This is a genomic window from Paracoccus suum (genome assembly GCF_003324675.1).
In the GTDB taxonomy this organism is placed as follows: domain Bacteria; phylum Pseudomonadota; class Alphaproteobacteria; order Rhodobacterales; family Rhodobacteraceae; genus Paracoccus; species Paracoccus suum.
Genome location: NZ_CP030918.1, coordinates 3,015,274 through 3,126,405, shown reverse-complemented (window position 1 = coordinate 3,126,405; position 111,132 = coordinate 3,015,274). Strand labels below are relative to the sequence as shown.

Sequence of the window (111,132 nt, the reverse complement as noted above, 5' to 3'; positions counted from 1 at the left end):
CAAGCCAGGCGCCGCGCAGGTATTTCACGCCGTATTTCAGGTTGGTTTCGGCGTCCAGCAGGCCGGAGGCATCCCCGCGATAGCCCATGGTCCGGGCGGTCGCCGGCAGGATCTGCATCAGGCCGTAATAGGGGCCGTTGCGGGCGGTGGGGCGGTACATCGACTCGCGCTGCACCACGCGGTGAACGAGGGTGACCGGAACGCTGTACTCGGCCGCATAGCGGGCGATCAGCGCCTGCATTTCCGGGGTGGCCCCGGCGGCCGTGGCGCTTGCGTTGCGGGGCGATTCCCGCAGTTGCATCCGCTCGGAACTGCTGCCGCAGGCGGCGAGCCCGAGCATCAGCGCCAGCATGGCGCCGCGCCCGGACATGCGGGTCAGGGTGTTCAGGATCACTGTCGCCTCGGGTGTTTTTAATTTTGCCGGAACAATACGCTGGCCGGCCTCCACCACAAAGCTGCATCGCGCCTGCGAGCAACGCGACCGGCGAGTTTTCGCCGATCGCAGCCACATCCGTCAGACGTGGATGGCCCCGTCGCCGCACGCCAGCGCGGCCTCGCGCACCGCTTCGCTGACGGTCGGATGGGCGTGGCAGGTCAGGGCGATGTCCTCGGCCGAGGCTCCGAAGGACATGGCGACCGCGACCTCGTGGATGATGTCGCCAGCGCCCGGCGCGATGATGTGAGCGCCCAGCACGCGGTCGGTATCCGCGTCGGTGATGATCTTGACGAAGCCCTCGGCTTCCAGCAGCGCCTTGGCGCGGGCGTTACCCATCAGGGGGAACTTACCAACCTTGATCTTGCGGCCGCTTTCCTTGGCCTGCGCCTCGGTCAGGCCGACCGCGGCGACCTCGGGCATGGTGTAGATGACCGAGGGGATGACGCCATAGTCGACATGGCCGTGCTTGCCGGCGATGACCTCGGCGACCGCCATGCCCTCGTCCTCGGCCTTGTGGGCGAGCATTGGGCCGCGGATCACGTCGCCGATGGCGTAGACACCGGGCAGATTGGTCTGCCAGTGGTCGTCAGTGACGATCATCCCGCGCTCCAGCGCGATGTCCAGCGCATCGAGGCCAAGCCCCTCGGTGTTCGGCCGCCGTCCAGTCGCCAGCAGGACGCAGTCAGCCTCGACGCTCTGTGCCTCGCCCCCCTTGGCGGGGGCGAAGGTTACGGTGGCACGGCCGTTCGCGACGGTCACCGACTGGACCGCGGCACCAAGCGTGAACTGCAGGCCCTGCTTTTGCAGGATCTTCAGCAGCGCCTTTTGCACCTCGGCGTCCATGCCGGGGGTGATGGTGTCGAGGTATTCGATCACCCGAACCTTGCTGCCAAGGCGGCTGTAGACCGACCCAAGCTCCAGCCCGATGACGCCGGCGCCGATCACGATCATGTCTTGGGGGATGCGGGGCAGCATCAGCGCGCCCGTCGAATCCACCACGACGCCGCCGGCGTTGTCGACCTCGACCCCCTTGAGGCTGCTAACCTCTGAGCCGCTGGCGATGACGATGGCCTTGGTGTCATGGACCTTGTCGCCGACCTTGACCTTGCCCGCCTCGGGGATGCTGGCCCAACCCTTCAGCCAGTCGATCTTGTTCTTCTTGAACAGGAACTCGATGCCCTTGGTGTTGGTGTTGACCGTTTCGGCCTTGTAGGACTGCATCCGGTCCCAGTCGATCGTCGGCGCCTCGCCCATCAGGCCAAGCTTGGCAAAGTTGTGCGTCGCCTCGTGATAGAGGTGGCTGGCGTGCAGCAGGGCCTTGGAGGGGATGCAGCCGACGTTGAGGCAGGTCCCGCCCAGCGTCTCGCGCCCCTCGACACAGGCGACCTTGAGGCCGAGCTGGGCCGCGCGGATGGCGCAGACATAACCGCCGGGGCCGGCGCCGATGACGATCAGGTCATACATTGCAGATGGGTTCCTTGTTGGCCGGCAGGGGCGGGGCGCTGCGCCCTGGCGAACCTGCGTAAGAAAAATGTGCGACCCGGCGGGTCAGAACAGGGATGCCACGATCATCGCCATCGTGGCGAGAAAGCCCACCGCCCAGATGATCGAACGCCAGGGCGTCCAGCCAAGGGCATAGGCCGGCACGTAAAGGACGCGCGCCGCCAGATAGGCCCAGGCACAGGCGCGGGTCAGTCCGGACTGCTCGCCCGACAGGGTGACCATGACCACGGCGATGGTGAAAAACGCCAGCCCCTCGAAATGGTTGTCCACGGCGCGGCGCAGGCGGCCGGTCATGGGCGAGAGCTTCGGCTCGGTATCGCGCGGGCCGGCATTCCATTCTGCGCCGACATCGCGGTTCAGCGACATCGCGGCAACGCCGATCTGCGCCGCCTGCAGCAGTGCCGCGAGGCCGAGGGCGGTCAGTTCTGCTGTCATCATCGTCCCACCCCTCGGCCCGAGCAGCGCGTCAGGCGGTCTCGAGCATATGCGCCTCGACCGCGCTTACGCCGGCCTGGCTGTTGAACACGGCGGCCGCGCCATCGAGGTAGGCCTGCGCCTTGACCGGGTTTCCGCTAGTGAACAGCGCCCAGGCGCGGTTCGCGCCTTCGCGCCACAGTTGCAGCAGGGACAGGCCGTTGTTGCCGCGATCCTCGGCGTCGTTGTCAAAGGCAGTCTTGAAGGCGGCGAAATCGGCGATGTCGTAGCGCACGAGGATCTGGTTCATCGAAATCTCCTGTCGGTAGGTCCGTGGGGGATCAGGCCCGGCTGAGTGCGAGGCGCAGGCCGAGGGCGGCAAAGCTGGCCGCGAACAGGCGCCGCAGCCAGGACATAACGCGCGGCGATGCCAGCAGCGCGTCGCGCGAGGCGGCGGCAAGAACGGCGTAGAGGACAAAGGTCGCGGCCGTCATCGCCGTGAACCCGAGGCCTAGCGTGATCAGGTCAGCCGCGGGCGATCCTGCCGGCAGGAACTGCGGCAGGAAGGCGACGAAAAACAGCGGCAACTTGGGGTTCAGCAGGTTCATCAGAATGCCGCGGCGGACGATGATCGCGGGCGGCTGCGGCGCGGCGGGCCGCACGCTCAGCCCCCCGCGCTCTTTCAGGACGGCCCAGGCCATCCAAAGTAAGTAAAGCACCCCGAGCGCCTTGATGCCCTGGAACAGCACCGCCGACGTGTGCAGCACGGCCGCCAGCCCGGCGAGGGCGACGGCAAGATGCACCACGGTCGCAAGCGTGCAGCCAAGGGTTGCCCACAGACCGGCCCGCAACCCGCCGCCTAGCGTAGTGGCCAGCGTGTAGACCACGCCGATCCCCGGGGTTGCACAGACGATAAAGGCTGTCAGCAGGAACTCGGGGCTCATCTCACAGGTCCATCAATAGACGGCGGGGATCTTCCAGCATTTCCTTGACGCGCACCAGGAAGGTCACGGCGCCTTTGCCGTCCACGATGCGGTGATCGTAGCTGAGCGCAAGATACATCATCGGCCGGATGACGATCTCGCCCTTCACCACCACCGGGCGGTCCTGGATCTTGTGCATCCCCAGGATTCCCGACTGCGGCGGGTTTAGGATCGGGCTGGACATGAGCGAGCCGTAGACGCCGCCATTGCTGATGGTGAAGGTGCCACCCTGCATCTCGGCCATGGTCAGCTTGCCGTCACGGGCACGCAGGCCAAGCTCGGCGATCTCTTTCTCGATCTCGGCAAAGCTTTTCTTGTCGGCGTTGCGGATCACAGGCACGACGAGGCCGTTGGGGGTGCCGACGGCAACGCCCATATGCACGAAGCGCTTGTAGACGACGTCGCTGCCATCGATCTCGGCATTCACCTCGGGCACTTCCTGCAGGGCGTGGCAGCAGGCCTTCACGAAGAAGGACATGAAGCCCAGCTTGACCTTGTGCTTCTTCTCGAAGGCGTCCTTGTACTCGTTGCGCAGGTCCATGATCGCCTTCATGTCCACCTCGTTATAGGTGGTCAGCATGGCGGCCGTGTTCTGCGCGTCCTTCAGGCGCCGGGCGATCGTAGCGCGCAGGCGGGTCATCTTGACCCGCTCCTCGCGGCCGGCGTCTTCGGCATTCGATGGGGCGCGGGGCGCCTGCTGGGCGGGGGCCGGCTGCTGCGCCGAGGGCGACTGCTGCGCGGGGGCTGGGGCCTTGGGCGCATCCTTGGCGCGGGCGACGTCTTCCTTCATCACCCGGCCGCCCTTGCCGCTGGCCGTCACCTGATCGCGGCTGACGCCCTGCTCGGCCATGGCCTTCTTGGCCGAGGGTGCATCCTCGATATCGCCACGCGGGGTCATTTCCTCCGGCCCGGCACCGGGCGAGCCGACCTCGGCCGCGTCCTGGGGCGAGCCTTCGCCGTCCGCGTTGGCCTCGGCCGCGGCGGCAGCGCCGCCAGGCGCCGGCGTTCCCGCAGCGGCGCCCTCGGAGATGATCGCGAGGCGGGCGTTGGCGGCGACGGTCTCGCCCTCGGGGACGAGGATCTCGGCCAGAACGCCGGCGGCGGGGGCGGGCACCTCGACCGACACCTTGTCGGTCTCAAGCTCGCACAGCATTTCGTCGGCGGCGACCTGGTCGCCCGCCTTCTTGAACCATGTGGCAACGGTCGCCTCGGTCACGCTTTCGCCCAGCGCCGGCACCATCACGTCCACGTTCTTGCCGCTCATCGGTTTTCCTTCCTGCGGGGTGCGGGTGTCGGCCCCCGCCTTGCCGGGTGTCGCGGCGTCATCGGCGCCCGCCCCTTCGGTAATCTGCGCCAGCAGCGCGTTGGGGCCGATCGTCGCGCCCTCGGGCGCGACGATCTCGGTCAGGATGCCGGATGCCGGGGCCGGCACCTCGACCGTCACCTTGTCGGTTTCCAGCTCGCACAGCATCTCGTCGGCGCTCACGCGATCGCCGGCCTGCTTGAACCAGGTGGCAACCGTCGCCTCCGAGACGCTCTCGCCCAGGGCCGGGACACGAACCTCGGTCATTTCGAGGTCTCGAAGCCGAGCGCCTCATCCACCAGCCGCGTCTGTTCCAGCTTGTGGCGCGAGGCAAGGCCAGTCGCCGGTGAGGCCGAGGCCGGACGGCCGGCATAGACCGGGCGCTTGTGATCGGCGCCGATGCGGGTCAGCACCCATTCGAGGTTCGGCTCGACAAAGCTCCACCCGCCCTGGTTCTTGGGCTCTTCCTGGCACCAGACGAACTCGGCCGACTTGAAGCGGTCGAACATCTTCAGCAGCGACTGCTGCGGGAAGGGATAGAACTGCTCCAGCCGGGCGATGTAGACGTCCTTCACCCCGGCAGCATCGCGCGCCGCGAGCAGGTCGTAGTAGACCTTGCCCGAGCAGACCACGACTCGCTTGATCTCGGGGTCGGGGGCCAGGATGCTGGCCTCGTTCAGCCGCTCGGCGTCGTCCGGCAGAACCCGGTGGAAGGTCGAGCCGGTCTGGAACTCGGCCGCGGTCGAGATCGCCTGCGGATGACGCAGCAGCGATTTCGGCGTCATCAGCACCAAGGGCTTGCGGAACGGGCGGTGAATCTGCCGGCGCAGGATGTGGAAATAGTTGGCCGGTGTCGTCACGTTGGCGACGATCCAGTTATCCTCGGCCGACATCTGCAGCCAGCGCTCCAGCCGGGCGCTGCTGTGCTCGGGGCCCTGGCCCTCGTACCCATGCGGCAGCAGCAGCGTCAGGCCCGACATGCGCAGCCATTTCTTTTCGCCCGACGAGATGAACTGGTCGAACAGGATCTGCGCGCCGTTGGCAAAGTCGCCGAACTGCGCCTCCCACATGGTCAGAGTGTTCGGCTCGGACAGCGAATAGCCGTATTCAAAGCCGAGGACCGCATATTCCGACAGCATCGAGTCGATGACCTCGAACCGCGACTGGCCGCTGCGAATGTGGTTCAGCGGGTAATGGCGGTGCTCGGTCTCCTGGTCGATGAAGGCCGAGTGACGTTGGCTGAAGGTGCCTCGCGTGCTGTCCTGACCGGACAGGCGCACCGGGTGGCCCTCGACCAGCAGGCTGCCGAAGGCGAGCGCTTCGGCGGTCGCCCAGTCAAAGCCATTGCCGCTGTCGAACATCGCCTTTTTCGCCTCGATCAGGCGGGCGACGGTCTTGTGGATCGCCATGTCCTTGGGGATGCGGGTCAGCGCAGTTCCGATCTCGGCCATGGTCGCCGCCGGGATGCCGGTCTTGCCGGGGGTGTATTCCTCGCCCTCGCGCTCGAACCCCTGCCACTTGCCATCCAGCCAGTCGGCCTTGTTCGGCTTGAACGCCTTGCCGACCTCGAACTCCTCGTTGAGGTGGGCCTGGAACGAGGCCTTCATGTCCTCGATCTCGCCCTCGGGGATCAGGCCATCCTTGACCAGCCGGTCGGTATAGAGCTGCAGGGTCGTCTTGTGCGCCTTGATTTCCTTGTACATGCAAGGGTTGGTGAACATCGGCTCGTCGCCTTCGTTATGCCCGAAGCGGCGATAACAGAAGATGTCGATGACCACGTCCTTGTGGAACTTCTGGCGGAATTCGGTGGCGACCTTGGCGGCGTGGACCACGGCCTCGGGATCGTCGCCGTTGACGTGAAAGATCGGCGCCTCGACCATCAGCGCGATGTCGGTCGGGTAGGGCGACGAGCGGCTGAAGGACGGCGCCGTGGTAAAGCCGATCTGGTTGTTCACCACGACATGGATGGTGCCGCCGGTGCGGTGGCCGCGCAGGCCCGACAGGCCAAAGCATTCCGCGACGACGCCCTGGCCGGCAAAGGCCGCATCGCCATGCAGAAGGACTGGCAGCACCGCAGTGCGATGCTCCTGGTCAGACATCTGGTCCTGTTTGGCGCGCACCTTGCCCAGCACCACCGGGTTCACCGCCTCGAGGTGACTGGGGTTAGCGGTCAGCGACAGGTGGACGGTGTTGTCGTCAAAGCTGCGGTCCGACGAGGCGCCGAGGTGGTATTTCACATCGCCCGAGCCATCGACATCCTCGGGCTTGAAGCTGCCGCCTTGGAACTCGTGGAAGATGGCGCGGAACGGCTTGCTGAGGACGTTCGCCAGCACCGACAGGCGGCCGCGGTGCGGCATGCCGATCACGACGTCCCGTACGCCGAGGGCGCCGCCACGCTTGATGATCTGCTCCATCGCCGGGATCAGCGCTTCGGCCCCGTCAAGGCCGAACCGCTTGGTCCCCATGTATTTGACATGCAGGAACTTTTCAAAGCCTTCGGCCTCGACCAGCTTGTTCAGGATCGCGCGCCGGCCTTCGCGGGTGAAGGCGATTTCCTTGCCATAACCCTCGATCCGCTCTTTCAGCCACGCGGCCTGCTCGGGGTCGCTGATGTGCATGAACTGCAGCGCGAAGGTGCCGCAGTAGGTGCGCTTCATGATCTCGGTGATCTGGCGGATCGACGCAATCTGCAGGCCGAGGACGTTATCGATAAAGATCGGCCGGTCGAGGTCCGCGGCGGTAAAGCCATAGGTCGCCGGGTCCAGTTCGCCCAAGGGGGGAACCTCGCGCATCCCGAGCGGATCGAGATCGGCAAACAGGTGGCCGCGGATGCGGAAGGCGCGGATCAGCATGATCGCGCGCACGCTGTCCAGCACCGCCCGGCGCAGCATGTCGTCGCTCAACTTGACGCCCTTGTCCTCGGCCTTGGCGGTGATCGTGGCGATGGCCGCCTTAGCAGTCGCCTCGGAGGCCATGGGCCATTCACCGGTCAAGGCGGCGGTCGTCTCGTCCGTCGGCATCGGTGGCCAGTCCGCCCGGCGCCAGGATGCCCCCTTGGCCTCGCGCGAGACGGTCGCCTCGGTCTCGCCAAGGCCCTGGAAATACTCGCTCCAGGCGGAATCGACCGCGGCCGGGTCTTTCGCCCACTGGCCGTAGAGCTGCTCGACATAGGCGGCGTTGGTGCCCTGCAGGAAGCTGCTGTCGCGAAAATCGGCGTTGGGGGTCTGGTCGTTCATAGGGTCACCTCGAGCGGGTTCGGGCCGAGCAGCTTCGGTCCAGCGGTTCCGCAGCGCGCTGATTGGACGATGAAAGAAAGGGGGCGGGCGACGGGTGCGCACGTCTCGCGAAGCCCGTGGGGCAGGGCGAAGGCGCGGGGCATCCGGCGAAGGACAAGGGAACCAAGGCGCGGCGGCCAGTCCGGGCGCGACGGGGCGGGGTTGGCCCGAGGTTGGAGGAAGCTGACCACCATCTCACCCGCAGATAATGTCGATCTTGCGCGCGCCAGGATCATCCCCCGGCCCGTCAAGCGGCAATTGCCGGATTTCGACCGCGCGCTTGTGCTCCAGCCCGCACAGGGCTTTGGCGGCACCCTGCTCGGCGTTGGCGGGGGCCGCGCCGGGGCGATAGATCACCCGCCAGCCCGCGTCGTTTCGGTTGACGGTCCGCACCGATTGGGGCGGCAGGGTCGAGGCGCGGTGCAGGTCGGTCCGCGCCGGCACGCCGCCGCGCAGCATGTCCTCGGTCGGGCCGCCGCCGCAGGCGGCAAGCGCGAGGCAGAGGCCAACGAGCGCAACCCGACCCGCCCTCATGATGCCCACCTGCCTGCCCCGTTCCATCCGTCATCCCCCGATGCCATTCCGGCCCAACGTCCCCTGGCGACGATCGTTCAGACCCTTGAGGAATCGTGAACGCTGGCCGGGAACGTGGGCCGCGGATCAGCCCTTGATCGCCTTCAGCACCGCTTCGCCGAGGCCCGCGGGGCTGTCGGCCACGACGATCCCGGCGGCTTTCATTGCCTCGATCTTGCTCTCGGCATCGCCCTGGCCACCCGAAACGATGGCGCCTGCATGGCCCATGCGCCGGCCCTTGGGGGCGGTGCGGCCGGCGATGAAACCGGCTGTCGGCTTCCAGCGGCCACGCTTTTTCTCGTCCGCGAGGAACTGCGCGGCCTCCTCCTCGGCGGCGCCGCCGATCTCGCCGATCATGATGATCGACTGGGTCGCGTCGTCGGCGAGGAACATCTCGAGCACGTCGAGATGCTCGGTGCCCTTGATCGGATCGCCACCGATGCCGACCGCGGTGGACTGGCCGAGGCCAACGTCGGTGGTCTGCTTGACCGCCTCATAGGTCAGCGTGCCGCTGCGCGAGACGACGCCGACGCTGCCGGGGCTGAAGATGCTGCCGGGCATGATGCCGATCTTGCAGGCGTCAGGGGTCAGGACGCCTGGGCAGTTCGGCCCGATCAGGCGCGATTTCGAATCGATCAGGGCGCGCTTGACGCGCATCATGTCGAGGACCGGGATGCCCTCGGTGATGGCGACGATCAACGGCACCTCGGCATCGATCGCCTCGAGGATCGAATCGGCCGCGAAGGGCGGCGGGACATAGATGACGGTTGCGTTCGCGCCGGTCTTTTCGACGGCCTCATGGACGCTGTTGAACACCGGCAGGTTCAGGTGCGTGGACCCGCCCTTGCCCGGGGTCACGCCGCCGACCATCTGCGTGCCATAGGCGATCGCCTGCTCGGTATGAAAGGTGCCTTGGCTGCCGGTGATGCCCTGGCAGATAACCTTGGTGTTCTTGTCGACGAGAATGGCCAATTAAGCGTTCCCTCTATTCTCTTTGTCGGCCTCGGCTTGGCAAACTTTGAAAGTGCCAGTGTGGAGGTCGGGATTTGCCGAGTTATGAATAAGTCGTCCAATCGCTATCAGCGTTGGCAAACCTTCTTCAGCGAGTCGCACTGTCAACTTATCCCTTGACCGCCTTCACGATCTTCTCGGCGCCGTCCTTCAGGTCGTCCGCGGCGATCACGTTCAGGCCGCTGTCGCGGATGATCTGCTTGCCCTGCTCGACGTTGGTGCCTTCCAGCCGGACGACCAGCGGCACTTTCAGGCCGACTTCCTTCACCGCGGCGACGATGCCCTCGGCGATGATGTCGCAGCGCATGATGCCGCCGAAGATGTTGACCAGAATGCCTTTGACGTTCGGGTCCGAGGTGATGATCTTGAACGCCTCGGTCACCTTTTCCTTGCTGGCGCCGCCGCCCACATCGAGGAAGTTGGCCGGCTCGGCGCCGTACAGCTTGATGATGTCCATGGTCGCCATGGCAAGGCCTGCGCCGTTGACCATGCAGCCGATCTCGCCGTCCAGCGCGATGTAGTTCAGATCGAACTTGCTGGCCGCCAGTTCCTTGGGGTCTTCCTCGGTCTCGTCGCGCAGGGCCATGATCTCGGGCTGGCGATAGAGGGCGTTGTTGTCAAAGCCCATCTTGGCGTCCAGCGCCTTGACCGTGCCGTCGGGCGTGACGATCAGCGGGTTGATCTCGAGCATCTCCATGTCGCGCTCGATGAACATCTTGTAGAGGGTCTTGACCAGGGCGACGCATTGCTTGACCTGCGCGCCCTCCAGCCCAAGGGCGAAGGCGACGCGGCGGCCGTGGAAGTCCGACAGGCCCGTGGCCGGATCGACGCTGAAGGTCACGATCTTCTCGGGGGTCGAATGGGCGACCTCCTCGATGTCCATGCCGCCCTCGGTCGAGACGACGAAGCTGACGCGAGAGGTGCCGCGGTCGACCAGCAGCGCCAGGTACAACTCGCGCGCGATGTCGCTGCCGTCTTCGATGTAAATGCGGTTGACCTGCTTGCCGGCCTCGCCGGTCTGGTGGGTCACGAGAGTGCGGCCCAGCATCTGGCGGGTCAGCTCCTCGGCCTCGGACACCGATTTCGCCAGCCGCACGCCGCCCTTTTCGCCAGCCTCGGCCTCGACGAAGTGCCCCTTGCCGCGGCCGCCGGCGTGAATCTGGGATTTTACCACCCACAACGGGCCCGCCAGCTGGCTGGCGGCGGCCTTTGCCTCTTCCGCGCGCATGACGATGCGCCCGTCACTGACCGGCGCGCCGTATTGGCGCAGCAAGGCTTTGGCTTGGTATTCGTGGATGTTCATGGCCCGATCGCCCCCCGAGGGTGGTGGATTTGCGCGGTTGTATGCGCGCTTTCACGCGGAAGGCCAAGCAAATCTGTCCCATAGGCGGGATCGGGCCAGCAATAGCACCGCTTGTGATCACGCTCTCGAAAACTGTGATCACAACGGTCGATTGCGGCCCGAAAGTCCAAACGAAAAGGCCGCCCGGAAGGGCGGCCCGATCTGTAGGTATTTTGCGGGTTCAGGCGAGCGAGGGGTCGATCGCCTTGCAGGCCTCGACCAGGCCCTTCACGGCGTTGACGGACTTGTCCATCATCGCCTGCTCTTCTGCGTCCAGCGCGATGTCGATCACCTTCTCGACGCCGCCAGCGCCTATCACGGTCGGAACGCCAACATAGATCCCGTCGAGGCCATAGGCGCTGTCAACCCACGCGGCGCAGGGCAGCACGCGCTTTTGATCCTTGAGGTAGGCCTCGGCCATCTCGATCCCGGCGGTGGCGGGCGCATAGAATGCGCTGCCGGTCTTCAGCAGGCCGACGATCTCGGCGCCACCGTCACGGGTGCGCTGAACGATGGCGTCCAGTTTGTCCTGCGTGGTCCAGCCCATCTTGACCAGGTCCGGCAGCGGAATGCCGGCGACGGTCGAGTAGCGGGTCAGCGGCACCATGGTGTCGCCATGGCCGCCCAGCACAAAGGCGGTCACGTCGCGCATCGAGACGCCGAATTCCAGCGACAGGAAGTGGCGGAAGCGCGCGCTGTCCAGAACGCCGGCCATGCCAACGACCTTCTCGTGCGGCAGCCCGGAGAAGCGCTGCAGCGCCCAGACCATGGCGTCGAGCGGGTTCGTGATGCAGATCACGAAGGCATTCGGCGCATTGGCCTTGATGCCCTCGCCCACGGCTTTCATGACCTTCAGGTTGATGCCCAGCAGGTCATCGCGGCTCATGCCCGGCTTGCGCGGGACGCCGGCGGTGACGATGCACACGTCGGCGCCGGCGATGTCGGCATAGTCATTCGCGCCCTTCAGGGTCGCGTCAAAGCCCTCGGAGGGGCCGCTCTGCGCAATGTCGAGGGCCTTGCCCTGGGGCGTGCCCTCGGAGATGTCGAACAGCACGACATCGCCAAGCTCTTTCATCGCGGCGAGATGGGCGAGCGTGCCGCCGATCTGTCCCGCGCCGATCAGCGCAATCTTTGCCCTGGCCATGATAACCCTCCGGTGCCTGAATTACGGCACCTCCGTTAGTCCCCGGCACGCAGCCTGTCCAGTGCCGCGCCGCGGTGCAGCATGGCTTGAATCGCGGCCGGTGCTGTGGGACGCCAAAGGAAAGGCGTGCGGGCCGCACCCGGTCGCGGCAGGCAAGTGATTAAAAAGCGGAGGGTATTGGATGTTCGATCTGACCGGCAGGCGGGCACTGGTGACGGGCGCCTCGGGCGGAATCGGTGGGGCGGTAGCGCGGGCGCTGTACGCGGCCGGCGCCAGCGTGGCTCTGTCCGGAACGCGCGAGGCGCCCCTGGCTGAACTGGCCGGCAGTCTTGGCGATCGCGCCTATGTGGTCACTGCGAACCTGTCGGACGCTGCCTCGGTCGAGGCATTGCCCAAGGCGGCGGCCGAGGCGCTGGGCGGCGGCATCGACATCCTGGTCAACAACGCCGGCATCACCCGCGACAACCTGGCCATGCGCATGTCGGACGAAGAATGGTCGCAGGTACTGGAGGTCAACCTGACCTCGGCCTTCCGGCTGTCGCGGGCGGTGATGCGCGGCATGATGAAGGCGCGCTGGGGACGGATCGTGACCGTCACCTCGGTTGTAGGCGCGACCGGCAATCCGGGGCAGGCGAACTATGCCGCGGCCAAGGCGGCGCTGGTCGGCATGTCGAAAAGCCTCGCGGCAGAGCTGGCCAGCCGCGGCATAACCGTCAACTGCATCGCCCCCGGTTTCATCGAAACGCCCATGACCGGCGCGCTGAACGACGAGCAGAAGGGCCGCATCCTTGGCGCGATTCCCATGGGCCGCATGGGCACCCCGGACGAGATCGCGGCCGCAGCCCTTTACCTTGCCAGCCCCGAGGCGGGCTATGTCACAGGCGCGACGCTGCACGTGAACGGCGGGATGGCGATGCTCTGACCCCGCGCGCCTGCGCCGCCGCGGCCAACAGGGACAGGGCGCGGTGGCGCGGGCAGGCGGATACACGCGGCGCACACGCCCCTCGCACACTTGCGCGAGCCGCGGCGGATGCTATATGCCGCGACCTGAAGGCCGTTGGCTGACCGTTTAGGCTTCTGCCGCGCGGCGGCTTGGGGAACCGGGCGGAGGCCCGCCAACTGAAGGAATTGACATGAGCGATATTTCGGATCGCGTGAAAAAGATCGTCGTCGAGCATCTTGGCGTCGACGAGGACAAGGTGACAGAAACCGCCTCGTTCATCGACGATCTCGGGGCCGACAGCCTCGACACGGTCGAGCTGGTGATGGCGTTCGAGGAAGAGTTCGGGATCGAGATCCCCGACGACGCCGCCGAAACCATCCAGACCTTCGGCGATGCCGTGAAGTTCATCCAGGCCGCGGTCTGAACCTGCCCTGTCCGGGAAATTCTGAAACGGCGCCCCAGCGGGCGCCGTTTCTCGTTTCTGGTGCCGCGCGCCGTGCCCCTGCGGGCTGCGTTGCGCCAGCGGGATCGCCCGTGTATCACGCGGCGACCTGCATCGTTTAAGGATCGCGCGTATGAAAAGGGTCGTCGTCACCGGGTTGGGAATGGTCACGCCACTGGCCTCGGGGGTAGAGGAGACCTGGTCGCGCCTGATCGCCGGTCAGTCTGGCGCAGGACCGATCACCCGGTTTGACGCCAGCGACGTGGTGACGAAATACGCCTGCGAGATCCCGTTCGGGGACGGCAGCGACGGCAGCTTCAATCCCGATGACTGGATGGAGGCAAAGGACCGGCGCAAGGTCGACGACTTCATCCTCTATGGCATGGCCGCAGCCACGCAGGCCGTCGCCGACAGCGGCTGGCAACCCGCCACTGAGGAGGATCGCGAGCGCACCGGCGTCATGATCGGCAGCGGCATCGGCGGCCTGACCACGATCGCCGAGACTGCGGTCCTTATCAAGGAGCGCGGGCCCAAGCGGGTCAGCCCGTTCTTCATCCCCGGCTCGCTCATCAACCTGGTCAGCGGGCAGGTCAGCATCCGCTTTGGCTTCAAGGGTCCGAACCACGCGGTGGTGACTGCTTGCTCGACCGGGGCGCACGCCATCGGCGACGCGGCGCGGCTGATCCGCGCGGGCGATGCGGATGTGATGCTCGCCGGCGGCGCCGAGGCGCCCATCAGCGAGATCGGCATCGCGGGCTTCAACGCCTGCAAGGCCCTGTCGACCAAGTTCGCCGACGATCCCAAGCGTGCCAGCCGTCCCTGGGACGTGGACCGCGACGGCTTTGTCATGGGCGAGGGCGCAGGCGTCGTCGTGCTGGAGGAGCTGGAGCATGCCCGAGCCCGCGGTGCGAAGATCTATGCCGAGGTGCTCGGCTATGGCCTGTCCGGGGACGCCTATCACATCACAGCGCCGTCCGAGGATGGCGACGGCGGCTTTCGCAGCATGTCGGCGGCACTGAAGCACGCCGGCAAGCGGCCCGACGAAATCGATTACATCAACGCCCATGGCACCTCGACCATGGCCGATACCATCGAGCTGGGCGCCGTCGAACGGCTGTTGGGCGATGCGGCCTCGGGGGCGGTCATGTCCTCGACCAAATCGGCGACCGGTCACCTGCTGGGCGCCGCCGGGGCGATCGAGGCAATCTTCTCGATCCTCGCCATCCGCGATCAGATCGCGCCGCCGACCATCAACCTCGACAATCCCGCGGTCGAGGCGCGGATCGACCTGGCAGCAAACGCCGCGGTGCGCCGCAAGATCGACCTGGCGCTGTCCAACAGCTTCGGCTTTGGCGGCACCAACGCCAGCCTGGTTCTGGGCCGGGTCGACGCATGATCTGGCGCAACATCGCCTCGAACTTCCTGACGGTTGCGGTGGTCATTCTGATCGTCGCTGCCGCCGCCGTGGCCTGGGGCAAGCGGCAATATTCGGGACCGGGCCCCTCGGCCATCGCGCAATGCGTCCAGGTGCCCCCCGGTGCGAGCCTCGATTCGGTTTCGAAGCAACTGTCCGAGCAGGGTGCCGTCAGCAGCAGCTACATCTTCCGGACCGGCGCCGATTACGCCGGCAAGTCGCGCGACCTGAAATTTGGCAGCTATCTGGTCCGGCCGCACGCCAGCATGGACGAGATCCTGCGCGTCATCACCGCGGGCGGGCCGTCCACCTGCGGCATCGAGGTGACTTACCGCGTGGGCGTGCGGGAAAACAGCGTGGTGCTGCGTGATGTCGATCCGACCACGGGCGAATACGTCGAGCAGGTGAAATATGACCCGGCAACCGGCGAGGTCCCCGAGGCGATCACCCGCGCCGAGGCGCAGCGCGGCACCCGGATGCGGCTGACGGTGGCAGAGGGTGTGACCAGCTACCAGGTCGTGCAAGGCCTGCGGCAGATTTCTCTGCTGGCGGGCGAGACCGGCAGCGTGCCCCCCGAGGGGATGCTGGCGCCCGACACTTACGCCATCGAAAAGGGCCTCGAGCGTCGCAAACTGCTGGACGACATGGAAAAGAGCCAGGCGGGGATCCTGGCGGCGGCATGGGAGGCGCGCCCCTTCGATCTGCCCTACAAGACGCCCGAGGAGGCGCTGGTCATGGCCTCGATCATCGAGAAAGAGACCGGCATCGCGGCCGAGCGTCCGCAGATCGCCAGCGTGTTCGTGAACCGCTTGCGCGACGGCATGCGCCTGCAAACCGATCCGACCGTGATCTATGGCATTACCAAGGGCCGCGAGGTCCTCAATCGCGGGCTGCGTCGGTCCGAACTGGCTGCGCGCACGCCGTTCAACACCTACCAGATCCCCGGGCTGCCGCCGACGCCGATCGCCAACCCGGGCAAGGCCGCGATCCAGGCGGCGCTGGCCCCCGCCGACACGAATTACCTGTACTTCGTCGCCGACGGCACCGGCGGGCACGCCTTTGCCACGACGCTGGAGCATCACGAGGCCAATGTCGCCAAGTGGCGCGCCATCGAGGCCGAGCAGGGCGCCGCCGCAGCGGCGCTTGCAGGGCAGGGGCAGGGAACCGGCGTCAGCAACTGATCGCTGGCCGCCTGCGCCGCGCGATCAGCCCTGGCCGGGCGCGTCCGCGTCGGCTTCCGCCGCCGCCTGCGCCTCGGCATCGGGAAGGGGGGTATCGGTCGTATGCGGAACGGCGGGCGCCGTGACGCCGGACGTCATGGCCTCGCCATGCACCCCGGCCGCAAGCTCCGCCACGAAGGCGAGGATTTCGTTCACCGGACGACCCTCGCCGATCAGGCGCACGATGGCGCTGCCGACAACGCTGCCGTCTGCAACCTCGGCCACGGCACGCGCAGCCTCGGGCGTGGTAATGCCAAAGCCGACCACCACCGGCAGGCCGGACGCCTCGCGAATCCGCGCAACCTCGGGGCCGACGACGGCTGCGTCAGCCGCGCCGGTCCCCGTGATCCCGGTCATCGAGACGTAATAGACGAACCCCGAGGTGTTCTGCAGCACCTTGGGCAGGCGCTCGGCGTCGGTCGTGGGCGTGGCGAGGCGGATGAAATTCAGACCAGCGGCGCGGGCCGGCAGGCACAACTCGCTGTCCTCCTCGGGGGCAGGTCGACGACGATCAGCCCGTCGATCCCGGCCTCGGCCGCGGCGGACAGAAAGCCCTCGACCCCGCCGGGGCCGGCGTAGATCGGATTGTAATAGCCCATCAGCACGATGGGCGTCGCGTCATCCTGGCGCCGGAAGTTGCGCACCATGTCCAGCGTCCGCGCCACCGAGCCGCCGGCTGCGAGTGCCCGCTGGCCGGCCGCCTGGACAGTCGGCCCATCGGCCATCGGATCGGTAAAGGGCATCCCCAGCTCGATTACATCGACGCCGGCGCCCGGCAGGCCCGCCAGAATCGCCGCGGAGGTTTCGGGGTCCGGGTCACAGGCCATGACATAGGAGACGAAGGCCTTGCGGCCCTCGGCCCGAAGGCGGTCGAAAGTGGCATCGATGCGGGTCATGGCAGCCTCTGTACGCGAATGCCAAAGGGTTAGCCCGCCCGGTTCTGCGCCGCAACCGCACACCCGTTGCAAGCCGGCCGGCCGGGCCCTATTAGCCGGGGCTGATCGCAAAAGGGGTGCAACATGGGCTTTCGCATGGGAATCGTCGGGCTGCCGAATGTCGGCAAGTCCACCCTGTTCAACGCCCTGACCCGCACCGCGGCCGCCCAGGCGGCCAACTTTCCGTTCTGCACCATCGAGCCGAACGTCGGCGACGTGGCCGTTCCGGATGCGCGCCTCGACAAGCTGGCGGCTATCGCCGGCAGCAAGCAGATCATCCCGACGCGCATCACCTTTGTCGACATCGCCGGCCTCGTGAAGGGCGCCAGCAAGGGCGAGGGGCTCGGCAACCAGTTCCTCGCCAACATCCGCGAGGTCGATGCCATCGCCCATGTGCTGCGCTGCTTCGAGGACGGCGACATCACCCATGTCGAGGGCCGGATCGACCCGCTGGCTGATGCCGAGACCATCGAGACCGAGCTGATGATCGCCGACATGGAATCGATCGAGCGGCGACTGGCGAACCTGTCTCGCAAGGTGAAGGGCGGCGACAAGGATGCCGTCGCGCAAGAGCGGCTGCTGAAGGCGGCACTGGTGGCGCTTGAGGCCGGGCGTCCCGCCCGCAGCCTTACCATTGCCGAGGATGATCGTCGCGCCTGGGACATGCTGCAGTTGCTGAGCGCCAAGCCGGTGCTTTACGTTTGCAACGTCGCCGAGGCCGAGGCGGCCGAGGGTAACGCCCTGACAGCCGCGGTCGCCGAACGGGCTGAGGCAGAGGGCGCGGGCCATGTGGTCATCTCGGCCCGGATCGAGGAAGAGCTGTCGCAACTGCCGGCCGACGAGGCCGCCGAGTTCCTGGGCGAGATGGGGCTGACGGAGGCCGGCCTCGACCGGCTGATCCGCGCCGGCTACGAATTGCTGGGTCTGCAGACCTATTTTACCGTCGGCCCCAAGGAGGCGCGCGCCTGGACCATCACGCGCGGCACCATGGCCCCGCAGGCGGCGGGCGTCATCCATGGTGATTTCGAGCGTGGCTTCATCCGGGCCGAGACCATCGCCTATGACGATTACATTGCAGGCAATGGCGAGGCGGGCGCGCGCGAGGCGGGTCGGTTCCGGGTCGAAGGCAAAGGCTACGAGGTCAAGGACGGGGACGTCCTGCACTTCCTCTTCAACGGCTGAGGGTTGACCCGGGCGGCCCGCCGCGTTTCCCTGCGCGGCAAGGGAGCTCGCCATGCGCCAAGCGAACTGGGACCGTGTCCCCATCGAAATACAGAGCATCGACGCCCCCCTGTCGCGGGCAGCGATCTTTCTGACACTGACCGTTGAGGCGGGCGATGGCCCGCTGGCCCCCGTGCGCGACCTGCTGTCCGGCCTCGACGATCTGGTAAAATCAGTCAGCTTTCCGCATCTGGACGCCAAGCTGAGCTGTGTCGTCGCCATCGGCTCGGACCTGTGGGACCGTCTGTCGCCGCGCCGCCGGCCCAAGGCATTGGCGCCCTTCCAGCCGGTCATCGGCAACCCGCACCGGGCCCCGGCGACGCCCGGTGATCTTTTATTCCACATCCGCGCCGAGCGGCAGGACCTGTGCTTTGCGCTGGAAACGCTGATCCTCGACCGGTTGCGCGGCGCAGTCGCCGTCGCCGACGAGGTGTTCGGCTTTCGCTATTACGATGCGCGTGATCTGCTCGGCTTTATCGATGGCACTGCGAATCCGACGGGGGACAAGCTGCCGGCCTCGACCCTCGTCGGGAACGAGGACCGGCACTTCGCCGGCGGCAGCCATGTGACGGTGCAGAAATACCTGCATGATCTGGGCGTCTGGAACGCCAAGAGCACCGAGGCACAGCAGGCCGTCATCGGCCGGACCAAGGCCGATAATATCGAACTGGCCGATGCCCCCGCGGATGCCCAGAAATCACACAAAACGCTGACCACAATCACCGATCCGGACGGCACCGAGCATGACATCCTGCGCGACAACATGCCGTTCGGTCGCCCCGGCGCGGGCGAGTTCGGGACCTATTTCATCGGCTACAGCCGCGATCCCGCCGTCACGCAAAAGATGCTCGAGCGGATGTTCATCGGTGATCCGCCCGGACTTTACGATAAAATCCTGGACGCCTCGCGTGCTGTGACGGGGGCGAGGTTCTTTGCACCGACCGCGGAAATGCTGGCGGGAGTCGGGAGCGAAAAGTAGGGCGCAGGGCAGGTCGGGCCGTAACCGCGCCCTTCTGCGAGAGGAGCCGCGCCGCTTGGCAGCAGGCCGTCGCCCTCTCTCCGCGAAGGCTCCCTCAACTACAGCTGAATCCAACCCTCACCCAACGATTTTACCCTTGTTTCCCCCGCGCGCCGACTGCTAGACCCCGCGGCGGAGTGGTGGCCGAGTGGTCGAAGGCACACCCCTGCTAAGGGTGCAGGCGGGAAACCGTCTCGAGGGTTCGAATCCCTTCCACTCCGCCATTTGCCCTCGCGAAAGCGTTCTCTTGATCCGGCTGCGGCCGGATTTTTCCGTTGTATTCGAGGGTTATGCGGGAGGGGCTGAGCACTGGCCCTGGCACCGGGCGGGCCGGAAGCGGTCTCTCAGGGCCGATATTCTCCGGACCTCATGACTGCGCGAATTTGGTGAATAGCTTGCAACAGATTGAAATTACTTGTTAGTTTTCGACCAAGTTCCGAACACTTCGACGACAGGGGTGTTCGTTAGATGGAACTGAAATCAAACCCTTCGCAGCGCGATGCAAACGCATGATACCAAGCGCGCGGAGAAGGTTTTCTTATAGCGGCCCGCCCGCGAGGCCCACTTCCCGGTTGAGGCAGCCCCCACACTATCTCTTGCTGCTTGTGCTTTAACATAAGCGGCTGTTATTCGTACCACATCCCCCGACCGGAGTGAGTACCCTTGAGATACATCGACTCAGCATCTCGAAACACGTCTGACGTTCTTGGAGAATGGCTCGCCAGCTTCAGTCCCCTGGCTGTCGACGCCCTACGTTGGCAAACGGGATACTTTAGTGCAGACGGACTGGCTCCTTTGGCGCCAGTAATAAATGAGCTGAAGTCGCAAGATAGATTGACGAATTGTGTAATTGGGTCAAACGGCGGAGAAACCGGAGAGCCAGATATCGAAACGCTGGTTAATCTCGTTGGAACCCCAAGAGCAAACGCAAGGATCGGGGTTGTTAGCTTCTCTGCGGGGCTATTTCACCCAAAGGTATATCACTTCACAAGGCAGGACGGCACTCAGGCCGCCTATGTTGGATCGGCAAATCTGACTACGCCGGGCATTTCTGGGATGAACATCGAGGCAGGTTTGCTCTTGGATTCATCGACCGGCGATCCCGATCACGTCCTTTCAGACGTCGCGGCAGCAATTGACGCTTGGTTCAATGGACCTCGGCCCGGGCTCTCAACTGTGACGGCACTTGCCGACCTCGCACCTCTAGTCGCCGCCGGAGTGCTTGGCGTGGCCCCTACGCCACGTACAACGCAATCCATTTCTGGAAGCAGCGGGGCGGCATCAAGCAAAATCGGACTCAAGCCGCTAATCAAGTTCCCCCCTGTCTCGGTTAAGAGCGGCACTGTAGCAGCTTTGGGTTCAGCGGCAGCAGCGCCTTCCGCCCCGCCCAGCACAGCGACGGTTGCTCCATCTGCCGGACCGCTTACCTCAAGCCCGCGCCCGCCCTTCCCCCCATATGTACTCTTCGCACCAGGCATCGCGACACCGACACTCGGGGCAGCAGCCTTGACCGGATCCACGCTAGCGGGCGGCGCTGCTGGATTGGTCATTCGCCTCAACCGAGACAGTGCAAGGCACTTCTCCGGAGGCAGTGGCACAGCAAACGTAAGCGTACCAGTTGCGACCATCGGCACGATGAGGTTCGGCGTATTTCAAGGAAAGTATCAGAGGCCTCGCGCCGAGTTCGACCTTCGCATGCGTTATGTCTCAAACTTGGGAGCCTACGAAGTAGCATCCTCTAGCACCAATGTAATGGTCTACGGATACGCTCCTGGTGAATCTGGCCATGGTGACGTGAGGATGGTCGTGCCGGCCGCGCCTGCTCGTGCCATTCGCGATCATGCCGCAGCACACGGATTCCATGTCCCGACAGCAAACGACCCAATGATCTTAGAGTGGCCGACGCCAGCCGATCCAACTTTCAAGGCAACATTCATCGATCCAGCTGACCCACTCTTCGCCACGGTAGACGGGATGCTCGCCACTGCTTCAGCCGGTGGTGCGCTCGTGGGTCAAGGTGCGTGCTGGTTACCCGCAGGTATTTCGCCGAACTGGTAAAAACAACGATTGAAGATCGGCGTGCTATTCTTTCCGAAGTATGATCAGCGTTTCTGCTGCAACCGCATTACTCACATGATATCCGTAGCGCCGGTAGGTTTGCAGCGGAATGAGTTCTTCTACTTTCCAGCCGACCGCAGTAGCCAGTCGCGACAAGTGTTCGGGGGTATCGATGTCATGACGAACGCCCCCGATTGTAGTGTGGTTGTGGCCAACAATCAAAGCGTAGGGAGCTCCCTCTCTCATCAGCCTGTTCACTGAGCTGAAGTTTGCTTTCATCGACGCGAAGTATCGATACAGAAGCGACGGAACGGCACGCCTGCGAAACCCGTCTTCTTCACCGAGCAAATCCTCGAGCTTGATGCAAAGTTCGTACTCTTGATCCGGCAATTCTGCCTCGTTTGATGCGAGCAATTGAGGCAGTTCCCGCTTTGAGTTTCCACGAAGCTCTCTACTTCCGATCAGTGATGCCTCGAGTTCGAGAATTTGATTGGGCGCCAGGAGATCAAGCCAAACCAACGAAAGGCGTTGCGTGTCAATATACGGGAGTGCCATGGCATATGGCGGGCTGGTAATGGCGGCATCGAACTTCCGCATTGCGCTATCTGCCGTCAACTCGGATACGTCACAGAGTACCGCTCGACCGAGAGGTGCCCGTGAACCAATGAGTTCTCGCGCGGAAAGTATCCGATCAATAATTTGTGGAAGCGCATCCAAGAGCGCAGATGTGAACGAATTCGACGGAAGTGGCGAGGTCCTCCTCCTGATCCGCAAGTCTCGTGGGTCCTGCTGGGAATACTCACGAAGAAGGTTGCTAGCTACAGATAGAAAAATTGGCGACATCTCGCCGGCAATGTCGAGGATGATGGCCCGAACGCCTTCGATTTCGTCGTAGATTTCAGGATCAAACCATTTCAGTAGGTATTCGCGACGCGCAGCAGAAGACTGAGGGGCTTTCCTTCCATCAAAAGATCGAAGCTGGGCCGAAATGTTCTTGTGCGCTTTTCGGAGTTCACAGGGCGGGACCGACAAGCCAAGTAGCTTTGCGTTCGACAAGAAGACTGCGAGTGGATTTATGTCAGTGCCGACCGCGTCGACACCCAAATGGCAACACTCAACGAGAGTCGTGCCGCTACCACAGAACGGATCAAGGACAGTCTGCCCAGGCTCAACCTTGAAAATATTAAGAAGCGCCTTGGCGACTTGCGGATTAAATTTCCCTTTGTATTCATGCAGGCCATGAACTGAATAACGTGTCGCCTGGCGGTTTTTTCCGTTTCGTGCCGTTTCCTCCAGCTCAGCTTGCACCGTTGAAGTAAACCCAGAGCCATTCTCGTAGCCCTTGAAATAGGTCAGGCGTTCCGCTCCGGAACCGGGCCTTGCTTCGCGCAAATCCAGGCCATCTTGTACTTCATTGGCTCCTGACGGGCAGATCAGTGAAGTCACCTCCCGAGAAGCGAGCTCTTTCTCGTAGGGGTAGTACTTGTAGTTATGCCAACGGAGCCGCATCACTCGACCTCCTTCCGCAGCACCAAGACGGTTTCTGTCTTAATGTTTGCATGAGAAAGGTTGAATGATTTTCGGTTCGCTGACAGTTCCCGCTCTGTTACGAAGAACGGAGTGAAGCCAAGCGGTGCAGCTTCATCTGTGATGATTTCCGAGTTGTCGTAAATCTTCCCATGGATCTTCGAGCGGCCAACCACGAAACTTGCAAAGCCCCCCTTCACCAACACGTTTCCCAGAAGCTTTAGCGTCTGTCTCATTTGCCGTGCAAAATCTTCGGCCGTGTGGTGGTTCTTCTTGAAGAAGTGAGCCCGCGCACCAATCTCGTCAGCTTTCACCTTCAATGGGTCATACCCCAACCACCACATCCGGTATTTGTGATAAAGCCAATACTCATATGCGTTCGGGTATGGAGGAGATGTTACGACCAATCCAATCGGTCGCCCAATCATGCTCGGCTCTACCTTCAGGATGTCGTTCTCAATTACATCCACGGAGGTCAAGGGATATGGTCTATTTTGGAGAGCGGCGTTGATGCGGTTGACCGCGCGCAAAAAAAGCGTGGGGACGGCGGAAGGATCGATATCCTTCTGTACCGCCGCATATCGGGTATCGCTTTCCTGATTAGAGACTCTGACAATAATACTCGAAAGTGCTAGCTTCAGCGCATCGCGAGCCTCACTTGGGGAAGTCGCGATAGAACGAGCAATCTTATTGATCTCCACCTGGACATTTGGCTGGAACCAGTGATCAAGATTAGGAATTTCAGGAATCTCGCCATCAGAAGCTGTCTCTGAGCTCGCTACAATCCGAGCAGCAAGCTGCTCGATATCGGTCGGGCAGGCCGAGGTCTTAACGCGAGACATTAGGCAAGCGATTGGGTTCAGGTCGACTCCGACAGCGGGAATGCCTAGTCGCTGGCTTTCAACTAAACTGCTACCGCTCCCGCAGAACGGGTCCAGCACACCGCTGTGGGGAGGCAGTGGCAAGCAGTTGATGAGTGCTCGCGGGATTTCCGCAATGAATTTGGCAGGATAAGGGTGGACGCCTTCGATCTCGCTATGGCTGCGCCGATCGGGGAAGCCCCAATCAACCTCTGACAAAGACGACCTTGCTGCTGTTTCCGGATCTAGCGAAGCTGACCAGCTATCCGTCTTTTGGGGGGTGGGTTCGTGTGTTCCGTGCGCCATTAGTGGTCTTCTCTTTGCGGGCGCACGAACGGGAGCGAGCCTTGATCTATTGTTGGTTCGACGCGATTGAGGAAGTCCACGACCGCCTTTCGAGCAACCTGCGCCACCGGGGCGTCGTCACGCTCCGCGAAGGCGAGCAACAGGGCGTACGCTCGTTCGTCCAGGTTAATCGTGACCCTGGCTGTCTTCGTTCGTCCCTTCGGTCGCGCCATGATGTGTGTTTAGTGCAGCAAAAAACGGTCAGCAAGTCGTATTCTTACGTCATGCGGCTATTGCGAAGGGAAGGCAACTGGTCGTTCCACTCCACCGGGAACGGCTCCATCACCCGCACCAGCGTCACCAATGGCCCCTGCTTCCCGTCCAGGATCGCCTCGACGATGTCGGGCGCGAGCAGTGTCAGACGCAGGACGCGGGTCATGTAAGAGGGCGCAATCCCCTCGCGCTCGGCCAATTCGGCGACCGTTGCGTACTCGCTAGACTCCAGCATCCGCTTCCAGCGAAACGCGCGGGCCAGTGCCTTGACGAGTGCGTCATCGGGGCGGCGCGGGGTGGACGCGCCTTCGGGCAACTGCATCTCCTTCCGCCCCCCACGCTTCACGAGGCGGAACGGGACATGGATGGTGACAGTATCGGGGACCGGGGTGGCGCGGGTCATGCGGCTGCTCCTATGTCGGCGGTGATTTCGCGCGCCAGCCCGGCCAGTCCGTCCATACGCAGCCGGACGTTCAGGCCTTCCGTGACGATCTCGACCCGCTCGACCAGCAGCGCCACGATGCGCGCCTGCTCGGCCGGGAACAGATCGTCCCACAGCGGGTCGAGCCGAATCAGCGCCGCGCGCGCGTCGGCCTCGGTGATCTCACCGTACTGCACCCGCGCCGCCTTCCATGTGCCCGCGACAATCTCAGGCTGGCGGAACACGGCGCGCAACTGCTCGATGACGGCCGCTTCGATCTCGCCGGCGGGCACGCGGCCGATGGGACACGACGCCGCGCCATGCTTCAGCACCGTCTGGCTGACGTAGTAGCGGTAGAGCCGCCCGGCCTTGCGCGTGTGGGTCGGCGAGAAGGCCGCGCCGTCGGGGCCGTAGAGCAACCCCTTCAGCAGCGCGGGCGTGTCGGCGCGCGTGCGCGCGGCGCGCTTCCGGGGGCTCTCCTGCAGGATGGCGTGAACCTTGTCCCACAGCTCGCGGTCGATGATGGCGTGGTGCTCGCCGGGATAGCTGTCGCCCTTGTGGACCGCCTCGCCGATGTAGGCGCGGTTGCTGAGCATCCGATAGATGTATTTCTTGTCGATCCGGTTGCCGCGGGGCGTCCGAAGTCCCCGCGTGCCGACCTCCCGCGCCAGTTCCGTGCAGGACCCGATCTCGAGGAAGCGGGCGAAGATCCAGCGCACATGCGCAGCGTGCTCTTCGTCGACCACCAGCTTCCGGTTCTCGACACGGTAGCCGAAAGGCGGCACCCCGCCCATCCATATGCCCTTCTTCCGGCTGGCGGCGACCTTGTCGCGGATCCGCTCGGCCGTGACCTCCCGCTCGAACTGGGCGAAGCTGAGCAGGATGTTCAGGGTCAACCGCCCCATCGACGTGGTCGTGTTGAAGGACTGCGTGACCGAGACGAACGTCACGCCATTGCGGTCGAACACCTCGACCAACTTGGCGAAGTCGGCCAGGGAGCGGCTGAGGCGGTCGATCTTGTAGACCACCACCACTTCGACCAGCCCGTCCTCGATGTCCTCCAGCAGCCGCTGCAGGCCGGGGCGATCCAGCGTGCCGCCGGAGATGCCGCCGTCGTCATACTGATCGCGGACGAGTACCCAGCCCTCAGACCGCTGGCTGGCTCGCCTTCCATACGTCGAGGGCATCCGCGCGCGGGCTCCGACGCACCCTGCACATTCCGATCCGACGACGGCGGCCCCGTACCGCCAAGCACCAGGCCACCGTCGTCTTCCACCCGAGCAGCCAACCAGAAGAGGAGACCACCCATGGCTGACCTGACTCTCGCCACCTCCGCCCGTGAGGCAATCCCCGATCTGCGACCCGTCGTCCGCGCCAACCGGGTGACGCTGGCGCTCGACCTCGGCACCATGACGGGCTGGGCGCTGCACGGCATCGACGGGCTGATCACCTCCGGCACGGCGTCCTTCCGCCCCGGCCGCTTCGACGGTGGCGGCATGCGGTATCTGCGGTTCACGAACTGGCTCACCGAGATCGACCGGCTGTCCGGGCCCGTCGCCGCCATCTGGTTCGAAGAGGTCCGCCGCCATGCCGCGACCGATGCCGCCCATGTCTATGGCGGGCTGATGGCCACGCTGACGGCATGGGCCGAATTGCGCGGCATTCCCTACGAGGGCGTTCCCGTCGGCACCATCAAGCGCCACGCCACCGGCAAGGGCAACGCGAACAAGGACGCCGTGATGGCGGCCGCCCGGGCGCGCGGCTTCAGCCCCGCCGACGACAATGAGGCCGACGCCATCGCGATCCTGCTCTGGGCGCTGGAGACCCGGGGAGGTGTGCAATGAGCGGCATGCGGTTCACGCCCAAGGGTTATGGCGGTCACCGCCGCAACCCCGACGAGGTCAAGCGCGACGGCTGGAAGGAACAGGGGTTGCTGGCCGTCGCCATAGACGACGACCGCCTGACCTGGCCGGAGCGCGAGCTGGTGCGCCAGCTCGGCGAGCGGCTCTACGGCAAGCGGGAACGGGAGGCGCGTCATGGGTGAGTGGACCACAGCGCAGGTGCAGGATCGGCTTGAACTTGCGGCGGGCGTGATGCGGCAGATGCCGGGCGTGATGCCGCAGGGCTTCTTCAACGCATGGCCCGAGTATTTCCACAGCTTCGCCGACAAGGTCGGTCAGGAGCCGCAGATGCGTCGCCCGAGGCCCAGCCCGCGACAGATCACGGAGGCCGAGGAGGCGATGCTCTGGCTGCGCTGGCTCGAGCCCGAGGATGGGCGCCTCGTCTGGGCCCGCGCCGACGGCATGGCGTGGAAGCCGATCTGCTGGCAGTTCGGCCTGTCGCGCACGGCCGCGACCAAGCGCTGGCAATACGGTCTGGCGGTGATCACTTGGCGGCTGAACGGTCGCGTGCCGTCGCCCCGGCGGTCACAGCAGTTCGTCATCGAAAACGCCAATCGGCTGTCAAGAAAAATCGTCCTCTGAGGAAATTTTCGGGTGTACATCGCAGGCCCTTACACATTTCGACGAGGCCGTTAGAAAACGAATATGCTCGGGAGAGGAGCGCGCAGGCAGAGGCCGCGCCGCTGGCTTCCGGGGTCCAGCGAAGGGTCCAGTGGGGGTCCAATGGGCTAACCCATTGAGTTCTTGGTTCCTTCCTGACGATATTCGTATGCTGGCGGGCGAAGCGCGACGCATCGCCAGCGACAGGGCCGATTTTTTGGGAAGCCACCCAGAAGCCAGCGCCGCCTGAACCCCATCGAAACATCGAAAAATCAAACCCTTGAAGCTGGACACCCCTGGTGGCCGCTGGACCCCGCGTGGAGTCTAGCCTGGCCCCCGGAGTCCGGAGCCGAGGGTATCCACCCTGATCCTGAAGGACCGGCCCGCAGATGACGCTGAGCTTTGCCCCGGATCGGATCGAGACCTGGCCGCTGTCGCGCCTGCAGCCCTACGCGAAGAACGCGAAGGTGCACGGGGCCGACCAGGTCGTGAAGATCGCCGCCAGCATGGCCGAGTTCGGCTGGACCGTGCCTTGCCTCGTCGGCGAGGACGGGGAGCTGATCGCAGGCCATGGGCGCGTTCTGGCCGCGACCCAACTGGGGCTGACCGAGGCACCGGTCATCGTGCTCGGCCATCTGACCGAGGCCCAGCGCCGGGCCTATCGGATCGCGGACAACAAGCTGACCGAACTCGGGACATGGGACGAGGCGCTGCTCTCGGCCGAGTTGAACGAGTTGCTGGCCGAAGACTTCGACCTGTCGCTGGTCGGGTTCTCGGACGGCGAACTCGACAAGCTACTGGCCTTCGTGCCGGAGGGGGACGGCGAGGAAGAGGGTGGCGCCGGGGGCTCCGTGCCGCCGGTCACCATCCCCGAGCCACCGCGCAACCCGGCTTCGCGGACGGGTGATCTCTGGATCCTCGGCGACCACCGGCTGCTGTGCGGCGACAGCACCAGCGCTGCCGAGGTGCGCCGCCTGATGAATGGCGAGCGGGCGATCCTGTTCGCAACGGACCCGCCGTATCTCGTCGACTACGATGGCTCGAACCATCCGACGCGGAACAAGGACTGGAGTCAGAGCTACGGCGTGACCTGGGACGATTCCTCGCAAGGCGCGGAACTCTACGACGGCTTCATTGCCGCCGCGGTGGCGGAAGCCATCGCCGAAGATGCCGCCTGGTATTGCTGGCACGCCTCCCGCCGCCAGGCGATGCTGGAAGCCTGCTGGGACAAGGCCGGCGCGTTCGTTCACCAGCAGATCATCTGGGTCAAGGACCGCGGTGTCCTGACCCGGTCCCATTACCTCTGGAAGCACGAGCCCTGCTTCATGGGCTGGCGCCGCCCGAACCGGCCGCCGAAGGTGGCCGAGGAAACCCTCGCATCGACGTGGGCGCTGCCCAGCTTCGCCAAGGACGACCGGCCCGACCATCCGACACCGAAGCCGCTCGATGCGTTCGGCATCCCGATGCGCCAGCATGTGGCCCGGGGCGGGCTCTGCTACGAGCCGTTCTCGGGTTCGGGTTCGCAGATCATGGCGGGCGAGGCGAACGGCCGACGCGTCTTCGCGATGGAGATCAGCCCGGCTTACGTCGATGTCGCCGTCGAACGCTGGCAGGCCGACACCGGGCGCGAGGCGATCCTCGACGGCGACGGCCGGATTTTCGCCGAGGTGAAGGCCGAGCGGCTGGGCGACAAGGCCGATGCAGCCGCCTGATGGCCGTCTACTACAACGATGCCGATCCCGCGATCTGCGCCTGGCTGCGGGAACTGATCGCGGCCGGGCTTCTGCCCGCGGGCCAAGTGGACGAAAGGTCCATCCTCGAGGTGGAGCCCACCGAGCTGCGCGGCTTCGCGCAATGTCATTTCTTCGCCGGCATCGGCGGCTGGCCATATGCGCTGCGACTCGCGGGCGTAGCGGACGATCTGTCCGTCTGGACCGGTTCGCCGCCCTGCCAGCCCTTCAGTCAGGCCGGGCAGCGCAAGGGACAGGACGATGACCGCCATCTCGCCCCGGCATTCCTGCGGCTCGTCGCAGCCTGCCGCCCGGAGCTCGTCTTCGGCGAGCAGGTCGCGAGCGCGGCAGTGCTCGGACCGGTTGGCAGAAAGTCTCGCGCGGCAGTTGAGGGCCCGACTGGCTGGGCGTGGTTCGACGCTCTGGCGGCTGACCTGGAAGCGGCATCTTACGCCGTCGCGGCGGCCGATCTGCCGGCTGCGGGCATCGGCGCGCCGCACATCCGCCAACGCCTGTTCTTCGGCGCCGTCGCCTTGGACGCAGTCACTCGCGGGTTGGGCGACGGCCTCGGCGAGGGATCACAAGGACGGATCGGAATGCCGGTCGGTGCCGATCAATGCGCTGCTCGGCCGACAGGTCTGGCTGGCGGGTTGGCCGACGGCGATGGCGGGCTCGCCCGCCACGAAGCGATACAACGCGGCCGGCAACACCGATGCGAGCCGCAGGACGCTGAAGCTGGTCGTCTGGTCGAAGTCACCGACCCCGCCGGGACCTGCGCGACGGACGGCGTCTGGCGAAATCCTGACTGGCTCTTCTGCCGGGATGGGCGCTGGCGACCGGTTGAGCCCGGAACATTCCCGCTGGCTGATGGGATATCCGGCCGCATGGGGCTGCTGCGGGGCTACGGCAATGCGATCGTGCCGCCGCTCGCGGCGGAGTTCGTGACGGCCTTTCTGGGATCCCTGCCGGAGGGGCTGCGATGAGACAATCCCGGACCATGTCGATGGTCGAGGCAGCGACGAATGTCGTGGTCGGCTACGTACTGGCCATCGCCACGCAGATCATCGTGTTCCCGTGGTTCGGCATCGAGACCGGGCTCGCGGAGCATCTGACCATCGGCCTCGCCTTCGTCGGTGTCTCGCTGGCGCGCGGCTACCTGCTGCGGCGACTGTTCGAGGCGATCCGGATCCGGAGTGCAGAATGAGACACCGCCGCCCGAGGGTGGACGGCGGCCTTCAGTCCGTTTCGGTGCGGAGCGTCAGTCGCGGATGGAGTAGACGCGGCCCCTTCCGTCGACCTTCTCGGAGGTGATGGTCAGGCCGAGCTTTTGCTTGAGCGCGCCGGCAAGCGCGCCCCTCACCGTGTGCGGCCGCCAGTCCAAGGCGGTGACGATCTCGTCGATGGTGGCGCCGCCCTCGGCGCGGAGCATCTCGATCAGCTTGGCCTGCTTCGTGCCCGTGCGCGGTGTGCGCGCCTTGGGCGCGGCGTCGGCCTCGCCGGGAGCGTCCTGCGCGGCTACGGCGCTCGGCGCCGCGTCGGCGCCCGCGGGCGCGCTGTCGCCGCCCTCCGGCTCGACGCCGATGGCGGCGCGCCCTGCGTCGGTGATGTGCAGGAGGATGGCACGGCCGTCCTCGTCGTTGCGCCAGATGCGGTTGAGCGCGGCGTCGGCCTTGGTCTCGCTGGCAATCGTCGTCTCGGCGATCAGTCCGCGCGAGAGCAGCGCGCCGACCACCTTGGCGGCGGCGCCTCCGCGGAGCGAGCCGGGGAGCGGCAGGACGTTGCGGTCCTCGCGCTGCGCGGCAGCGCTCAGGATCAGGGCTTGGGTGTCGGAAAGCTTGGTCATCGTCGTCTCCCGTATCGGGGCGCGCGGAATGCGGGCCCTTCTACGAGGTCGAGCCCGCCAGTCGGCGGGCGGGACCGGGAGCGGGTCGTCTCACTCGGCGTGTTCGCCTTCGCTGAAGGCCATGTCGGTGATCTCGCGCAGCTTGGCGCGGTAGTGGTTCAGGGTGCCGACATGGCCCCAGTTGATCTCGTCGGGGCTGGTCTCGAAGTGGTCGGCGCTGAGGGCGGCGAGCCGCTCCAGCATCGCGTCGATCTCCGTCTTCGCGGCGATGAAGGCGTCGAGGGCTTTGTTCGACCGCTCCCTCGAACCGGTGGCGGGAGCGGTCTCACTGTCGGTCGCGCGGCGGGTCATCGGGCTGGCTCCTTGGGTCGAGTTGCATCGTCCTTCTGGAGGCACGTTCCCTCTGTCCGCCGCGCTTATCAACTCGATAAGCACATGATCTTGAATGATAATCGGAGCCGTCGATGCGGGGCATGAGCGAGCGCCAGTACGCCGCCCATGTCGGGCTGTCGCGGGGCGCGATCCAGAAGGCGAAGACGGCCGAGCGGCTGGTCCTCTATCCCGACGGCAGCATCAACGCTGCCGCCAGCGACGCGCGGCGGGCGGACACCACCGACCCGTCCAAGACCCGCAAGCCGCCCGCGCCGAAGCTGAAGCCTGTCCCCGAGGCGGCGGTCGCCGCCGTCGGCGACACGCTCCGCGAACAGGGTCTGGCGGTCCCTGCGGTGGGTGGCGGGACGACCTTCCTGCAGGCCAAGACCGCGAACGAGGTGCTGAAGGCGCAGGAGCGGCGCATCCGGCTCCAGAAGCTGAAGGGGGAGTTGATCGAGCGGGCCCGCGCGCTGGCGCTGGTGTTCCGGCTGGCGCGGGAGGAACGGGACGCATGGGTGAACTGGCCCCCGCGCGCGGCGGCGCTGATGGCGGCCGAGCTTTCGGCCTCGTGCAGCGACGCGACGGGCCAGCAGATCGCCGTGGAGCCAGCCGCGATGCAGAAGGTGCTGGAGAAACATGTACGCGCCCACCTCGACGAACTCGCCGAGGTTCGGCCCGACTTCCGATGAGAGCGGCGATGGCCTGACGGACTTCGACGGCGCGGGCGAGATCCTGCGCGCCTGGGGCAACGGGCTCCGACCCGACCCGGACCTGACCGTCTCGGAATGGGCGGACCAGCACCGGATGCTCTCGGGCCGCGCCTCGGCCGAGCCCGGACGATATCGCACGGTGCGCACGCCCTACATGCGCGAGATCATGGACCGGCTGAGCCCCGGCGATCCCACGCAGCGGATCGTGTTCATGAAGGCGGCGCAGGTCGGCGCGACCGAGGCCGGGAACAACTGGATCGGGTTCGCCATCCACCAGGCGCCGGGGCCGATGCTCGCGGTCCAGCCGACGGTGGAACTGGCCAAGCGCAACTCGCGGCAGCGGATCGACCCGCTGATCGACGAAAGCCCCGAGTTGCGGGAGCGGGTGAAGCCCGCCAGGTCGCGCGACGCGGGCAACACCATGCTGTCCAAGGAGTTCGCGGGCGGCATCCTGATCATGACCGGCGCGAACTCGGCGGTCGGACTGCGGTCCACACCGGCGCGCTACATCTTCCTCGACGAGGTCGACGCGTATCCCGCCTCGGCCGATGAGGAAGGCGATCCGGTGACGCTGGCGGAAGCTCGGTCGCTGACCTTCGCCCATCGGCGCAAGGTGCTGCTGGTCTCGACGCCGACGATCCGGGGTCTGAGCCGGATCGAGCGGGAGTTCGAGGCCAGCGACCAGCGCCGGTATTTCGTGCCGTGCCCGCATTGCGGGGCGATGCAGTGGCTGAAGTTCGACCGGCTGCGCTGGCAGAAGGGCCGCCCGGAGACGGCGGAGTATCACTGCGAGGGCTGCGACGCGGCAATCGCGGAACACCACAAGACGGCAATGCTGGAGGGGGGCGAATGGCGGGCGACCGCGACGGCCGCCGATCCGACAACGGTCGGGTATCACCTCTCGGCGCTCTATTCGCCGATCGGCTGGCTGAGCTGGGAGCGGATCGTGCGGGCATGGGACGCGGCACAGGGGTCGGACGAGGCGATCAAGGCGTTCCGCAACACCATTCTCGGCGAGACATGGGTCGAGACCGGCGAAGCCCCGGACTGGCAGCGGCTCTATGATCGTCGCGAGGCGTGGAAGCCGGGCACCGTCCCTGCGGGCGGGCTGTTCCTGACGGCCGGGGCCGATGTCCAGAAGGACCGCATCGAGGTCGATGTCTGGGCCTGGGGCCGCGGTCTGGAAAGCTGGCTGGTCGATCACCTCGTGATCGAGGGCGGGCCCGGCGATCCCGCCTGCTGGCAGGAGCTGACCGACCTGCTCGGGCGGACATGGGAACACGCCTCCGGCCAGCCGATGACGCTGGCGCGGCTCGCGATCGACTCGGGCTTCGAGACCAGCGCCGTCTATGCCTGGGCGCGCAAGGTCGGCTTCGCGCAGGTGGCGCCGGTGAAAGGCGTCGAGGGCTTCGCCCGGACGAGCCCGGTGACGGGGCCAAGCTATGTCGATGCGACCGTTGCGGGCAAGCGGCTCCGGCGCGGGGCGCGGCTCTGGACCGTCGCCACCTCGACCTTCAAGGCCGAGACCTACCGCTTCCTGCGGCAGGAGCGGCCGACGGCAGAGGAACGGGCCGAGGGCGCGGTCTTTCCGGCCGGCACGATCCACCTGCCGGACTGGGCGGCCAGCGAATGGCTGAAGCAGCTGACCGCCGAGCAGCTGGTGACGGTCCGCACGAGGCGCGGCTTCTCCAGGCTCGAATGGCAGAAGCTGCGCGAGCGCAACGAGGCGCTCGACACCCGCGTCTACGCCCGTGCCGCCGCATGGATCCTCGGGGCGGATCGCTGGCCGGAGGCACGCTGGGCCGATCTGGAAGCGCAGCTGGGCGTGTCGGCCGCGGATGCGACAATTGCGGACAGCCCGCTGGCGAGGCCGGCCGCGCCTCGACGAAGCCCGCAACGCCGGACCGTGCACTCCAGTTACATGAGGTGATCCATGGCCACGGCCGCAGAACTCCGTGCCCGCCGCGAGGCACTGGCCGTGCAGCGCGCCTCGGGCGTGGCGCGGGTCAGCTACGACGGCAAGACGGTGGACTATCGCAGCGTCGCCGAGATCGACCGGGCCATCGAGGCGCTGGACCGCGAGATCGCGGCGGCCGAGGGGCGCCGCATCGTGCGGCAGGTGCGCGTGACGACGGTGAAGGGGCTCTGACTCCATGGGCCTCTTCGACCGCTTTCGCCGCCCATCGCCGGGCAGCGCTGGACCAGCGGCGGTGCGCGCCCGCCTCGAGGGCGCCATGGCGAAGCGCCGCCTGCGCGGCTGGAACCCGCCGCTCGAGAACATCAACGCGCTGGTCGCCTCCGGCGGCCCGCGGCTGCTGGCGCGTTCGCGCGAACTGGTGGTCACCAACGGTTACGCGGCGAATGCCTGCGAGGCGTTTGCGTCAAACCTCGTCGGAGACGGCATCAAGCCATCCTCGCTGATCGAGGATGCGGCGGTTCGCGACTACGTTCAGCGGCTCTGGCTCGCCTGGACCGACGAGGCCGATGCCGACGGGCTGACCGACTTCTACGGCCTGCAGGCCATGGTGGCGCGCGAGATGTTCGTGGCGGGCGAATGCTTCGTCCGCCTGCGCCCGCGCCGGGCCGAGGACGGGCTCATGGTCCCGCTGCAACTGCAGCTGCTGCAGTCGGAGATGCTGCCCTTCGAGAAGACGGAGGTGCTGCCATCGGGCAGCCGTATCCGCTGCGGGATCGAGTTCGACAGCATCGGCCGCCGCGTGGCCTATCACTTCCGCCGCCGTCACCCGGGCGACAGCACCGATCAGGGCGGCCGGGTCATCGGCGACGTGATCCCGGAGACGGTGCGCGTACCCGCCGCGGATGTGCTGCACATCTATCGGCCCATCGACGCCGGCCAGATCCGGGGGCTGCCGCATGTCGCACCGGCGATGGTGCGGCTGTTCCTGCTCGACCAGTATGACGACGCCGAGCTGGACCGGAAGAAGACCGCGGCGATGTTCGCGGGCTTCATCACCAAGACCGCCCCGGAAGAGCCGATGCTGGGCGAGGTCGAAGCGGACCTCAATGGCGCGGCCATCGCCAGCCTCGAGCCCGGGACGATGCAGGTGCTGCTGCCAGGCGAGGACGTGAAGTTCTCCGCGCCCGCCGACGTGGGCGGCGGCTACGAGGCGTTCCAGTACCGGACGCTGCTCGCGGTCTCCGCCTCGCTGGGGCTGCCGTATCACCTGGTCACCGGGGATGTCCGGCAGGCGAACTATTCGAGCCTCAGGGCGGAGCTGGTCGAGTTCCGGCGCCGCATCGGCCAGCTGCAGCATGGCGTGATCGTGCACCAGCTCTGCCGGGCGGTCTGGCGGCGATGGCTGGAGGCGGCCGCGCTCTCCGGCGCGCTCGGTCTCGACGATCCCGCGGCGGCGCGGCCGGTGCAGTGGATCCCGCCGCGCTGGGACTGGGTCGATCCGCTGAAGGACATCCAGGCACAGGTGCTGGCGATGGGGGCGGGCATCACCTCGCGCCGCAAGGTGGTCGAGGCCACCGGCTACGACATCGAGGAAGTGGACCGCGAGAACGCGGCCGATGCGGCACGCGCCGCGGCGCTCGGTCTCAGCTACCGCACCGGCTCCGGCGAGACGCAGGGGGCACGGGCGACGCCCGCGACGCAGCCGGATCCCGGTGATGGGGCCCGCGAGCATGAGCACGGCGACGCCGCTGCGACCGAGTCCGCCACCGAACAGGAGTGAGAGCATGGCAAGCTGGTATGCGATCCGCGCCCGGGCCACCGGCGCGGAAGTGGCGATCTATGACGAGATCGGGGCCTGCGGGGTCTCGGCCAAGGGGTTCCTTGCGGAACTCGGCGCGCTGCCCGAGGGCACGCCCATCGATCTGCGGCTCAACAGCCCCGGCGGCTCGGTCTTCGACGCCGTGGCGATCCACAACGCGCTGAAGCGGCATGCGGGCACGGTCACCGTCTGGATCGACGGCGTCGCCGCCTCGGCGGCCTCCTATGTCGCCATGGCGGGCGACGAGATCGTCATGCCGGAAAATGCCTTCCTGATGATCCACGACCCCGCCGGCCTCGTGATGGGCACGGCCGCCGACATGCGGGCCATGGCCGAGGCGCTGGACAAGGTGGGTGGCAGCCTCGCTGCCGGCTATGCCGCCAAATCCGGCCGCTCGATCGACGAGATTGCGGCGCTGATGGCCGCCGAGACCTGGCTGGATGCGCGCGAGGCGCTGGCGCTCGGCTTTGCCGACCGGCTTGCCGAACCGGTGCGGATCGCTGCGCGCTTCGATTTCGCGCGCTTCCGCAACGCGCCGCCGGCGCTGGCGGAAGCGGTCGCGGCTGCAACCGACAGCGGCGGCGACGACGGTGACGACAACGACGGCGCCGGCGCCGATGCCGACGAGGCCACAGGCGCGGCCGCGGAGAGCGATGAGGCTTCTGGCGCCGGCGAAGACGAGATCGCCGGGACGAACGCCCAACACCCGCCGGCCGAGACGCCACCGTCCGGCGGCGCACCGCCCGATCCCGCGGCGATCCGCGCCGAGGCCATCACGCACGCCCGCGCCGTCGTCGATCTCTGCCGGCTGGCCGGACAGCCGCAGATGGCCGGGCGTTTTCTGGAAAGCGATGCGGACCTCGATCACGTCCGCGCCGCACTGCTCGCAGCGAAAGCCGAGGCTGAGCCCGAGATTGCCGGCCATCACGCGCAACCGGGGCGCCCAACGGGAACCCGCCCCTGGGGCGAGATCGTCGCCCGCACCTTCAGGCTGAAAGGATGACCCATGACCACGCTCACCGAGACCACGCACGCGGGCGGCTTCCTCGTCTGGGAGGCGTTCCGCGACTACACCCGCGAGACCATCACGGTTGCAACCGGCACGCTCGAGCCCGGCACCGTGCTGGGCAGGATCACCGCCTCCGGCAAATACGCCGCCCACGATCCCGCGGCCGTCGACGGCACCGAGACCGCCGGCGCGGTGCTCTGGGGCAAGGCCGACGCGTCGGGCGGCGATACGCTCGCCGTCGCCGTGGTCCGCGGACCCGCGATCGTCAACCGCCACGATCTCGTCTTCGCCGGCACGCCCAGCGAGGCCGAGATCGCCGCCGCCCACGCTGCCCTTCTGGGCGCAGGCATCCTCGTCCGCTGAGCCCGACCCCCGCAGGAGGCATTCCCATGGCCACCATGGACATCTTCGAAGGCGATGCCTTCACCATCATCGAACTGACCCGTGCGCTGGAAAACATCCCCTTCAGGCCCGCGATCCTGTCCGGCGCCGGCCTGTTCTCGCCGCGGGGGGTGCGGTCCCGCACCGTCGTGATCGAGAGCCGCGACGGCACGCTGTCGCTGATCCCGTTCTCCGAACGCGGCTCGGCCTACGAGAGCCAGGTGCCCGAGCGGCGCGAGATGCGCGCCTTCGTGTGCCGCCAGTTCAAGAAGCAGGACGTGCTCTGGGCCTCGGAAATCCAGGGCATCCGCGACTTCGGCTCGGAAACTGCGGCCCAGCAGGTGCAGAGCGAGGTCGCGCGCAAGCTCGGCCGCCTGCGCCAGGATGCCGAGGCCACCTTCGAGTACCACCTGCTGAACGGCATTCAGGGCATCGTGAAGGACCCGAAGGACGGCGCGACCGTGGTCAGCTACTTCACCGAGTTCGGCATCACGCCCGCCGCCGAGATCGACTTCGACCTCGACAATGCCTCGCCCGCCTCGGGTGCGCTCCGGAAGCGCTGCCAGGCGCTGATCGAAGACGTCGAGGCGTCGATGGGCGGCCTGGCTGCAGGCGCGATCCAGGTGCGGGCGGAATGCGGCTCGGCCTTCTTCGCCGATCTGGTGGCGCACAAGGAGGTGCGCGAGACCTACCTCAACACCGCCGCGGCGGCCGATCTGCGCGGCCGGGTGGCCGACGAGGTCAGCTTCGGCGGCATCACCTTCCGGCGCTACCGGGGTGGCGCGGGCTTCGGCGTGCCGACCGACAGAGCCTTCTTCTATCCCGAAGGCGTCGAGGGGCTCTTCGAGATCTATCACGCTCCCGCCGACACCTTCGAGACGGTGAACACGCTGGGTCTGCCGCTCTACGCCCGCACCATCCCGGACCGGGACCGCGACGAATGGGTCAGGCTCGAGATCGAGAGCAATCCGCTGCCGATCTGCACGCGGCCGCAGGTGCTGCGCTCGGCGCGGCGGACCTGATGTCCGCCTTTGCCGCCGCCGTCGACACGCTCTTCGCGGATCCGAACATCGGCCGGGATGCTGTCTATATCGCCGACGGCGGCGCGCCCGTTCTGGTGCGCGCCGTCGCCCGGCGTGCCGATGCGGTCACCGAGTTCGGTGACGCGCGGCTCTGGTCGGAAACCACGCGGATCGATCTGCGCGTTTCCGAAGTGGCGAACCCGCGCCCCGGCGACCGCATCGAGATCGACGGCGAGGCTTTCCTCGTCCAGGGCGAGCCCCTCCGCGACCGTGAGCGGCTCGTCTGGACAGTCGAACTGAGGCCTGCATGAAACTCGGCGTCGACATCGTCGGCGATATCGCCCGGATCATGGAGGCGGAAACGCTGGCCGGGGAGAAGGCGGTGACCGCCGCAATGCGCGAGGCCAGCACAGGGCTGAAGACCGCCTGGCGCGCCCAGATCACCGGCGCGGGGCTGGGGGCGCGGCTCGCCCGCACCATCCGGTCCGAGCAGTTCCCGAAAGGCCGGGCCAGCCTGAACGCCGCCGCGCTGGTCTGGTCGAAGGCCCCGGTCATCGTCGGCGCTCACGACACGGGGCCGCTGATCCGCTCGAAGGACGGTTTCTGGCTGGCGATCCCCGCGGCCGCGGCCGGCAAGTCCCTCCGCGGCGGCCGGATCACCCCCGGCGAATGGGAGCGCCGCACCGGATTGCGCCTGCGCTTCGTCTATCGGCGCAGGGGCCCGAGCCTGCTGGTTGCCGAGGGGCGGCTGAACACCAAGGGTCGCGCGGTGGCGTCGCGCTCGAAGACCGGCCGGGGGCTCACCACCGTGCCGGTCTTCCTGCTTGTCCCGCAGGTCAGGCTGAAGAAGCGGCTGGACCTCGCGCGGGACGCGGAGCAGGCGCGCGATGCGGTGCCGGGACTGATCGTGGCGAACTGGGTGGAGGGGCGCGTTTGAGAGAGTTGATCAGTCAGTCCATCAGCCGCAGCATCCCTTGCCTGCCTGGATCGGAGGACAGGGGACGGTGCCCCAAGAGCAATAGACACAGCAATCGCCGGGCTTCGGCTTCAGCAGCTTACCGCAACCCGCGCACTCATAGAACCACTGGCATGCCTCTGTCGGCATGGTCTCGCTTTTCGAGTAACCGCAGTCCGGACACGCGATGGTACTGATGAGAATCGGTTGTTGATCGGTCATTGCATTGCTTCTGGCGAGGGGTTCCGCTCGATTTCCCAACATAGCTTGCTTATCTTTCGGGCAGAAGACGCGGCACCGCCTTGAGGTACACCAGCACGCCCAACAGTTCGACGAGTGACTGAAACACGATGACCACGATGGCCAGCCGCCACTCCGGCGGCAGGGCCAGCGCCAGCGGCAGCACGACGAAGGAATTGCGTGTGCCAAGGCTGAACACCAGCGCGCGTCCTGATCGCGCCGGGAGATCTAGCGCCCGTGTTATCGCAAGTCCTGCGAACAGGGCGAGCACGAGGAAGCCGACGAACACGCCCGTCACCTGCGGCAAGACCGGAAGGGAGGCGGTCACCGATTGCACCTGGCTTGCTGCGATCAGAAAGACGACCAGCGCAAGCAGCGGTACCGGGAACCAGGCAAGACGCTCGATCAGCGCGTCCCGGCCGGATCGGGCCTCGGCCCATCGCTCGAGGGCCCATGCCGCCACCAGCGGCGCCACGATCAGCGTCAGGAAAACGGTCACGATGGGTCCGACCGCGAAGATCTCCAGGAAGGCCGTGCCCATGAACAACCACAGGTAGACGGGCAGCAATGCCATCTGCACGATCAGGTTCACCGGCGTGGCGGCGATCGCACGGCCGGCATCGCCCCCCGCCAGATGAGTGAAGGTGATGTACCAGTCCGTGCAGGGGACGAGCAGCACGAGGAGAACACCCAGCCGGACCGCCGGATCCTGGGGCAGGAACAACAGCAGCCCCGCCACAATCAGCGGAACGATCACGAAGTTGCCCGCGAGCATCGCCCCCATGAAGCGCCGGTCGCGGAACGCCTCCGGCAGATGGATCAGCGGCACCTGCGTGAAGGTCACGAAAATCAGGATGCCGAGAAGCGGCCAGAGCGCCGCCTCGAGATGTGCGGCGGCCCCCGGCAGCACCAGACCCAAGCCCAGCCCTGCCAGGATGGCGGCAAGATAGATCCAGACCTGTTGCCGCTCAAGATCGAGGCGCGTCATTCAGAAATCCTGTCGGTTCGCATCGGTTGAACCGTCGGGCGGGTCGCGAATACGGAGAGATGAAGGTGTTGTCGTGATGATCGGCGATCCTGCGAGACAGTACAACAGCTTGGCTGGCTCGGCGGGGTCAGAACGTAAGAGGGATTGGAATGCCTACCGCCCGCGAGACCATCCTCGCCGCACTGCATGTGCGGCTCTCGGCGTTGCCCCCCACCGCCCTGCGCGGCGAGGTGCTGCCCGAGCGCGTCCCGGCCGAAGGGCTGCTGATCCTGCGCGACGGTGATCCCGGCGAGCCCGAGGTGACGCTGTCGCCCCTGCGCTACCACTACCAGCACCGGGCCGAGATCGAGGCGGTCGTACAAGGCGCCGATCGTGACGCCACCTTCGACGCCCTCTGCGCCAGCATCGGCACGGCGCTCGCAGCCGACCGCACACTCGGCGGCCTCTGCGACTGGGTCGAGGCCGAAGCCCCGCAGGCGGTCGATCTGCCGGTCGATGGCGCGGCCAGCCTGAAGGCGGCCGTCATCCCGGTGGTGCTGCACTATTCGACGGCCGACCAACTGGCCTGACCCAACCGACAACAGGAGACGAACATGGCACGCGCGCAAGGGGCGCGGGCGCGGATGGCGCTCGCGTTCGAGACGACCTACGGCACGCCGCCGGCCAGCGGTTTCACCCGGATGCCCTTCGCCAGCACGACGCTCGGGGCGGAGCAGCCGCTGCTGAACTCGGAATTGCTCGGCTACGGTCGCGATCCGCTGGCGCCGATCAAAGACGCGGTCACGGCCGACGGCGACGTCGTGGTGCCGATCGACGCCGAGGCCTTCGGCTTCTGGCTGAAGGCGGCCTTCGGTGCGCCGACCACCACCGGAAGCTCGCCCGGTCCATATACCCATACCTTCCAGTCCGGCAGCTGGGCGCTGCCCAGCCTGGCGATCGAGACCGCCATGCCCGAGGTGCCGCGCTATGCGATGTATTCCGGCGTGGTGCTGGACCAGCTCAGCTGGCAGATGCAGCGCTCGGGATTGCTCACCGCCACCGCGCGGCTGGTAGCGCAAGGCGAGACGGTCGCCACGACCAGCGGCGCGGGAACGCCGGCCGAGATCGATCTGACCCGTTTCGGTCACTTCAACGGCTCGATCAAACGCGACGGCAGCGCGCTCGGCAACGTGATCTCGACCGAGATCACCTATGCCAACAATCTCGACCGGATCGAGACCATCCGCGCGGACGGCATGATCGACGGCGCCGATCCCTCGATCGCCGCGCTCACCGGTCGCACCGAGGTGCGCTTCGCCGACAGCACGCTCGTCAGCCAGGCGATCAGCGGCACGCCCTGCGAGCTGGAGTTCTCCTGGACGCTCATTTCCGGCGAGAGCCTCACCCTCACCGTCCACGCCGTCTATCTGCCGCGCCCGCGCATCGAGATCGGCGGGCCGCAGGGCATTCAGGCCAGCTTCGACTGGCAGGCCGCACGCGACGCCACGCTGGGACGGATGTGCACCGTCACTCTCATCAACGACATCGAGGAATACTGACCATGATCCGTCTCGATCTTTCCAGCGAGCCGAAATGGCTCGACCTCGGCCATGGCCTGCGTCTGCACGTCCTGCCCATCACCACCGCGATCATGGTCGCCGCCCGCAACGATCCGGCAGTGGAAGCACTCCCCGAAGAGGCAAGCAGGGAGGAACAGGCACTGGTGATGGCGAAGGCCGTCGCTCGCCGCGTGGTCACCGGCTGGGAGGGCGTCGGTGATGCAAGCGGCAGTCCCGTCCCCGTCAGCCCCGAAGGCATCGACGCGCTTCTCGACATCTGGCCCATCTTCGAGGCCTTCCAAACCCGCTGCCTCGCACCGCATCTGATGCTGGAGCAGGAAAAAAACGCCTCCGCGCCCTCGCAGACTGGCACTTCGGCGGGGGCGACGCCTATTGCAAAGCCTGCGAGCCCTGCGAGGGCGGCGGGGCCTCGTGCCCGGACTGCCCGGCGCGCCTGAACCGGCCGCAAACCCTCGAAGGCTGGCAGGTCTGGGATCTGGCGCAGCGCCTGACCGGACAGCTTCGCATCGCGACCGGGGTGGGCGGCGCCACGGTGCTCGGCTGGGACATGACGGCGGCGCTCGCCGTGGCGCGGGCGCTCGGGGTCGATCCGCTGATCGCTGCCGAATGCCTGCCCGAGATCGAGGCCGTGATGGTCCGCAAGCTCAACGAACAGAGGGCGTCAGGCGACCGGTCCTCGCCGGGGCCGGAGCGATGAACCGGGCCCACAAGCCTCGTTCCCTTCGTCAGGAACACTGATCCATGGCTCAGAAGAAGGTCTCCGTCCGCCTCGTCGCCGAGGGCGGAAGGCAGGTGAAGGCCGAGTTCCAGGGCGTGGGCGATGCCGGCGAGGCGAGCTTCAGGCGCATCGAGCGGCAGGCCGACGTCACCGGCGCGGTGCTGCGCCGCCTGGCAGGGATCGTCGCCGGGGCACTGTCGGTTCGGCAGATCGTGGCCTATGCCGACAGCTGGACCGATCTGCGCTCGCGTGTCGATCTCGCCACCGGCTCGCAGGAGCGCGGGGCGGCGGTGATGGAGCGCCTCGCCGCCATGGCGCGGCGGACCTATTCCGGGATCGAGCAGACGACCGAGTCCTGGCTGGCCAACGCCACCGCACTGCGCGAACTCGGCCTTTCCACCCGCGAGAGCCTCGATTTCACCGAGGCGCTGAACAACGCCATGGTGGTCTCGGGCGCCAAGGGCGAGCGTGCCGTCTCGGTGCAGACCGCGCTGGCCCGCGCCATGGCTTTGGGGCAGCTTTCGGGCGACAACCTCAACACCGTGATCGCGCAGGGTGGCCGCGTCGCGCAGCTGCTCGCGGCGGACCTCGGCACCACCGTCACCGGGTTGCGCCAGGCGGGCGCCGAGGGCCGCATCACCGGCGCGGTGATCCAGACCGCCCTGATCGGCAATCTCGAGCGGCTGCGCGAGGAAGCCGATGGTATGCCCGCCACCATCGGCGACGCCTTCACCCTGATCGGCAACGCCGCGATGCTGCTGGTCGGGACGTGGGATCAGGTGTTCGGGGCCTCGTCGCTGGTCGCCACGGCGCTGATCGCGGTCGCCGACAACATGGAACGCCTCGCCGCCATCGGCATCGCCTTCGCCGGCTTCATGGCCGGGCGCTGGGTCGCGGCTTTCCTCGCTGCCCGTGTAGCCACGCTGACGCTTTCCGGCGCATTGACCGTGCTGCGCGGCGCCATCGTGCGCACCGGCATCGGCGCCCTGATCGTGCTCGCGGGCGAACTGATCTACCAGCTGATGACTGTCGTGCAGAAGGTCGGCGGGCTGGGCGAGGCCTTCCGCCTCGTCGCCGATCTGGCGGCGGAGGCATGGAACCGCATGGGGCTGCGACTCGACGCGGTGATGGCTAGCATCAGCGCCGCCTGGGAGGGGCTGAAGGCGACGATCTTCACCCTGCTCGACGACACCTTGACCGGGGTGGTCAGTTTCGGTGACCGCACCATCGCGGTGTTTCAGGGCGCCTATGACGGCGCGGTGGCGATCTGGGGGAGCCTGCCCGGCGCCATCGGCGACTTCGCCTTCCAGGCCGCGAACGGGTTGATCTCCGGGGTCGAGGCGATGCTGAACGGCGTCGTCACCCGGATCAACAGTTTCATCGGCGGGCTCAATGCCGCGTTGGAGCTGCTGCCCGACTGGGCGGTCGGCGACGGCGGGGTGCGGATCGGCACGCTCGACCCGGTGGCGCTGGGGCGGGTCGCGAATCCCTTCGAGGGGGCTGCGACGGCGGCCGGCACCGCTGCGGCCGATGCCTTCAACGCCGCCATGGGCAAGACCTATGTCACCGCTCCCGACACCGGCCTGGGGGCCATGGCCGAGGCCGCGCGCGGACGTGCCGAGGGCTACCGCGAAGCGGCCGGCATGCTGGCCGATGCCGCGTCGCGGCCGATGGCCAGCTGGCAGGCGCTGAAGGATGCGGTGACCGGCGTTGACGATGATGCCGGGGGTGCGCTCGATGATGCGGCGGGCGGCGCCCTCGAGTTGGGCCATGCGTTGGACGGCGCCACCGGTGCCGCGGGTCGCGCCGGCGCCGCCGGGCGCCAGGCCGGGGCGGAAGCGGCTGCGGGGGCGGAAACGGCCGTCACCGGCTGGGCCGCCGTCAGCGCCACGCTTGCCGATTACGCCGCCAAGGCGCGCGACATCGGCGGCGATATCGGCACTGCGCTGGTCGGAGCATTTCAGGGCGCCGAGAACGCCATCGGCGAGTTCGTGAAGACCGGCAAGCTGAGCTTCCGCGACCTTGTCACCTCGCTGATCGCCGATCTGGCGAAGCTCGCGGCGCGGCGCTTCATCCTCGGACCGATCGCCAATGCGCTCTCCGGCGCGCTCGGCGGCGCTGAGGGCATTTTTGCCGACGTCCTGCATGCCGGCGGGGTGGTCGGCGCACCGGGCCCCGGCCGCATGGTCCCGACGCTGGCCTTCGCCGGGGCGCCGCGCATGCACAATGGCGGTTGGGCAGGCCTCAGGCCCGACGAGGTTCCGGCAATCCTGCAGCGCGGCGAGCGCGTGCTCTCCCGTCGTGAGGCCGCCGGTTACGGCGGCGCAAGCGCGCCTACGGTCAATGTCACGATCAACGCGCGGGATGCCGAGAGCTTCCGCCAATCCCGCACACAGATCGCGGCCGATATCGCCCGCGCAGTTTCGCTCGGGCGAAGGGGCATGTGAGCCCGACGCCGCAGACAGGACTGCGCGGCACGTATCTCGGAGAGGATTGATGGCGTTTCACGAGGTCCGGTTTCCGGATGACATCAGCCGCGGTGCGCGCGGCGGACCGGAGCGGCGCACCCAAATCGTCGAGCTGGCCTCGGGCGACGAGGAGCGCAACGCCAGCTGGGCGAACTCCCGCCGACGCTACGATGTCGCCTACGGCATCCGCCGTGCTGACGATCTGGCGGCGGTCGTCGCCTTCTTCGAAGCCCGCAACGGGCGGCTTCATGGCTTCCGCTTCAAGGACTGGGCAGATCACAAATCCTGCCTGCCGTCCGCCACGCCGGGGCCGACGGACCAGGCGATCGGCACCGGCGACGGCATCACCACTGCGTTCCAGCTGGTGAAGCGCTACGCCTCAGGCAGTCAGACATGGGTGCGTGCGATCACCAAGCCGGTCGCCGGCACGGTCCGGATCGCCCTCGATGGCGCAGAGCAGCTCGGCGGCTGGTCCGTCGACACGACCACCGGCGTGGTGACCTTCGCCACTGCGCCAGCCGAGGGCGTCGCCATCACCGCGGGCTTCGCCTTCGACGTGCCGGTCCGCTTCGACACCGATGCGCTTGATGTAACGCTCGACCTCGAGCGGCTCGGCTCGATCACCTCCATTCCGCTGCTGGAACTGCGCCGATGAAGACCCTCGACCCCTCACTGCAGGCCCATCTCGACGACGGCACGACGACGCTCGCCTGGTGCTGGCGCATCAGCCGCGCCGACGCCGTCACCTTCGGCTTCACCGACCACGACCGGACGCTCGCCTTCGATGGGACCGGTTTCGAGCCCGAGAGCGGATTGACGGCCTCCGAGGTCCGCTCGGGCTCGGACCTGTCGGTCGATGCGCAGGACGCCGAGGGCGTGCTGACCTCCGACCGGATCACCGAGACCGACATCCTCGACGGCCGCTGGGACAACGCCGAGGTCGAGGTCTGGCGGGCGAACTGGGCCGACACCAGCCAGCGCGTGCTGATGCGCCGCGGGGCCATCGGCCAGATCCGGCGCGGCCGGCTGGCCTTCGTCGCGGAGGTCCGATCGCTCGCCCATGTGCTGGGCCAGACGGTCGGGCGGACCTTCCAGGCGAGCTGCGACGCCGCGCTCGGAGATGCGCGCTGCGAGGTCGATCTGGAGGATCCCGCCTTCAAGGGCACTGGTAGCGTCATCGATCTGCTGCGCGACCGGGCCTTCACCGCCTCGGGGCTCGGCGGGTTCGCCTCCGGCTGGTTCACCTTCGGCACGCTGGACTGGACGAACGGTGCGAACGCGGGGCGGCGCACCGAGGTGCTGGGCCATGAGGTGACCGACGGCGTGGCGATCCTGACCCTGCTGGAGGCGCCGGTGCGGTCCATCGCCGAGGACGACGGCTTCACCATCCGTGCGGGCTGCGACAAGCGCATGGAGACCTGCGGCGCCAAGTTCGCGAACACCCCCAACTTCCGCGGCTTCCCGCACATCCCCGGCCAGGACGCCGTGCTGCGCTATGCCACCAAGGATGGCGGACACGAGGGAGGCGTGCTGTGACGCAACCTCTCGCATCAGCCGACCCCGCGCGCGTCATCACCATCGCACGCTCCTGGCTGGGCACACCCTACCACGACCAGGCCAGCTTGCGCGGAGTCGGCTGCGATTGCCTCGGGCTGGCGCGGGGCGTCTGGCGCGAGGTCGTCGGCCCCGAGCCGTTCCCGATCCCTGCCTACAGCCGCGACTGGGGCGAGACCGGTCCGCGCGAGGTGCTGGCCGAGGGCGCGCGGCGCATGATGATCGAGGTGGACCCGGCGGAGGCCGGTCCCGGAACGCTGGTCCTCTTCCGCATGAAGCCGCGTGCCATCGCGAAGCATGTCGGGATCCTCACCGGGCCCGACACCTTCCTTCACGCCTATGAACGGCTCGGCGTGATCGAGGAGCCGCTCACCCCGTCATGGCGGCGGCGCATCGCCTTCGCCTTCCTGTTCCCGCAACGCTGAGACCCCGACATGGCCACGCTTGTCCTCGGCGCAGCCGGCGCCGCCATTGGCGGCAGCATCGGCGGCGCGATCCTCGGCGTCAGCGCCGCCACCATCGGCGGCTTCATCGGCTCGAGCATCGGCTCGGTCGTCGACAGCTGGATCATCTCGTCGCTGGCGCCGACGCAACGCATCGAGGGTGCGCGGCTCGACACGCTGCGCATCACCTCGGCCACCGAGGGCGCGGTGATTCCGCGGCTCTATGGCCGGATGCGCATGGGCGGCAACATCATCTGGGCGACCGATTTCCGCGAGGAGACGAAGACCACAACGCAGGGCGGCGGCAAGGGTGGCGGGGGCGGCAAGGTCAAGACGACCGAGTATCTGTACTACGCCAGCTTCGCCGTGGCGCTCTGCGAGGGCCCGATCACCGGCATCGGCCGCATCTGGGCCGACGGCAAGCCGATGGACCTCTCCGGCGTCACCTGGCGCTGGTATCCCGGCGACGAGACGCAGACTGCGGACCCGTTCATCGCGGCGAAGATGGGCGCGGCCAGCACGCCGGCCTATCGCGGCACGGCCTATGTGGTCTTCGAGGAACTAGCGCTCTCGACCTATGGCAACCGGCTGCCGCAGCTGTCCTTCGAGGTCTTCCGCCCGCTCGCCGATCCCGACACCGCCGAGGGGCTGACCCGCGCCGTCACCCTGATCCCGGCCTCGGGCGAGTTCACCTATGCCACCGACGCCATTCGCAAGGGTAGCGGCGGCGCGACGGTGCCCGAGAACCTGAACGCGCTGGCCGACTCCACGGACATGGTGGAGGCGCTCGACCGGCTGCAGGCGATGGCGCCTGCGGTCGAGAGCGTCAGCCTCGTGGTGGCGTGGTTCGGCGATGATCTGCGCGCGGGATCCTGCAAGGTGCGGCCGGGCGTCGAGGTGTCGGCCAAGTCGACCACGCCTGCCACTTGGTCGGTGAACGGCGTCAGCCGCGCCGATGCTTTCCTCGTCAGCCGCGACGACCAGGACCGTCCCGTCTATGGCGGCACGCCGTCCGACTTCGCCGTCGTACAGGCGATCCAGGAGATGAAGGCGCGCGGGCTTCGGGTCACCTTCTATCCCTTCATCCTGATGGACGTGCCGCCCGGCAATACGCTGCCGAACCCGTATTCCGACAACGCCGCGGAGACGGGCCAGCCTGCCTTCCCCTGGCGCGGCCGGATCACCTGTTCGCCCGCGGCGGGCTACGCCGGGACCGTGGACAAGACCGCCACGGCGGCAAGCCAGGTCGCGGCGCTGTTCGGCGCGGCCACCCCCGCCAGCTTCAGCGTCTCGGGTCAGTCGGTATCGTGGACCGGACCATCCGGCGACTGGGGTCTGCGCCGGATGGTGCTGCACTACGCCCATCTCTGTGCCGCGGCGGGCGGGGTCGATGCCTTCCTGATCGGCACCGAGATGCCGGGGCTGACGACAATCCGCTCGGGCGCCAGCACTTATCCCGCCGTGCAGGCCTATCGGGATCTGCTCGCGGATGTTCGCTCGATCCTCGGGTCGGGGACGAAGATCGGCTATGCCGCCGACTGGTCGGAATACTTCGGGCACCAGCCGGGCGACGGCAGCGGCGACGTGTTCTTCCACCTCGATCCGCTGTGGGCCGATCCGGAGATCGATTTCGTCGGGATCGACAACTACATGCCGCTCTCGGACTGGCGCGACGGGTTCGAGCATGCGGACGCGGCAGAAGGCTGGCCCGCAATCTACGACCGCGCCTACCTGCAGGGGAACATCGCGGGCGGAGAAGGCTTCGACTGGTTCTATGCCAGCGCGGTCGACAGATCCGCGCAGGTGCGCACTCCGATCGCCGACGGCGCGGCCAGCAAGCCGTGGGTCTTCCGCTACAAGGATCTGCGCGCCTGGTGGTCGAACGCGCACTACAACCGCCCCGGTGGCGTAGAGAGCGGGACGGCGACGGCGTGGGCGCCGCAGTCCAAGCCCATCTGGTTCACCGAGCTCGGCTGTCCCGCCATCGACCGGGGCACCAACCAGCCGAACGTCTTCTTCGACCCGAAGTCGTCCGAGAGCTTCACGCCGCATTTCTCGCGGGGCTGGCGCGACGACGCGATCCAGCGCGCCTATCTCGAGGCGACGTGTCTCTGGTGGGGCGATGCCGCGAACAACCCGCTGTCCTCGGTCTACGGCGGCCGAATGGTACACGTCCCCGAATGCGCCGCCTGGACCTGGGACGCGCGGCCGTACCCGTTCTTTCCGGCGCTGACCGACGTCTGGACGGACGGCGCGAACTGGCGGCTGGGCCACTGGCTGACCCGGCGGCTTGGTGCGGTGTCGCTCGCGGCCCTCGTCCGCCACCTCTGCCTGCGCGCCGGGCTGCCCGAGGCGAGGGTCGACGTCACCGGGCTCTGGGGCGCGGTCGAAGGCTACGCCATCACCGCCCTGGAAAGCCCGCGCGCCTCGATCACCACGCTGTCGCGGCATTTCGGCTTCGACGCTGTCGAGACCGAGGGCGTGATCCGCTTCGTCATGCGCGGCCGGGCCTCCGTCGCCACCCTCGCGCCCGACGAGCTGGTGGCGGCCCGCGAGGGCGACGTGCTGGAACTGACGCGCGGCCAGGAGACCGAACTGCCGCAGGCGCTGAAGTGGCAGGTCGCGCGCGCCGACGAGGATTACGACGCGGCCCTCGTCGAGGCGCGGCGCATCACCGTGGACACGACCCGGATCGCCTCCGAGTCCTTCCCCATGGCGGTGCCACCCGAGGAGGCCGAGCGGCGCTGCCGCCGCGCGCTGATGGAGGCGTGGGTGGGGCGCGAGACGGCGGCGTTCCGTCTGCCGCCCTCGCGCCTCGCGCTCGATCCGGCCGACGCGATCCGGCTCGCCCATGACGGGCGGCTGGTCGATCTGCGGCTCGTCTCCATCGCTGACGCCGAGGCGCGCGGGATCGAGGCGGTCCGCCAGGATCGCGCGACCTACGACCTGCCGCCCGGCGATCCCCGCGCAGCCTCGCTGACCCGCGCGGTCGTGTTCGGCGCGCCGGATGCAGTGCTGATGGATCTGCCGCAGCTGACCGAGGACCAACCGGCACATCGGCCATTTGCGGCGGCGCACGCGGTTCCGTGGCCCGGGGAGATGGCGGTGTTCCGCAGTCCCTCGACCGATGGCTTCGAGTTGCTGACCACCTTCGGAACGCGGGCTCGGCTCGGCACGCTGGTCTCCGACTTCTTCGCGGGACCGACGTCGCGCTTCGACCTCGGCAATGCGCTGGTCGTCGACCTGTTGACCGGCACGCTGGAGAGCGTCACCGACCTGACCCTGTTCGGCGGGGCGAACGCGCTCGCGATCGAGAGTGCGCCCGGCGTCTGGGAAATCGTGCAGGCGAGCGCCGCGGAGCTTCTGGCGCCCGGCCGGTATCGGCTGACCCGCTTGCTGCGGGGGCAGCGCGGCACCGAGGGTGCAATGGGCAATCCGGCTCCGGCAGGCGTGCGGGTCGTCGTGCTGGACACTGCGCTGGCGTCCCTGCCGATCGCCGAGGCCGATCTCGGCATTCCGTGGAACTGGCGTATCGGCCCGGCGAGCCGCCCGATCAGCGACGAGACCTATGTGGGGCAGACCTTCACGCCTGAGGGCGTGGGGCTGCGGCCGTTCTCGGTCGCGCATGTCGAGCAGCCGTGGCGCAGGCCTCGCGCGCCCGGCGACCTGACCATCCGCTGGACACGCCGGTCCCGCGCGCTCGCAGCCGACAGTTGGGGCGGGCTCGAGGTGCCGCTGGCCGAGGAACTGGAAGCCTATGAGATCGAGATCCTCGACGGCTTTGCTGTGAAGCGGGTGCTGAGCGCGACCACGACCAGCGCGGTCTACACGGCCGCCCAGCAGACCGCCGATTGGGGCGGTCCGCTCGACCCCGGCGACACGCTCGACATTCGCATCTACCAGCTCTCCGCCCTCGTCGGGCGGGGCGCGCCCAAGACCGCCACGCTCTTGTTCTGAAGGCCTTTCCCATGTCCGACGCCACGATCCATCTCCTGCTGCCCTACATCCTCGCGGCGCAGGCCCAGAAGCATGTCACCCACAACGAGGCGCTGAGGATCCTCGACGGGCTCGTCCAGCTCTCGACCCTCGATCGGGACCTGACCAGTCCGCCCGGAAGCCCCACCGATGGCGACCGCTACATCGTCGCCTCGGGCGCGACGGGCGATTGGGCCGGCTGGGACCTGAACGTCGCGCTCTGGACCGATGGCGCCTGGCTGCACCTGCCGCCGCGCACCGGCTGGCGGGCGTGGGTCGAGGACGAGGGCCTGCTGCTGGTCTACGACGGCGCTGGCTGGGTCGGCACCACGCCAAACGCGCTGCAGAATCTTGCGCTGCTGGGGCTCGGCACCACGGCGGATGGGTCGAACCCGTTCTCGGCCAAGCTTAACGCCGCACTCTGGACGGCGAAGACCGTCGCCGAGGGTGGCACCGGCGATCTGTTTTACACCATGAACAAGGAGGCTGCGGGTGACGATCTCGGGCTGACCCTGCAGACCGACTTCGTGACCAAGGCGCTGGTTGGGCTGTTCGGTTCCGACCGCTTCCGCCTCGCAGTCTCGGCCGACGGCAGCACCTTCTTCGACGGGCTCAGCGTCGACAACGCCACCGGCATCGTCGATCAGCCCCGGCTGCCCCGCTTCAAGGCGTACACGAACTACGACAACTATGTCGGCGTCGGAACCTGGACGAAGATCGGCCTCAACAACACCGACTACAACGACCAGGGCGCGTTCGACGCCGCGAACAACCACTTCGTCGCCCCCGTGGACGGCACCTACCTCTTCGGCGCGACGCTGCTCTACAAGATCAACGCCAGCGCGACGGCCCGCATGCGCGGACGGCTCGTCCTGAATGGCACGACGGAAATCCGCGGCTCCCTCGGCGAAATCTCCGCCACCCACGTCTCGCTCGCCACCGCGATCTGGCTTCAGACCGTGGTGCCGCTCACCGTGGGCGATACCGTGGAGCTGCAGGGATATTTCCGGGTCGCGGACGGGTATTTCGCCGCCGACCACACGTCCTTCTGGGGCTGCAAGATCGGCTGAGCGGCGCAAGGAGGATCTGATGAACCCACCCCGATCCGAGGGCTTCGTGCGCATGCCCGACGCCGAGTTCGAGGCGATCCTGACCCGGGCGGCCGAGGAAGGCGCCAAACGCGCGCTCGCCGATGTCGGGCTCGACGGCGACGAGGCCGCGCTCGACATCCGCGATCTGCGCTCGCTGGTGGACTGTATCCGGCTGGTGCGCCGCACCGCGATGCAGACTGCAGTTCGCATGATCACCACCGGCGTCGTGCTGGCGCTGCTGGCGGGCATCGCCATCAAGCTCAAGATCTTCGGCAACGGCCCGTAGCCGTCGTCTCGTTCCGATCTGTCAGCCCATCATGACCCGCCCTCGAGGCGGGTTTTTTCGTTTGGAGGACCCCATGACCACGACCTTCCACCGCCATTGGCGTGACGTGCCGAAGAATGCCTGGCGCTGGCCGAACTTCTCGCCCGCCGAGATCGCCTGCCGGGGCACCGGCAAGCTGCTGATCAACGAACCCGCGCTTGACAGGCTGCAGGCGCTGCGCGACCGGCTGGGCAAGCCGCTGATCGTCCGCTCGGCCTATCGCAGCCCCGAGCACAACCGCGCCGTCGGCGGCGCGACCCGGTCGAAACACCTCGACGGCACCGCCTTCGACATTGCCATGGCGAACCACGATCCGGTGGCCTTCGAGGCGGTGGCGCGGGAGGTCGGTTTCCTCGGCTTCGGCTTCTATCCGCGCTCGGGGTTCATGCATGTCGACCTTGGGCCCGCGCGGCAGTGGGGCGAGCGGTTCCCGGTCCGGCCGACTGCCTTCGCCGAAGAAACGCCACCAGCGCGCGAGGTTCTGGCCGACAGCCGCACCATGAAGGGCGGCGGCGCGGCCGGTGTGGCGACGCTGGGTGCCGCGGGTGTCGAGGTTGCGCAGAGCGTCCTGGCCGAGACCCAGTCCGCCATCCTGCCGCTTGTGTCCTATCTCGAAACGCTGCGCTGGGTGTTCATCGCCGTGGCACTCGCGGGCGTCGCCGTGACCATCTACGCGCGGCTCGACGACTGGAAGCGGGGGCGTCGATGATCGCCGCGCTGCTGAGCGGCATTGCCGCCAGCCCATGGATGCGGGCCGCGCTGCGCTACGGCGCCGTTGGCTTCAGCGTGCTTCTGTTCCTGCTCGCGCTCCGGCGTTCCGGCGAGCGCACCGGCCGCCTCGCCGAGCGTCTTGAAACCACGGAGAAGACCAATGATGTCCAACGCCGGATGCTGGAGGCTGCCGCTCGCCGTCCTCGCGATCGCGCCGAGCTTGCTGACCGGCTGCGCAACGGCCGGTTCTGAAAACGGCGGCCTCGCGTTGTGCCCGCCGGCTGTGGAGTACAGCCGTGAGCTTCAGGCGCGGGCCGCCGAGGAACTGGCATCGTTGCCGGAAGGCTCGATCATCGCGGAAATGCTGAGCGACTACGCAGTGATGAGAGAGCAGGCTCGGGCCTGCTCTCTTGAGACAAGCTAGCAAGAGCCTGAGCGCCTGCGGTCTGCAATCCGCACCGATATGGCGACAGGCCGCATGCCGATTCGATCGCTGGACGCAGCGGCCAGGTGGTGTCCCTCACCGTTCCTTGTCGCCAGGATCAGCGTCGTGATCCCGAGGATCGCCGGGTCAGTACGTCCTCAATCTCGCGCGCCACGTCGTCGATGCCCTGCATTCCATCAACCGTAATGAGCTCATTCCTTCGGCGATAGTAGTCCAGTAGCGGCTCCGTTTTGTTCCGGTATGCGTCGAGACGTCTGACAAAGGTATCCCGATTGTCGTCGCTACGAGCCGTGCCGCCAGCGGCCAGCGTATCGGCGACGCGCTTTTCCATTCGCTCGATGAGCGAGGTCTGATCGACCTTCAGTTCGATCACTGCGTCAAGCCTGACGCCCCTTCGCTCCAGCATGGCCGTCAGGGACTCCGCCTGCGCGACTGTCCGGGGAAAGCCGTCGAGAATGAACCCTTTGCGGCAATCCTCTTGATCGATCCGGTCGGATACCATCTGGTTGACCACATCGTCGGGTACGAGTTCGCCGCGATCCATGATCGCCTTGACCCGCCGCCCGGTTTCGGTGCCTTCGGTCACAGCAGCGCGCAGCATATCTCCTGTAGAAAGCTGAGGGATCGAGTGGCGTTCGGCCAGGCGCTGCGCCTGCGTTCCCTTCCCTGCTCCCGGTGGTCCGAACACTATCAGTCTCATTGTCTCTTCTCACCTCTTGGATAGCCACGAGGGCGATGGCGGCGGTGATTCCGATGCACCGAGTACCGTTTGGAGAAGCCCTGCACTTGCGCGCAGGCCGGCGCTGACTGTGTTGGCGGACATGATATCCATGCTTCCAAGTCTGGCGCCGGAGCGAGACCGCTCCGGCGCCGAACTCCTTAGCGGCTCGATCCGCCGTACACGATGCCATTCGGCCGATCGCCGACGGGCACCGTCCTGACGACGTCCTGGCTCTCTACGTCGATGATCGACACTGTGTCGTCCGCAATGTTCGTTACGAACACGTAAGCCCCGTCCGCCGATGCCGACACGCCATGGGCGCCACCCCCGGTGGTGATCGTCTTCACGACCTCTCCCGTCGCCGTGTCGATCACGGACACCGTGTCGTTCGGCTCCGCGTCGGTGCCCTGGTTGGCCACGTAGACGTAGGCTCCATCCGGGGTCGCGAACATCTGGATCGGGTTCGGCCCGACGTCGATCCTGTTCGTCACCTCGCGGGACGAGGTGTCGATGACGGCCACCCGGTTCTCGTCGCGCAGCGAGACGTAGACCTGATCGCCAGACGGCGTGAACCCGACCTGTACAGGCGCTGCGCCCACCGGGATGCGCGCAACTTCCGTCAGGTCCTGCGTGTCGATGACGGAGACCGAGCCGTCCTCGACATTGGCCACATAGAGCTCGCTCTCATCCGGGCTGAGGCGCAGCCCGTGCGGATAGGCTCCGGTCGCGATGCGTTCGATCACCGAAGCCGCCGCGAGATCGACGACCGCAATTTCGTTCCCGCCGGAAAGCGAAGCATAGGCGCGCCCGTTGCCGTCGGCGACGACATGCGCCGGATGCGCCCCGACTTCCAGAGTGGCGACGGGTTGCGACAGTCGTTCCGGATCGAGCACCACCAGAACCCCTCCGCCCGCATCGGTGTCGGCATGTCCATCGTCAGCCGATCCGTGAGCGTGATCGGCGGCAGGGCTCCCGACCGCGAGCAGCAGATTTCCGTCCGGCGTCAGATCGACATTGTGCGGCGACACGCCGACGTCAACGGTCTCGACCGAACCCGTGCCGAGATCGATGGCGCTGATGGAATTGCCGCCCTCGTTGGCGGAGTAGACGGTCCCGCCTGTCTGACCGAGGGCGGTTGGTGCCTCGCCAGCGTTCGTCTCCAGCCATGCCTGCATCTCGGCGATCTCGCCTTCCTGCGCCGCGATGATCTGCTCCGCCCATGCCCGGGTCTGCGGATCGTCGCCGTATTGTTGGACGATCTTCGCCATGTCGATCGCACCCTGATGATGCGGGATCATGCCCCGGACGAAGGCGTCGTCCGGGTCATCGGCCATGACGCCTGCCATCATCGGTCCGTGCATTTCATTCATCGCGGCGACGTAGGCCTGCGTGAAGTCGGGAGCGCTGGAAAGGCTCGTTGGGGCGCCGTCAGCGCCGGGTGCGGCCATTCCGCCGTGCATGCCCCCCTGCATCATTTGCTGCATCGCCTGCATCATGGCCTGGCCATGCTCGGGGATGCCCTGCATGCCGGGCATCCGGTCCGAGGGAGACGTGGGCGCGGGAGCCTGTTCCGCTTGGGCGGGCGGGGTTCCCGGGTGGTGGGTATCATGTTCGGCCTGGGCGAGAGCAGCGCCCGGCAGGCCCGCCAGCAGGCTGACGGAAAGAACGATTGCAGTTCGGTTCATGGGTTTTCATCCTTGGCACCGGAGGGCCGGCGTCACATTCGCGGACGCGGGTCTCCGAAAGTTCGTCTGGGCTCGAAGTGCGCGCTGCCGGCGGTCGCGCCGGAGCGGCCGTCACGCAGCAATCAGACGAGGCGGCCTCAGGATTCCTTCGGGGGATCGTTCCCACGGGTCACGGTGCATGACCCTGAACAGTTCACCATTCACGGACGGCCCGAACGTCAGCGGCCCGACGGGAACGGCGGCGATCAGACAGGTCTGACAGCAGTCGGCCAGCATCTGGCCGCCGTCATCACTCTCGCAGCCTGCAGATGTCTCTGCCCCGTGATCGCCGGGCAGGTGATGTTGGCCGCAGTGGCTCGCCGTGGCCGCGCTCTGTTCGCGGTGGAGGGCGTGTCCGGTCGGGCTGGCATGCGCTACGCCCTGCAGAACGAGGGAGCTGATGGCAAGCAACAGGATGCCGATCGCGAACTGGCGCAATCGGCCGCATCTCGCCGCGAACGCAACTCTGAAGCGCCCGCTCATGAGCCACCTGCCTTCTCGGTGTCGAGCCGGGCCGATGCGCTGCTGACGCGGGCAAGGCCATCGCTCGCGGCTTGAGCTGCATCGGATCGGCGGCAAGGTGGACGGTCATGTGGAGGCGCCTGGCTCAGATTTCCTGCGCGCCGAGGTAGCGCCCGAAGGTCTGGGTGGTCGGACCGAACAGGAGCACTTCATAGGGCTCGGGTTCGACCCCGGAAAAATCCATGCCGGGCGAGCCGGCAGGCATTCCGGGAACGGCAAGTCCCGTCCCGGAGGGCCGCTCGGCCAGCAGGCGGCGGATCGCGGCAGCTGGCACATGACCCTCCACCACATAGCCGTCCACCTCGGCCGTATGGCAGGAGGTCAGCTCGGCCGGCACGCCGAGCCGCTCCTTGAGGCTGAACACGTCGTCCGAGTCCACGACCCGCACCGGAAAGCCCGCGGCTTCGATATGCGCGATCCAGCCGTCGCAGCAGCCGCAGGACGGATCCTTGGTGACGGTCACGAGCGGCAGGGCCTCGGCCCGCGCCCACGCCGGCATCGACAGCAGGAACGGAAGTGCGGCGGCGGCCGCGAGAACGGCCCGCCGGCCGATGGTGTGATCGTTCCGCATCGTCAAACCTTTCTTCGTGGACTCCATGATCTCACCGGCTAGTCCGGAGCGCGACCCACGAACGGGTGAGAATGCGCCGGCGTCCCGCGGCATGATGTCGCCTGTCAGATGCGCTCGCGGGAACGGCCCACGATGCCACCCGGACATCACAGCTTCACGCCCCGCAGCCGAGACGCATTCGCGATCACGCTGACCGAGGATAGCGCCATGGCGGCTGCCGCGATGATCGGCGACAGCAGGATGCCGAAGAACGGATAAAGCACCCCCGCGGCGATCGGGATACCGAGCGCGTTGTAGATGAAGGCGAAGAAAAGGTTCTGGCGGATGTTGCGCATCACCGCCTGAGACAGTCGCCGCGCCCGAACAATGCCGGTGAGATCGCCCTTCAGGAGGGTGACGCCCGCGCTCTCCATCGCCACGTCGGTGCCGGTGCCCATGGCGATGCCGACATCCGCGGCCGCGAGCGCAGGGGCATCGTTGACGCCGTCGCCCGCCATCGCCACCACCTCGCCCGCCGCCTTGTGCCGCTGCACGACCTCGCTCTTCTGGTCCGGCAGGACCTCCGCCTCGACCTCGTCGATGCCCAGCTGTCGGGCGACCGCCTTCGCTGTGGTCCAGTTGTCGCCGGTGAGCATGACCACGCGGATGCCTTGGGCCTTCAGCGCGGCAAGCGCTTCAGGCGTGGAGGGCTTGACCGGATCGGCGATGGCGAAGATTGCGGCGACCTCTCCGTCCACGCCCATGAAGATCGCGGTCGCCCCGTCTTGGCGCAGCCGGTCAGCCTGCGCGGCCAGCGGCGTCACATCGACCCCTTCTTCGGCCAGGAAGTTTGCGTTGCCGAGGGGAATGCGCTTGCCCTCGACCGTGCCATAGGCGCCCTTCCCGGTCGGCGAGTCGAAATCCGCAACCGGTGCGGTCGCGATCCCCCGCTCCTCTGCCGCGCGCACGATGGCGAGCGCCAGCGGATGCTCGCTCGCCCGCTCGACGCTGGCGGCCAGGCGCAGCACCTCCTCCTCGGTAAGACCGGCAGCGGGAACGATGGCCGTGACGGCGGGACGCCCCTCCGTCAGTGTGCCGGTCTTGTCGACGATGATCGTGTCGACCTTCTCCATGTGCTCGAGCGCCTCGGCGTTCTTGATCAGGACGCCATTCTGCGCGCCGCGGCCGACGCCGAACATGATCGACATCGGCGTCGCCAGACCCAGCGCGCAGGGGCAGGCGATGATCAGGACCGAAACCGCCACGACCAGCGCATAGGCGAAGCGCGGCTCCGGGCCCCAGATCGACCAGGCGATGAAGGCGAGCACCGCGACCACGATCACCGCCGGCACGAACCAGCCCGACACCTGGTCGGCAAGTCGCTGGATCGGGGCACGGCTGCGCTGTGCCTCTGCGACAAGCTGGACGATCTGCGACAGCATGGTGTCGCGTCCGACCTTGCGGGCCTCGATCACCAGCGCGCCGGACTGGTTCATGGTCCCCCCGATCGCCCGCGAGCCGACCTCCTTGGTCACCGGCATGGATTCGCCCGTCACCATCGACTCGTCGACGGCGCTGCGGCCTTCCAGCACCTCGCCATCCACGGGCACCTTCTCGCCCGGCCGCACCCGCAGGCGGTCGCCGACATGGACAGTGTCGAGCTGCACCTCTTCTTCGGTGCCGTCATCACGGATGACCCGTGCGGTTTTCGGGGCGAGATCGAGCAGCGCCCGGATTGCGCCGCTGGTGCTTTCCCGCGCCCGGAGTTCCAGCACCTGTCCGAGCAGCACGAGCACGGTGATGACCGCTGCGGCTTCGAAATAAACCGCGACCGACCCGTCATGCTGGCGGAAGGCGTCCGGGAAGATGTCTGGCGCGAGCGTCGCAACGACGCTGTAGATCCACGCCGCCCCCGTGCCCATGGCGATCAGGGTGAACATGTTGAGATTGCGCGTGACCAGCGACTGCCAGCCGCGCTGGAAGAAGGGCCACCCGGCCCACAGGACGACCGGGGTCGCGAAGAGCAGCTGGATCCAGTTCGAGGTCTGCTGATCGATGTAGCGGTCCAGCCCGAGGAAATGGCCGCCCATTTCCAGAATGAATACAGGGACCGTCAGCACCAGCCCGATCCAGAAGCGGCGCCGCATATCGATCAGTTCGAGATTGGGCTCCGCCTCGAGGCTGACCAGCACAGGCTCCAGCCCCATGCCGCAGATCGGGCAGGATCCCGGCCCCACCTGCCGGATCTCTGGGTGCATGGGACAGGTGTAGATCGTCCCCTCGGGCACGGGCTCGGCCTTTGCCGCCGCAGCGGCCGGGTCGAGGTAGCGGTCCGGCTCGGCCAGGAACTTCGCGCGGCATCCGGCCGAGCAGAAGTAATACGGCCGCCCCGCATGCTCGGCCTTGTGCTGCGTCGCATGGGGATCGACCATCATGCCGCAGACCGGGTCCTTGACCCGATGCACGCTGTCTGTCGGAGTCGCCTCCGCAGCGTGCGAATGCTCCGTCCCGTGGTGCCCCGAGTGAGCATGCCCGTGTTCGTGAGAATGTCCCGGCCCGCGATGCTCATGGCCGCCGACGCGAGAACTGCTCTCCATGTGGAGGGGGGCAGGGTGTTGGTCTTTGCTCTTGCTGGCCATCATGTACCTCGTCCGGGAAGTGCCCGAGAATCGTCCTCATTCGTCCTGCACCTTCCTGTCGTTGGAAGGTCAAGAGTAAGCCGCCAGGCGGAAGCCGCGGCGTCAGTGTTCATGCTGGGCGCTCCCTTCTTCCGGTCTTGCCCGCACGGCCTGCCGGGACTTCGCCTTCGGCCGCGTAACATCGATCTCGGCAGCTCCCTCCTCAACGGCAAGGCAGTATTCCTCGATCTGCGTGGTCGAGAAGTAGACCTTGAACCGGTCGCGCAGGAGGTTGTTCACCTCCCTCAGCACCCGCTCGCCATCCTGCCAGTCTCGAACGCAGACGTGGCTCGAGAACACGTTGCGCCCGGACGTCAGGCTCCAGGCATGGACGTGATGCACGTCCGTCACGCCCTCCAGCTCCCGAATGGCCGCGATCACAGCCTCGAGATCCAGGTCCTCCGGCGTGCCTTGCAGCAGGATGTGCAGCGACTCGCGCAGGATGCCCCAAGGAAGCCCAGAGCAGCACCAGTCCGAAGGCCATGCCGAGCAGCGGGTCGACGGCGAGGAAGCCGGTAAAGCGGATCACCAGGGCCGAGATGATGATGAGGAAGCTGCCGACGAACGTCTGCAGGATGTGCCAGTAGGCGCCCCGCATGTTCAGGTTGTCCTTCTGGCGCTCGTACAGGAGCCAGAGGGCGACAAGCTCGGTGGCGATGCCCCCCGCTGCCGCGATCAGCATCGGCGTGGTGGCCAACTCGATCGGCTCCATGAGGCGCATCGCGCCCATCCACAGCACGAAAATGGCCATTCCGACGAGAAAGAGGCCGTTGAAGAGGGCGCCGAGGATCTCCGCGCGAATGTAGCCGAAGGTGCGCGCCGGGCTGGACTTCCGCTCGCTCAGGCGCATGGCGACCAAGGCGATGAGCACGCCGCCGACGGCCGAGAAGGTGTGGAAGGCATCCGACATGACGGCGACTGAGCCCGTCCAGATGCCGATCCCGAGTTCAACGATGAAGTAAAGGCCGGTGAGCCAGCCGGAGATGACAAGCGCTTTGCGATCACCGCTCGCGGGCAGGTGGCCCGTATGGCTGCCGTGAGACATCGACATGGGTTCGCCTCCTGCTGACCGCGCATCATGCATCGTCGCGGTCGTTGAGGCCGCCGCAGCTCCAAGCTCCGGCGGCCCGAGTCCTTACTGCTGGCCCGCGTTCTCCTCGACCCAGGCGGTCATCTCCTCGATTTCCGGGCCTTGGGCGTCGATGATCTTCTGAGCCATCGCTTTCGACTCCTCATCGTCGCCATACTTCAGCTCGACTTCTGCCATGGCGATGGCGCCCGCATGATGCGCGATCATCCCGCAGTGGAAGGCGAGGTCGGGATCCTCGATGGTGTGGGTGGCCATCATCGGACCGTTCATCTCCATCATGGCCTGCATGGAGGCTTGCTGGGCCTCATCCATGCCCTCCATGCCTCCCATCATGGCGGACATGTCCATGCCCTGCATCATCCCCGGCATCCCGGACTGCTGGATGGCGTCCTGGCAGCCCTGCGGCAGGATCGACAGGTCGGGCATGGGACCTCCCTGTCCCGCCATGTGGCCAGCCTGCCCGCCTGTCCCGCTCTCCTGAGCGAAAGCCGCGGGCGCGGCGAGAAGGGCAGCAACGACGGCGGCGAGTTCAAACTTGCGCATAAGGGTTCTCCTTTGATGTAACTGGTTTCGGTGGGGATCAGGCCGCCATTTTCCGGCAGCTCTCGGCGCACCGGCGGCACGCATCCACGCATTCCTGCATGTCGCCGACCTGCTCGCAGCTCCGGGCGCATTCCTCACAGATCTCGGCACACTCACGGCAGAGATGCTTGTGATGACTGGTGCCGATCAGCATGAAATTCGCCGCGGTCTGGCAAATTTCGGCGCAGGCGATCATGAGCCGGAAGTGCTCCGGCTCGACATGCCGGCCACCTGCCTCAAGACAATGGTTCATGGCCATGCTGAGGCAAGTGCTGTGGCAGCTCAGGCATTCGTCGATGCAGCTCTGCATTTCAGGGGACATCTGGTGCATTTGTATTCTCCATCTTCGGAAAGCGCCGGGAAGAGAAGCAGCAAGCGTGGCGCTCGGCACTCGCAGCCAGCGATGACACGAAAAGACTTTCCTGGCGTCTTCAGACCGTCTTCTCATCCCTCCGGCGCGAGCGACGCCAGGCAGCAAGGCGCGACACGCGCTCTCGATGGGTAACGATCAGATCAGATGGACGTCCCGCGGGGGACGGCGCGGCCCATCCGGGGCAAGCCCGCTGAGCAGCGAGACCGGCATCACAAACTTCTGATCGTTCCTGCGCGGCTCTTTCAGATCAGGCGTTCGGCCGGGGATCAGCGCTGCCAGGCACGCATCTCCGCAACAGGCGAGCGTGTCATGGTTGTCATTGCTGGGCTCCTCCCCCACAGCCATCGAAGGAGCGTGATGCGGGACGGGGTCCGCCACGTTCGTCGCGGTCGGCGAAGATTCGGCGTGGACGGAGATGTGGGCATGACTGTGGGGCACCAGACTTCCGGCCGCCGCTCCATGGGCGATGAGCATGGCAGTTGCGAGAAGCGCCAGTGCACTCGCAAGCTTCTGCCAGACGAATCCGGCTTTCGTCCGGGGAGTCCACCGTTGCATCCTGTGGGAACGGCCGAGAGGGCGAAGTGTTCCGCTGATCATGGTGCTGCCGACATGCGTTCAGACCGTTTCTGCCTCCAGTTTGCCAAAGTCACCGGCGACGAACTGCGCGCGCGGATCGTGTTCCTGCAGGACTGGCTCGCCCAGCATGCCAAATGATGCTCCGGATACCAACCATCATCGGCCTCACCGCCTCCGCGCTCATCGCCACCTGGATCCTTGTCGAGTTGCGGGCGCACGCCGAGAATGCCGAGACGATGGCGCTGGGCCGCAGTATTTACGAGGCCCAGTGCGCCGCATGTCATGGCGCGGAGCTCGAAGGGCAGCCGGACTGGCAAATGCCTCTGCCCTCCGGGCGCCTGCCGGCTCCCCCGCACGACGCCACCGGCCACACATGGCATCATCCGGACGACATGCTGTTCCGGATCGTCAAGGAAGGCACCGCCGCCATCGTGGGAGGCGGATACGAGAGCGACATGCCCGGGTTTGCCGATGTCCTCAGCGACGCCGAGGTCCGGGCCGTGCTCGCCTACATCAAGAGCACGTGGCCGGAACGCGAGCGGAGCTATCAGGAGAAGATCACAGCAACGCGCTGAGAGGGAGGCGCCCTCGGGCGCAGGCAACTGGCATTCGTATCCGCACGGGGGAACCGCCGATAAGGTCGGCAGCTGGTTCATGTAGCCGTCCAGGCCGAGGAACTGCCCGCCCATCTCCAGATCGTTCCTTCGGGCGCCGGCTCGGCCGATGCCACCGTCACCGCCGGATCGAGATGACGCTCCGGCTCGGCCAGGAACTTCGCGCGGCACCCCGCCGAACAGGAGTGTCGGCCATCGCCGAGATGCTTGCCGACCACAGCGTCATGCGGGATCAGGCACGGGCTCGCGGGTGAGAAGCCTTCAACAGCACCGAAGGAGGATTGCGTCGTGTCCTTTATTTCTGATATCCACGAAATATGGAAGAAATGATTCCCTCCCGCCTGTCGACCTTGGGCCACCCGCAGCGTCTCGCCCTCTTCCGGCTGCTCATGCGGCGCTATCCGGACAGGGTGCCAGCGGGTGAGATCGCCGATGCGCTGGACCTCAAGGCGTCGACACTGTCGGCCTATCTCTCCGCGCTGATGCAGGCGGGGCTGGTGACGCAGGAGCGGGTGGGAACCTCGCTCCGCTATTCCATCGCCATGGCCGAGGTGCGCCGCACCTTCGACTATCTCATCCTCGACTGCTGCCGCGGTCGACCCGATCTCTGCGCGCCCGTCTCCCTGCCAACGATATCAGGAACCACCGGCATGTCCGACCGCAAGTACAAGGTGCTGTTCATCTGCACCGGAAACTCCGCCCGCTCGATCTTCGCCGAAGCCATCCTCCGCAAGGAGGCAGGCGATCGGTTCGAGGCATATTCCGCCGGTACCCGGCCCCACTCGGAGCTGAACCCGTTTGCCCTCGAGGTGCTGGAGCAGAAGGGGCACGATGTCTCGGTCCTGCGATCGAAGAATGTGGGTGAGTTTCAAGGGCCGGCCGCAGCGAGGTTCGATTTTGTCTTTACGGTCTGCAATCAGGCCGCGAACGAGGAGTGTCCGGCATGGAGCGGCCAGCCCGTCAGCGCGCATTGGGGCATGCCCGATCCGGTGAAGGCCGAAGGTACTCACGCAGAAAAGAGCCTCGCGTTCCAACAGACCTATGGGGCGCTGCACAACCGCATCAAGGCATTTTCGGCGCTGCCCGTCGCCTCGCTGGACCGCATCTCGCTGCAAAAGGCCGTGGACGACCTCGGCCGTAAGGATGCCGGAGCGCCCGCATGACCGTCTATGCTCTGAACGGCCTCGGCCGCATGGGAAAGCTTGCCCTCAAGCCGCTTCTTGAACGCGAAGCGGAGATCGCCTGGATCAATGACGCGGTGGGCGACCCAGCCATGCATGCGCATCTATTCGAGTTCGACACCGTGCATGGGCGGTGGGATGCGGCGTTCTCGCACGACGCGGAGAGCGTCACCATCGACGGCACGCGGCTGCCTTTCATCGGAAGGAAAGACCTGTCCGAGTTGCCGCTCGCGGGAGTTGATGTGGTCATCGACTGCACCGGCGTCTTCAAATCCGAAGCGAAATTGGCTCCGTATTTCGAGGCGGGGGTGAAGAAGGTGGTTGTCTCGGCCCCGGTCAAGGACGGTGGCGCGGCAAACATCGTCTATGGCGTCAATCACGACATCTACGATCCGGCCGAACACCGGATCATCACGGCGGCAAGCTGCACGACCAACTGCCTCGCCCCGGTCGTGAAGGTGATCCACGAAGCCATCGGCATCCGGCATGGATCGATCACCACGATCCATGACGTGACCAATACGCAGACCATCGTGGACCGCCCCGCCAAGGATCTGCGACGAGCGCGTTCGGCGCTCAATTCGCTGATCCCGACCACCACGGGGAGCGCCACCGCGATCACGCTGATCTATCCGGAACTGAAGGGCAGACTGAACGGCCATGCCATCCGCGTGCCCCTGCTGAACGCCTCGATCACCGATTGCGTGTTCGAGGTGGAGCGACCGACGACGCCGGAGGAGGTCAACGAACTGTTCAAGGCCGCCGCGAGAGGTCCGCTCAAGGGCATCCTCGGCTATGAAGAGCGCCCGCTTGTCTCCGCCGATTACACCAACGACACACGATCGGGCATCATTGACGCGCCCTCGACCATGGTCGTGAATGGCACCCAGGTGAAGATCTACGCCTGGTACGACAACGAGATGGGCTACGCGCACCGTCTGGTGGACGTGGCGCTGATGGTCGGGGCCTCGCTGTGACCGTTGCCCGACCGCGCCCGGAGGGCCTGTCAGCCTATATTGCAGTCACTGCCGCATATTGGGCCTTCATGCTGACCGACGGCGCCCTGCGGATGCTGGTCCTGCTGCATTTCCACAGGCTGGGGTTCAGCCCGGTGCAGCTGGCCTATCTGTTCATCCTTTACGAAATCGCGGGCATGGTCACGAACCTGTCGGCTGGATGGATCGCGGCTCGGTTCGGGCTGACCTCGACCCTTTATGCTGGACTGGGCTTGCAGGTCATCGCGCTGGTGGCGCTGGCGCAACTGGATCCCGGCTGGGCCATCGGGTTCTCGGTCGCCTATGTCATGATCGTGCAGGGCGGGAGCGGCGTAGCAAAGGATCTGGCCAAGATGTCCTCAAAATCTGCCGTGAAGCTGCTGGCGCCACGGGAAAATGGCGGGCTCTTCCGCTGGGTCGCGCTGCTGACCGGATCGAAGAACGCGGTGAAGGGGCTGGGCTTCCTGCTGGGTGCGGTGCTGCTCGCCACGCTGGGCTTTGTCCCGGCGGTCCTTGCGATGGCAGCGGTGCTTGCGGTCATTCTGCTAGCCGTCCTGATCGCCATGCCGCAAGGACTGCCCAAGGGACGCAAAGGAACGAAGTTCTCCGAGGTCTTTTCGAAGTCCGCGAACGTGAACTGGCTGTCGGTAGCGCGGGTATTTCTGTTCGGTGCACGCGACGTTTGGTTCGTCGTCGGCATTCCGATCTATTTCTACGCTGTGCTGTCGGACGGCACCGTCGAGGGCAACCGGGCCGCCTTCTTCATGATCGGTAGCTTCATGGCGGTCTGGACCATCCTTTATGGAGCGGTGCAGGCGGCAGCACCCCGGCTCCTGCGTGCGGCGCAAAGATCCGACGGCGATTTGATCGACGCGGCGCGTGGCTGGGCGTGGTCGCTGGCCGCCATTCCGGCCGGGTTGACCGCCGCCGCCCTGATCTCGCCCGGGCCGCAGCCATGGCTGACGGCAACGCTGGTCCTGGGGCTGCTGGTCTTCGGCGCGGTCTTCGCGGTGAACTCATCCCTGCATTCCTATCTGATCCTCGCCTTTACCAAGGCCGAACGGGTGACGATGGATGTGGGTTTCTACTACATGGCCAATGCGGGCGGGCGCCTCCTCGGCACGCTGCTTTCGGGCCTGACCTATCAGATCGGCGGGCTGGTGCTGATGCTGGGAACGGCGGCGGCGATGGTGGCGGCGTCTGCGCTCGCTGTCGGCCGCCTCAGCCCGGACCGCCCGCAGGAGAGCCTGGCATGAGTGTCTTCGAACGTTATCTCACCCTCTGGATTGCACTTGCGATCGCCTTGGGTATCGGAATCGGGGCCACGGCGCCCGGGCTCGTCGAGGCCGTGGCAGCAGCAGAAGTGGCCAGCGTCAATCTGGTGGTGGCGGTGCTGATCTGGGCCATGGTCTATCCGATGATGGTCGGCGTCGACCTTCAGGCTGTTGCTGGCGTCGCCCGCCAGCCGAAGGGCCTTTTGATCACGCTGGCGGTGAACTGGCTGATCAAGCCGTTCACTATGGCGTTTCTGGCGGTTCTGTTCTTCGATTACGTGTTCGCGCCCTGGATCGAGCCGGAGGATGCCGCTCAGTATACCGCCGGGCTGATCCTGCTTGGTGCTGCGCCCTGCACGGCGATGGTCTTCGTATGGTCTCAGCTGACCCGCGGCGACGCGACCTACACGCTGGTGCAGGTCTCGGTCAACGATCTCGTCATGGTGGTCGCCTACGCGCCGCTCGTGGCCTTTCTTCTCGGCGTGACCGATATCGCCGTGCCTTGGGAAACGCTGGTGCTGGCGACGGTGCTCTACATCGTCCTGCCGTTGATCGCGGGCCTGCTGACCCGGCGCCGGCTTGGCTCGCCCGAGGCGATCGACGCGTTCTCGGCCCGGATCAAGCCGTGGTCGATGATGGGCCTGATCACGACCGTGGTGATCCTCTTCGGCCTGCAGGGAGAGAAGATCCTCGCGAACCCCGTGGTGATCGCCATGATCGCGGTGCCGATCCTGATCCAGAGCTATGGCATCTTCGCGCTGGCCTATGCCGCCGCCTGGACGATGAAGGTCCCACACCGGATCGCCGCACCCTGCGCCATGATCGGCACCTCCAACTTCTTCGAACTCGCGGTCGCGGTGGCGATCAGCCTCTTCGGCCTGGGCTCGGGCGCGGCGCTTGCCACGGTGGTGGGGGTGCTGGTCGAGGTGCCGGTGATGCTGACGCTGGTCGCGTTTGCGAACCGCACCCGCAAGCGCTTCCCGCAGTCCGAAGAAGACGTCGTGCATTCCAGTTCGAGAATTGTGGAATTAGATTGACAGGAAGGCTGTTCGGCGTCAATCTATTTCCATGGAACTCGAAACAGCAGCTCATCAGCTCGAGGCGCTCGGCAATCCGAACCGCCTGCAGATCTACCGGACGCTGGTGCGTGCCGGGCGAGCCGGTCTGGCGGTCGGTCAGGTTCAGGAACAGGTCGGACTGCCCGCCTCGACGCTGTCGCACCATCTGAAGCGATTGATCGACCGTGGACTTGTGCGACAGGATAGGGCGGGCAACAGCCTCATCTGCCACGCCGAGTATCCGGCCATGAGCGCGCTGCTGGGGTTTCTGGCCGACGAATGCTGCGCCGATGAAACGTGTGGACCGTCTTCGGATCGCGCGCCCGAGAAGGTGGCGGGGTGATCTCTCTTTTTGCCTTGCCCTCCCACGAATCTAGAACAATGGAATGAGGTGGCGATATGCTGATTTCCGAACTTCCAGTGGCCGTGATCGGCGCAGGTCCTGTGGGGCTCGCGGCAGCCGCCCATCTGCTTCGGCGCGGGCTCCAGCCTCTGATCTTCGAACGAGGCACCTCGGCTGGCGCGACGGTGGCCCAGTGGGCGCATGTCCGCGTGTTTTCGCCTTGGGAATACAACGTCGACGCAGAGGCGCGCGTGTTGCTCGAAGAGAACGACTGGATCGCGCCAGTACCCGATTACATGCCGACTGGCGCGGAGCTGATCCGCGACTATCTCGCTCCACTCGCCGCACATCCGGCGATCGCCCCGAACCTGCGGCTTGACGCCGAGGTTCTGGCGGTCACCCGGAAAGGGCATTCGAAGCTTTCGGGCGAGGGCCGCGACGCGGCGCCCTTCGTCGTTCTCTGGCGGGATGCTGCGGGAGAGCGGCGCCGTGCGCTGGCAAGGGCGGTCATCGACGCCTCCGGCACGTGGGTGAAGCCGAATCCGATCGGACTTGACGGGCTGCCCGTCGAGGGGGAGATCGAGAACCGCGACCGCATCCACTACGGCATTCCCGACGTACTCGGCGCAACGCGCGAGGACTATGCCGGCAGGCATACGCTCGTGATCGGCGCGGGCCATTCGGCGATCAACGCCGCCCTCGACCTGATGGATCTGCAGGAGCAGGAGCCGGGCACGCGGATCACCTGGGCCACGCGCTCGGGCGGCATCGAGCGCGTGCTAGGCGGCGGCCTCAACGACCAGCTTCCCGGCCGCGGCAGGCTCGGACTGCGGGCGGCCGAGGCAGTGCAGTCGCGACGGGTCAGCTTCCATTCGCCTTTCTCCGTCGAGCGGATTGCGGCCGAAGGCGAGGCCCTGCGGGTCCTCGGCACAGAGGACGGGCGTCCGGCAGAACTGACGGTGGACCGCATCGTTGTCGCCACTGGCTTCCGCCCCGATCTGACGCCGCTGTCCGAGTTGCGCCTGTCGCTCGACCCGTCGGTCGAAGCTACGCCGGCGCTGGCGCCGCTGATCGACCCTAACCTCCACTCCTGCGGAACCGTCCGGCCTCACGAGGTGGTCGAACTCGCACATCCCGAGCGCGACTTCTACATCGTCGGGATGAAGAGCTACGGCCGCGCCCCGACCTTCCTGATGACCACAGGGTATGAGCAGGTTCGCTCGGTCGTCGCCGAACTGGCCGGCGACGCCGTCGCTGCTCGGCAGGTGCACCTGAAGCTTCCCGAGACGGGCGTTTGCAGGACCAGGTCCACAATCGACGCAACGGCGGATGCTTGCTGCGCACCTCCGAAAGCGCCGGCGAAGGAGGCGACCTGCTGCGGCGGCCCGCCCAAGGCGAATGCCGCCGCGTGCTGCGTCGCCGACGAGCTCGCCAAGGCCGAGGGGGAAAGTGGCTGTGGCTGCAATACGGCTGCGCGGGCCAGCCTCCCGGCATGACCCTTCCTGCAAGGACCCGTACCGTCTCTGCCCTCGGTGTGATTGAGATCTTCGCTTGGGGCAGCACTTATTACCTGATGGCGGTTCTGGCGGGTCCGATTGCCGCTGACACGGGTTGGAGCGTCGGCATGCTATCCGCCGGCGTATCCGGCGGTCTCTTGGTGGCGGGCTTCGCCGCGCCGACCGTGGGCCGGCTGATCCAAATTACCGGCGGCCGGCGAGTGCTGGCGACCGGGATGGCGCTGATTGCAACGGGCCTGGTTTTGCTTGGCAGCGCCCGAAGCCTGCCGGTGTATTTCGCCGCCTGGGCCATTCTCGGTCTCGGCATGTCGGCGGGCCTGTATGATGCGGCTTTCTCGACGCTCGGGCGGCTCTTCGGGCGAGACGCGCGGGCGGCGATCACCCAGCTCACCCTGTGGGGCGGTTTCGCCAGCACGGTTTGTTGGCCGATCTCGGCATGGCTGGTCGAGATCGTCGGCTGGCGAGGGACATGTTTCGCCTATGCGGCGCTACATCTGACGGTGACGCTGCCGATCAGCCTCTGTCTCCTGCCGCGGAGACCGCCCGCGGAAGAGAAGGCGCAGTCGACCGGAGCAATGCTGCCCGACCTGCCGGGTCTTCTCGATTTGCGCTTCCTGTACATCGTTGCGGCTGGCGTGAGCCTGTCGATGCTGGCGACCATCTGGTCGATCCATCTGATCAGGATCCTGACCGCCGAGGGATACGCATTGGCCACTGCGATTGCGCTCGGCACCTTGATCGGGCCGGCACAGGTCGGCGCCCGCGTCCTCGAGATGCTGGGCCGCGGGCGCCATCATCCGATCTGGACAATGGGTTCGGCGGTCGGTCTGGTGCTTCTCGGTTTTCTGGGTCTGCAGCTCGGAGCTCCTGCCTCCGCGGCGCTGGTCGCCTATGGGGCGGGAAATGGTCTTTGGTCGATCGCTCGCGGCGCTTTGCCGCTCACTCTCTTCGGGTCTGACCGCTACGCGCAGACGATGGGGCGCCTCGCCATGCCGATGCTTTTCGCCGCCGCCGCCGCGCCGATGATCGGTGCGTTTCTGATCGAGGCATTCGGAGCGGATGGCACCCTCGCGATACTTTCCGCCATGGCGGCCGTACCCTGCGTTGCCGCTCTGGTCCTCGCGGCCTCGGTTCATCGGCAACGAAGAATACCCGCTGTCTAGAAGATCAGACGGAGCATTCAAAGAATAATGCCCGGAGATGGGGGTGGATGCTGGCCCCCGTTTCGATCGGACACTGGGCATAGCCATGGAAGCTTGGGCATATGCCTGAGCACCTCGCCGACGAAGAGCGCGCCGAGCGTTGCCGCCAGCGTGATCAAGAACGCGACCGTGAGGGGCAGATCGTCGCGGGACAGGGCCTGTGCGTCAGTGTCGGTCAAGAACAGGCTCCTTTCGGCGGCGTGAGGAAAGAGAGGTTGCGAGGATGCACACCGCGCCCAGAGTGATCGCGATATCCGCGACATTGAACGTGGGCCAGTGCCAGTTGCGCCAGTAGAGGTCGAGGAAGTCGGTCACGGCGCCCTGCCGCAGCCGGTCGATGATGTTGCCAAGCGCACCGCCTACCACCAGGACGAAGCCTGCGCGCTCCAGCGGATGGCGCGCCCGAACTGCCATGACGGCGAAGATCAGGGTCAGTGCCCCGGTCAAGGCGGCCATCAGCAGCGGCTTACCTGCCATAACGCCGGACAGCATGCCGAAGCTCGACCCTTCGTTGAAGCCAAGCGCAAGCCCGAAGCCGGGAAGAACTGGAACCGCGTCACCCAGCGAAAGCAGCGAGAGGGCGGCCGCCTTGGTCAGCTGGTCGGCCAGCACCGTGGCGGCGACCAAGAGAAGCATCATGGGATTGGTCATGGCGCGGCCTTCCTCGGGATGCCGATCCAGCGCGGAACCGATGCGACATAGCGGTCATAGTCTGGCCCCAGGGCTTCGCGCAGCACAGCTTCCTCCGACCGGACCTGCGTGGCTGCCGACCAGAGGAACAGGATCGGCGCAAGGATCGTCGGGACGGCAGGCACCGCCAGGGCGACACCGGCCAGCAGCGCGAATTGCCCGACGAAGGTCGGGTTCCGGCTGAACTGATATAGCCCACCTGAGACGAGGCTTCCCGTTGCACCGCTCACCACACCGACGCGCCAGGATGAGCCCATCGACATCTGAGCTGCAAAGGCCACCATCGCGCCAAGGCCCGCGATGAAGATACCGATGATGCCAAGCGCAACGGCTCTTCCTTCGGTCCAGAAGGGATCGACCTTGTGCAACATCGGCCAAACTATCCAGAGGAGGGGTCCGAAAAAAGCGAGGATGAACGCGGCGCGGAACCCGAAAGCGGCCGCGCGGTCGCGTCCTGAGGCGCGGGCAAACAGCCAGACCGGTTTCCCTGCCGCCTGTGCCGCGACGGCGCTGCCCCAGAAAAAAAGCGCGAGATAGCCGAAAAGGACGGCGAGCGCCGACCAGCCGAACGGAGACAGCATCTCAGGTCTCCTCCGGATCGAAAGCGAGAAGCCGCAGTGCGTTAAGCGTGACGAGTACAGTCGCGCCCGTGTCGGCGAGAATGGCAATCCAGAGCCCGGTGATGCCAAGGATGGTGGTAACAAGAAACACCGCTTTGAGGCCGAGCGCGATCGCCACGTTCTGCCGAATGTTCGCCATGGTCGCCCGGGAAAGTCGTATTTTGCTGGCGACATCAGTTACCCGATTGCGCAGAATTGCGGCGTCGGCGGTCTCGAGCGCAACGTCGGTTCCGGAGCCCATCGCGACGCCCACATGGGCGGAGGCGAGCGCGGGGGCGTCGTTGATGCCGTCACCCACCATCATCACGTGACCCCTCGAGGTCATCTCGCGGATCGCTGCAACCTTGTCTTCGGGCATCAGCTCGGCGCGATAGTCAATGCCGAGACCGTCGGAAATGGCTGCCGCCGTGCGTCCGTTGTCTCCGGTCAGCATTACCGAACTGACGCCGAGCGCCTTCAGCTGCTTCACTGCGCGGGCGGCATCCTCTCGGGGCTCATCCCGGAGCGCGATGAGCCCGACAAGCTTGCTCAGACCGAAGACCGCTACGACCGTCTTACCCTCTTTCTCGAGGCTGGCCGCCCTCTGCCGCGCGCCATCGTCAAACACGCCGCGCTCCTCCGCGAACCGAGGAGAGCCCACCCAGGCGGGCTCGCCCTCGATGACCCCTTCGACCCCCCGGCCGGGGAGCGCCTTGGCGGCCGATGCGGCCAAGGACGTGATTCCCGCAGCTTCTGCGCGCGACAGGATCGCCTCCGCCAGTGGATGGCTCGATCCCGCTTCAACGGCCGCAGCTAGCGCCAGCACCTCCGTCTCCGATCCTGAGACCGACACCACATCCGTGATGCGCGGCCTCCCATGGGTCAGGGTCCCCGTCTTGTCGAATGCAACATGCGTGGTCGCCGCTGCGGCCTCGATCACGGCGCCTCCCTTCATCAGGAGGCCACGTCGCGAACCGGAGGAAAGCGCGGAAGCGATGGAAGCCGGTACGGATATCACCAGCGCGCAGGGGCATCCGATCAAGAGCAGCGCGAGCGCGCGGTAGATCCACGTGTCCCAGGCTTGACCGAATGCGAGGGGCGGGATGATCGCCACCAGCACCGCAACTCCGACCACGGCGGGCATGTAGATGCGGCTGAACCGGTCGATGAAGCGCTCCGTCGGCGCGCGGGCGCTCTCCGCTTCCTCGACCAGACGAATGATGCGGGCGATGGTGTTGTCCTTGGCCGACTTGGTGACCCGGACTCGCAGCGCCGCTTCAGAATTGATTGAGCCAGCAAAGACTGGCGCTTCGGGCACCTTCAGCTTCGGCATGCTCTCGCCCGTGACCGCGCTCTCATCGACGCCGGAGGTGCCCTCGATGACCTCGCCGTCTGCCGGGACCCGGTCTCCGGGGCGCACCAGAACGATCTGGCCCACCTGCAGCCGGTCGGCCGGGATCACTCGCGTCCTGCCATCCACTTCCAGTAGAGCCGTCTTCGGCACGAGGCGCGCGAGCGCACGGATCCCGTCGCGGGCCTTGTTCGCCGCGACGCCCTCGAGAACCTCCCCGACTGCGAAGAGGAAGACCACCAGCGCCGCTTCTTCCGCGGCATTGATGACAAGCGCGCCGGTGGCGGCGATAGTCATCAGCATCTCAATCGTGAATGGCATGCCCGATCGGGCGGACGCCACGGCGCGCCGCGCGATTGGCGCAACACCGATAATCGTGGCGAGGATGAAGGCCCAGTTCGCTACGTCCTCGGAGGCGAACAGATTCACGGCCCATGCCGCCGCGAGGAGGAGCCCGGTGCCGATCACCAGACTGCCCTTCGCGGTCCGATACCAACGCGAACCGGGCGCTGGGCCGCTGTCAGGCCTTGTCGATCCAGTGTCGGGCGCGACTCCTGCGGCATCCCGCGAGCCGTCCGTACGGGATTCTTGCTGGCCGTCCGGCAGCACGAAGGGTTTCCAATCCGGGCTCAATCCTTTCGCCGCGATCCCGTAGCCGAGCCGTTTGACGATCGCCTCAACCTGGTCGCGCTGGGTCTGCCCTTCGTCGAGGGTCAGCCGAAGCCGCTCGGTCATCAGCGCCACGTCGACGTCGCTCACGCCCGGCAGGTGTTGGACGGCGCCTCGCACCTTGCCGGCGCACGACGCACAGTCCATCCCGGAAACCGTCCACTCGTAGGTTGCACTGCCGTTCGCCGTCATCACGCCCTTCCACCCCGCTCAGCGGGCAACGTTGTATTCGCTCAGCCGGGAACGTAGTGTCTCTAGTAACTATAGCTTCAAGAGGGAATCTGATGCTCACCATCGGAAAATTGGGTGAAGCGGCCGGCGTGAAGGTTCCGACGATCCGCTATTACGAGCAGATCGGCCTCCTGCCGGAGCCAGAGCGCAGCGCCGGGAACCAGCGGCTCTACGGGGGCTCGGCGCTGGATCGGCTGGCGTTCATCCGCCACGCGCGCGAGCTTGGGTTTCCGCTGGACGCCATACGCGACCTTCTGAGCCTCTCCGATAAGCCGGATCAATCCTGCGCAGCCGCCGACGTCATCGCGAAGAAGCAGCTCACCGCGGTCAAGGCCCGGATCGCGCGTCTCACGGCGCTGAAGGCAGAGCTCGAGCGCATGATCACGCAGTGCGCACAGGGTACCGTGGCCGACTGCCGCGTGATCGAGGTGCTGAGCGACCATTCCCATTGCGCGCAGAACCACGGGGCGTCCGAGGCCGCCGGATGACAGCGCTGCCGACCCTGGCAGTCTATGCCGCCGCGGCTCTGGCCGAAATCGCGGGCTGTTTCGCCATCTGGGCGTGGTGGCGCCTCGGCGCCTCAGCGGTTTGGCTCGTTCCAGGCGTTGCGAGCCTGATCGCCTTTGGCTGGCTCCTGGCGCAGATCGACTCGGCCTTCGCCGGGCGCGCCTACGCAGCCTACGGGGGCGTCTACATCGTGGCGTCCGTCCTCTGGATGTGGCTGGCCGAAGGCGAGCGACCCGATCGCTGGGATCTCATAGGCGGCGTCGTTTGCCTTGCGGGGGCGGCCCTGATCCTGCTCGCCCCGCGCAGCGTCTAGACGTTAATCAGCGCGCAGCCCTTGAACCTCTAGCGACTACAGCGACTAAGATTATGTCTCGGCCGATTCTTGAGGCAGCAGGCTGCTTCTTTTCTGGCGAGGATCGAGTGCCTTTCGCATGCAGGGCAGATGAGGCCGCCTTGATCCGACGGGCAGCACAAATGGAGGCGAACCTGATGACCAAAGAACTGCCAAAGAATCCGGATGAACGTCAGCGCCGTACGCTCTGGACGGTTCTGCTGCTGAATGCGGCGATCGCCATCGGCTTTTTTGCGACAGGCGCATTGGGCGACTCCAGCGCGTTGATTGCCAACGGTCTGGACAACACCTCCGACAGCTTCGTCTACGCCATCAGCCTTTTTGCCCTGTCTCGTTCGGACAAATGGAAGCGCGGAGCCGCCAACGTGTCAGGAGGGCTGCTGCTGCTCTTCGCGGCTGGCATCCTGATCGACGCTGTTCGCCGCTACTACACAGGCTCCGAGCCGCTCGGCCCACTCATGATTTCCATGGCCCTCATTGCCGCGGTTGTGAACGGCATCTGCATCTGGCTCCTTGGTCGGCTCGAGGACCCGGACGTGAACGTCAGAGCGGCCAACACCTTCAGTCTGAACGACTTCATTTCGAACGGCGGTATTCTCGTCGCGGGCGGTCTCGTCTGGTGGCTGGGCAGCAATTGGCCCGATCTCGTGGTCGGTGTCGCGGTCGCCGGCGTCGCCGCTTGGGGCGGCATCGGAATCCTGCGCGACGCGCATGGCGAAGGCAGGAGGGCTCAAACAAATCAGTAGCTTGAGGTGGAGAAGGTTGTCTTTCAGGCCCTTCCCCTCCGCCACATTCAGTTGCCGAATCCGTCCAAGGGCCCCGATCGGGGCCTTTTTTCTTTTTGTTTCAAAGGGCGTTGGAAAGGTCATCCGCCCTTCGGAGGCCGGAAGGTTGACTCAGAGTGGGTCTCCGAATTGCCCGTGTCTCTTTTCGAGCGCCCCTCGATGGTCACGGGACGGTGTAAAACGTCCTAGCATTTCCAATGATTTGCCGCGTTCATGGGTTCGCCCCCCTCGCGATATAATCCAGTGACGGAGACCGACACGAAGGCGCAGGGCGGTCAAAAGGACGGCTCCGTGGCGGCCGATCACCAGGTCAGCGCAGCAGTGCGGGAGGTCCGCGTCACCACCGAAGACCTGCCGGAAGTCTCTGATGACAAACAGACTTCGCGACCTTAGCCTGGCGCAATGTCGAACGGGCCCTGGACGGATGAAGAGAACGACCTGATCGTCGCGGATTACTTCGCGATGCTCGCCGACGACATCTCCGCGCGCCGCTACAGCAAGGCCGAGCATCGCCGCGCGTTGCTGCCGCTGCTGAACGACCGGTCGGAGGGGTCCGTCGAGTTCAAGCACCAAAACATCAGCGCGGTGCTGAAGGGCCACGGGGAGGACTGGATCCCCGGCTACAAGCTCGCGTTCAATTTCCAGATGACCTTGGTGGATGCCGTGGCGCGGTGGCTGGCGCTGAAGCCGGCCTGGCTCGGGCGCCGACCGGGGCTGCATTCCGCCGCTGGCCTGCGAGAGGCGGCGTAGATCTGGATCGGGCCGCCGCCGACGCTGTCGAACCAGCCGCCGCCGCAGGAGTTGGACTAGATGCTGCAAATCGCCCGCAAGTTCGACGTGGCGGGCCGGAACGAACGCGACCGGGCCCTCGGTCGCGCGGGCGAGGAACGCGTGCTGGCGCATGAACGGGCGTCTCTACGCTCGGCATGACGGGACGATCCGGCGCGCAAGGTGCGCTGGGTGTCGGAGGAGGATGGCGACGGCGCGGGCTACGACATCTCGAGTTTCGCCCCGGACGGGCTCCCGCGGCTGATCGAGGTCAAGACGACGAACGGATGGGAGCGCACGCCCTTCCACATCGCCCGCAACGAACTGGCCGTGGCCGAGGAGCGCCGGTCGGAATGGCGTCTGTTCCGGCTATGGAATTTCGCACGCGAGCCGAAGGCGTTCGAACTGCATCCGCCGCTGGACGCGCATGTCTCGCTGACGGCGACGACGTTTCAGGCGAGCTTTCACTGAGGATCAGTCGAACACCCTCTCCGGCTGTTCGTGCCACGGCAGGGCCGCGACGTCGGTCAGGTTCAACAGGGTCACGGCGGGCCCTTCGCGCTTGTAGACCAGTCGCTTGAGGACACCCGGCGCGAGATAGGCGAGCCGCAGCTGGCGGCTGACATGGCGTTCGGCCAGCCCCACGGCTTTTGCCAGATCGGTGACCGTATTGAACTCGCCAGCTTCCATGCGCCGCCGCCAGCCCCACGCCCGGCCAATGGCGCGCAGGATATGCGGATCCTGCGTTCGGTCTTCGCTGGGCAGATAGGTGGCGGGCGGCATGATCTTCGGCCGCCCGTTCTGCTTGCGAACCTTCAGCGGCACGAAGATCTGGATGGACTCGTCGGGTTTCATCATTCCACCGCCACCTTCTTCAGTGGCGCCATCATGTCGCGCATGACGCCCGAGACGCCGTCGGTCCGGACATCGATCACCAGCCCCTCGGACGTCACGGTGACCCGGCGCACCAGCAAGAGTACGACCCGGGTCTGCTCCGCAGGGAAAAGCTGGCCCCAGACGTCATCGAACGTCTGCAGCGCGGAGATCACGTCGCCCTCGGCGAAGGCGTGACCCTCGCGGGCCAAGTGGGCAATGACCTGTGCGGTGACCGACGGCGCGCGCATCACCCGCCGCAACTCGGTCACCACAGCCGCTTCCACGAGGTCGGCAGGAAGGCGGCGCGGGATGCCCTCATCGCTGGGTTCGCGATTCTTGATGACGTCCATCGAGACGTAGTACCGGTATCGCCGCGTGCCCTTCTTCGTGCTGCTCGGGGTCATGGCGGCGCCCGTGGCCGTGAAGATCAGCCCCTTGAGCAATGCAGGCGCCTGTGCGCGGGTGTTGTTGGCGCGCTTTCGCGGGTTCTGCCGCAAGATGGCATGGACCTGATCCCACAGCTGCTCGCCGATGATGGCCTGATGCTCGCCGGGTAGGCCTTGCCCTTGTGGACGGCGTCGCCGCGATAGACGCGGTCTACCAGCACCCTGTAGAGATATCGCTTGTCGACCAAGGTGCCGTGCTTGTTGCGGAGTCCTTTGCGGCGCAGTTCGCGGGCCAGCACGGTCGCTGATCCGATATCGACGAAGCGTTCGAAGATGCCGCGCACGGTGGCGGCTTCGTCCCTCGTTCACCGCGAGTTTGCGGTCCTTCACATACTACCCGAGCGGGACGTAGCCGCCCATCCACATGCCCTTCATGCGGGAGGCGCGGACATTGTCGCGGATGCGCTCGGCCGTGACCTCGAACTGGGCGAAGCTGAGCAAGATGTTCAGCGTCAGCCGCCCCATGGAGGTGGTGGTATTGAAGGACTGCGTGACCGAGGCGAAGGTCACGCCGTTCCCGTCGAAGACCTCGACCAGCTTCGAGAAGTCCATCAGCGACCGCGACAGGCGGTCGATCTTGTAAACGACCACCACATCGATCAGGCCATCCTCAGTGTCGGCCAAGCTGCTTGAGGCTGGGCCGCTCCAGCGTCCCGCCCGAGATGCCGCGGTCGTCATACTGATCGCGGACGAGCACCCAGCCCTCGGAGCGCGGGCTGGCGATGAAGGCCTCGTAGGCCTCTCGCTGGGCGTGCAGGCTGTTGAACTCCTGCTCCAGCCCTTCCTCGGACGACTTGCACGTGTAGATGGCGCAACGCTGGCGGCGAATGGGATTTGCGCTCTGATCCATCATTCATTCCCCCGCTTTCGTTCGCGCAACCCGGAAAAGCGGTAGCCATTCCAGCGCGTCCCGGTGATCGCCCGAGCAATCGCGGACAAGGATTTGCAGGGGCGGCCTTGCCACTCGAATCCGTCACGCAAGACCGTGATCGTGCGCTCGACCCCGTTCCATTCGCGGATCAACCTCGTGCCGACCACGGGATTGCGAGGATCGGCGATCTGGCTCTTGCGTGTCAGGGTGCCGCCGACCTCGTCAACCAGCAGGTCCAGCATGCGCCGGGTTTCGCGATCAGGACCGCCATACGTGAGTTCTTGGATGCAGTAGGCCAACCGGCTCTTGAGGAATGCTCGGCTGTTGTTCGGTGCCGTCGTCGCAAAGATCGTCTGCCACTCCGACTTCAACTGGGGGACGGACATGGACTTCAACGCGGCCAGGCGCGCGGGGATGGGATCGGACTTCGTCATGCGTTTCTCCGGTGAGTTGGAGTTGCATGACGGCATTGGTCGTCGGGATAGTGTAGGCAACGTTCTCCAGTATTGTCAGTTACTTCGCGCCCATCCTGCCCGAGCAGCCGAACTAGCCCGAGCGCCATCAGACCGCACAGTTCGGCGCGGCGCTCAGCGGCGCTCATCTGGTCGGGAGGGAGGGGATTGGGGCGTTTCATGCGGGCCTCGGAGCAGTCGTCTCCTCTGACCACTACTCCTCGACGTCGGAAAGCGTCCGAGCCGATCCTGCGCGGGTTGATGAAACACGCGAAAGAACGTCTCAAGAACACTTGTCTTGCAGGAGAGGGGATTCGTCGTGGCCGGCAATTTGAAGAAGTTCGTGAACCCCCGGTTCATCAAGACCATCGATCTCGCCCTGATGAAGCCGCTTCTTGCGCGGCATGCGGGCAAGTACGAGGGCTTCACAGTGGACCTGCTGGACCAGGAGGAGGATGTCGCTCGCGAGGAGCTGGAGAAACTGCTGACCGGCTCGAGGACAGCTATCCCGAGGAGCTGCGCGGCGATCTGCACCGCATCGCGGAACTGGGCGATGCCCGCGGCCTCGAGATCATCCAGGCGCAGACCGCCGTCGGGGCGTCGATCTGTTCCCGGATATCAAGACCGGCGACGCCGACGCGCCCAACAAGGCGCATGATCCCAAGCACATCCCCGTCCGGGTGTTTCTGGAGCATCCCGATCTGTTCGACGCGGCCGACCATGGCGATGCTTACCGCCGACCGCCTGCATGGATATGCCGGGCGGGAACGTGGCGTCGCGATCGATCTGACGGCGGAGAAGGTCGAGGCGTTCCGGACGGCCGTTGCCGCCATCTTCCGTGGCGTTTCTCGGGGACTACTGCCGGTTAGGCGACTACGACGACGATGACGAGATCAACCTCGTAGTCAGCCACGGCTCCATGGTTTCGACCAAGCCGGCCCTAGAGGGCCAAGTCGAACGGGTCATCAGCGTGCGCCAGATTTCCCACGCCGTGCTGCGATACTCTGAAACACCGGCATGCTGCGACTGGCCCGCATCCGGAAGGCGCATCAACCCGAGATCGCGGAACTCTTCGCCTCGATCATCCTCGATAGACCCGGCTTCTTCGACGGCGACGATGCGCAGGACCTCTATACTCCGCGCCCAGTGGAAATCGCCGAACCGGGCTTCACCTTCGATGCCGCCTACGATCCACTGAATCGACAAGGTGCTGATCATCGAGGCGGCGGCCGACCTGATGGCGCCCGGCAAGAAGGGGTATCCCCGCGTTGTGCGCACGCTGCGCTCGCGAGATCCGGCGGTGACGCGCTCCAGCATTTCGGCAGCACGCCGGTCGGTTTCGGCGGCGCCTGGCGGCTGGGCGAGCTCGTGTTCCGGATCCTGTTCAAGGGCGACGGCAAGCGCCAGCCGCAGGTCCGGTCAAGTTGCGGCCCGCGAGCGTCGTGGAGTTTCGCCGCACCCAGCATGAGGCGCGGGCGATGAAGCTGATCGAACGGAACGGGCTGATAAATGACCGAGACGATTTTGAGGTCGTTGACGCGGCTGAGTGAGGCTGGCGACGACGCAGTCCTGCTCGGTGAGCTTGCCGCGCCGTCCTTCGGTCCGGTCTTCGACCGGCTGCTGGCGAAACGTGTCCTTGTCGAACAGGTGCCTCTATCCGACTGGGAGGTTGGCGCCTGAACGGTCGCGTGCCGTCGTCTCGACGCTCGCAGCAGTTCGTCATCGAAAACGTCAATCACTTTTCTAGAAAAATCGTCCTCTCAGGAAATTTTCGGGTGTACATCGCAGACCCTTACACATTTCGTCGAGGCCGTTAGAAAACGAATATGCTCGGGAGAGGCGCGCAGGCAGACGCCGCGCCGCTGGCTTGCGGGGTCCAGCGAGGAGACCAGTTATGGTCCAAACTGCCAAGCCTGTGATATCTTGGTTCCTTCCTGGCGATGTTCGTATGCTGGCGGGCGAAGCGCGGGACATCGACAGCGACAGGGCCGGATTTTTGGGAAGCCATCCGGAAGCCGGAGCCACTCGCCCGCCGCGCAAACACCAATGAACGCTGGCCTTACGACCGGACACCGCTGGTCGCCGCTGGACCCCTGTGGAGCCCGGCCCGGCATCCGGCATCCGGAGTCCGGAAGCCACTGGCATCCACCCGACCGAGGAACCTTGCCCACCATGACGCTGAGCTTCGCCTCGGACGCGATCGAGACGTGGCCGCTGTCGCGCCTCCAGCCCTACGCGAAGAACGCGAAGGCGCACGGGCCAGACCAGGTCGCCAAGATCGCCGCCAGCATGGCCGAGTTCGGCTGGACCGTGCCATGCCTCGTCGCCGAGGACGGCGAACTGATCGCCGGCCACGGGCGCGTGCTGGCGGCAACCCAGCTGGGGCTGACCGAGGCGCCGGTGATCGTGCTGGGCCACCTGACCGAGGCGCAGCGCCGGGCCTACCGGATCGCGGACAACAAGCTTACCGAACTCGGCACTTGGGACGAGGCGCTGCTGTCGGCTGAACTGAACGATCTGCTGGCCGAGGAGTTCGACCTGTCACTCGTCGGCTTCTCCGACGGCGAATTGGACAAGCTGCTGGCCTACGTCGCGGACGACGGGCAAGAAGGTGGCGTCAGGGGGTCAGTGCCGCCGGTGACCATCCCTGAACTGCCGCGCAACCCGGCGTCGCAGACGGGCGATCTCTGGATGCTCGGCGACAACCGCCTGCCGTGCGGTGACAGCACCAGCGTTGCCGATGTGCGTCGCCTGATGAATGGCGAGCGGGCGATCCTATTCGCGACCGACCCACCGTATCTCTTGGACTACGATGGCTCGAACCACCCGACCCGGAACAATGATTGGTCCCCGTCTTATGGCACGACCTGGGACGACAGTTCGCAGGGGGCGGAACTCTACGACGGGTTCATCGCTGCAGCCGTGGCGGAAGCGATCGCCGAGAACGCGGCCTGGTACTGTTGGCACGCGTCCCGTCTCCAGGCGACGCTGGAAACCTGCTAGGAAAAGGCGGGCGCGTTCGTCCATCAGCAGATCATCTGGTGAAGGACCGAGGGGTTCTGACCCGATCCCCTACCTCTGGAAGCACGAGCCCTGCTTCATGGGCTGGCGCGCCCGAACCGGCCGCCGAAGGTGGCCGAGGAAACCCTGCCATCGACCTGGGCGCTGCCCAGTTTCGCCAAGGACGACCGGCCCGACCACCCGACGCCGAAGCCGCTCGATGCCTTCGGGATCCCGATGCGCCAGCATGTAGCGCGGGGCGGCCTCTGCTACGAGCCGTTCTCAGGCTCCGGCTCGCAAATCATGGCGGGCGAAGCCAACGGCCGCCGCGTCTTCGCAATGGAAATCAGCCCGGCCTATGTCGATGTCGCGATCGAGCGCTGGCAGGCCGAGACCGGCCGCGACGCGATCTTTGATGGCGACGGCCGGACCTTCGCGCAGGTGAGGACCGAGCGGCTGGGCGACGATGCCGAATCCCCCGCCGATCCCCGGCAACGGACGCCGCCCCTGAACCCGCGCGAACGCGCAAGACCGCCGCGTGACATGCATGACCTGGCTTTACCTTCCTCCGGAGACGCTTCCGGAGCCGGAGAGCATGCCTCTTCGGCCTCTCCCTCTGCTTCGGCGCGGGCGGTCTCGACCTCGGGCTCGCCATCCCATCCCCGGGTATCGTGCTGTGGGCCATGTCGAACGGGAAACCTTCGCCGCAGCCACTCTCGTGGCGCGGATGGAAGACGCGTCCCTGGATCAGGCTGTTGTCTGGGACGATCTTGCCACCTTCGACGGCCGCCCTTGGCGCGGCGCGGTGGACATCGTCACTGCGGGCTATCCGTGCCAGCCGTTCTCGGTCGCGGGTAAGCGCCGGGGCGCAGACGACCCGCGCCATCTCTGGCCCCATGTCGCCCGCATCATCGGCGAGATCGAGCCGCCCTTCGTCTTCCTCGAGAATGTCGCCCATCATCTCCGCCTTCTTCCCCGAAGTCGCCGCAGGACTGGTCGGCATGGGCTACCGCCTTGAGGCAGGCCTCTTCACGGCGGCGGAAGTCGGCGCGCCCCACAAGCGCGAGCGGCTCTTCATCCTCGCCATCCGCGACGGGGACGACCTGGCCGACCCCGCGCGCCTGCTCTGGCACCCGGTCGAGTGGCGGGAACCGGACGGAATTGCTGCGCCTCTGGCCGACGCCGAGGGCCAGCGCCAACGAGAACCGGCAGACGAAGCCGACGCCATCGCAGCAAGCGGGCCAGCACGGCATGAACCTCGCGACGACGGCCGCGATGTGGCCGACGCCGCAGACGGACAGCTTCCGCAGCTGGGGTGGCGAGCGGCGCGACGAGAAGGGTCTGGACGGCATGGCGCGGGACTGGCCGACGCCGATGGCGAACGACGGCTGCAAGCCGAGCGCGGGCAACCGCCGGACCGCCGACCTGACCCATGCGGCGGGGATGTGGATGACGCCGACGGCCCGCGACCACAAGGATGGCGCGACGAGCCTTGCCAACACGCCGGTGAACGGTCTGCTTGGCCGCCAGGTCCTGGTGACGCCGATGGCTGGGAGCGATACCTCCGAGCCGCGCCGGACCTTGAACCCGCTGTTTGTCGAGGCGCTGATGGGCTGGCCCACCGGGTGGACCGGCTTCGCCTCTGTGGCAACGGCGTGGTCCCGCTGGTTGCGGCGCATGCGCTGCGAACTCTCGCGGCTGCACTGCTGGCCGATGGATGAGGCAGCGGCATGAAGCAGTCCCGCCTCATGCCGCTGGTCGAGTCTGTCGCCAACGTGATCGTCGGCTACGGAGTCGCGGTCGTGACGCAGATCCTGATCTTCCCGGTCTTCGGGCTGCACACGACGCTGGCGCAGAACCTGAAGATGGGCGCGGTGTTCACCGTGGTGAGCCTAGCGCGGTCTTTCGCGCTGCGGCGGCTGTTCGAGGCGATCCGGGTGAGAAACTAGGAACCAACATCCTGCGACGTCGGCACGCCGCGCCGGATTGCTGCCTGCTGGAGTCGGGGCCACGTCGCGTCTGAGATCGGCGTGACCATGTACCCGTGAACAACGTCGCCCAGAAATGCCGAATGAGCAGTGGGGCCCGCTCGCCAGCAGAGACCAATCAGCGCGCAGATGGCAGCATCAAGCTTGTCCTGATCGGACTTCCGAGGTTGGGCGGCGTTCCGCATCTGATGCGCCCATTCGGCAAGGCCCGGCACATTGAACCGCTCAGCTGAACGCTCGACCACGCGCGCCACCGCCTGCCAGTCCTCCAAGCGGAATTTCTTCCGGTTCTGGGGATTGTACTTCGGAGCGCAGAGCCGCTGAGAAAAGCCGTCGTCGAGCGCGGGCAGAGCCAGCGCGGGGAATACTTCGATAAGGAAGTGGCCAGCAGACGCAGTGCGCGCCTGAATCGGATCCTCCGTCGCATCGAGACCCGAAATGAAAGACCAAATCGGCGAGGCGTCGCAGAACATGCCGATCTTGCTGCGGTTGGCCGGCTGAACGCCACCGCCGACAAAAGAAACGAGGGACGCAGCGACTTTGTCCACCGGGCGGCTGCCTGCGGCATTGGGCACAACTGTGGGCTGATCGAGCGCAACGAGGCTAACGAAGAAATCCTTGCGAAGCCCATCAATGAATCTATGAGCCTCCGTGAACGAGACGAGCCGAGGTTCGTGGAACTGGACACGACCCCGTTCATCAAACGCGACTGCGCAGATTGCGCCGGGTGCCTTGGGGGCATCCGTCCACGCAGAGTCGAAACCGAAAATGATCGTGCTGCTTTGCGGGTTCACGAGATCCATGGGGTCCTCCGCAAAGCAGCATAGCCAAAGCATGCAGGGAATGCAGGCGCTTAGTTGTTCAGTTTGTACACCCTGCCGCGCCCCTCGACCTTCTCGGAGGTGATCATCAGGCCGAGCTTCTTCTTGAGCGCGCCGGACATGGCGCCTCTCACTGTGTGAGCTTGCCATCCCGTAGCTTCGACGATCTCGTCGATGGTCGCGCCGCCCTCGGCGCGCAGCATCTCGATCAGGGTCTCGTGCTTGGTCCCCTTCCGGCGCTGGACCGGGGCGGTCGGCGTTTCGACCGGCGTCTCGTCCTGCTGGTCCGTGATCCCGAGGGTGCTGTAGGCCAGCGGGGTGGCGCGCAGCGTAATCGGGCCGCGCTCTTCGTCGTGCCGCCAGACCGTGTTAAGATCCGTCGCGGCGATTTCCTCGATCAGGCCCTGCTTCAGGAGGCTCTTACAGACGTTGCCGACGGCGCCGCCCTTGAGGCTGGTGGTAACGGGGAAGACTGCCCCGTCCTTGCGCGTCGAGATCCCCCCCACGCGGCTGGACGTGAACTGCGTCAGCACCGTTGAAAACGCCGCGGCCCTGCTGGGCGAAAGCGCTATGCGAATGGCCAGCGGCGCCCTGCACGATACCTGCAACGTTGCCGAGGGCACGCCCGCTGCGATGATCTTCGTGCCGTGCCGCGATGGCATCAGCCATAATGTCGCGGAGTATGCTTCGCCGGACGATCTCGCGGCGGGGGCGTCGGTGCTGCTTCATGCAATGCTGGCGAGGGCGGGCATCGCATGAGGGTATGCAGCCGCGATGGAGTGGTGGAGAAAACTTCGTCGTCGCAAGCATGGCGAAGAAGATCACATTACAGCGGGCTACTGCGGTTTGGCAGCGGGGCGTATCGGTAATGCCGCGAGAGAGAGAGCTCGTGTTGATCTAACCGCGACTAAGATACCTGTCCCATCGGCTTGAGCAGCCCCCCGTGACCGCGCTGTTAGGAGGGATACTACGCCAGTTGGCTCGCTACTCTCTCAGCTGACAGCCCCGAGCTTAAAAACGGCGCCCACGCGGGGCGCCATTTCAATTGCCATCCTCAGTTCCATTCATCCCGCCAGCCACGAATTGAAACGTTCGGTCAATTCGCTGTCGTGATCTGCCCAGAACTCGTTGCTGGAGGGAAGGGCTTCCTTCAGATTCACTTCGCTGGTGGGCAGGTTGGGCATCATTTCGGTCGTGTCGTCCTTGCAGGTTGCGATTCCTGGCCGAATACTCGATCTGCCTCGGTGCGCTTGCACCTGCGCAACCGCAAGCGAAAGGAAAACCCGATGGCCCATCCCGTCAAAGGTGTCGACCACCTTTTCCTGCTGACCGCCGATCTGGACGGCAGCGCTGCAAAATGGCGTCGGATGGGTTTTACGATATCGCCCTGCGGCACCCACAGCCCGGCGAAGGGGACTGCCAACTATACCATCATTTTCGAGCGCGATTATTTCGAGCTGCTGGGCATCGTCGCCGAGACCTCCATGAACCAGCATCAGCGCGAGATGATCGCGCGCGATGGGGACGGGCTGCGCGCCATTGCCTGTCGTATAGACGATGCGCGGGTGGCGCGGGACGCGCTGGCAGAGTTCGGCATCGCCACCGCACCCGTTGCCGAGTTCGCGCGCCCGCTGCCGCTGCCGGATGGCTCGACCGGGGAAGCTGCTTTTGCGACGGCACATTTCGCAAAGGAGGAAGTGCCGGCGGGAATCATGTTCATGTGCCAGCACAAGACGCGCGACATGGTGTGGCGGCCCGAGTTGCAGTCCCACGCGAATGGCGCACGCGCGCTTGGAACGATCTTTGCGGTATCAGATGATCCGGAGCAGGCCGCAGCTGGCTACGCGCGGCTGTTTGCCGCCGGACAGGTCCTGCCGTCCGAAGATGGGTATCTGGTCTCCACCGGTTCGGACTCTGCCTCGATTCTGTGCCTGAGGCCTGAGGCCGCGGCCGCCCGCTGGTCGCCAGAGGCCTTGGCCGGCACCCCGCCTTCTGCCTTCGCCGCGTTGCGCATTCTGGTGCGCGACCTTGCGGGGGCGCGAGCGGCGCTTGCCTCTGGCGGCGTGCCAGTGACTGAGGGGCTGGCGGGCGGCGTAGAAGGTCTCTGGGTTGCACCTTCCGAGACGTCGGGCGTCATTTTGGAATTCGCGGAAGCGTAATATTCGGGGAGTGCGGTGCGCCGGTCACGGCACCCCCGGAACGAAGTTTTGAAGGCCGTGCGTTTGCTCGTGCGGCGCGCAGGCCGAACCGGTGCTGTAGGGAAACCGCGGCCAGCCCTGCTTTGCTGAAAGCGGAAGGATGATGCGCAGGCGCGGCAATCTGTCCCCAGCCACCTAGTGGCCCCAAATTCACGGGACGCCGCAACCCTATCCGTTGCCCCATCCCATTTTTTACGCTGCCTTTACGCATCCCCAGGTCTTCGTTGTGGCCGTTTTACGCCCATAACGACCACCTCTGCCCGAGCATGAACAGGCGGAGCTTACCTATGCCCATCGACATTCTCTACACAGCCGCGGGCCTTCTGGTCTTTGCGGTTGCCGGGCTGGCGGCCAGTGCCGCGAACCGGCTGTAAGGCGGCGCATCATGTCGTTTGACCTCATCCTGGGCGGCGGCCTGGCCCTCGTCCTGCTCGTCTACCTTTTGATGGCGCTGTTCGCGCCAGAGCGGTTCTAGGCAATGTTCAGCGATCTTACCTTTTTCGCCCTGTTCCTGATGGGGCTGACAGGGGCCGGCCTCGTTCTTGGCCCCTACATGGCATCGATCTACCAGGGCCGCATCGCGCCCTTGCGCCGGGTTGAGGACGCCATCTATCGCGTGGCCGGCATCAGCGGCGCGGGACAGCGGTGGACGGCTTATGCGGCCTCCGTCCTGCTGTTCAACGCGGCGGGATTCCTGTTGTTGTACACCGTCCTGCGCACCCAGCAGTGGCTGCCGGTCAATCCGCAAGGGTTCGGGCCCATGACGCCTGACCAGGCGTTCAACACGGCGGTCAGCTTTATCACCAACACCAACTGGCAAAGCTATGGCGGCGAGACGACTGTCTCGCATTTCTCGCAGATGTTCGGGCTGACGGTGCAGAACTTCCTGTCCGCCGCGACCGGCATTGCCGTTGCGGTAGCCGTCGTGCGGGCCGTGGGCGCCCGGTCCGCTGACAACATCGGCAACTTCTGGGTCGATCTGACCCGGACCGTCTTGTACCTGCTGCTGCCTATTGCTGCGGTGATCACGCTGGTGCTGGTCTGGCAGGGCATGCCGCAGAACCTGCTCGCCTCGGTCGATGCGACGACGCTGGAGGGCGGGAGCCAGGTCATCGCCCAGGGTCCCGTTGCCAGCCAGGCGGCAATCAAGATGCTCGGCACCAACGGCGGCGGTTTCTTCAACGTCAACGCCTCGCACCCGTACGAGAATGCGACCGGGTTGACCAACCTGGTGCAGATCTATGCCATCCTGATGATCCCGGCGGCATTTCCGTTATTTTATGGCCGCATGGTGGGTGACCGCCGGCAGGGCATCGCGATCTATTCGGCCATGGCGGTGCTGTTCGTCGGCGTCCTGCTGGCCCTCTATTTCGCCGAAAGCGCGGGCAACCCGCTCTATGCTGGCCTGACCGAGCCCGGCGTCAGCATGGAGGGCAAGGAGACGCGCTTTGGTCTGGCGCAGACGGTCCTCTTCACCATCGCCACGACCGTTGCCAGTTGCGGTGCCGTGAACGCCATGCACGACAGCCTGATGGCGCTGGGCGGCATGATCCCGCTGTTCAACATGCTGCTGGGCGAGATCATCTTTGGCGGCGTCGGCGCAGGCTTTTACGGCATGGTCCTTTATGTCGTGCTGACCGTGTTCCTGGCCGGCCTGATGGTCGGGCGTACGCCCGAGTGGCTGGGAAAGAAGATCGAGGCGCGCGAGATGAAGCTGGCGGCGGTGACGCTGCTGGTCATGCCGACCGGGGTTCTGGTGCTGGCCGCGGCTTCCATCCTGACCGGGAACGCACAGACGGCGGTGCAGGACGCGGGCCCGCACGGCTTGTCGGAGCTGATCTACGCCTACACCTCGGGCACTGCCAACAACGGCTCGGCCTTTGCGGGCTTTGGCGCAAACACGCCATGGCACAACACCATGATCGGCATGGCGATGATGCTCGGCCGCTGGGGCTACATCATCCCTGTCCTGGCGATCGCCGGTGGCCTTGCTGCCAAGACGCGCGCGCCGCAGACGGCGGGGACGTTCCCGACGCATGGCGTCGCCTTCACGGTGCTGTTGATCGCCACGATCCTGATCGTCGGCGCGCTGACCTTCCTTCCCGTTCTGGCCCTTGGTCCGATCGCCGAGCACGTCTCGATGATCAGCGGCCAGACATTCTGAGGACATGACATGAGCAGACATCCGAGCCCCGAGATCGGGCTTTTCGCGCCGCAGATCCTGCGGCCAGCCGTGGGGACCGCGCTGCGCAAGCTCTCGCCGCGCAGCCTGGTGCGCAATCCGGTGATCTTTGCGACGGCGCTGGTGGCAATGGTGACCACCATTCTGGTCGTCACGCACCGGGGCGACGCGGGCACCGGCGTATCGCTGCAGATCACGATCTGGCTGTGGGCGACGGTCCTTTTCGCCAACTTTGCCGAGGCGGTGGCCGAGGGGCGCGGCAAGGCGCGGGCCGATGCCTTCCGCGCCACGCGCAGTACGGCCCAGGCCAAGCTGCTGGCGGACCCCACTCGACGCGGCGACGCGGTTCTGACCGACGTGAACCGGCTTGACGTCGGGCAGGTGATTCTGGTCGAGGCGGGCGACACGGTGCCCACCGACGGCGAGGTGATCGAGGGCGTCGCCTCGGTCGACGAGAGCGCGATTACCGGCGAGTCCGCCCCCGTGATCCGCGAATCCGGCGGCGATCGCTCGTCCCTGACCGGCGGCACTCGGCTCGTCTCGGACTGGCTCGTCGTGCGGATCACGTCCCGCCCCGGCGAGACATTTCTGGACAGGATGATCGGCCTCGTTGAAGGCGCGAGCCGCGCCAAGACGCCGAACGAGATCGCCCTCGATATCCTGCTGGCGGGGCTCTCTCTGGTGTTCCTGCTGGTGGTCGCGACCCTGCCAGTGTTTGCGGGCTGGTCGGGCACGGAAATCCCGGTGATCTACCTCGCCGCGCTGTTCGTCACGCTGATCCCCACCACCATCGGCGGCCTTTTGTCGGCGATCGGCATCGCCGGCATGGACCGGCTGGTGAAAAGCAACGTGATCGCCAAGTCGGGCCGCGCGGTCGAGGCCGCGGGCGACATCGACGTGCTGCTGCTGGACAAGACCGGCACCATCACCTTTGGCAACCGCATGGCCGATGCGCTGATCCCGGCGCCGGGCGTGTCCGAGCGGCAGATGGCCGAAGCGGCCTGGCTGTCCTCGCTGGCGGACGACACGCCCGAGGGGAAATCCATCGTCGATCTTGCCGTGCGCCAGTTCGGCTTTGACGAAGGCGCGCAACGGGCCGGGGCGACCTTCGTGCCCTTTGCCGCGCAAACCCGCATGTCGGGGGTCGATCTGGCGGACGGACGAAGCATCCGCAAAGGTGCTGCCGATGCCATGGTCCGCACCTTCCCGGACGGCGGTGGCGAGAATGTGGATGACATCGTACGGCGGATCGGCACCTCGGGCGGCACGCCGCTGGTCGTGGCCGAAGGCGGGCGCGTCCTAGGCGTCGTGCACCTGAAGGACGTCGTGAAACCCGGCATTCGCGAGCGTTTCGCCGAGTTGCGTGCCATGGGTATCCGCACGGTCATGATTACCGGCGACAACCCCCTGACCGCCGCCGCCATCGCGGCCGAAGCAGGCGTCGACGATTTCCTTGCCGAGGCAACCCCCGAGGGCAAGCTGGAGCTGATCCGGTCCGAGCAGGCGCGGGGCGCGCTGGTCGCCATGTGCGGCGACGGCTCGAACGACGCCCCGGCGCTGGCGCAGGCCGATGTGGGCGTTGCCATGAACTCGGGTACAGCCGCGGCCAAGGAGGCTGGCAACCTGGTCGACCTCGACAGCGATCCGACCAAGCTGATCGAGATCGTGCTGGTGGGAAAGCAACTGCTGATCTCGCGCGGGGCGCTGACCACGTTCTCGATCGCCAACGACGTCGCCAAGTACTTCGCCATCCTTCCGGCGCTGTTCGTCGCCGCCTATCCCGGCCTCGGCGCGCTGGACGTGATGGGCCTTGGCACGCCGCAATCGGCCATCCTCGCGGCAACCATCTTCAACGCGCTGGTCATCGTCGCGCTGATCCCGCTGGCGCTGCGCGGGGTGCGCTACAAGCCCGCGTCGGCAGGCGCGCTGCTGTCCCGCAACCTGCTGATCTACGGGCTCGGCGGTCTTGCTGCCCCGTTCATCGGCATCAAGCTGATCGACATGCTTATCGATCTGGCACATCTGGCATAAGGCTCTGTCATGAACATGCTTCTCTCTCAACTCCGGCCGGCGCTGACCTTGCTGTGCGGCTTTGCCCTTCTGCTGGGGGTGGCCTATCCGCTGCTGATGACCGGCATCGCCCAGGTGATCTTTGCGGGCCAGGCCAATGGCAGCCTGCTGCGCCAAGGGGATGTCATCGTCGGATCGTCCCTGATCGGGCAGAACTTCACCGCCCCGGGTTACCTGCACGCGCGCCCCTCGGTCACCGATCCGGCGTATAACGCCGCGTCCTCCGGCGCCTCGAACCTGGGGCCCAGCAGCGCGTCGCTGCTCGCCTCCGTCCGCGAGCGGGCGGCCGCCTTTGGCAGCGCCCCGGTGCCGTCAGAAATGGCGACTGCTTCGGCCTCGGGTCTCGATCCGCATATCACGGCAGAGGCCGCGATCCGGCAGGTGCCGCGCATCGCCGAAGCGCGCGGCCTGACCCCCGAGGTTGTCACCAACGCCATCGGATCGGCCACCTCGGGGCCCGCGTTCGGTTTTGTCGGGCACAGCATCGTCAATGTGCTGAAGGCCAACCTTGCCCTCGACGCGCTGAACGGCTGAGCCATGATCCCGGAGGAAGACCGCCCCGATCCCGAGAGCTTTCTGGCCGAGGCCCGGGCAGAATGCATCCCCGCGCGGGGCAAGCTGAAGATCTTCCTCGGGGCGGCGCCCGGCGTGGGCAAGACCTTTGCCATGCTGGAGGAGGCGCGTGCCCGCGCCGCCGCCGGCACCGATGTCCTGGTCGGCATCGCCGAAACCCATGGCCGGGCCGAGACCGCGGCGATCCTCGCCCACCTCGAACAGGTGCCGCGCCGCATCATCCCCTACCGCGGCAAGCAGCTGAGCGAGATGGACCTGGACGCCATCCTCGCCCGACGCCCGCAGGTCGTGCTGATCGACGAGCTGGCGCATTCCAATATTCCGAGCGCGCGCCACCCCAAGCGCTGGCAGGATGTCGAGGAGGTCCTGGAGGCCGGGATCGACGTCTATTCAACGCTGAACATCCAGCACATAGAAAGCCTGAACGACGTCGTCGCCGGCATCACCGGCATCCGCGTGCAGGAGACCGTGCCCGACGCGGTGTTGCAGGATGCCGACGACATCAAGGTGATCGACCTGTCGGCCGAGGACCTGATCCAGCGCATGCGCGAGGGTAAGGTCTACATGCCCGCCCAGGCGGGCCGGGCGTTGATGAATTTCTTTACCAAGCCCAACCTGACCGCGCTGCGCGAACTGGCGCTGCGCACCGCCGCGAGCCGGATCGATGCCGAGATGCTGGATATGGCGCGCAGCAGCGGGCGGCGGGCCAGTGCGCAGGGCAGGCTGATGGTGTGCCTCGATGATCCCGCCACCGCCCGGACGCTGGTGCGCATGGGCCGACGCATGACCGACCGGGCGCGCATCCCGTGGATCGTCGCCACGGTCATCACCCCCGGCGTCGAGCGCGAGGGGCCCGGCGGAAACGGCAACATGGTCGGGGCGCTGGAACTGGCCGAGCGCCTTGGCGCCGACACCCTGACACTGCGGGCCGAGAGCGATCCGGCGGCCGAGTTTCTGGCGGCCGCGGAACGGCTGGGGGTCACCCGCCTGATCGTCGCCCGCCATCGCCGCCGCAGCTTTCTGGGGGGCATGTTGTCGTGGATCAGGCCCTCGGTCTCCGAGGTGCTGATCGACCGCGCGGAACAGTTCGAGCTGACCGTTCTGTCGCCCGCGCCCGAAGGAAAAGGCGAGGCAGCCGCGCCGGGACCCAAGCTGCAGGGTTGGCCGCGGCTGCTGGCCGAGGGGCTGGGCGCCGCGGCTGTCTCGACCCTCATCGCCTGGCCGTTCTATGCGCTCGTGCCCGTAGCATCGCTGGCCGTGGTGTATCTGGTGGGCGTGCTGTTTGTCGGCGTGCGGCGCGGCACGCTGGGCGCGATCATCGCCAGCGGCATCAGCTTCATGGCCTACAACTATTTCTTCACCATCCCGTTCTATTCGCTGCGCGTCTCGCAATATGAATCGGTCGTGGCGCTGATGGTGTTCACGATTTCCGCCCTGTTCACCGGCTCGCTCGCCGGCCGGCTGAAGCGCCAGGTCGAGTTCATGCGCGTCAGCCAGGCGCGAACCGGAACGCTTTATGATTTCGCGCGCCGCATCGCCTCGGCCAGCACGACCGACCAGGTGCTGGCGGCGGCGGCCGAGCACATCGCCCAATCCGTTGATTGCCAGTCGCTGATCCTGATGCCCGACAACGGCGGTATCCTGCAGCGGGTACGCAGCTACCCCGACCTGTCCGGCGCGTTGGAGCCGCAGGCCTTTGCCGCTGCCCTCTGGGCCTTCCAGCGCAACGAACCCGCGGGGTCCGGCACCGGGACGCTGCCATCCTCGCCCTGGCTGTTCCTGCCGCTGGCCATGCAGTCCCGCCCGATCGGTGTGATCGGCGCGAAATTCGCCGACCCCCAGCGCCGCCTCGACCCAGAAACGCGCCGCGTGCTGGAGGCGGTCGAGGATCAGGTCGCCGTCGCGGTAAGCCGCATCATGGTCGAGGGGGACCTGGAGCGAGCGCGCCTTGCGACCGAAACCGAAAAGCTGCGCGCTGCGCTTCTGAACAGCGTCAGCCACGACCTGCGCACGCCACTCGTTACCGTCATCGGCGCGCTGACGGCCATGGCCGACGGGACTCTGCAACCCGCGCAGAATGCGGACCTGACCACGACCGCGCTGGACGAGGCGCGGCGGCTGGACCGGTTTGTCGGCAACCTTCTGAACATGACGCGCCTCGGCCACGGCAAGCTGCTGGCGCGGCGCGAGATCAGCCGGCTGACGGATATCGTCGGCCGGGTTCGCGCTGACCTCGCCCGCCCGCTGCAGAATTTCGACCTGCGGCTGGACCTGCCTGCGGACCTGCCGCCCGTGTTGATTGATCCGGTGCTTATCGGCCAGGCGCTGACCAACCTCGTCGAGAACGCGACCAAATACGCGCCCGATGGGACTGCGATCTACATTTATGGCCAGGCAGACGAGGCGGTGGTCCACCTGACCGTCGAGGACGAGGGCCCCGGCATTCCGCCGGCCGAGCGGCGTCGCGTCTTCGAGATGTTCCATCGCGCCGTGACCGGCGATGGCGCGCCGGCGGGCACTGGCCTTGGCCTCGCCATTGCCAAAGGCATGGTCGAGGCGAATGATGGAACGATTGCTGTGGTGGACCCGCAGTTCGGCCCGGGTGCTGCGATCCGCATGACCTTTGCCGCCGCTGAAGGGGAGGACGATGGCTGAACCCGCCCCGCGGATCCTGATCATCGAGGACGAGGCGCCGATCCGGCGCTTTTTGCGCATCGTCCTCGAAGGGGCAAAATACACCGTGGACGAGGCGGCACGCGGCCGCCTGGGGGTCGAGATGGCCGCAACCGGCGCGCCCGACGCGATCCTTCTGGACTTGGGTCTGCCGGATATCGACGGAAAGCAGGTCATTGCCGATGTCCGACAGTGGACGCAGACCCCGATCCTGATCCTGTCGGTTCGCAATGACGAGCGCGAGACGATTGCCGCGCTAGATGCGGGCGCCGACGATTACCTGACCAAGCCCTTTGCGACGGGCGAGATGCTCGCTCGCCTGCGGGTGCTGCTGCGGCGACACGCGCCCGGAACCGCCGAGCCCTCGCTTATCCGCCTGGGCCCGCTTACGCTCGATCTGGCCACGCGCCAAGTCCAGCGGGACGATGTCGCCATTGCCCTGACGCGCAAGGAGTTCGATGTGCTCGCCCTGCTGCTGCGCAATCCGGGCCGGCTGCTGACCCACCGCGATTTGCTGCAAACGATCTGGGGTCCCGCGCATGTCGACGACGCCCATTACCTTCGTATCGTCATCGCCCGCCTGCGCGAGAAACTCGGCGACAGCGCCGCCGATCCGAGGCTGATCTTCAACGAGCCCGGGATCGGGTACAGGGCTGCATCGGAGTAGCGCGGGCGAGCCGCGCGCCCTTGCCGTCAGCTGTGCGCCGCGGCGAGCTTCTTGGTCCCGATCCGCCCCGCATCCTCGACGATGCCGCCAAGGACTTGCAGCGCAACATCGACATCGGCTTCGCTCACATCGATATGCGTCACGGCGCGGATGGTGCTGGGGCCGAAGGCGCCTATCAGCACGCCCCTTTCGCGCGCGACCGCGACGATCTCGGCAGCGGTAAGGCCGGTGCCCGCGACGTCAAAGAACACCATGTTGGTTTCCACGTCCGCCGGGTCGAGGCCGATGCCGTCCATCTGCGCAAGGCCGCGAGCGAGGCGCTGGGCGTTGTCGTGATCGTCGACCAGACGGTTGACGTTGTGGTCCAGCGCATAGACCCCGGCCGCGGCGATGATGCCGGCCTGGCGCATCGCGCCGCCCCACATCTGCTTGAGGCGCCAGGCCTCGCGGATGAAATCGCGCGAGCCGGCCAGAACGGCCCCAACCGGCGCGCCGAGGCCCTTTGTCAGGTCGATCCATGCCGAATCGAAAGGCTCGGCATAGGAGCGTGCGGCGACGCGGGTGGCCGCTACGGCGTTCAGAAGACGTGCGCCATCGAGGTGACCCGAAAGGCCCGCCTGCCGAGCCACCGTCATGACCTCACGGATCGTCTCCAGCGGCCAAATGCGACCGCCGGCGAGGTTCGCGGTCTGTTCGACGCAGACCAGCCGGCTGCGGGGGGCATAGCGGCTCTCGGGGCGGATCGCGGCACCGAGCTGCTCGGCGTTGAAAATGCCGTTGTGGCCGTCGACGGTACGGATCATCACGCCCGAGAGCGCGGCCGGGCCGCCGGCCTCGTAATGGATGATGTGCGAACTGCGGTCGCAGATCACTTCCTCGCCGGGGCGACAATGCACGGCCAGCGAGATTTCGTTGCACATCGTGCCGGAGGGCAGGTAGACGGCGGATTCCTTGCCCAGCATGTCGGCCACGCGCTCGCACAGCGTGCGCACGGTCGGATCCTCGTCCTTCTGCTCGTCGCCGACTTCGGCCCGCATCATGAAGCGCCGCATGGCTTCGCTGGGACGCGATTTGGTATCGCTGAACAGATCGATCATTCGTTTCGGCTGCATCATGCACTTCCAGCTGGGACCAATGGGCAGGCGCAGCCTAGACGGGGCGGCTTGAGGCTCGCCAATGCCAAGATCGCGCTAGTCCATGCGCATCCGATATGGGCCCGCCTCAAACTATTCCAGGGCGCGCGCTGCGATCTCGAGGTAGCGGTCGCGGGTCAGATACAGTTCCTTGATGAACAGATCGACCAAGGGCGATGCTGGACGGTGGCGGGCGCGCAGCAGCGTGGTCGTGAATGGCAGGCTGTTGGCAAAGCGGCGCATGATCAGGCCGTGCGGCAGGAAGTCGACCGCCGTGAACGGATTGACGATGGCGATGCCGGCCCCCTTCAGAACCATGCTGCAGGCCGAGGCGGAATGGGGCGTTTCGACCACTAGGTCGCGGTCGATCCCGGCCCGGTCGAACACGGTGTCGAGCCTGAAACGGTACGGGTCCTTATTCCCCAAGAAGACGAAGCGCGATCCCTGAAGGTCCTTGGCCGTCAACAATTTGCGCGCCGCGAGGGGATGGTAGGGGGGAAGCACACACACCTCCTCCGGCTCGGAAAAGGGCGTCGCGATTACGCTACCAGGTGGCGAATGATAGCGGGCCACCGCAATGTCGAAGCGCTGCGCGGCCATCCACTCGCCGATCGTGGGCGAGGACTGGGTGTCCACGCTGAGGCTGACGGCCTCGTATTTGTCGAGGAACCGGCTGGCTGCGTCGGCGACGAAACCATACGAGAATACCGGTGCGCAGACGATACTGACGCTGCCGCTCTGGTGACCGCGCAGGCTGGCGGCGACCCGGCCCAGCTGATCGAGGCCGCTGAAGGATTTCTTGACCTCCTCGAAGAAAGCAAGCGCATGCGCGGTCGGGATCAGACGGCCCTTTTCGCGCTGGAACAGCTTTAGCCCGGTGGCCGATTCAAGCTGCTTGATCGACCGGCTGACGGCCGGCTGCGACGTGTTCAGCATGGTCGCCGCGGCGGTCACCGTGCCCACGGTCATCACCGCATTGAAGCACTCGACCAGTCTCGCATTTAGCCGCATTGCACGCCCCTTTCGCCCGTCGTGCTGTGCTCCATATCAGATTTGCATGACTCTGGGTGAAGTTTGTATTGGCCCGGTATTTTGCTTTGCGGTCTATTTTTACCCGGGGAGGCGCAGTCCATCGCGCCGGGACGTTCGATACATCGGGAAGCCTTGTTCGGCCGACGAAGCGGTACCTACCCCAGGGTGCCGCAGGCCTGAGACATGCTTCCCGTCAAGGGAGTGCACGAATGAATCGTCGTCAACTGTTCCGCGTCGCGGTCACCGCCATGGCCCTGTCGGGCCTCGGGGCCTTCGCACATGCGGACACGGTCGCCAACCTGAAGTCCGCCGGCAAGATGCGCGTCGCGGTCTTGCAGGACTATCCGCCGTTCGGCTCCGTCGGGCCCGACATGAAGCCCCTCGGGCTGGATGTGGACCTGGCGAACATGATCGCCGAAAAGCTGGGCGTAACTGCCGAGTTCGTCCCGGTCTCGGCGCCAAACCGGATTCCGTACCTGCAAACCGGCAAGGTCGATGTCATCATCGCCTCGCTCGGCAAGAATGCCGAGCGCGAGAAGGTGGTCGAGTATTCGAAGCCCTACGCGATGACCTTCAACGGCGTCTTCGGTCCGCCCGACGTCAAGGTCTCGGGTCCCGAGGATCTGTCCGGCAAGTCGCTGGCCGTCACGCGTGGCTCGACCCAAGACCTGATCATCTCGGACCTGGTGCCCAAGGACGCCGAACTGAAGCGTTTCGAGGACAGCACCGGCACGCAGGCCGCCTACATGTCCGGCCAGGCCGATCTGTTCGTCACCGGCAACATCACGGCTTTCATGGTCGCCAAGGACGCCAAGCGCCCGCTGGAGACCAAGTTCAAGCTGAATGACGAGGGCGCCTATGTCGGTGCCGTCAAGGGCGACACCGCCTTCATTAGTGCGATCAATGAGGCGATCGACGCGTTGAAGGCGGACGGCAAGCTGAACGAGTTGTCCGAGAAGTGGCTGGGCGAGCCCGCACCGGCCAATCTTTGATGCAAGCGGCGGCGGGTCCTTCACGGGCCTGCCGCCTTCGCCGGAGTGCGCATGGTTTACGATTTCGACTACAGCTGGCTGGCGGAATACTGGCCGCTTCTGAGCAAAGGCGTGCTGGTCACGTTGCTGCTGATCCTGGTTGGCGGCGTGCTGGGCGTGGGCTTGGGCATCTTCTGCGCCTGGGTTCGCACCGACGGTCCCAAGGCGCTGCGGCCGATCGTGGCCGTCTATGTCGAGGTGATCCGCAACACCCCGTTCCTCGTCCAGCTCTATTTCATCTTTTTCGGCCTGCCGTCGATCGGCCTGTCCATGTCGAGCAATTTCGCGGCCGGGCTTACGGTCATGATCAATCTCGGTGCCTATAGCAGCGAGATCGTGCGCGCAGGTCTCGAGGCGACGCCGCGCGGCCAGTTCGAGGCGGGCGCCAGCCTCGCGATGAGCCGGCTGCAGACCTTCTGGTATGTGGTGCTGAACCCGGCCCTCAAGCGGATCTGGCCGGCCCTCACCTCGCAGCTGATCATTGTCATGTTCTCAACGGCCGTGGTCTCGCAGGTTTCGGTCGAGGACATCACCTTTGCCGCCAACTTCATCCAGTCGCGCAACTTCCGCGCGTTCGAGACCTACATCGTGGCGACGCTGCTGTACCTGGTGCTGGCGCTGGTCCTGCGACAGGCGCTGAATGGCGTCGGATATCTGATGTTCGCACAGAGGGGGCCGCGGAAATGACCCAGTTCACCATGTGGGACATCCTGCGCAATCTGCTGCTGGCGACGGAATGGACCATCGTGCTGTTTCTCGTCGCCATCATCGGCGGCGGCCTGCTGGGCCTCGGCATCCTGATGCTGCGCATTTCGTCCATCCGCGCAATTCGGATCGGGGCGCGCTGGTTCATCGAATTGATCCAGGGTACGCCACTGCTGCTGCAGCTTTTCCTGGTGTTTTTCGGCCTGGCGCTATTCGGCATGAACGTGCCGGCCTGGCTTGCCGCCGGCGTCGGCATGGTCATCTGGACCGCCGCCTTCCTGGCCGAGATCTGGCGCGGCTGTGTCGAGGCGATCGCCAAGGGTCAGTGGGAGGCCTCGGCCAGCCTCGGGATGCGCCGGATCGAGCAGATGCGGCATGTCATCATGCCCCAGGCGCTGCGCATCGCCATTCCACCGACGGTCGGCTTTTCAGTCCAGGTCCTGAAAGGCACCGCGCTGACCTCGATCATCGGGTTTGTTGAGCTGACAAAGGCCGGCACCGCGGTGGCCAACGCGACCTACAAGCCGTTCCTGGTCTTTGCGCTGGTCGGCCTGATCTATTTCCTGCTCTGCTGGCCGCTGTCGCAGGGCAGCCGCATGCTTGAAAGGAGGCTCAATGCCCCTCATCGAAATTGAAAACGTCCGCAAGAGCTTTGGCGCGGTCGAGGTGTTGAAAGGCATCGATCTCGCGATCGAGCCTGGCGAGGTCGTGGCGATCATCGGCAAGAGCGGCTCTGGCAAGACCACGCTGCTCCGCTGCATCAACGGGCTCGAAGTGATCAGCGGTGGCTCGATCTCCGTCGCGGGCACGAAGCTTGCCAGCGACGAGGCGAGCCTGCGTGCGCTGCGGTTGAAGGTCGGAATGATCTTTCAGCAGTTCAACCTGTTCCCGCACCTGACGGCCGGCCGCAACGTGATGCTGGCCCAGAAAGTGGTCAAGAAGATCGGCGACCGCGAGGCCCGCGAGGTGGCGCAGGCGATGCTCGAGCGTGTCGGTCTTGGCGAGCGGTTCGATGCCTATCCTGACAAGCTGTCGGGCGGCCAGCAGCAGCGCGTGGCGATTTCTCGGGCGCTGGCCATGCAACCCCTGGCGCTGCTCTGCGACGAGATCACCTCCGCGCTCGACCCCGAGCTGGTGGGCGAGGTGCTGAGCGTGGTCAAGGAACTGGCGGCCGAGGGCATGACGCTCGTCATGGTCACCCACGAGATGCGCTTTGCCCGCGACGTCTGCACGCGCGTCATTTTCATGCATGACGGCCGCATCCACGAACAGGGGCCGCCCGAGCAGGTGTTCGGCGCACCGCAAACGCCCGAGCTGCAACAATTCCTGGGCCGCGGTCACTGACGGCCCATCGTGAAAACCATGGCGAGGATAGCATCATGAAAACCATCGGCATGATCGGCGGACTGACTTGGGTGTCCACCGCGCAATACTACCGTCGCCTGAACGAGATCGCGAACGAACGGCTCGGCGGCTCGGCCTCGGCCAAGCTGGTCCTCGCCAGCGTCAACCGGGCCGATTACACAGCCGCTTATCTGGAAAAGGGCGACGAGGATGCGGCCGGGGACGTCGTGATCGAGGCCGCCCGCCGCGTTGCTGACGGCGGGGCGGATTTCCTGATCATCTGCTGCAACAACGCCCACCGCTTCGTCTCGCGGATCGAGGCCGAGGTCGGCATTCCGATCCTGCACATCGCCGAGGCAAGTGCCCTTGAGGCGCGTCGCCTCGGCCTCGACCGGCTGGGCCTGCTGGGCATCCGCAAGACGATGGAAAGCCCGTTCTATGCGGACAAACTGGCGGAATACGGCATCGAGACGATGATCCCGAATGACGCAGACCGCACCTATATCAACGACAAGATCTACGAGGAACTGGTCAAGAACGTTTTCCTCGACAACACGCGCCGCGGCTATATCGAGGTGATGGAGCGCATGCAGCAGTCCGGCAGCCAGGGCGTGGTCTTGGGTTGCACCGAGATCCCGCTGCTGGTCAGCGCGACGGACACAGATATTCCCGTGTTCGATACCACCGAACTGCATTGCCAGGCGGCGATCAAGATGGCCATCGGTGATGACCTGCAGGCAGAGGCGCGTTAGGTTCGGGAGACGGAGAAGGCGTAAGGCCAACCCCGCCACAGGCGGGTGATCAGCTTTCCCACCCCCTACTGTATTTGCTTGGTTTTTTCCCTGTCCGGCGCTTGTAGGCGCGGCTCAGCGATGAGGCATCTGAATAGCCCGCGCGGATCGCGGCGCTTAGAACCCGGCCTGTTTCGCGGTTTCGCAGGACCCCCTCAGCGACGCGCTGACGCTCGGCGCCGAGCACTTCTCTGAAGGTCGTTCCTTCGGCCTCCAGCCGGCGCTGCAGCGTTCGGACCGACATGTTCAGCTTGTCGGCCACGGCGACGAGGGTCATGCGTTCGCGCCCCAAGGACTGATCGACCGTCATTGCAATCCTGCGGGCGAGGCTGTCGTGATTCTCTGCGCTCAGCGTCAGCTTCGCTACATGCTCTTGCAGCAGTGGGATCATCGCCCTTTCACGCCAGGATGTCCCCGACATGCCCTCCTTTTCCAGGTCCGACAGCGGCAAGACCAGCATGTTGACCGGACGATCGAAATAGACGGGGCAACCGAAGACTCGCTCGTGTTGCCGGGGGCCGGTCGGGGCAGAATGTTCGAAATGCATTTCTGTCGGGCGCCATGACTGGCCCATCCGGGCGCGAATGAGGTTAAACAGATTGCCCAGCGTGAACTCGATATCCTGTCGCTCGCCGTATGGGCCGCGAATGCCGAGGCGGTAAATGAATCGGGCATCATGGCGTTGACGTGTAAACAGAAATTGCGTCGCTTCCTGTAATGCCGTGGCCCAGTTTGCATAGCTGGCCAGTGCGACACCCAGGTTCTTGCCGCTACGAATGATGACTCCCTGGGCACCAAGTTGCTGAGAAGGAAGATTCGCACCGAGTCGCAAGCCGAGGTGATTATCATCGGCCAATTGGGAAGCGATCTCCGTAATCGCCAGGAAATTTTCCAGCGGGATCAATTCGTCGATTTGGTGCACGATTTCCGGCTCTATTCCGTATCGCCGCAGGGTCGGCTCCAGGCTTTTTCCCGCAGCTGAGAGGGCCTCGACATAGGGGGCGAGGACGTAGGATCTGACCTTCGGGACGGGGGGCAAGTCAGTCATAGGCTCTCTCATGGCATGAAATGACAAAAATATGGCGCATATGGTCAAGAGCTGCCACCGAAATCGCGGTTACCGATTCGTCACACGGGAGCGAACAGGGCGCGGTCAGTCGCAAAACATGACTCGCGAGTTGCCCGCAAAGGCGAGGTAGGGGGACTGTATGGCGGAACTCAGGGTTGCGATCGACATCGGGGGAACCTTTACCGATGTCTGCATCATGGACGCGGCCGACAACTCGATCAGGGTAACCAAAGTCCCCACAACGCCGGATCCCATTGACGGCTTCATGGCGGGCCTTGCGCGCGGAAATGTGGACCTGCGCGATGTCGCCCTGCTTTCCCATGGCACCACGATTGCGACCAACGCGCTGATTACTCGTCGCCTGCCGCGGACGGCGTTGGTGACCACACAAGGTTTTCGCGATGTCATTGAAATACGTCGGTCGGACAAGGAGGATCTTTGGGATACCTACAAAGACGTCGCGCCGCCCTACATCCCGCGCCGGGACCGTCTGGATGTGCCCGAGCGCGTGGACGGATCGGGTAAAATTGTCACCCCCTTGGATGAGGCCCGGGCACGCGAAATTGCCCGCATTCTGAAAAAGCGCGACGTCAAGGCAGTGGCGGTCTGCTTCATCAACGCCTATCTGAACCCTGCCAACGAACGCCGCATGAAGGAAATCCTGGTCGAGGAGCTCGACGATGTGCCCGTCGCGACATCGTCGGAGACGCTCCCCGAGATTTTCGAGCATGAACGGTTCTCGACGACTGTCGTCAATGCCGCGCTGAGCCCGGTCGCGGGCGATTACTGCGCCAAGCTCGACGGGCGGCTTCGAGACGAGGGGTATTCGCGCGAGTTGCTGCTGCTCCATTCCGGCGGCGGCTCGATGACCGCGAACGCGGCGCGGCACTACGCAGCGCGCTTGGCTGGATCGGGTATCGCGGCCGGTGCCATCGCCGGTCGGCACATTGCAGTGCAGTGCGGTTTCCCGAACTCGATCAGCCTCGACATGGGCGGCACCAGCTGTGACGTCTCGCTGGCCGTGGACGGTAAGTCGACGGTCACCAAGGACTGGTTCATCGAATTCGGCTATCCGATCCGGTTTCCTGCGATCGAGTTGCGCACCATTGGCGCTGGCGGCGGCTCGCATGCCTGGATCGATCCCGCGGGATCGTTGCGCAACGGTCCGCAATCGGCAGGCTCGAACCCCGGGCCGGCCTGTTATGGCAACGGCAATACGATCCCCACGAACACGGACGCAAATCTGGTTCTGGGACGGCAGGGCACCAGCTTGGCCGGAGGCAGGCTGACGCTGGACCCCGCCCTGGCTGAGACCGCGGTTCGCGAAGGAATTGCCGAGCCGCTGGGCATGGAATTGCACGAGGCGGCGGAGGCCATCGTGCAGGTGGCGAATGCCAACATGGCCGATGCGGTGCGACTGCTGTCGATCACCCGTGGCCATGATCCCCGGGATTTTGCTCTGGTCGCTTTTGGTGGCGCCGGCGCGCTCCACGGTGTCGAGATCGCGCGCGAACTGGCAGTGCCGGTCGTGATCGTGCCGCCTAACCCGGGTGTCACCTCAGCCATGGGATGCCTGCTGGTCGATATTCAGCACGACCTCAGCCAAACACTGATATCGCCGCTGCGCGAGACGGACCCCGCAATCGTCGCGGAGCTGTTCGCAAAGCTGGAGGCGGACGCCTGGGCGCTGCTGAAGGATGAGGGTGTCGCACCGGAAAACGTCGTGCTCGAGCGCAGCATCGACATGATGTACCGCGGCCAGTGGCGTTCGCTGACGGTGCCCGTGGGGGCAAGCCTGCCGCCCATGAGCGAGCTGGAGGCTAGCTTTCACGCTCTGCATGAGCAGGAATATAACTTCCGTCGTGACGAGGCTGTGGTCAGCATTCACCGGGTGAACCTGACCGCCATTGGCGTTGTACCTAAAGCCTCGGTAATCGAACATGAGCCGGTCGCCAACACGCCCGAGCCGATTGCGCGCCGTCCCGTCTGGTTCAAGGGGAAGGCGCACAATGACACGCCCGTCTATCAGCGCGAGGCGCTGAACGCCGGCGCCTTGATCGTGGGGCCAGCCATCATCGAGCAGTTCGACTCAACTACCGTGGTCCCTCCGGCCACTACGGCCGAGATCGACCGCTTCCGGAACATTGTTATCCGTTTCGAGGGCCAGGCATGAAGACCTCCGAATACGCAACGCCGACCGCCGCGCCCGCCGCTGGGCAACTGGATCCGGTCACCTTCGAGGTGCTGAAGAACGCTTTTATCACTTCGGTCAACCAGATGTCCGAGCAGATCCTGCGGACCTGCTATTCCTTCGTGATCTACAACCGCGACTTCTCGAACGGGCTGAACGACGCTAACGGCGACTCGGTCGCGCAGGGGACCAAGGACCTCGCCGGCCATGTCGGGACACTGCACCTGACCTGCAAGGACGTGATCCGCGTCTTCAAGGGCCGGATGGAGGACGGCGATGTCTACGCTATCAACGATCCCTACGCGGGGGGGACACACTTTCCCGACGTTCGCCTGATCCGACCGATTTTCGTCGATGGCGAGGTCATCGCCTTTGCCCAGTCTAACGGTCACTGGACGGACATGGGTGGCTCGGTTCCCGGATCATTCGACGTCAAAGCACGCGACATGTTCCGCGAGGGAATGCGGATCACACCGGTGCGGGTCTGGCATGCCGGCCGTTTTTGCGACGACGTCGCCAACCTGATCGCGGCGCAGACACGCGATCCTGTCTCGATTATCGGCGATATGCAGTCCCAGGCCGAGGCGACCCGCATCGGCGAGCGCGAGATCCATCGGTTGGTCAAGAAATACGGCAAGGACACGGTGCTCGCCGGTTTTGCCCAAGTGCAGGACTACGTCGAGCGCGCAACCTTGCAGCAGCTGAGCGCGCTGCCGAAGGGCACGTGGGAGACGGTCGATTTCATGGACCGCGACCATGGCAAGGGGGAAGGCCTCATCCCGATCAAGGTCAAGCTCACCCTGACCGGCGACAAGATCATCTATGATTTCACGGGCTCGCACCCTTGCGTCGCGTCGCTCTATAATTCCGCCTTCGGCGGCACATTCTCAGCCTGCGTGGCGGCGACGAAGTACTTCTTCCCCGAACTGCCGCTAAACTCTGGGTTTTACCGCGTCATTGAGGTGATCGCGCCAGAAGACACCGTGGTGAACGCCAAGTGGCCGGTGGCCGTGACAGGTTTTGTCATGCCCTTCGACAAGATCGTCAACGCGGTTGCGGGCATGTGGTCAGAAATCGTGCCCGAACGCGCAATGGCCTGCACGTTCCACAATGAATACATGCTCGCCGGGGGTGAAGACGCCCGCCACGGCGATCGCCAGATCTTCATGTATTATGACTGGCTGCCGGGTGGCTGGGGGGCGCGCAATGGCAAAGACGGCGCGAACCTGACCTCGATCCTGTTCGGCACTGGCCTTCAGTCCCAGCCCGCCGAGGGGCAGGAGCGTGCATCGCCCATCTTGACCACGGAATACCAGGTGCTGGTCGATTCCGCCGGTCCGGGCAAGTGGCGCGGTGGGGTCGGGGTGGTCAAGTCGACCGAACTGCTGGATGTCGAGAATACCGTCATCTCGTATTTCTGCGACCGCGAGCGGTCCGTGGTCTACGGCATCCAGGGCGGTCTGCCGGCCTGTCCGCACGGCATCACTCTGACGCGCGCGGGCGAGACGGAGGGAAGTTGGCTCGGCGCCGCATTCTCTGACGTCCCGGTTTCCAGGGGGGATGCGTTCAGCCGTCCCACAGCAGGGGGCGGCGGTTTCGGCGACGTGCTGGAGCGTGATGCCCAGGCCGTGCTTGAGGACGTCGCCGACGGCTATGTCTCACTGCGCCGGGCAGAGCGTGATTATGGCGTCGTCCTGAAAGTCGTCGATCAGGACCTGGAGGAATACGAGATCGACGAGGCGGCGACGCGAAAGGCCCGCGACTACATCCGCCAGAACCGTGTCGCTTGGGCGCGCGAGAACCCCGAGACGGTTGCCGAGAATTTTCGCAAGGGCGAGATCGACGTCCTTGACGTGCTGCGGCGCCACGCGGTGATCCTGGAGTGGGGCACGGGCGAGTTGCTGGAGAAATCTACCCAGCAGTTCCGCGAAATGTTCGAAAAGCGCACCGTCGCGTTCTGGGACGCCTGAGGTCATGGGCAGTCTGTCGCTGGAACATGTGCGGGTGTCTTTCGGCGGCCTCAACGCGCTGACGGACGTGTCGTTGACTATGGGCCCCGCAGGTATTCTCGGGCTCATCGGCCCCAATGGCGCGGGCAAGAGCACCTGCATCAACGTGATGACCGGGTTCCAGAAAGCCAGCGCCGGCCGCGTCCTCCTTGATGGCCGGGCCATCGGCGGTCCGCCGGCGGCGTTCCGCCACGCAGGGATCAGCCGCACGTTCCAGGCAGGACGCCTTTTCGCGACACTGACAGTTGCCGAAAACCTTGCCGCCGCAGCGATTGGCATGGGTCTTTCGCGGCGGGCTGCCGCAACTGAAGCAGACCGCGTCCTGGACCAGACCGGAATCGCACAGCTGGCGCACGAGGTTGCCGCGGTCCTGCCCTATACGGACCAACGTCGCGTGGCCATCGCCCGCGCAACCGTGTGCCAACCGAAATTCCTGCTGCTCGACGAGCCAGCCGCCGGGATGTCGCAGCAAGAGGCGCAGGGCCTCGCCGATACGATCCGAACGATCCGCGCGAACGAGGGGCCCGCTGTCCTGCTTGTTGAGCATCAGGTCGGACTGGTGCTCTCGCTCTGCGACGAGATCGCGGTCCTCGATAGGGGCCGGATCATCGCCTTGGACACGCCGGACGCGATCGCCCGGGATGAAGTCGTGCGCGAGGCATACCTTGGCACCTCTGGCGATGCGCATCAACGAAAGGCATGCGCATGACCGCTCCCGCCCACTTGGAGGTCAGCGACCTTACGGTCCGCTATGGCCCGCTTAGCGCGGTGCGCAACGCGACCTTACGCCTAGAAGAGCGCGAGATGGTGTTTGTCGCTGGCCCGAACGGAGCTGGAAAATCGACCCTTCTCAGGGCCATCGCCGGGGTTATTCCGACGGCAAGGGGCAGCGTTCACCTGCGCGGACGCAGGTTGACCGGGCTTTCCGCAGACCGGATCGTGGGCGCGGGGGTGAACCTGGTCCCGGAAGGGCGAGAGATATTCGGTGCGTTGTCGGTGGTCGAGAACCTGATGCTGGGCACCTATTTGCGGCGAGACAGGGCCGCCGCGCGCGAGGACCTCGACTGGGTGCTGGACCTCTTTCCCGCGCTGAGGCCGCGTCTCGGTGATTCCGCCGGCCTGCTTTCGGGCGGTCAGCAACAGATGCTGGCGATCGGCCGCGCGCTGATGACCCGGGCAGACCTGCTGATCATCGATGAGCTTTCGCTGGGACTGGCGCCCATGATCGTCGAACAAATCTACGAAACGCTGCTGCGCCTGCGCAAAGAACGCGGACTGACGTTCCTGATCGCAGAGCAGAGCTTTGCCCGCGCTGTCGACGTGGATGCGCGGCTGATACTGCTCAATACCGGCAGCATCGTCAGGGATGGGCGCGCGCGAGACCTCGCGAGGGACGAGGCGCTAGAACAAAGTTATTTCGGCATGGGGCAGGGGGTCGCCTGATGGTGGGTCTGGTTCAGTCCGGCATAGATGCCCTCAGCCTGGGCAGCCTTTACGCGCTGACCGCTCTGGGCATCGGCCTGATCTTCAGCGTTGTACGCCTCGTCAACTTTGCTCAAGGCATCTATATGGCGTTCTGCGCCTATGCGATTGTATTGCCGACCACGGGGGGCTTATCGCGGCTTTTCCTCGGCGCGCTTCCGACCTACGCGCTTGTAGCGACGGTCCTCCTGTTCGGCATCTTGCTGGCCCTTCTGTCCGAGGTCGTACTGTTTCGCTACATGCGCGGCGCGCAGCCTGCGACCATGATGGTCGCGTCCTTCGCGCTCGGCGCAGGCCTCCAAAACCTGCTGATGATGATCTACGGCAGCCGTCCGGTCGGCATAAACCTCTGGCCCGGCCTGGCCCGGTTGGTCGAGGTAGGGGGCGTGAACATCCCCTTGCTGCAGATCGTTACCGTGGTCGTCACGCTGGCTATCTTGGCCGCCCTCAGCCTGTTCCTGCGTAACACGCGCTTTGGCGCCGCCATGCGCGCATCGGCCGAGAATTTTCGGATGGCGCAAATGCTGGGCGTGCCCGCGAACCGGATCATTCTGGTCGCCTTTGCGATGTCGGGCGCGCTTGCGGCGGTGACGGCACTGCTGACCCTGCCGCAGACAGGGATGGCCAGCCTGACGATGGGCGAGGGGACGTTGCTGGTGGCGTTTGTTGCCACGGTGGTGGGCGGCCTCGGCAGCCTGACGGGCGCGGTCCTCAGCGCTTATCTTATTGGCGTGATCAGCGTGCTTTTCCAGATCGGGTTGCCTGTCGAAGTGCGCCCCTTCCGCAATGCTTTTGTCTACCTCTTCGTGATCGTCGTGCTGCTGCTGCGGCCGCAAGGGCTGTTCAACTTTGGCCAGAAGTCGGAGCGCATCTGATGACCCCATCCACATCCGCCCTTGTGGCCCGACATGCCACCCCGCTGCTACTTGCAGGGTTGCTGGTCCTGGTCGCCATGGGGTTCAGCCTGACCGGCTCCTCGGTGCTGTCCCGCATCGGCACCGGCATCATGATCAACGTCATCCTCGTCACCGGGTTTTACATCTTCATAGGCAACTCCGGCGTGCTCAGCTTCGGGCACATGGCCTTCGTGGGAATGTCCGCCTACATGACGGCCTGGCTTACGCTACGGCCTATGATGAAGGCCATGATGCTGAAGGGGCTGCCCGAGGTCCTGCAGCAGGCACAGGTCGAACCGTTCCTTGCCGTTCTCCTGTCGGCCTTGTTTGCTGCCCTTGCTGCCCTGTTGGCGGGCGCGGTCATCATGCGCCTGTCGGGTATCGCCTCAGCCATCGCGACCTTCGCGGTCCTCGCCATCTTCAACACCGTTTACTCCAACGCCGGGCCGATAACCGGAGGCGTTGGGTCCCTGGTCGGCATCCCGACGGGGCTGAAGATCTGGCACGTCACCGGCTTTGCGATCCTCGCCGTTTTCATCGCTTGGGCACATATCAATTCGGCATCGGGTCTTGCGCTGCGCGCGGTGCGGGACGAGGAAATCGCGGCCGAAGCGGTTGGCATCAGCGGCTACCGTGTACGGCTGCTCGCCTTTGTCCTCAGCGCCTTTGTCTGTGGGATTGCCGGCAGTCTGCAGGCCCGACACCTTGGAGTCATCCGGCCCGATGCCTTCTATCTGGCGGCCACGTTCCTTGCCCTCAGTATGCTGATCATCGGCGGGGTCTACAGCCTCAGCGGCGCGGTTGTGGGCGCGATCCTGCTGTCGGTGCTGATCGAAGTCTTGGTTTGGCTGGAGGGCGTGGGCAGGGTGGGGGGCTTTAATCTCGCGATCCCGGGTATCGCCGACTTCCTGGTTGCGGCGCTGACGTGTGTCTTCCTTGTAAAGCGCCCGCTGGGCCTCTTCGGCCACTTCGAGTTGGGCTGGCCCAAGGCCCTGCCCGGTCGCGACGCGTCGAACATGTCGTCCAGACACGAAACACAATCCTGAGGGGGGTTTATCAATGATCAGAACAGGTTCTGCGATTGGCTTTTGGGCCGCTCTGACGGTCGGGGCCAGCACCTTTGCGCCTGCGGCACTTGCTCGGGACGGCGAGGTGAAGATCGGCTTTGCCGTCGCCCAGTCAGGCTGGATGCAGGCCTATGACGAGGGCGCCACCAACGCCGCTATCATGGCGATGGACGAGATCAACGCAAAAGGCGGCCTGCTGGGAAAGAAGCTGGTCCCCGAGATCCGAGACACGCGCACCGATGTCGCCCGAACCGCGCAGGTGGCGCAGGAACTGTTGTCGATGGACGTGCCGATGATGCTGGTGTCGTGCGACTTCGATCTGGGCGCCCCGGCAGCCCTCGCGGCCGAGTCCGCTGGCAAGATCTCGATTTTCCTGTGTGCGGCTGACTTCAAGGCGGGCGCGCAGGGCATCGGTCCTCATTCCTATTCGGCGGCCTCGGTAGGCAACACGGAAGGAGCGACAATCGCGGAATGGGCCTACAGCAAGTTCAACATGCGCAAGCCCTTTACCTTGCTCGACGTGACGATTCAGTATGATCGGGGCCTGTGCAGCGGCTTTGAGTGGATGGCCCCTCAACTCGAGGGGGTCCAGATCGTCGGCGCTGATACTTTCGAAAACGGGGATACGTCCATCGCCGCCCAGATCAGCCGTATCAAGGCGGCAAATCCTGACGCGATCATGCTTTGCTCGTACATGCCCGGTGCAGCAAGCGCGATGCGTCAGATCCGGGCTGCCGGAATTACGGTCCCCATCCTTGCCGGAACCTCGATGGACGGCGAGGACTGGATTTCGTCCGCACCGGGTCTGAGCGGTTTTTACGGACTGGCCCGCGGCTCGATCCGGGGCGACGATCCGAACCCGGCAGTCAACGAGTTCGTCAAGAAATACGCCGCGCGGTTTGGCGCGGCCCCGGTCAGCCAGAGCACGTTTGACGGTTATGTCGCAATCGAGCTTTGGGCCAAGGCGGTCGAGAAAGCCGGCACCTTCGACGCCGATGCCGTCGTCAAAGTCATGGACAGCTTCAAGGACGAGCCGACGTTGCTGGGACCGCGAACCTTCACGCCCGATTTCCACATCCAGACTCAGATCCCGTTCCTGGTGACCGAGGTTTCTGACGGAAAGTCCAAGGTCATCGATACCGCCAAGCTCTCAAAGGTGATCCCCCTCGAAGTGTTCATGCAGCAATAGATCATTGCTGCGCCTGGCGACTCGACCGCCGATCTGTTCCCCGTTG

115 protein-coding genes, 1 tRNA gene and 4 pseudogenes (1 of these 120 only partly in view) are annotated in these 111,132 nt (G+C 65.9%); 76 read left to right on the top strand and 44 right to left on the bottom strand.

From position 1 onward, the window contains the following. The 11 genes from DRW48_RS15200 to mdh form a co-directional block, all read right to left on the bottom strand. Positions 1–370 carry the 5' portion of a lytic transglycosylase domain-containing protein gene (locus DRW48_RS15200; protein WP_114077617.1) on the bottom strand. It extends 104 nt beyond the left edge of the window, so 370 of the gene's 474 nt are visible here — the first part of the coding sequence; its start codon is at positions 368–370; its stop codon lies off the left edge, out of view. A gap of 144 nt (positions 371–514) precedes the next feature. Then, positions 515–1,900 (bottom strand): dihydrolipoyl dehydrogenase, encoded by a 1,386-nt coding sequence (gene lpdA, locus DRW48_RS15195; protein WP_114077131.1) that lies wholly within the window; start codon positions 1,898–1,900, stop codon positions 515–517. Positions 1,901–1,984: 84 nt separating this feature from the next. Further along, complete coding sequence (locus DRW48_RS15190; protein WP_114077616.1) at positions 1,985–2,374, bottom strand: MAPEG family protein; 390 nt, start codon at positions 2,372–2,374, stop codon at positions 1,985–1,987. Positions 2,375–2,405: 31 nt separating this feature from the next. Continuing rightward, positions 2,406–2,663, bottom strand: a complete 258-nt coding sequence (locus tag DRW48_RS15185) for a hypothetical protein (protein ID WP_114077130.1) — start codon at positions 2,661–2,663, stop codon at positions 2,406–2,408. 31 nt (positions 2,664–2,694) lie between these two features. Continuing rightward, a complete protein-coding gene (locus tag DRW48_RS15180) occupies positions 2,695–3,297 on the bottom strand; it encodes a LysE family translocator (RefSeq protein ID WP_114077129.1) in 603 nt (200 codons plus the stop codon). A gap of 1 nt (position 3,298) precedes the next feature. Then, complete coding sequence (gene odhB / locus DRW48_RS15175; RefSeq protein WP_114077128.1) at positions 3,299–4,906, bottom strand: 2-oxoglutarate dehydrogenase complex dihydrolipoyllysine-residue succinyltransferase; 1,608 nt, start codon at positions 4,904–4,906, stop codon at positions 3,299–3,301. Continuing rightward, the gene (locus DRW48_RS15170) at positions 4,903–7,875 is read right to left on the bottom strand and encodes a 2-oxoglutarate dehydrogenase E1 component (protein ID WP_114077127.1); all 2,973 of its coding nucleotides are present in this window, start codon (positions 7,873–7,875) and stop codon (positions 4,903–4,905) included. The genes odhB and DRW48_RS15170 overlap by 4 nt, the downstream gene beginning before the upstream one ends. Positions 7,876–8,109: 234 nt before the next feature. After that, positions 8,110–8,475, bottom strand: a complete 366-nt coding sequence (locus DRW48_RS15165) for a hypothetical protein (protein ID WP_114077126.1) — start codon at positions 8,473–8,475, stop codon at positions 8,110–8,112. Positions 8,476–8,574: 99 nt separating this feature from the next. After that, the gene (gene sucD, locus DRW48_RS15160) at positions 8,575–9,459 is read right to left on the bottom strand and encodes a succinate--CoA ligase subunit alpha (RefSeq protein ID WP_114077125.1); all 885 of its coding nucleotides are present in this window, start codon (positions 9,457–9,459) and stop codon (positions 8,575–8,577) included. A 148-nt stretch (positions 9,460–9,607) separates the two neighbouring features. Beyond that, a complete protein-coding gene (sucC, locus tag DRW48_RS15155; RefSeq protein WP_114077124.1) occupies positions 9,608–10,801 on the bottom strand; it encodes an ADP-forming succinate--CoA ligase subunit beta in 1,194 nt (397 codons plus the stop codon). 220 nt (positions 10,802–11,021) lie between these two features. After that, complete coding sequence (gene mdh, locus DRW48_RS15150) at positions 11,022–11,984, bottom strand: malate dehydrogenase (RefSeq protein WP_114077123.1); 963 nt, start codon at positions 11,982–11,984, stop codon at positions 11,022–11,024. 181 nt (positions 11,985–12,165) lie between these two features. Here mdh and fabG point away from each other — a divergent pair, with 181 nt between their 5' ends. From fabG to mltG, 4 genes are all read left to right on the top strand, one after another. Next, positions 12,166–12,906 (top strand): 3-oxoacyl-[acyl-carrier-protein] reductase, encoded by a 741-nt coding sequence (fabG, locus tag DRW48_RS15145; protein ID WP_114077122.1) that lies wholly within the window; start codon positions 12,166–12,168, stop codon positions 12,904–12,906. A 211-nt stretch (positions 12,907–13,117) separates the two neighbouring features. Next, complete coding sequence (locus DRW48_RS15140; protein WP_114077121.1) at positions 13,118–13,351, top strand: acyl carrier protein; 234 nt, start codon at positions 13,118–13,120, stop codon at positions 13,349–13,351. Between the two features lie 151 nt (positions 13,352–13,502). After that, positions 13,503–14,765 (top strand): beta-ketoacyl-ACP synthase II, encoded by a 1,263-nt coding sequence (fabF, locus tag DRW48_RS15135; protein WP_114077120.1) that lies wholly within the window; start codon positions 13,503–13,505, stop codon positions 14,763–14,765. Continuing rightward, positions 14,762–15,964 carry an endolytic transglycosylase MltG gene (mltG, locus tag DRW48_RS15130; RefSeq protein ID WP_114077119.1) on the top strand — a complete coding sequence of 401 codons (1,203 nt, stop codon included), beginning with the start codon at positions 14,762–14,764 and terminating at the stop codon, positions 15,962–15,964. Before fabF ends, mltG begins: the two co-directional genes overlap by 4 nt. Positions 15,965–16,111: 147 nt before the next feature. On the opposite strand, the pseudogene trpA reads toward mltG, so the two are convergent. After that, a pseudogene (gene trpA, locus DRW48_RS15125) lies at positions 16,112–16,899 on the bottom strand (tryptophan synthase subunit alpha); the annotation flags it as partial. Between the two features lie 123 nt (positions 16,900–17,022). On the opposite strand from trpA, the gene ychF reads away from it, so the two are divergent. From ychF to DRW48_RS16585, 4 genes are all read left to right on the top strand, one after another. Then, the gene (gene ychF / locus DRW48_RS15120) at positions 17,023–18,120 is read left to right on the top strand and encodes a redox-regulated ATPase YchF (protein WP_114077118.1); all 1,098 of its coding nucleotides are present in this window, start codon (positions 17,023–17,025) and stop codon (positions 18,118–18,120) included. A gap of 52 nt (positions 18,121–18,172) precedes the next feature. Continuing rightward, positions 18,173–19,138, top strand: a complete 966-nt coding sequence (locus tag DRW48_RS15115) for a Dyp-type peroxidase (RefSeq protein WP_114077117.1) — start codon at positions 18,173–18,175, stop codon at positions 19,136–19,138. A gap of 173 nt (positions 19,139–19,311) precedes the next feature. Beyond that, positions 19,312–19,401 (top strand) — tRNA-Ser (locus DRW48_RS15110). A 439-nt stretch (positions 19,402–19,840) separates the two neighbouring features. Next, positions 19,841–21,235, top strand: coding sequence for a restriction endonuclease PLD domain-containing protein (locus DRW48_RS16585; protein ID WP_114077116.1), 1,395 nt, complete (start codon positions 19,841–19,843; stop codon positions 21,233–21,235). Between the two features lie 24 nt (positions 21,236–21,259). Here DRW48_RS16585 and DRW48_RS15100 read toward each other — a convergent pair whose 3' ends face one another. From DRW48_RS15100 to DRW48_RS15080, 4 genes are all read right to left on the bottom strand, one after another. Then, on the bottom strand, positions 21,260–22,744 hold the full coding sequence (locus tag DRW48_RS15100; protein ID WP_114077115.1) for a TRM11 family SAM-dependent methyltransferase: 1,485 nt from the start codon (positions 22,742–22,744) through the stop codon (positions 21,260–21,262). Continuing rightward, positions 22,744–23,928, bottom strand: a complete 1,185-nt coding sequence (locus tag DRW48_RS15095; RefSeq protein WP_081969306.1) for a DNA methyltransferase — start codon at positions 23,926–23,928, stop codon at positions 22,744–22,746. Before DRW48_RS15095 ends, DRW48_RS15100 begins: the two co-directional genes overlap by 1 nt. A gap of 256 nt (positions 23,929–24,184) precedes the next feature. Then, positions 24,185–24,583 carry a hypothetical protein gene (locus DRW48_RS15085; RefSeq protein ID WP_043130187.1) on the bottom strand — a complete coding sequence of 133 codons (399 nt, stop codon included), beginning with the start codon at positions 24,581–24,583 and terminating at the stop codon, positions 24,185–24,187. Continuing rightward, a complete protein-coding gene (locus DRW48_RS15080; protein ID WP_241963299.1) occupies positions 24,580–25,788 on the bottom strand; it encodes a recombinase family protein in 1,209 nt (402 codons plus the stop codon). Before DRW48_RS15080 ends, DRW48_RS15085 begins: the two co-directional genes overlap by 4 nt. 120 nt (positions 25,789–25,908) lie before the next feature. Here DRW48_RS15080 and DRW48_RS15075 point away from each other — a divergent pair, with 120 nt between their 5' ends. From DRW48_RS15075 to DRW48_RS15050, 6 genes are all read left to right on the top strand, one after another. Then, entirely contained in the window at positions 25,909–26,445 is a 537-nt protein-coding gene (locus tag DRW48_RS15075) for a crossover junction endodeoxyribonuclease RuvC (protein ID WP_085378396.1), read from the top strand. Continuing rightward, entirely contained in the window at positions 26,442–26,645 is a 204-nt protein-coding gene (locus DRW48_RS15070) for a hypothetical protein (RefSeq protein WP_081969308.1), read from the top strand. The genes DRW48_RS15075 and DRW48_RS15070 overlap by 4 nt, the downstream gene beginning before the upstream one ends. Then, entirely contained in the window at positions 26,638–27,084 is a 447-nt protein-coding gene (locus DRW48_RS15065; RefSeq protein WP_043130224.1) for a DUF6362 family protein, read from the top strand. The genes DRW48_RS15070 and DRW48_RS15065 overlap by 8 nt, the downstream gene beginning before the upstream one ends. 407 nt (positions 27,085–27,491) lie before the next feature. Next, positions 27,492–28,814, top strand: a complete 1,323-nt coding sequence (locus DRW48_RS15060) for a site-specific DNA-methyltransferase (protein ID WP_114077113.1) — start codon at positions 27,492–27,494, stop codon at positions 28,812–28,814. Further along, positions 28,814–29,815, top strand: coding sequence for a DNA cytosine methyltransferase (locus tag DRW48_RS15055; protein ID WP_114077112.1), 1,002 nt, complete (start codon positions 28,814–28,816; stop codon positions 29,813–29,815). The genes DRW48_RS15060 and DRW48_RS15055 overlap by 1 nt, the downstream gene beginning before the upstream one ends. Next, positions 29,812–30,036: a DUF7220 family protein gene (locus tag DRW48_RS15050; protein WP_036706590.1), complete on the top strand. Its 225-nt coding sequence runs from the start codon at positions 29,812–29,814 to the stop codon at positions 30,034–30,036. The genes DRW48_RS15055 and DRW48_RS15050 overlap by 4 nt, the downstream gene beginning before the upstream one ends. A gap of 54 nt (positions 30,037–30,090) precedes the next feature. Here DRW48_RS15050 and DRW48_RS15045 read toward each other — a convergent pair whose 3' ends face one another. Both DRW48_RS15045 and DRW48_RS15040 read right to left on the bottom strand, forming a co-directional pair. Next, positions 30,091–30,675: a DUF3489 domain-containing protein gene (locus tag DRW48_RS15045; RefSeq protein ID WP_036706587.1), complete on the bottom strand. Its 585-nt coding sequence runs from the start codon at positions 30,673–30,675 to the stop codon at positions 30,091–30,093. Positions 30,676–30,765: 90 nt separating this feature from the next. Next, positions 30,766–31,026: a hypothetical protein gene (locus DRW48_RS15040; protein ID WP_036706585.1), complete on the bottom strand. Its 261-nt coding sequence runs from the start codon at positions 31,024–31,026 to the stop codon at positions 30,766–30,768. Positions 31,027–31,139: 113 nt separating this feature from the next. Between DRW48_RS15040 and DRW48_RS15035 the strand changes: the two genes are divergently transcribed. The 9 genes from DRW48_RS15035 to DRW48_RS14995 are packed head-to-tail and all read left to right on the top strand — an operon-like array spanning position 31,140 to position 38,843. Further along, entirely contained in the window at positions 31,140–31,736 is a 597-nt protein-coding gene (locus DRW48_RS15035) for a hypothetical protein (RefSeq protein ID WP_114077111.1), read from the top strand. Further along, positions 31,684–33,687 (top strand): phage terminase large subunit family protein, encoded by a 2,004-nt coding sequence (locus tag DRW48_RS15030; protein WP_114077110.1) that lies wholly within the window; start codon positions 31,684–31,686, stop codon positions 33,685–33,687. The genes DRW48_RS15035 and DRW48_RS15030 overlap by 53 nt, the downstream gene beginning before the upstream one ends. A 3-nt stretch (positions 33,688–33,690) precedes the next feature. Continuing rightward, the gene (locus DRW48_RS15025) at positions 33,691–33,906 is read left to right on the top strand and encodes a phage head-tail joining protein (protein WP_114077109.1); all 216 of its coding nucleotides are present in this window, start codon (positions 33,691–33,693) and stop codon (positions 33,904–33,906) included. A 4-nt stretch (positions 33,907–33,910) separates the two neighbouring features. Continuing rightward, the gene (locus DRW48_RS15020; RefSeq protein WP_114077108.1) at positions 33,911–35,455 is read left to right on the top strand and encodes a phage portal protein; all 1,545 of its coding nucleotides are present in this window, start codon (positions 33,911–33,913) and stop codon (positions 35,453–35,455) included. A 4-nt stretch (positions 35,456–35,459) separates the two neighbouring features. Next, a complete protein-coding gene (locus tag DRW48_RS15015) occupies positions 35,460–36,497 on the top strand; it encodes a head maturation protease, ClpP-related (protein WP_162784797.1) in 1,038 nt (345 codons plus the stop codon). Between the two features lie 3 nt (positions 36,498–36,500). Continuing rightward, positions 36,501–36,866 (top strand): head decoration protein, encoded by a 366-nt coding sequence (locus DRW48_RS15010; RefSeq protein WP_043130236.1) that lies wholly within the window; start codon positions 36,501–36,503, stop codon positions 36,864–36,866. 26 nt (positions 36,867–36,892) lie between these two features. Next, positions 36,893–37,906, top strand: a complete 1,014-nt coding sequence (locus DRW48_RS15005; RefSeq protein WP_043130239.1) for a major capsid protein — start codon at positions 36,893–36,895, stop codon at positions 37,904–37,906. Beyond that, positions 37,906–38,217 (top strand): head-tail joining protein, encoded by a 312-nt coding sequence (locus tag DRW48_RS15000; RefSeq protein WP_043130242.1) that lies wholly within the window; start codon positions 37,906–37,908, stop codon positions 38,215–38,217. The genes DRW48_RS15005 and DRW48_RS15000 overlap by 1 nt, the downstream gene beginning before the upstream one ends. Next, positions 38,214–38,843: a DUF6441 family protein gene (locus DRW48_RS14995; protein WP_043130244.1), complete on the top strand. Its 630-nt coding sequence runs from the start codon at positions 38,214–38,216 to the stop codon at positions 38,841–38,843. Before DRW48_RS15000 ends, DRW48_RS14995 begins: the two co-directional genes overlap by 4 nt. Before the next feature lie 21 nt (positions 38,844–38,864). On the opposite strand, the gene DRW48_RS16450 is transcribed toward DRW48_RS14995, so the two are convergent. Then, positions 38,865–39,011 (bottom strand): GDCCVxC domain-containing (seleno)protein, encoded by a 147-nt coding sequence (locus tag DRW48_RS16450; protein ID WP_479684911.1) that lies wholly within the window; start codon positions 39,009–39,011, stop codon positions 38,865–38,867. A gap of 121 nt (positions 39,012–39,132) precedes the next feature. Then, positions 39,133–40,089 carry an arsenic resistance protein gene (locus DRW48_RS14985; protein ID WP_043130246.1) on the bottom strand — a complete coding sequence of 319 codons (957 nt, stop codon included), beginning with the start codon at positions 40,087–40,089 and terminating at the stop codon, positions 39,133–39,135. 149 nt (positions 40,090–40,238) lie between these two features. Here DRW48_RS14985 and DRW48_RS14980 point away from each other — a divergent pair, with 149 nt between their 5' ends. From DRW48_RS14980 to DRW48_RS14920, 13 genes are all read left to right on the top strand, one after another. Beyond that, positions 40,239–40,658 (top strand): hypothetical protein, encoded by a 420-nt coding sequence (locus tag DRW48_RS14980; RefSeq protein WP_043130248.1) that lies wholly within the window; start codon positions 40,239–40,241, stop codon positions 40,656–40,658. 24 nt (positions 40,659–40,682) lie between these two features. Continuing rightward, positions 40,683–41,627 carry a phage tail tube protein gene (locus tag DRW48_RS14975; protein WP_043130250.1) on the top strand — a complete coding sequence of 315 codons (945 nt, stop codon included), beginning with the start codon at positions 40,683–40,685 and terminating at the stop codon, positions 41,625–41,627. A 2-nt stretch (positions 41,628–41,629) separates the two neighbouring features. Continuing rightward, on the top strand, positions 41,630–42,085 hold the full coding sequence (locus tag DRW48_RS14970) for a hypothetical protein (protein ID WP_036705417.1): 456 nt from the start codon (positions 41,630–41,632) through the stop codon (positions 42,083–42,085). 95 nt (positions 42,086–42,180) lie between these two features. Next, positions 42,181–42,345 (top strand): DUF7697 family protein, encoded by a 165-nt coding sequence (locus tag DRW48_RS14965; protein ID WP_338418423.1) that lies wholly within the window; start codon positions 42,181–42,183, stop codon positions 42,343–42,345. 44 nt (positions 42,346–42,389) lie between these two features. After that, positions 42,390–44,813: a tape measure protein gene (locus DRW48_RS14960; protein ID WP_085378399.1), complete on the top strand. Its 2,424-nt coding sequence runs from the start codon at positions 42,390–42,392 to the stop codon at positions 44,811–44,813. A gap of 49 nt (positions 44,814–44,862) precedes the next feature. Continuing rightward, a complete protein-coding gene (locus DRW48_RS14955; protein ID WP_036706580.1) occupies positions 44,863–45,489 on the top strand; it encodes a DUF2460 domain-containing protein in 627 nt (208 codons plus the stop codon). Beyond that, positions 45,486–46,370, top strand: a complete 885-nt coding sequence (locus DRW48_RS14950; RefSeq protein WP_043130256.1) for a DUF2163 domain-containing protein — start codon at positions 45,486–45,488, stop codon at positions 46,368–46,370. Before DRW48_RS14955 ends, DRW48_RS14950 begins: the two co-directional genes overlap by 4 nt. Further along, on the top strand, positions 46,367–46,813 hold the full coding sequence (locus tag DRW48_RS14945) for an NlpC/P60 family protein (RefSeq protein ID WP_043130258.1): 447 nt from the start codon (positions 46,367–46,369) through the stop codon (positions 46,811–46,813). The genes DRW48_RS14950 and DRW48_RS14945 overlap by 4 nt, the downstream gene beginning before the upstream one ends. 9 nt (positions 46,814–46,822) lie before the next feature. Continuing rightward, a complete protein-coding gene (locus DRW48_RS14940; RefSeq protein WP_114077106.1) occupies positions 46,823–50,788 on the top strand; it encodes a baseplate multidomain protein megatron in 3,966 nt (1,321 codons plus the stop codon). Between the two features lie 11 nt (positions 50,789–50,799). Beyond that, a complete protein-coding gene (locus tag DRW48_RS14935; RefSeq protein ID WP_043130262.1) occupies positions 50,800–51,876 on the top strand; it encodes a DUF2793 domain-containing protein in 1,077 nt (358 codons plus the stop codon). Positions 51,877–51,895: 19 nt separating this feature from the next. Beyond that, positions 51,896–52,183 carry a DUF6127 family protein gene (locus DRW48_RS14930; RefSeq protein WP_043130263.1) on the top strand — a complete coding sequence of 96 codons (288 nt, stop codon included), beginning with the start codon at positions 51,896–51,898 and terminating at the stop codon, positions 52,181–52,183. 73 nt (positions 52,184–52,256) lie between these two features. Continuing rightward, positions 52,257–52,931: a YcbK family protein gene (locus DRW48_RS14925; protein WP_114077105.1), complete on the top strand. Its 675-nt coding sequence runs from the start codon at positions 52,257–52,259 to the stop codon at positions 52,929–52,931. Then, a complete protein-coding gene (locus tag DRW48_RS14920; protein WP_114077104.1) occupies positions 52,928–53,185 on the top strand; it encodes a hypothetical protein in 258 nt (85 codons plus the stop codon). Before DRW48_RS14925 ends, DRW48_RS14920 begins: the two co-directional genes overlap by 4 nt. Before the next feature lie 290 nt (positions 53,186–53,475). Here DRW48_RS14920 and DRW48_RS14910 read toward each other — a convergent pair whose 3' ends face one another. The 9 genes and pseudogenes from DRW48_RS14910 to DRW48_RS14875 form a co-directional block, all read right to left on the bottom strand. Next, the gene (locus tag DRW48_RS14910) at positions 53,476–54,078 is read right to left on the bottom strand and encodes an adenylate kinase (RefSeq protein WP_114077102.1); all 603 of its coding nucleotides are present in this window, start codon (positions 54,076–54,078) and stop codon (positions 53,476–53,478) included. Positions 54,079–54,257: 179 nt separating this feature from the next. Next, positions 54,258–55,784, bottom strand: a complete 1,527-nt coding sequence (gene copM / locus DRW48_RS14905; RefSeq protein ID WP_114077101.1) for a CopM family metallochaperone — start codon at positions 55,782–55,784, stop codon at positions 54,258–54,260. A 111-nt stretch (positions 55,785–55,895) separates the two neighbouring features. Next, entirely contained in the window at positions 55,896–56,306 is a 411-nt protein-coding gene (locus tag DRW48_RS16205) for a hypothetical protein (RefSeq protein ID WP_036700223.1), read from the bottom strand. 124 nt (positions 56,307–56,430) lie between these two features. After that, positions 56,431–56,916: a DUF411 domain-containing protein gene (locus tag DRW48_RS14895; RefSeq protein WP_036700224.1), complete on the bottom strand. Its 486-nt coding sequence runs from the start codon at positions 56,914–56,916 to the stop codon at positions 56,431–56,433. Positions 56,917–57,062: 146 nt separating this feature from the next. Continuing rightward, positions 57,063–59,330 (bottom strand): heavy metal translocating P-type ATPase, encoded by a 2,268-nt coding sequence (locus DRW48_RS14890; RefSeq protein ID WP_231565656.1) that lies wholly within the window; start codon positions 59,328–59,330, stop codon positions 57,063–57,065. Between the two features lie 306 nt (positions 59,331–59,636). Beyond that, positions 59,637–59,924, bottom strand: coding sequence for a cation transporter dimerization domain-containing protein (locus tag DRW48_RS16595; protein WP_462498360.1), 288 nt, complete (start codon positions 59,922–59,924; stop codon positions 59,637–59,639). A gap of 157 nt (positions 59,925–60,081) precedes the next feature. Further along, positions 60,082–60,618, bottom strand: a pseudogene (locus tag DRW48_RS16590) (cation diffusion facilitator family transporter); the annotation flags it as partial. Between the two features lie 90 nt (positions 60,619–60,708). After that, positions 60,709–61,206 (bottom strand): CopM family metallochaperone, encoded by a 498-nt coding sequence (gene copM / locus DRW48_RS16500; RefSeq protein WP_036708062.1) that lies wholly within the window; start codon positions 61,204–61,206, stop codon positions 60,709–60,711. A gap of 37 nt (positions 61,207–61,243) precedes the next feature. After that, positions 61,244–61,576 (bottom strand): four-helix bundle copper-binding protein, encoded by a 333-nt coding sequence (locus DRW48_RS14875; protein WP_036708060.1) that lies wholly within the window; start codon positions 61,574–61,576, stop codon positions 61,244–61,246. Between the two features lie 399 nt (positions 61,577–61,975). Between DRW48_RS14875 and DRW48_RS16045 the strand changes: the two genes are divergently transcribed. The 9 genes from DRW48_RS16045 to DRW48_RS14830 all read left to right on the top strand — a co-directional run bounded on the left by DRW48_RS16045 (position 61,976) and on the right by DRW48_RS14830 (position 70,339). Beyond that, a complete protein-coding gene (locus tag DRW48_RS16045) occupies positions 61,976–62,332 on the top strand; it encodes a hypothetical protein (protein ID WP_162784795.1) in 357 nt (118 codons plus the stop codon). Further along, entirely contained in the window at positions 62,329–62,769 is a 441-nt protein-coding gene (locus DRW48_RS14865) for a c-type cytochrome (RefSeq protein ID WP_114077099.1), read from the top strand. Before DRW48_RS16045 ends, DRW48_RS14865 begins: the two co-directional genes overlap by 4 nt. A gap of 356 nt (positions 62,770–63,125) precedes the next feature. After that, complete coding sequence (locus DRW48_RS14860; RefSeq protein ID WP_114077098.1) at positions 63,126–63,971, top strand: arsenate reductase/protein-tyrosine-phosphatase family protein; 846 nt, start codon at positions 63,126–63,128, stop codon at positions 63,969–63,971. Beyond that, complete coding sequence (locus tag DRW48_RS14855; protein ID WP_114077097.1) at positions 63,968–64,966, top strand: ArsJ-associated glyceraldehyde-3-phosphate dehydrogenase; 999 nt, start codon at positions 63,968–63,970, stop codon at positions 64,964–64,966. The genes DRW48_RS14860 and DRW48_RS14855 overlap by 4 nt, the downstream gene beginning before the upstream one ends. A 68-nt stretch (positions 64,967–65,034) precedes the next feature. After that, on the top strand, positions 65,035–66,240 hold the full coding sequence (gene arsJ / locus DRW48_RS14850; RefSeq protein ID WP_422385765.1) for an organoarsenical effux MFS transporter ArsJ: 1,206 nt from the start codon (positions 65,035–65,037) through the stop codon (positions 66,238–66,240). Next, on the top strand, positions 66,237–67,295 hold the full coding sequence (gene arsB, locus DRW48_RS14845) for an ACR3 family arsenite efflux transporter (RefSeq protein WP_114077095.1): 1,059 nt from the start codon (positions 66,237–66,239) through the stop codon (positions 67,293–67,295). The genes arsJ and arsB overlap by 4 nt, the downstream gene beginning before the upstream one ends. Before the next feature lie 31 nt (positions 67,296–67,326). Next, positions 67,327–67,659 (top strand): ArsR/SmtB family transcription factor, encoded by a 333-nt coding sequence (locus DRW48_RS14840; RefSeq protein ID WP_114077094.1) that lies wholly within the window; start codon positions 67,327–67,329, stop codon positions 67,657–67,659. 56 nt (positions 67,660–67,715) lie between these two features. Then, entirely contained in the window at positions 67,716–69,155 is a 1,440-nt protein-coding gene (locus DRW48_RS14835; RefSeq protein WP_114077093.1) for an FAD-dependent oxidoreductase, read from the top strand. Next, positions 69,152–70,339: an MFS transporter gene (locus DRW48_RS14830; protein ID WP_114077092.1), complete on the top strand. Its 1,188-nt coding sequence runs from the start codon at positions 69,152–69,154 to the stop codon at positions 70,337–70,339. Before DRW48_RS14835 ends, DRW48_RS14830 begins: the two co-directional genes overlap by 4 nt. Positions 70,340–70,356: 17 nt before the next feature. Here DRW48_RS14830 and DRW48_RS16040 read toward each other — a convergent pair whose 3' ends face one another. Genes DRW48_RS16040 through DRW48_RS14815 form a run of 4 tightly spaced genes read right to left on the bottom strand, consistent with a single transcriptional unit; the run spans position 70,357 to position 73,879 of the window. Further along, complete coding sequence (locus tag DRW48_RS16040) at positions 70,357–70,557, bottom strand: hypothetical protein (RefSeq protein ID WP_162784794.1); 201 nt, start codon at positions 70,555–70,557, stop codon at positions 70,357–70,359. Next, positions 70,544–71,029 (bottom strand): signal peptidase II, encoded by a 486-nt coding sequence (gene lspA, locus DRW48_RS14825; protein ID WP_114077091.1) that lies wholly within the window; start codon positions 71,027–71,029, stop codon positions 70,544–70,546. Before lspA ends, DRW48_RS16040 begins: the two co-directional genes overlap by 14 nt. After that, positions 71,026–71,649, bottom strand: a complete 624-nt coding sequence (locus DRW48_RS14820) for a methyltransferase family protein (RefSeq protein ID WP_114077090.1) — start codon at positions 71,647–71,649, stop codon at positions 71,026–71,028. The genes lspA and DRW48_RS14820 overlap by 4 nt, the downstream gene beginning before the upstream one ends. 1 nt (position 71,650) lies before the next feature. Continuing rightward, a complete protein-coding gene (locus DRW48_RS14815) occupies positions 71,651–73,879 on the bottom strand; it encodes a heavy metal translocating P-type ATPase (RefSeq protein ID WP_241963298.1) in 2,229 nt (742 codons plus the stop codon). A gap of 92 nt (positions 73,880–73,971) precedes the next feature. Here DRW48_RS14815 and DRW48_RS14810 point away from each other — a divergent pair, with 92 nt between their 5' ends. From DRW48_RS14810 to DRW48_RS14795, 4 genes and pseudogenes are all read left to right on the top strand, one after another. Continuing rightward, positions 73,972–74,406 (top strand): MerR family transcriptional regulator, encoded by a 435-nt coding sequence (locus tag DRW48_RS14810; protein ID WP_114077089.1) that lies wholly within the window; start codon positions 73,972–73,974, stop codon positions 74,404–74,406. Beyond that, positions 74,403–74,738, top strand: coding sequence for a YnfA family protein (locus tag DRW48_RS14805; protein ID WP_114077088.1), 336 nt, complete (start codon positions 74,403–74,405; stop codon positions 74,736–74,738). Before DRW48_RS14810 ends, DRW48_RS14805 begins: the two co-directional genes overlap by 4 nt. 176 nt (positions 74,739–74,914) lie before the next feature. Further along, positions 74,915–75,523, top strand: coding sequence for a cation efflux transmembrane domain-containing protein (locus DRW48_RS14800; RefSeq protein WP_114077614.1), 609 nt, complete (start codon positions 74,915–74,917; stop codon positions 75,521–75,523). A 441-nt stretch (positions 75,524–75,964) separates the two neighbouring features. Then, positions 75,965–76,801, top strand: a pseudogene (locus DRW48_RS14795) (protein NO VEIN domain-containing protein). 3 nt (positions 76,802–76,804) lie between these two features. Here DRW48_RS14795 and DRW48_RS14790 read toward each other — a convergent pair. The 5 genes and pseudogenes from DRW48_RS14790 to DRW48_RS14780 form a co-directional block, all read right to left on the bottom strand. Continuing rightward, positions 76,805–77,188: a hypothetical protein gene (locus DRW48_RS14790; RefSeq protein ID WP_114077087.1), complete on the bottom strand. Its 384-nt coding sequence runs from the start codon at positions 77,186–77,188 to the stop codon at positions 76,805–76,807. Then, positions 77,185–77,649, bottom strand: a complete 465-nt coding sequence (locus DRW48_RS16580) for a recombinase zinc ribbon domain-containing protein (RefSeq protein ID WP_422385739.1) — start codon at positions 77,647–77,649, stop codon at positions 77,185–77,187. The genes DRW48_RS14790 and DRW48_RS16580 overlap by 4 nt, the downstream gene beginning before the upstream one ends. Next, a complete protein-coding gene (locus DRW48_RS16575; protein WP_422385738.1) occupies positions 77,634–77,936 on the bottom strand; it encodes a recombinase family protein in 303 nt (100 codons plus the stop codon). Before DRW48_RS16575 ends, DRW48_RS16580 begins: the two co-directional genes overlap by 16 nt. A 49-nt stretch (positions 77,937–77,985) precedes the next feature. Next, positions 77,986–78,502 (bottom strand): annotated as a pseudogene (locus tag DRW48_RS16570) (recombinase family protein). Continuing rightward, positions 78,502–78,957: a DUF2924 domain-containing protein gene (locus tag DRW48_RS14780; RefSeq protein ID WP_114077086.1), complete on the bottom strand. Its 456-nt coding sequence runs from the start codon at positions 78,955–78,957 to the stop codon at positions 78,502–78,504. Before DRW48_RS14780 ends, DRW48_RS16570 begins: the two are co-directional and overlap by 1 nt. 337 nt (positions 78,958–79,294) lie before the next feature. On the opposite strand from DRW48_RS14780, the gene DRW48_RS16035 reads away from it, so the two are divergent. The 4 genes from DRW48_RS16035 (at position 79,295) to DRW48_RS16435 (ending at position 81,978) form a co-directional block, all read left to right on the top strand. After that, positions 79,295–79,633, top strand: coding sequence for a hypothetical protein (locus tag DRW48_RS16035; protein ID WP_162784793.1), 339 nt, complete (start codon positions 79,295–79,297; stop codon positions 79,631–79,633). A 359-nt stretch (positions 79,634–79,992) separates the two neighbouring features. After that, positions 79,993–80,457, top strand: a complete 465-nt coding sequence (locus tag DRW48_RS16030) for a hypothetical protein (RefSeq protein ID WP_162784792.1) — start codon at positions 79,993–79,995, stop codon at positions 80,455–80,457. Between the two features lie 27 nt (positions 80,458–80,484). After that, entirely contained in the window at positions 80,485–80,655 is a 171-nt protein-coding gene (locus DRW48_RS16025; protein ID WP_162784791.1) for a hypothetical protein, read from the top strand. A 492-nt stretch (positions 80,656–81,147) separates the two neighbouring features. Further along, the gene (locus tag DRW48_RS16435; protein WP_241963297.1) at positions 81,148–81,978 is read left to right on the top strand and encodes a ParB/Srx family N-terminal domain-containing protein; all 831 of its coding nucleotides are present in this window, start codon (positions 81,148–81,150) and stop codon (positions 81,976–81,978) included. A gap of 279 nt (positions 81,979–82,257) precedes the next feature. On the opposite strand, the gene DRW48_RS16430 is transcribed toward DRW48_RS16435, so the two are convergent. Beyond that, a complete protein-coding gene (locus DRW48_RS16430; protein ID WP_241963296.1) occupies positions 82,258–82,470 on the bottom strand; it encodes a hypothetical protein in 213 nt (70 codons plus the stop codon). A 181-nt stretch (positions 82,471–82,651) separates the two neighbouring features. On the opposite strand from DRW48_RS16430, the gene DRW48_RS16425 reads away from it, so the two are divergent. The 3 genes from DRW48_RS16425 (at position 82,652) to DRW48_RS14750 (ending at position 83,924) form a co-directional block, all read left to right on the top strand. Then, positions 82,652–82,993, top strand: coding sequence for a DNA cytosine methyltransferase (locus tag DRW48_RS16425; protein ID WP_277870785.1), 342 nt, complete (start codon positions 82,652–82,654; stop codon positions 82,991–82,993). Between the two features lie 143 nt (positions 82,994–83,136). Beyond that, positions 83,137–83,709, top strand: a complete 573-nt coding sequence (locus tag DRW48_RS16420) for a hypothetical protein (RefSeq protein WP_241963486.1) — start codon at positions 83,137–83,139, stop codon at positions 83,707–83,709. After that, complete coding sequence (locus DRW48_RS14750; RefSeq protein ID WP_114077083.1) at positions 83,706–83,924, top strand: DUF7220 family protein; 219 nt, start codon at positions 83,706–83,708, stop codon at positions 83,922–83,924. The genes DRW48_RS16420 and DRW48_RS14750 overlap by 4 nt, the downstream gene beginning before the upstream one ends. Here the strand turns inward: DRW48_RS14750 and DRW48_RS14745 are convergent. Together DRW48_RS14745 and DRW48_RS14740 are read right to left on the bottom strand one after the other, a co-directional pair. Next, entirely contained in the window at positions 83,921–84,766 is an 846-nt protein-coding gene (locus DRW48_RS14745) for a DUF429 domain-containing protein (protein ID WP_114077612.1), read from the bottom strand. The genes DRW48_RS14750 and DRW48_RS14745 overlap by 4 nt on opposite strands. Before the next feature lie 50 nt (positions 84,767–84,816). After that, a complete protein-coding gene (locus DRW48_RS14740; protein WP_114077611.1) occupies positions 84,817–85,317 on the bottom strand; it encodes a DUF3489 domain-containing protein in 501 nt (166 codons plus the stop codon). Here DRW48_RS14740 and DRW48_RS14735 point away from each other — a divergent pair. The 8 genes from DRW48_RS14735 to DRW48_RS14700 all read left to right on the top strand — a co-directional run bounded on the left by DRW48_RS14735 (position 85,241) and on the right by DRW48_RS14700 (position 95,147). After that, the gene (locus DRW48_RS14735; RefSeq protein WP_338418422.1) at positions 85,241–85,543 is read left to right on the top strand and encodes a M20/M25/M40 family metallo-hydrolase; all 303 of its coding nucleotides are present in this window, start codon (positions 85,241–85,243) and stop codon (positions 85,541–85,543) included. The two genes, DRW48_RS14740 and DRW48_RS14735, sit on opposite strands and share 77 nt — an antisense overlap. Positions 85,544–85,893: 350 nt before the next feature. Next, on the top strand, positions 85,894–86,943 hold the full coding sequence (locus DRW48_RS14730) for a VOC family protein (RefSeq protein ID WP_199286124.1): 1,050 nt from the start codon (positions 85,894–85,896) through the stop codon (positions 86,941–86,943). Between the two features lie 424 nt (positions 86,944–87,367). Continuing rightward, on the top strand, positions 87,368–87,457 hold the full coding sequence (locus tag DRW48_RS14725) for a potassium-transporting ATPase subunit F (RefSeq protein WP_114077082.1): 90 nt from the start codon (positions 87,368–87,370) through the stop codon (positions 87,455–87,457). 3 nt (positions 87,458–87,460) lie between these two features. Further along, positions 87,461–89,146: a potassium-transporting ATPase subunit KdpA gene (gene kdpA / locus DRW48_RS14720; RefSeq protein WP_114077081.1), complete on the top strand. Its 1,686-nt coding sequence runs from the start codon at positions 87,461–87,463 to the stop codon at positions 89,144–89,146. 9 nt (positions 89,147–89,155) lie between these two features. Continuing rightward, positions 89,156–91,195 (top strand): potassium-transporting ATPase subunit KdpB, encoded by a 2,040-nt coding sequence (kdpB, locus tag DRW48_RS14715; protein ID WP_114077080.1) that lies wholly within the window; start codon positions 89,156–89,158, stop codon positions 91,193–91,195. Between the two features lie 9 nt (positions 91,196–91,204). Next, positions 91,205–91,768 carry a potassium-transporting ATPase subunit KdpC gene (gene kdpC, locus DRW48_RS14710; RefSeq protein ID WP_241963295.1) on the top strand — a complete coding sequence of 188 codons (564 nt, stop codon included), beginning with the start codon at positions 91,205–91,207 and terminating at the stop codon, positions 91,766–91,768. 3 nt (positions 91,769–91,771) lie between these two features. Next, a complete protein-coding gene (locus DRW48_RS14705; protein WP_114077079.1) occupies positions 91,772–94,462 on the top strand; it encodes a sensor histidine kinase in 2,691 nt (896 codons plus the stop codon). Next, positions 94,455–95,147, top strand: coding sequence for a response regulator (locus DRW48_RS14700; RefSeq protein WP_114077078.1), 693 nt, complete (start codon positions 94,455–94,457; stop codon positions 95,145–95,147). The genes DRW48_RS14705 and DRW48_RS14700 overlap by 8 nt, the downstream gene beginning before the upstream one ends. 26 nt (positions 95,148–95,173) lie before the next feature. Here DRW48_RS14700 and DRW48_RS14695 read toward each other — a convergent pair whose 3' ends face one another. Further along, positions 95,174–96,262 (bottom strand): threonine aldolase family protein, encoded by a 1,089-nt coding sequence (locus DRW48_RS14695; RefSeq protein ID WP_241963294.1) that lies wholly within the window; start codon positions 96,260–96,262, stop codon positions 95,174–95,176. A gap of 111 nt (positions 96,263–96,373) precedes the next feature. Next, entirely contained in the window at positions 96,374–97,291 is a 918-nt protein-coding gene (locus tag DRW48_RS14690; protein WP_114077076.1) for a LysR family transcriptional regulator, read from the bottom strand. A 230-nt stretch (positions 97,292–97,521) separates the two neighbouring features. Here DRW48_RS14690 and DRW48_RS14685 point away from each other — a divergent pair, with 230 nt between their 5' ends. Genes DRW48_RS14685 through DRW48_RS14665 form a run of 5 tightly spaced genes read left to right on the top strand, consistent with a single transcriptional unit; the run spans position 97,522 to position 101,144 of the window. Further along, complete coding sequence (locus DRW48_RS14685; RefSeq protein ID WP_114077075.1) at positions 97,522–98,304, top strand: transporter substrate-binding domain-containing protein; 783 nt, start codon at positions 97,522–97,524, stop codon at positions 98,302–98,304. Between the two features lie 51 nt (positions 98,305–98,355). After that, positions 98,356–99,030, top strand: a complete 675-nt coding sequence (locus tag DRW48_RS14680) for an amino acid ABC transporter permease (RefSeq protein WP_114077074.1) — start codon at positions 98,356–98,358, stop codon at positions 99,028–99,030. Beyond that, positions 99,027–99,683, top strand: a complete 657-nt coding sequence (locus DRW48_RS14675; protein WP_114077073.1) for an amino acid ABC transporter permease — start codon at positions 99,027–99,029, stop codon at positions 99,681–99,683. The genes DRW48_RS14680 and DRW48_RS14675 overlap by 4 nt, the downstream gene beginning before the upstream one ends. Then, the gene (locus DRW48_RS14670; RefSeq protein WP_114077072.1) at positions 99,664–100,392 is read left to right on the top strand and encodes an amino acid ABC transporter ATP-binding protein; all 729 of its coding nucleotides are present in this window, start codon (positions 99,664–99,666) and stop codon (positions 100,390–100,392) included. Before DRW48_RS14675 ends, DRW48_RS14670 begins: the two co-directional genes overlap by 20 nt. A 35-nt stretch (positions 100,393–100,427) precedes the next feature. Then, positions 100,428–101,144 carry an aspartate/glutamate racemase family protein gene (locus tag DRW48_RS14665; RefSeq protein WP_114077071.1) on the top strand — a complete coding sequence of 239 codons (717 nt, stop codon included), beginning with the start codon at positions 100,428–100,430 and terminating at the stop codon, positions 101,142–101,144. A 49-nt stretch (positions 101,145–101,193) separates the two neighbouring features. On the opposite strand, the gene DRW48_RS14660 is transcribed toward DRW48_RS14665, so the two are convergent. Further along, positions 101,194–102,231: an AraC family transcriptional regulator gene (locus DRW48_RS14660; protein WP_162784790.1), complete on the bottom strand. Its 1,038-nt coding sequence runs from the start codon at positions 102,229–102,231 to the stop codon at positions 101,194–101,196. Positions 102,232–102,391: 160 nt separating this feature from the next. Here DRW48_RS14660 and DRW48_RS14655 point away from each other — a divergent pair, with 160 nt between their 5' ends. The 7 genes from DRW48_RS14655 (at position 102,392) to DRW48_RS14625 (ending at position 111,086) form a co-directional block, all read left to right on the top strand. Continuing rightward, positions 102,392–104,425 carry a hydantoinase/oxoprolinase family protein gene (locus DRW48_RS14655; protein WP_114077069.1) on the top strand — a complete coding sequence of 678 codons (2,034 nt, stop codon included), beginning with the start codon at positions 102,392–102,394 and terminating at the stop codon, positions 104,423–104,425. After that, positions 104,422–106,413 carry a hydantoinase B/oxoprolinase family protein gene (locus DRW48_RS14650; protein ID WP_114077068.1) on the top strand — a complete coding sequence of 664 codons (1,992 nt, stop codon included), beginning with the start codon at positions 104,422–104,424 and terminating at the stop codon, positions 106,411–106,413. Before DRW48_RS14655 ends, DRW48_RS14650 begins: the two co-directional genes overlap by 4 nt. A gap of 4 nt (positions 106,414–106,417) precedes the next feature. Beyond that, entirely contained in the window at positions 106,418–107,161 is a 744-nt protein-coding gene (locus DRW48_RS14645) for an ABC transporter ATP-binding protein (RefSeq protein ID WP_114077067.1), read from the top strand. A gap of 59 nt (positions 107,162–107,220) precedes the next feature. Continuing rightward, positions 107,221–107,895, top strand: coding sequence for an ABC transporter ATP-binding protein (locus DRW48_RS14640; RefSeq protein WP_241963293.1), 675 nt, complete (start codon positions 107,221–107,223; stop codon positions 107,893–107,895). Next, positions 107,895–108,809 (top strand): branched-chain amino acid ABC transporter permease, encoded by a 915-nt coding sequence (locus tag DRW48_RS14635; RefSeq protein WP_162784789.1) that lies wholly within the window; start codon positions 107,895–107,897, stop codon positions 108,807–108,809. Before DRW48_RS14640 ends, DRW48_RS14635 begins: the two co-directional genes overlap by 1 nt. Positions 108,810–108,940: 131 nt before the next feature. Then, positions 108,941–109,876: a branched-chain amino acid ABC transporter permease gene (locus DRW48_RS14630; protein ID WP_162784788.1), complete on the top strand. Its 936-nt coding sequence runs from the start codon at positions 108,941–108,943 to the stop codon at positions 109,874–109,876. Positions 109,877–109,889: 13 nt separating this feature from the next. Next, positions 109,890–111,086 (top strand): ABC transporter substrate-binding protein, encoded by a 1,197-nt coding sequence (locus DRW48_RS14625; protein WP_114077065.1) that lies wholly within the window; start codon positions 109,890–109,892, stop codon positions 111,084–111,086. Positions 111,087–111,132: the final 46 nt, after the last annotated feature.

What these genes read in the sequence shown, in the direction of transcription:
- lpdA (WP_114077131.1), bottom strand. Translation starts at nt 1,900, where the DNA reads ATGTATGACCTGATCGTCATCGGCGCCGGCCCCGGCGGTTATGTCTGC.
- DRW48_RS15190 (WP_114077616.1), bottom strand. Translation starts at nt 2,374, where the DNA reads ATGACAGCAGAACTGACCGCCCTCGGCCTCGCGGCACTGCTGCAGGCG.
- DRW48_RS15185 (WP_114077130.1), bottom strand. Translation starts at nt 2,663, where the DNA reads ATGAACCAGATCCTCGTGCGCTACGACATCGCCGATTTCGCCGCCTTC.
- DRW48_RS15180 (WP_114077129.1), bottom strand. Translation starts at nt 3,297, where the DNA reads ATGAGCCCCGAGTTCCTGCTGACAGCCTTTATCGTCTGTGCAACCCCG.
- odhB (WP_114077128.1), bottom strand. Translation starts at nt 4,906, where the DNA reads ATGACCGAGGTTCGTGTCCCGGCCCTGGGCGAGAGCGTCTCGGAGGCG.
- DRW48_RS15170 (WP_114077127.1), bottom strand. Translation starts at nt 7,875, where the DNA reads ATGAACGACCAGACCCCCAACGCCGATTTTCGCGACAGCAGCTTCCTG.
- DRW48_RS15165 (WP_114077126.1), bottom strand. Translation starts at nt 8,475, where the DNA reads ATGGAACGGGGCAGGCAGGTGGGCATCATGAGGGCGGGTCGGGTTGCG.
- sucC (WP_114077124.1), bottom strand. Translation starts at nt 10,801, where the DNA reads ATGAACATCCACGAATACCAAGCCAAAGCCTTGCTGCGCCAATACGGC.
- mdh (WP_114077123.1), bottom strand. Translation starts at nt 11,984, where the DNA reads ATGGCCAGGGCAAAGATTGCGCTGATCGGCGCGGGACAGATCGGCGGC.
- fabG (WP_114077122.1), top strand. Translation starts at nt 12,166, where the DNA reads ATGTTCGATCTGACCGGCAGGCGGGCACTGGTGACGGGCGCCTCGGGC.
- DRW48_RS15140 (WP_114077121.1), top strand. Translation starts at nt 13,118, where the DNA reads ATGAGCGATATTTCGGATCGCGTGAAAAAGATCGTCGTCGAGCATCTT.
- fabF (WP_114077120.1), top strand. Translation starts at nt 13,503, where the DNA reads ATGAAAAGGGTCGTCGTCACCGGGTTGGGAATGGTCACGCCACTGGCC.
- mltG (WP_114077119.1), top strand. Translation starts at nt 14,762, where the DNA reads ATGATCTGGCGCAACATCGCCTCGAACTTCCTGACGGTTGCGGTGGTC.
- ychF (WP_114077118.1), top strand. Translation starts at nt 17,023, where the DNA reads ATGGGCTTTCGCATGGGAATCGTCGGGCTGCCGAATGTCGGCAAGTCC.
- DRW48_RS15115 (WP_114077117.1), top strand. Translation starts at nt 18,173, where the DNA reads ATGCGCCAAGCGAACTGGGACCGTGTCCCCATCGAAATACAGAGCATC.
- DRW48_RS15100 (WP_114077115.1), bottom strand. Translation starts at nt 22,744, where the DNA reads ATGCGGCTCCGTTGGCATAACTACAAGTACTACCCCTACGAGAAAGAG.
- DRW48_RS15095 (WP_081969306.1), bottom strand. Translation starts at nt 23,928, where the DNA reads ATGGCGCACGGAACACACGAACCCACCCCCCAAAAGACGGATAGCTGG.
- DRW48_RS15085 (WP_043130187.1), bottom strand. Translation starts at nt 24,583, where the DNA reads ATGACCCGCGCCACCCCGGTCCCCGATACTGTCACCATCCATGTCCCG.
- DRW48_RS15080 (WP_241963299.1), bottom strand. Translation starts at nt 25,788, where the DNA reads ATGCCCTCGACGTATGGAAGGCGAGCCAGCCAGCGGTCTGAGGGCTGG.
- DRW48_RS15075 (WP_085378396.1), top strand. Translation starts at nt 25,909, where the DNA reads ATGGCTGACCTGACTCTCGCCACCTCCGCCCGTGAGGCAATCCCCGAT.
- DRW48_RS15070 (WP_081969308.1), top strand. Translation starts at nt 26,442, where the DNA reads ATGAGCGGCATGCGGTTCACGCCCAAGGGTTATGGCGGTCACCGCCGC.
- DRW48_RS15065 (WP_043130224.1), top strand. Translation starts at nt 26,638, where the DNA reads ATGGGTGAGTGGACCACAGCGCAGGTGCAGGATCGGCTTGAACTTGCG.
- DRW48_RS15060 (WP_114077113.1), top strand. Translation starts at nt 27,492, where the DNA reads ATGACGCTGAGCTTTGCCCCGGATCGGATCGAGACCTGGCCGCTGTCG.
- DRW48_RS15055 (WP_114077112.1), top strand. Translation starts at nt 28,814, where the DNA reads ATGGCCGTCTACTACAACGATGCCGATCCCGCGATCTGCGCCTGGCTG.
- DRW48_RS15050 (WP_036706590.1), top strand. Translation starts at nt 29,812, where the DNA reads ATGAGACAATCCCGGACCATGTCGATGGTCGAGGCAGCGACGAATGTC.
- DRW48_RS15045 (WP_036706587.1), bottom strand. Translation starts at nt 30,675, where the DNA reads ATGACCAAGCTTTCCGACACCCAAGCCCTGATCCTGAGCGCTGCCGCG.
- DRW48_RS15040 (WP_036706585.1), bottom strand. Translation starts at nt 31,026, where the DNA reads ATGACCCGCCGCGCGACCGACAGTGAGACCGCTCCCGCCACCGGTTCG.
- DRW48_RS15035 (WP_114077111.1), top strand. Translation starts at nt 31,140, where the DNA reads ATGCGGGGCATGAGCGAGCGCCAGTACGCCGCCCATGTCGGGCTGTCG.
- DRW48_RS15030 (WP_114077110.1), top strand. Translation starts at nt 31,684, where the DNA reads ATGTACGCGCCCACCTCGACGAACTCGCCGAGGTTCGGCCCGACTTCC.
- DRW48_RS15025 (WP_114077109.1), top strand. Translation starts at nt 33,691, where the DNA reads ATGGCCACGGCCGCAGAACTCCGTGCCCGCCGCGAGGCACTGGCCGTG.
- DRW48_RS15020 (WP_114077108.1), top strand. Translation starts at nt 33,911, where the DNA reads ATGGGCCTCTTCGACCGCTTTCGCCGCCCATCGCCGGGCAGCGCTGGA.
- DRW48_RS15015 (WP_162784797.1), top strand. Translation starts at nt 35,460, where the DNA reads ATGGCAAGCTGGTATGCGATCCGCGCCCGGGCCACCGGCGCGGAAGTG.
- DRW48_RS15010 (WP_043130236.1), top strand. Translation starts at nt 36,501, where the DNA reads ATGACCACGCTCACCGAGACCACGCACGCGGGCGGCTTCCTCGTCTGG.
- DRW48_RS15005 (WP_043130239.1), top strand. Translation starts at nt 36,893, where the DNA reads ATGGCCACCATGGACATCTTCGAAGGCGATGCCTTCACCATCATCGAA.
- DRW48_RS15000 (WP_043130242.1), top strand. Translation starts at nt 37,906, where the DNA reads ATGTCCGCCTTTGCCGCCGCCGTCGACACGCTCTTCGCGGATCCGAAC.
- DRW48_RS14995 (WP_043130244.1), top strand. Translation starts at nt 38,214, where the DNA reads ATGAAACTCGGCGTCGACATCGTCGGCGATATCGCCCGGATCATGGAG.
- DRW48_RS16450 (WP_479684911.1), bottom strand. Translation starts at nt 39,011, where the DNA reads ATGCCGACAGAGGCATGCCAGTGGTTCTATGAGTGCGCGGGTTGCGGT.
- DRW48_RS14985 (WP_043130246.1), bottom strand. Translation starts at nt 40,089, where the DNA reads ATGACGCGCCTCGATCTTGAGCGGCAACAGGTCTGGATCTATCTTGCC.
- DRW48_RS14980 (WP_043130248.1), top strand. Translation starts at nt 40,239, where the DNA reads ATGCCTACCGCCCGCGAGACCATCCTCGCCGCACTGCATGTGCGGCTC.
- DRW48_RS14975 (WP_043130250.1), top strand. Translation starts at nt 40,683, where the DNA reads ATGGCACGCGCGCAAGGGGCGCGGGCGCGGATGGCGCTCGCGTTCGAG.
- DRW48_RS14970 (WP_036705417.1), top strand. Translation starts at nt 41,630, where the DNA reads ATGATCCGTCTCGATCTTTCCAGCGAGCCGAAATGGCTCGACCTCGGC.
- DRW48_RS14960 (WP_085378399.1), top strand. Translation starts at nt 42,390, where the DNA reads ATGGCTCAGAAGAAGGTCTCCGTCCGCCTCGTCGCCGAGGGCGGAAGG.
- DRW48_RS14955 (WP_036706580.1), top strand. Translation starts at nt 44,863, where the DNA reads ATGGCGTTTCACGAGGTCCGGTTTCCGGATGACATCAGCCGCGGTGCG.
- DRW48_RS14950 (WP_043130256.1), top strand. Translation starts at nt 45,486, where the DNA reads ATGAAGACCCTCGACCCCTCACTGCAGGCCCATCTCGACGACGGCACG.
- DRW48_RS14940 (WP_114077106.1), top strand. Translation starts at nt 46,823, where the DNA reads ATGGCCACGCTTGTCCTCGGCGCAGCCGGCGCCGCCATTGGCGGCAGC.
- DRW48_RS14935 (WP_043130262.1), top strand. Translation starts at nt 50,800, where the DNA reads ATGTCCGACGCCACGATCCATCTCCTGCTGCCCTACATCCTCGCGGCG.
- DRW48_RS14930 (WP_043130263.1), top strand. Translation starts at nt 51,896, where the DNA reads ATGAACCCACCCCGATCCGAGGGCTTCGTGCGCATGCCCGACGCCGAG.
- DRW48_RS14925 (WP_114077105.1), top strand. Translation starts at nt 52,257, where the DNA reads ATGACCACGACCTTCCACCGCCATTGGCGTGACGTGCCGAAGAATGCC.
- DRW48_RS14920 (WP_114077104.1), top strand. Translation starts at nt 52,928, where the DNA reads ATGATCGCCGCGCTGCTGAGCGGCATTGCCGCCAGCCCATGGATGCGG.
- DRW48_RS14910 (WP_114077102.1), bottom strand. Translation starts at nt 54,078, where the DNA reads ATGAGACTGATAGTGTTCGGACCACCGGGAGCAGGGAAGGGAACGCAG.
- copM (WP_114077101.1), bottom strand. Translation starts at nt 55,784, where the DNA reads ATGAACCGAACTGCAATCGTTCTTTCCGTCAGCCTGCTGGCGGGCCTG.
- DRW48_RS16205 (WP_036700223.1), bottom strand. Translation starts at nt 56,306, where the DNA reads ATGAGCGGGCGCTTCAGAGTTGCGTTCGCGGCGAGATGCGGCCGATTG.
- DRW48_RS14895 (WP_036700224.1), bottom strand. Translation starts at nt 56,916, where the DNA reads ATGCGGAACGATCACACCATCGGCCGGCGGGCCGTTCTCGCGGCCGCC.
- DRW48_RS14890 (WP_231565656.1), bottom strand. Translation starts at nt 59,330, where the DNA reads ATGATGGTCGATCCCCATGCGACGCAGCACAAGGCCGAGCATGCGGGG.
- copM (WP_036708062.1), bottom strand. Translation starts at nt 61,206, where the DNA reads ATGCGCAAGTTTGAACTCGCCGCCGTCGTTGCTGCCCTTCTCGCCGCG.
- DRW48_RS14875 (WP_036708060.1), bottom strand. Translation starts at nt 61,576, where the DNA reads ATGCACCAGATGTCCCCTGAAATGCAGAGCTGCATCGACGAATGCCTG.
- DRW48_RS16045 (WP_162784795.1), top strand. Translation starts at nt 61,976, where the DNA reads ATGCGGGACGGGGTCCGCCACGTTCGTCGCGGTCGGCGAAGATTCGGC.
- DRW48_RS14865 (WP_114077099.1), top strand. Translation starts at nt 62,329, where the DNA reads ATGATGCTCCGGATACCAACCATCATCGGCCTCACCGCCTCCGCGCTC.
- DRW48_RS14860 (WP_114077098.1), top strand. Translation starts at nt 63,126, where the DNA reads ATGGAAGAAATGATTCCCTCCCGCCTGTCGACCTTGGGCCACCCGCAG.
- DRW48_RS14855 (WP_114077097.1), top strand. Translation starts at nt 63,968, where the DNA reads ATGACCGTCTATGCTCTGAACGGCCTCGGCCGCATGGGAAAGCTTGCC.
- arsJ (WP_422385765.1), top strand. Translation starts at nt 65,035, where the DNA reads ATGCTGACCGACGGCGCCCTGCGGATGCTGGTCCTGCTGCATTTCCAC.
- arsB (WP_114077095.1), top strand. Translation starts at nt 66,237, where the DNA reads ATGAGTGTCTTCGAACGTTATCTCACCCTCTGGATTGCACTTGCGATC.
- DRW48_RS14840 (WP_114077094.1), top strand. Translation starts at nt 67,327, where the DNA reads ATGGAACTCGAAACAGCAGCTCATCAGCTCGAGGCGCTCGGCAATCCG.
- DRW48_RS14835 (WP_114077093.1), top strand. Translation starts at nt 67,716, where the DNA reads ATGCTGATTTCCGAACTTCCAGTGGCCGTGATCGGCGCAGGTCCTGTG.
- DRW48_RS14830 (WP_114077092.1), top strand. Translation starts at nt 69,152, where the DNA reads ATGACCCTTCCTGCAAGGACCCGTACCGTCTCTGCCCTCGGTGTGATT.
- lspA (WP_114077091.1), bottom strand. Translation starts at nt 71,029, where the DNA reads ATGACCAATCCCATGATGCTTCTCTTGGTCGCCGCCACGGTGCTGGCC.
- DRW48_RS14820 (WP_114077090.1), bottom strand. Translation starts at nt 71,649, where the DNA reads ATGCTGTCTCCGTTCGGCTGGTCGGCGCTCGCCGTCCTTTTCGGCTAT.
- DRW48_RS14815 (WP_241963298.1), bottom strand. Translation starts at nt 73,879, where the DNA reads ATGACGGCGAACGGCAGTGCAACCTACGAGTGGACGGTTTCCGGGATG.
- DRW48_RS14810 (WP_114077089.1), top strand. Translation starts at nt 73,972, where the DNA reads ATGCTCACCATCGGAAAATTGGGTGAAGCGGCCGGCGTGAAGGTTCCG.
- DRW48_RS14805 (WP_114077088.1), top strand. Translation starts at nt 74,403, where the DNA reads ATGACAGCGCTGCCGACCCTGGCAGTCTATGCCGCCGCGGCTCTGGCC.
- DRW48_RS14800 (WP_114077614.1), top strand. Translation starts at nt 74,915, where the DNA reads ATGACCAAAGAACTGCCAAAGAATCCGGATGAACGTCAGCGCCGTACG.
- DRW48_RS14790 (WP_114077087.1), bottom strand. Translation starts at nt 77,188, where the DNA reads ATGATGAAACCCGACGAGTCCATCCAGATCTTCGTGCCGCTGAAGGTT.
- DRW48_RS14780 (WP_114077086.1), bottom strand. Translation starts at nt 78,957, where the DNA reads ATGACGAAGTCCGATCCCATCCCCGCGCGCCTGGCCGCGTTGAAGTCC.
- DRW48_RS16030 (WP_162784792.1), top strand. Translation starts at nt 79,993, where the DNA reads ATGCTGCGACTGGCCCGCATCCGGAAGGCGCATCAACCCGAGATCGCG.
- DRW48_RS16025 (WP_162784791.1), top strand. Translation starts at nt 80,485, where the DNA reads ATGACCGAGACGATTTTGAGGTCGTTGACGCGGCTGAGTGAGGCTGGC.
- DRW48_RS16435 (WP_241963297.1), top strand. Translation starts at nt 81,148, where the DNA reads ATGACGCTGAGCTTCGCCTCGGACGCGATCGAGACGTGGCCGCTGTCG.
- DRW48_RS14750 (WP_114077083.1), top strand. Translation starts at nt 83,706, where the DNA reads ATGAAGCAGTCCCGCCTCATGCCGCTGGTCGAGTCTGTCGCCAACGTG.
- DRW48_RS14745 (WP_114077612.1), bottom strand. Translation starts at nt 84,766, where the DNA reads ATGGATCTCGTGAACCCGCAAAGCAGCACGATCATTTTCGGTTTCGAC.
- DRW48_RS14725 (WP_114077082.1), top strand. Translation starts at nt 87,368, where the DNA reads ATGTCGTTTGACCTCATCCTGGGCGGCGGCCTGGCCCTCGTCCTGCTC.
- kdpA (WP_114077081.1), top strand. Translation starts at nt 87,461, where the DNA reads ATGTTCAGCGATCTTACCTTTTTCGCCCTGTTCCTGATGGGGCTGACA.
- kdpB (WP_114077080.1), top strand. Translation starts at nt 89,156, where the DNA reads ATGAGCAGACATCCGAGCCCCGAGATCGGGCTTTTCGCGCCGCAGATC.
- kdpC (WP_241963295.1), top strand. Translation starts at nt 91,205, where the DNA reads ATGAACATGCTTCTCTCTCAACTCCGGCCGGCGCTGACCTTGCTGTGC.
- DRW48_RS14705 (WP_114077079.1), top strand. Translation starts at nt 91,772, where the DNA reads ATGATCCCGGAGGAAGACCGCCCCGATCCCGAGAGCTTTCTGGCCGAG.
- DRW48_RS14700 (WP_114077078.1), top strand. Translation starts at nt 94,455, where the DNA reads ATGGCTGAACCCGCCCCGCGGATCCTGATCATCGAGGACGAGGCGCCG.
- DRW48_RS14695 (WP_241963294.1), bottom strand. Translation starts at nt 96,262, where the DNA reads ATGATGCAGCCGAAACGAATGATCGATCTGTTCAGCGATACCAAATCG.
- DRW48_RS14690 (WP_114077076.1), bottom strand. Translation starts at nt 97,291, where the DNA reads ATGCGGCTAAATGCGAGACTGGTCGAGTGCTTCAATGCGGTGATGACC.
- DRW48_RS14685 (WP_114077075.1), top strand. Translation starts at nt 97,522, where the DNA reads ATGAATCGTCGTCAACTGTTCCGCGTCGCGGTCACCGCCATGGCCCTG.
- DRW48_RS14680 (WP_114077074.1), top strand. Translation starts at nt 98,356, where the DNA reads ATGGTTTACGATTTCGACTACAGCTGGCTGGCGGAATACTGGCCGCTT.
- DRW48_RS14675 (WP_114077073.1), top strand. Translation starts at nt 99,027, where the DNA reads ATGACCCAGTTCACCATGTGGGACATCCTGCGCAATCTGCTGCTGGCG.
- DRW48_RS14670 (WP_114077072.1), top strand. Translation starts at nt 99,664, where the DNA reads ATGCCCCTCATCGAAATTGAAAACGTCCGCAAGAGCTTTGGCGCGGTC.
- DRW48_RS14665 (WP_114077071.1), top strand. Translation starts at nt 100,428, where the DNA reads ATGAAAACCATCGGCATGATCGGCGGACTGACTTGGGTGTCCACCGCG.
- DRW48_RS14660 (WP_162784790.1), bottom strand. Translation starts at nt 102,231, where the DNA reads ATGACTGACTTGCCCCCCGTCCCGAAGGTCAGATCCTACGTCCTCGCC.
- DRW48_RS14655 (WP_114077069.1), top strand. Translation starts at nt 102,392, where the DNA reads ATGGCGGAACTCAGGGTTGCGATCGACATCGGGGGAACCTTTACCGAT.
- DRW48_RS14650 (WP_114077068.1), top strand. Translation starts at nt 104,422, where the DNA reads ATGAAGACCTCCGAATACGCAACGCCGACCGCCGCGCCCGCCGCTGGG.
- DRW48_RS14645 (WP_114077067.1), top strand. Translation starts at nt 106,418, where the DNA reads ATGGGCAGTCTGTCGCTGGAACATGTGCGGGTGTCTTTCGGCGGCCTC.
- DRW48_RS14635 (WP_162784789.1), top strand. Translation starts at nt 107,895, where the DNA reads ATGGTGGGTCTGGTTCAGTCCGGCATAGATGCCCTCAGCCTGGGCAGC.
- DRW48_RS14630 (WP_162784788.1), top strand. Translation starts at nt 108,941, where the DNA reads ATGATCAACGTCATCCTCGTCACCGGGTTTTACATCTTCATAGGCAAC.
- DRW48_RS14625 (WP_114077065.1), top strand. Translation starts at nt 109,890, where the DNA reads ATGATCAGAACAGGTTCTGCGATTGGCTTTTGGGCCGCTCTGACGGTC.